Source organism: Pseudoalteromonas sp. BZB3, from assembly GCF_040104455.1.
Lineage (GTDB): Bacteria > Pseudomonadota > Gammaproteobacteria > Enterobacterales > Alteromonadaceae > Pseudoalteromonas.
Genome location: NZ_JBECOS010000017.1, coordinates 1 through 115,343, shown reverse-complemented (window position 1 = coordinate 115,343; position 115,343 = coordinate 1). Strand labels below are relative to the sequence as shown.

Genomic DNA, 115,343 nt, shown 5'->3' with positions numbered 1-115,343 from the left:
TAACTCGATGATTAAAAAAACTTCTGAAGCATTTGCGAGCTTGGATGCATTAAATAAAGACCTTGAAAGAATTGTAGAAAAAAGAACTCAAGAGCTACAAGAATCAATCACTCAACTTAACGAGCAACACGCCCAGCTTGAAAATGAAATAGAAGTCAGGCATGAATCAGAATTAGCATTAGCTAAATCACTCACGGAGCTCAAAAACGCTCAATCTCAACTGATTGAATCAGAGAAAATGGCTGCTTTAGGTGGGCTTGTTGCTGGTGTTGCACATGAGATAAATACGCCAATTGGACTCAGCTTAACAGGTATTTCTCACTTTCAAATAACAGTAAAAGAAGTCGCCAAGTTATTTGATGAAGGTGAACTAGAAGAAGATGACTTCACAAGATTTATTAATGAATCTCAAGAGTTATCCAGTACGATACAAAACAGCTTACAACGTGCGGCTGATTTAATTAGAAGCTTTAAACTTGTTGCAGTTGATCAATCAGCCGAAGAAATCCGACAATTTGACATCATTCAATATTTAAATGAAACCATGGTTAGCCTTAAAAACAAGCTTAAACAAACCAAAGTTGTCTTTGAGGTCAATGCTGAATCAGCACCATTAATCATTAATAATTACCCTGGTTCTTGGGCGCAAATTTTTACAAACTTGATTCAGAATACGCTGATACATGCTTACGCACCTCAGTCAGAAGGAAAAGTAGAATTAAACTTCTATACTAAAGAAGAAAGCTTAATTTTTGAGTTTATTGATGATGGAAAAGGAATGACTCAAGAAACCGTCAATAAAATATTTGAGCCTTTTTACACCACTAATCGTGCCAATGGTGGCTCAGGCCTTGGTATGAATGTGGTCTTCAATATAGTTAGACAAAAAATGCATGGCACTATAAGTGTCAAAAGTGATTTAGATAAAGGTACAAAGTTCATAATAAATGTACCTATTGATATTAAAATAAACTCAGAAGGTGAAGAGAATGGGCTTATTTAAGAAATCTTCTAAGCCGAAAGAGGCGCGCAAAGCACCATGGAAGGTTCTAATCGTTGATGACGAGCCTGATGTTCATGCTGTAACGAAATTAACTTTGAACCGGTTCGAGTTTGACGAAAGAAGCCTTGAATTTATTAGTGCATACAGTGGAGAAGAAGCAAAGAAAATTCTCTCTGTTCAGAACGAAATAGCACTCGTTTTACTAGATGTAGTAATGGAAACGGACGATGCTGGTTTAAAAGTTGCGAAGTTCATCCGAGAAGAGCTAGATAATCATTTTATACGAATTATTTTACGAACGGGCCAACCTGGCCAAGCACCAGAGAGAACGGTGATCACTAATTACGATATAAATGATTATAAAGACAAAACAAGTTTGAGCAGTGATAAACTATTTACCGTTGTATATACTGGTTTGCGTGGTTTTAGAGACATTCAAGATATAGAGCTTGCTCGAAAAAAGCTAGAAAATCACCGAGAAGGTCTAGAGAGAGTTATTGACTCAACAGCGAGTTTATTTCGTATTCGCTCCATTCAAGAGTTTGCTAGTGGCTTATTAGTACAGATAGCAGCACTTCTTCATGCAGATAAATCAACAGCAAAAAATAAAAACAACTTTGCTGTAAGAAGAATCGACGATGAACTTCAATTTCTAGCAGGTACTGGTGCTTATTGTCCGAAAGAGGGCAACCTTGTAGAGCCACCTGAAAATATTCAAGCAATGATTGAGAACGCCTGTAATAGCCGTAAAAGTGTCATTGAGAATGATTGCTTTGTCGGCTATTTTGAGACAATTAATGCAGGAGTAAACCTCATTTACTTAGAGGGAATTAATCAAATAGATGAATTGGATAAGAAGTTGCTTGAACTTTTTTCTAATAATATTTCAGTCGCTTTTGATAATTTAGAGCTTGATAAAGAGATCTTTGAAACTCAATCAGAAATTATAGAAACCTTAGGCGAAGTAGTCGAAAGTCGCTCAAAAGAAGCCGCTAATCATGTTAGGCGTGTAGCGCACTTATCTCGAGCTTTAGCACTTTGGATTGGCTTACCTGAAGAGCAAGCGCAAGAACTATACATGGCCTCCCCAATGCACGATGTTGGCAAAGTTGCTATTCCTGATTCTGTTCTTTTAAAACCAGGTAAGCTCACCGAAGAAGAATTTGAGGTTATGAAAACGCATGTAAATATTGGCCATGAAATTTTTGCTCGCTCGAAACGTCCAACATTAAAAGCAGCAGCTATTGTAGCTGGTCAGCACCACGAAAAGTTTAACGGGCTTGGATATCCGAATGGTTTGAAAGGTGAAGATATTCATATCTATGGCCGTATTGTAGCACTTGTAGATGTATTCGATGCCTTATCACATTCTCGCTGCTATAAAGAAGCTTGGCCATCTCAAGATGTTTTACAGAAACTTGAAGAAGAAAAAGGACAACATTTCGATCCTGACTTAGTCGATGCTTTTGTCAATAATATGGATGAAGTTAGAAAGATTATGGAAGCTTACCCTGATTAAGCATTAAAATTTTAATCACGAAGAAACCGAGCATATCAAAAATGCTCGGTTTCAATTTCTAGGCCACCAACTGCTGGTACAACACTCTTGCTGCAAGTAATAAAAACGCAGTACCTAGTAACTTATCAATCACAGCTTGTTTTTTAGTTAAATCAAACTTCTCTCTTGCTTTGGCACTGGCAACCGATACAAAGAAGTACCACGCAGTATCAATAGCCAATACAGTGCCGCACATTAATATGGCGACAGTGAGCGTCATGGCTTCTGGTTGTATAAATTGTGAAAACAAGGCGATAAAGAAGATAGCAAGCTTAGGGTTTAAGAAAGCAATGGCAAAGCCATCTTGCGCGGCTTGCTTATAACTCGTTGCACTCGATTGAGCAACATCTAGGCCTGAAGACTTACTGGTCAAAATTTTATATCCCATATACGCTAAATACGCAGCGCCTGCGTAAACCAGCGTTTGAAATACGATAGGAAAATGGGTAATTAAACTTGCTAAACCTGCTATAGATAACGCAGCATAGATACCAACGCCAACACCGTGTGCAACACTTGCTGCGATGCCATGCCCTGCACTGTTATATAAAGAATGACGTAATACGACAGCCAGACTCGGACCCGGTGACATAGCGCCTATTGCGCAAATAGTGGCTAAGCTTAGCCAAGTTGTTAATTCCACAACATTATCCTGCATAATCAAAATCGCGGTTAGTCTAACGACCTCACTGTAACTGAGCAAGTTATCTAATTACCCTCAGATAACTCACATCTAAACAAACTCGAGTAAAAATATTAACAGTATGTTTTAAATGCTATTTTTGATTTAGTTAACCTTCTAAAACTACCCCAAGAAAGGAACATAATGATTTACACATCCGTCTGACAAGCTTATTATTGCAAATAATAACAGTTACTATTTGCAATAATATATTCCATGACCTCTATTCTCCTCATTGAAGACGACATTACACTCAGCAATTATTTATCAGACTTACTGAAAAAAGCAGGCTACCTCGTTGAACAATGCTTTGATGGGGAACATGGTTTTAATAAAGCCAAATCGGAGCAACATCACCTCGTATTACTCGATAAAATGCTGCCAAAACTTGATGGAGTCACTCTGCTTAAACAATTAAGACAAGTAAGTCAGATCCCCGTGATCATGGTTTCGGCCAAAGGCGCTGAAGAAGAGCGAATATTGGGATTTACTCATGGGGCTGATGACTATGTCGCCAAACCTTTTAACAGTCAAGAATTACTTCTTCGTATTGAAAGTCTATTACGCCGTGCCAAGCCCGACATAGAAAGTAGCAGCCAAGAACATATGCACTTTGATGGCTTATCTATAAATGTGAACACACAGCAAGTACACCTTAATGATGTACTTTTAGATTTTACCCCCATACAATTTAAATTATTGTGGAACCTGCTTAGTAAGCAAAACGTTATTATCCCAAAAGCGGAGTTGCACGAAGCTGTATTAAATAAAAAACTGGGGGCATACGACCGCAGCATCGACATGCATTTAAGCCGTGTAAGGCGCAAGCTTAATGAAGCCGGTTGGCAAGGGGATCGCTTACAAACAGTCCATGGCAAAGGGTACTGTTTTAAATGAAACGTAAGATTTTCTGGAAGCTGTTTTTTATCCTTGCAACAGGCCTAGTGACATTTTTCTATTTGGTTCACACCATTACCTTAAAAACCGAAGAGAAAATGAGCTTTATAAAAGCTGAGCATAGAGCTGAGTTAAGGGCTTGGGGCGAAAAAGCAGAGTCATATTACGTTCAAAAGGACTTTGTTGGATTACAAAAGTACCTTCAAGACATAGAGCAACAAGAGAACGTGTGGGTGTCTGTGGTCGGTTTTAAAGCTGAGCAATTTGCGGGTAAACCTTACGATAAAGACATCGTTGGTTATTATCATTTTGGGCGCAGCATTGATTGGAAGATCCACCTCTACTTTTCTGATAACCCGATTATGGAGTTGCCTTTTCAAGAGTATGGCGCCAGTTTTCTAATTCGATTACCTGAGCGAATGCGACCGGGCACGCATTGGTTAACAACGAAATTTGCTCTACAGATAGTTATTCCGATGGCGCTACTAATATTACTCACCTTGATTCTATATAGGCACATTATTACGCCATTACACCGCCTCGATAATGCCACCCTCGCATTCAGCAAGGGTGACTTATCAGTTCGAGTCGGCCAACACTTTGCTAAACGTGATGATGAGTTGTCTCACCTTGCCAATACGTTTGATTCAATGGCATCAAGAATTGGAGAGCTTATCGAGAATCAAAGGCAACTCATAGCTGACTTATCTCATGAGTTGCGAACGCCATTAACTCGTTTAGATATTGCCGTTGAGAACTTTGACTCGAGTAATAGCTCACAGCATTTAGAACGTATTTCAAGGGAATCTAAGCAAATTAGAAAACTTGTTGAGAATACCCTCACTTTTGCTTGGCTCAAAAATGAACAGCCCAAAATCAAGCAGGAACAAGTAGAGTTAGTTGATTTACTCGATGTCTTGATTGAAGACGCCAGATTCGAGTTCGCCTGTAAGTTCATAGAGAGTGAACTACCGAATTCTGCAGTGATCTCTGACTCAAGTCATAAAGCACTCTGCCCAGCGATAGAAAACGTACTTCGCAACGCCCTAAAGTACACGCCATGCAAAGAAACCGTTTCGGTTAGACTCACACAACAGCAAGATCATTACCTACTAGAAATCAATGATTCGGGTCCTGGGATCCCTGAGCACTTGCTAGATAAAATCTTCGAACCCTTCTTTAGAGTTGACGACAGCAGAATGGCTGAAAGTGACAGCTTTGGCTTAGGGTTAGCATTGGCTAAACGTCACCTTTTAAGTGTTGGTGCAAATATCTATGCCCTTAATCAAAAAGGCGGCGGCCTCAGCGTTAAAATCACCATTCCAAAGTTGCAAATGTAACAGTTGTAAAAGTACTACCAATCACAATTGCAAATAGGAATAATTCTGATTTAGAAAATATCAGTAATTAGAGATGTCCCATGACTTTTAAAGCGACTCCTGTGTTCAAAACAAAAATACTATCTACCCTTATTGCCGGCTTATTGAGTACTCAAGCCCTTGCAACCGAAAAAGACACTGACAACAAAGACATTGAAAAAATTGTCGTTGTCGGTGCAACAACCAACTCAGAAATTACGCCTGAGCAATTAGATAATTACCAAGCCAATGATTTAGAAGATATCTTTAGAGCGACCCCTTCTATTACGGTTGGCGGTTCACTCGGTATTGTACAAAAGGTATTTGTACGTGGCTTAGAAGACTCGATGATGAACATCACTGTTGATGGCGCGCCACAAACTAGTACGCTTTTCCACCACGTCGGCCGTGTGTCAATTGAGCCAGAATTATTACGTAGTGTTGAAGTACAAGCGGGTGCTGGTGAAGCAACAGCTGGCAGTGGCGCAGTCGGTGGTGCCATTCGTTTTAAAACAAAAACTGCAAACGACTTATTAGATGCGGATGAGCAGTTTGGTGGATTGGCAAAAGCGAGTATTTTCTCTAACGATGGCAACAAGCAAAGTGTTGCATTATATGGTCGTGTTACTGATTCAGTGAACGTGTTAGCGTCTTATGTAAATGTCAGCCGAGACAATATGGAAGATGGCGAAGGTGATTTGATCCCTGGAACAGGCTCAGATCAAACTCTGGGCTTTGTTAAAGTAGATGCCGAAATTAGTGACAGCCAATTTATCACTGTAAGTTACGAAACACGCGAAGAAGAAGGCGAGTTTGGTAAGCAAACAAACTGGGTTCAAACCATTGACGCACCACTATTCAAAACATGGTCAGATCGTGAAACTTTAGTGCTAAACCATGCGCTTTATTTAAACGAATTCGTTAACTTAGAAACCACGCTTTACTCAACTGAGTCTTCTTTAAAGCGCGAGCTTTACACTTGGAATGCAGGTATTAAGACCACAGGTTTCGATATTAGAAATACCAGTGACCTAGGCGATCACGTTCTAACCTATGGTATTGAACAAAAGAATGATGAAGTTAATTCTGAGTCATACGAAGCATTTGGCGGCAAAGCAAACGAAGACGGTACTGTGACTGGTGTGTATGCTCAGGACCATTGGCAAATTACTCCTGACCTATTACTCAGCTTTGGTGTACGTTATGACGCCTATGAGCTAGACCACACAGGTCTTGAAGCAAACTGGGTTAAAGTTGATGGCAAATGGGTTGTTGAGCATGATGCGCAAGGTAACCCTGTCACAAAGAGCAAAGACTTTTCAGTTAAAAAACAAGACGGCTTTAGTAAAAACATCGGATTTAAATACACATTAGCTGAAAACATTACCTTGAGCGCAGGCTATGCAGAAGCCTTGAGAGGCCGCCAAGTTGCTGATGCATTTACCGCAGGTGAAGTAAACGACAATCCTGAACTCGCGCCTGAAGAGGTAGAAAACATTGAGCTTGGCCTTGAATACAACGATGGCACATGGCTATTCGAAGCATCTGTTTACCAGAGTACTATCAATGGTGTGGTATTCGATAAATTCAAAGGTCGTGAAGGCGTTTTTTACGAAAATATCGGCGACTTAGAAAGCAAAGGTGTTGAACTTGTTGCAGGCTACCAAACAAATCAATTTGATGTGTTAATAAGCTTTAACCATAACGATGTTGTACTAAATAATATGCCATTTATTTGGCCTGATAGTTCAGTAGAAGGCGGCAAAAAGCAAGTCATTCGCAATAACGTAGATATTAATGCCTATGAGTATGGTGGACTTGGTAATGCTGTAGGTGACGCACTGAATATCAACTTTAATTATGAAGTAACAGATAGCATCAAAACAGGCTTTAATTTTAAGTATGTTGCGGATTTAAATGATATCGAAGTAATGCACCGCTCTTTAGAATTAGGCTGGGTAGATGAGCTAGGTAGCATCGATAAAGAAGGCTACAACTTAGTTGACGTATACGCACGTTACGAACCAACTGAGCAGTTTCGTTTTGACCTTTCTATTCAAAACTTATTTAACGAAACATACCGAAGCCACGGCAGTGTTGGCGACTTTAGTAAGTTTGGTAAGGGCTATGAAACATTAAAAGGTATGTATGAGCCTGGCCGTGATATACGCTTAAGTGTATCTTATCAGTTTTAAATTTGCTGGAAGAAAATCAAAACTTAAGGCATTTAATGATTTAAACTGTAATCATATAAAAGAGAGTTTAACCCTAGGTTGAACTCTCTTTTTTATACTCGGTTAAAATCAAGTTCTGTGATCTGCTGCAAAACCACCTTGTGATTTACAAAGGGAAATTAGCACATCGCCCTCTTCCCAAGAGCTTAATTGCTTACTCCATAAAATGTTAAATGGATTGCCTGCAACAGGCTTATGGCATGAAATATGGCCGTAATATTCAGGGAAAGAATTAGTGTATGCAGAAGCCGACACAGATATACCCATTGTCATGGCTGCAACAAAGCTCGTTAGTAAAGTTTTCATAATGATTCCTTATAAATTATTTTTATAGAATGTTGTTAGAGATTAAAAATTGTTCCTTTTTTAATCTCTAGCTATAAAACCATACCTACTTTGTTATTGCAAACGCCTAGGTGATCCTAACTTTTCATTAAACTTTTTGACCTCACCTGTTTTCATTAAACAATAAACCGCTGGTAAGACAATCAAAGTAAGCAGCACCGCACTCGACATTCCGCCGACCATAGGTGCTGCAATTCGACTCATCACTTCAGAGCCTGTGCCATCGCCATATAAAATCGGTAACAAGCCTATAATGATGGTTGCCACTGTCATCATCACAGGTCGAACACGTAACCCTGCGCCATGTAAAATGGCTTCTAAATAATCAGATTTACCAATGGCTGTGCCTTTGGCTTTGTGTTCATCTTTTAAATCTAGCAGTGCTTGATTCAAATACACCAACATGATCACACCTATTTCTACAGCAACACCAGCCAGAGCAATAAAACCAACGCCAACAGCAACCGAGAAATTAAAACCTTCGAGATACATAAGCCATAATCCACCGATCATCGCCATCGGCAATGTTGCGATGATCACCACGACTTCGCTCAAACGCCTGAAGTTTAGGTAAAGTAAGATGATAATAATGGCCAGCGTTAATGGCACAACATAGCTCAGCTTCTCTTTGGCACGCTCCATGTACTCATACTGCCCGGCCCAATTAATTGAATAGCCAGCAGGTAACTCAAGCTCTTTGGTAAGTAACGCTTTGGCATTTTCAACATAATTGCCGACATCAATGTCTTCAATATCAATATATGTCCAACCATTTAAACGGGCGTTTTCGCTCTTGATACCCGGCGGACCATTTTCGATATAAACATGCGCGACATCACCCAATGCAATACGCTGGCCTGTCGGCGTCACCATCGGCATTCGCGCTAATTGCTCAGGTGAATTACGGTAGTCTTGCGGATAACGCAAGTTCACCGGATAACGCTCTTGCCCTTCAACGGTTTGGGTTACATTCATTCCCCCAATGGCTGTTGCAACCACTTGCTGTACATCGGCGATATTTAAACCATAACGGGCCGCCTTGATACGATTGATATCAACCTTGATATAACGACCACCAGCAACGCGCTCTGAATATACTGACGCCGTGCCGTCCAGTTTAGGTAAAAGCGTTTCGAGCTGTTGACCAATATCTTGAATAACATCGAGATCTGGCCCTGCCACTTTTATGCCTACAGGTGTTTTAATGCCCGTTGCCAGCATGTCGATACGAGTTTTGATTGGCATAACCCAAGCATTGGTCACACCGGGTAATTTCACCAATGCATCCAGCTCTTTTTTCAAACTCTCAGTGTTCACGCCCTCACGCCACTGTGATTTGGGTTTTAACTGAATAAAGGTTTCGATCATTGTAAGCGGCGCAGGATCGGTGGCGGTTTCAGCACGGCCCACTTTACCAAATACGTTCTCAACCTCAGGAATAGTTCGAATAAGCTTGTCAGTTTGCTGCAACAGCTCTCTGGCTTTACCAATCGAAATGCCCGGATATGTCGTTGGCATATACATTAAATCACCTTCATCTAAAGGCGGAATAAACTCGCTGCCGATCTTATCTAGTGGATAAAAGCCAACTACTGTAACTGCAATCGCCGCTAAGATTGTGGTTTTTGGAAAACGTAAAACGCCTTTCAGAACTGGCATATAGATCGTAATCAGTAATCTATTCAGCGGGTTTTTACACTCAGGTAGTACCTTACCGCGAATAAAGTAGCCCATTAAAACAGGTACTAGGGTGATCGCTAAACCGGCAGACGCTGCCATGGCATAGGTTTTGGTATACGCAAGCGGCGCGAACATGCGCCCTTCTTGTGCTTCAAGAATAAATACTGGTAAGAAGCTCACGGTAATAATCAGCAAGCTAAAAAATAACGCTGGCCCTACTTCACTGGCGGCTTTGCCCACCACTTGCCAACGGTTTTCATCGGTAAGTGGGGTCTTTTCCATGTGTTTATGCATGTTTTCAATCATTACAATGGCACCATCTGTCATCGCACCGATGGCAATCGCAATGCCGCCTAACGACATGATGTTGGCATTAATCCCTTGAAAATACATAACAATAAAGGCAACTAAAATCCCCATAGGTAAGCTTATCACTGCCACAATTGAAGAACGCAAATGGAACAAGAAAGCTGCACAGATCAGGGCTACAACTATCAATTCTTCGGTGAGTTTACCCCAGAGATTATCGACTGCTCTATCGATTAAAGCTGAGCGGTCATACACAGTGACAATTTCAACGCCCTCAGGCAAGCCCGCTTTTAGCGATTCTAATTTAGCTTTCACGCCATCAATGGTTGTTTTGGCGTTTTCGCCAAAGCGCATCACCACAACGCCACCAACCACTTCGCCTTCACCGTTCAGCTCTGCAACACCGCGGCGCATTTGCGGACCCAGATTGACCACGGCCACATCGGCAATGGTAAGCGCCACGCCTTTTTCATTCACACCTAATGGAATTTGCAGAATATCTTGCACACTTTGAATATAGCCCGTCGCGGTAACCATATATTCCGCTTCAGCCATTTCAAGCACCGATGCGCCTGTTTCTTGGTTGCCCCGCTGTAATGCTGTTTGGACGTGATTTAACGGAATACCATAGGCGCGCAGCTTATCTGGGTCGACTTGTACTTGGTACTGCTTCACCATACCGCCAACTGCCGCGACTTCTGAGACACCTGCTACAGATTGCAATTCGTATTTTAAGAACCAATCTTGAATACTGCGCAGTTGGCTAATGTCATGTTTACCTGTTTTATCAACCAATGCGTACAAATACACCCAACCCACGCCAGTGGCATCAGGGCCTAATTGAGGTTTTGCACTACTGGGTAAGCTTGGAGCAACTTGGCTTAAATACTCCAGTACCCTTGAACGTGCCCAGTACAAGTCGGTCTTATCGTCGAAAATAATATAAACGTAAGAGTCGCCAAAGAAGGAGTAACCTCGTACCGTTTGCGCACCTGGCACCGATAACATGGCGGTAGTAAGCGGGAAAGTCACCTGATCTTGTACCACTTGCGGTGATTGACCGGAGTAACTGGTTTTTACAATCACCTGTACATCAGATAAATCGGGAATGGCATCAACAGGGGTGTTCTTTAACGAGAACAACCCTGCACCAACCAAAATTAAACTCATCAGCACTACGAAGAAGCGGTTGCTGATAGACCAGCGAATAATTGCTGCGATCATATTGCCTCCTCGTGATTAGTGGTGTGCGTGTTCGTTCATCGGCATATCACCATCCTGCATAGCCTTTTCATCGGCTATTTTGTTGATGGCGATGACTTTAAAGTCTTGTGCGGTATCAAAAGTAAATTCGATATTATCACCCGCTTTGAACGTTGAAATATCCAGCTCATCGATGACCTCAAAGTCCATCGTTGCAGGCCCTCTGCCCCACTTTTCAATGGCTTCGCGACTGATATTGATAACACGAACGTCAAAATCAATGGCATTGATCACACCATTTACGGTGGCTTGCGTATCTGGCGCTGCGACTTCAACTTTACCCATAATATGAATTGCTGAAACCGGGTAACTGCCGTCATCTTGTTTGGTGATCTCAAAATGTAAACTATGACCTACTTCTAGCGCATCAAAGTCAGCTTGGTTAAGCACATCAAAATCCATCACCATTTGCGGCCATTGCCATGCTTCAACTGGCGCATGATCGATTGTCACACTCTGCTCTGCGTCAGATTTTGCGGTGACCACCCCTTCAGCCCACACAGAAGCTGGCTCTTCAGCAAACTCCATGCGTTTAAAGTCAGATGATTTACTCGATTCAGAGTCAATCAAGAATTGCGCAGATGTAACGACGATATCGCCTTCATTGAGACCTTCTAATACTTCAATTTGATCTTGATAGACTTGGCCAATTTGCACGGCAATAGACTTAAACTGCCCATCACCCAAAGCTAAGACCACGCGGTTTTGTTTGCCCGTTCTTATAACAGACTCGATTGGTGTAAGAATGCTATTTTGTTTTGCTTTACCGCTTATTTTCAACTGCGCATACATGTTTGGCTTGAGCACACCATCTTTGTTTTCAAAACGTAGACGTACACGTAGCGTGCGATTTTTTCCATCAAGGGTTGGATAAATGTAATCAACCTCACCATGCCATGCGCGCGCTGGCTGATAATCTAAGGTCATGTGCACAGGCAAACCAACCGTTACCGACGCTGCATCACGCTCAAAGACTTCGGCTTCAACCCAGACATTGCTCAAATCGCCAATACTCATCATGGTTGTGCCCGGTTGCACGTAATAACCTTCACGAATTTTTAAGTTGGCAACCACACCATTTTGCGGCGCATAAAAGGTGACATTTTGGCTGACTTTTTTATCTCGCTGTAGCTGCTCGATAAAAATATCGTCAATATGAAGCGCTCTCAATCGAGCCTTGGCGGCTTCTATTAACCCAAACTCTTTACCGCGCAAAGCGATTAAAAACTCTTGTTGTGCGTTTACAAGCTCTGGCGAATACAAGGTATAGAGCGCTTGGCCTTTTTTAACTTTTTGCCCAGTTGTTTTAACGAATAGTTGCTCAACCCAACCCGATACCCGCGGGTGAATATGTACGAGGTTGTCTTCATCATACTGAATATAACCCACTGTATTAATTGTTGGCTTAATGTCTCTCAATGTGACTTGCGCAGTTCGAACCCCTAAGTTGTTTATCACCTCAGGAGAGATTTTAATTGCACCCGGCCCGTGTTCATTTTCACTATTAGACTCTTCGTATACCGGAATTAGATCCATGCCCATCGGGGATTTACCAGGTTTGTCGCGACGGTAGTTAGAATCCATCGGCGCAACCCAATACAGCGGCTTTTTTTCATCACTTTGTTCAGCATGCACACTATGTTCTGTATTAGATTTCGAATAAAAGTACATACCGGCGCTGCCAGCTGCAATACCTAAACTGAGCAATACTGCATTGGTAATAAATTTCGACATCAGAATTGCTCCTTATAACTGTTCACTTCTGCGTATACTTCGTAGCTGCCATCTTTTTTTAGCAACAGCACTTTATAGGCTTGAAACCTTTCATCAATTTCCATCCCCGGTGAACCAAGAGGCATAGCTGGCACGCTTAAACCAATCGTGTTTTCTGGGGGTGATTGTAAAAACTGTTTAATGAATTTCGCAGGTACATGACCTTCAAACGCAAACCCATCGGCATGCACCGCGGTATGACACGAGCGGAATCTTGCTTCAATGCCATACAGACTTTTTATTTCGCTCATTTGCGGGTGCGAAAAGTTTTTGCCTTCGACCTTAATATTTTGGGAGGTGAGATGATCTAACCATAAGGTACAACAACCACAAGTAGGGGTTTTAGCGACCAATAGCTCTATGGTTTTGCTTTGTGCAAAACTGTTGTTTGAAAAAATACTTAAAAATAACGTGAGTGAAAAAATTAACTTTGAGAAAACTCGCATCGCCTGCGCTCCTAATCACACTAAAAACAAAACAATAAAATAAGTGATTAATCGGACACACACGCCAAATTTTAGGCGCACTTATCCTAGGTTAGGCAAAAATCGGCGGGCGATATAGATTAGAAATTGTTGTAGCTGGTGGTGTTAATGACGCATTTTGAATTTTTTCAAAACTAGAGAAAAAGCCCAGCGTCTGAACTGACTGTGGGACATAAGTGAAAGCATGACAGGCATTGATTGGACAAACACATTCAACCTCGCAGCAATCCATTGATAAAGATTCGCTTGCTGACGAAGACATTGACGACATTTCGTCTTGTGACATTACGTGATGCATCTTGCTGTCTTTAGTCATCATGGTCATATCGCACTCATGGGCAGCAAAAGCCGTCATTTGGCCAAATGGCGAAAGGACTAAACTTAAAAACAGCATGATTGATGCGATGAATTTAAACATAACAACTCAATAAAATTAACTGACGCTAATGCTAAACAATTTTTGTGAGGATAGCAAAACCTGTAATGATACTTAGATAGCCTAGCAGTAAAGTATTTGCAGGCACAGCATGCATTAACATACTTGGCATTTGCTTATATTGCTTGTATTTCAAAACAAAAAAGCTGTGCCCTTCAAACTGAGCGAAGCGTTCAAAATAGGGTTTAAGCTTTTTGAGATAAGGTTCAAAGAAGGCTTTAATGGCGCTCAAATAGAACATACAGAACGTCGATGCCCCCATGACTTCGAGCATCAGCGTCAGTTCCATCGCTACAAAAATCTCTGGCCCTGCAAACACAACAACAATCAACATAGCTAAGCTGTACCAAGAAAATTGTTTTATTTTTTCAATTAGTTTTTTGTAAGACTTAACGAATAGCTTCATGTCCTTAATTCCTTTTTCATACCTGAGAAATGCTAAATCCTGATACTAGCAAAAAGCCGTGAAATATAAAAATCGATTAATTAACAAACAAATAACAACGGAGTACTTAAGTTATTTCTAAACTTAAATAAAACGCCATAATCCAAAGGTGATGTTATGAGTAAACTAACTTTGGGAATAATTGGTGGGCTCTTAAGCGCAATTATTGGCTTTATTGCATGGCAGCAACTCACCCCGCCAGATCCATTCCTTGCTAGACAGGTGAAATCAATTGCACCTGCAGAAGATAACTATTTAATCGATTTTTACCCCCATATTTCTGAACACCAACGTCCTGAAGAGACTTACCCATTTCCCATTCCACTTGGCGGAGTTGGGCCTACAACCAATTTATATTCAGGGCCAAACCAATACCCCTTCTTTTGTATGTCGGTTGATTCAAAAGTGGGTCAGCCCGAGATCGATAACCAAGAGGGCCTTGGTGTGCCAGTGACAAGTGAAAGCGGTGAACTTTTAGGTTTCAGCAAAGATTGTGGTGTTAAATCGCACTTACAATACTTTGCTATTAATGCAGACAAACAGCCCGAAAAACTCACCATTGAACAGGCCAAAAACTACCAAGGTGCGCTATTTAGAGCGGAGCAAGGCACAATTAATCGTTTTATTTATACCATTGTGATGCCTATCAAGCCTGAAGAAGTGGGAGATAGATTAGCAAAGTCGCAATGGAACAATCGATTGGTGTATCAATTTAATGGCGGTTCGGGCATTGGCTTTAGACAAGGACGACAAAAAACCTATAAAGTCATGCAGCGCCAAGTAGATCAACTACTAGATGGTTATGCCATTATCAGCTCTAGCGGTAATAAAACCAGTTATACCTATAATATGCTGCTAGCCGAAGACACTGCTCGGAGAGTTAAAAAGCAATTCACTAGTTTGTATGGAGAGCCGCTTTATACCGTTGGAGTTGGCGGCTCAGGTGGCGGCCTTGCGCAATATTTAATTGCTCAAAACAGTACGGGGATTCTAGATGGCTTGCTGCCCCTTTATAGTTATCCGGATATGATAAGTCAGACCACTTATGCGCTCGATTGCGACCTGTTAAACAACTATTTTACCTTTAGAGCCGGTAACCGAAAGGCATGGCGAGATTGGGATAGACGCCGCTTAATTGAAGGCATGAATGCCATTAATGACTTTCCGCAGCGGGCCGGGTTTTTGCAACCTCTAAACCAACTTATGGCCGGCTTTGTGCCTAGCTTTCCCGATGGTAACAGCGAATGTATAAACGGCTACTTCGGGCTGTCTGCTTATATTAACAACCCTAAACAGGGCTTTTTAAGGCCTTTATTTGCTGATTCTGTGGTAGAACAAAATAACTGGAGTTATTGGCAAGACATGAAGCATGTGCTTGGCACAGACAAGCAAGGTTTTGGCCGTTCAACTTGGGATAACGTGGGCGTGCAATATGGGTTAAATGCGCTTCTTGAGAATAAGATCAGTATCGAGGAATTTTTTGATATTAACTACAACATTGGGGCTTGGAAGTCACAGCCCACCATGCAAGTAGAGCATATCATTACTCCGCTTGGTCCTCACAAACCGCTTTGGCTCTCCCTTTGGGGCAGTGAAAACATTTATGAAGCAAAGCATGGACCTGCCCAGCGTCATACCGCTAGCCTTGAAGCCATTGAGGCCGCCTATCGTTCAGGCCAAGTGTTTATAGGTAAAGTTGACCTACCAATCATAGATGCCAGACATTACCTTGAAAATGAGTTAGACATGCATCATATGTCAGCCTCTTTTTATAGCCGTTTACGAATAGATAAAGCCAATGGCGATCATAAAAATCACATTATTTGGGTCGCCCATAAAGATCATGACCCAACACAAGCTGCGTTTGCCATGATAGATAAATGGCTTTTAAACCTAAAACAGAACCCTAACCTCAGTGTCATCGAGGCAAAGCCACAAGAGTTAGGCGATACCTGCTTTGAAGCCGACGGCAGTACCTATGCAAAAGGCGAGGATGTGTTTGATGGCAAATGGAATCAAAAGTCAGACGGTGCGTGTCAGTCACGCTTTCCGATGTTCAGTACCAGCCGTATTGAATCAGGTGGTCCTTGGGCGGGCGACATCTTCAAATGCCATTTAATTGATGTCGAAACAGCAATAGAAAAAGGCATGTATGGGACCCACCCTATTACAAATTTAGTTGATCAATTAAAGACTGTTTTCCCCCATGGGGTGTGTAATTATGAGCTTGGTGATATGGGGCGACCGAGTAATATTTAGATCCTGATTTATCCTCTCACATTTGTGCGCGACATAAAGTCGCGCCTACAGGTGTTGATGCTAATGATTGGCTTTAATTCAACTTATACATTTAATGCAGCTAATGTAAGCGCGGGTTTACCCCGCGCTTTCTATGTAAGATAAAGTCAGCGCCTATAAATTTAGATTATGAATAGCTGTTTTAATCGCCTTAAACTCTTGTACAATCAAGCTCTGTTTTATATACAGGAAACTTAAATGAATGCACTTTTCTCTTATGGCACGCTACAGCAGCCTCAAGTTCAACTTGATACATTTGGCCGTTTACTTGAAGGTCAAAAAGATACTCTGATTGGCTACACACTAGGTGAAGTAAAAATCACTGACGAAGCGGTCATTAAAAGCAGCGGTAAAGAATATCATCCAATTCTAATTAGATCAGAGCATAAAGAAGATACTGTTGAAGGCACTGTATTTTTAATCACAAATGCTGAATTACAACAAGCCGATGAATATGAAGTGGATGACTATCAAAGAGTCGAAGCACAATTAAAGTCAGGTAAAACTTGCTGGATCTATGCGGCATCATCTTAATTGAATTCATCTAACTACAGATTCAGATCCTTACTTACACTCTATTACACTTAATTTGTATACATAAATAAGGGCCTGACACTAAAATTGGAATACTCTCGTTGAAGTTTGTGAGAGAGAATCTCTACTCGTTCTTAACTATAAAAGGAAAGATAATGCGCAAATTAGTCTTTTACATTTTGCCATTTGCTTTAACAGCCATCAGTGGCTGCTCTACGGAAACAACTGAGTCTGATAATGTTAAAACCAGAGCAATATGGTCTAATATTTATGTAACATCAGGTGGTGAAGATAGTCGAGTAATCGCAGAACTAAATTTAACCGATGAATTTGGAAATAATATAAGTTTATCAAGTTCAGATAAGTTAGAAGCAAGTGTGGGCAGCGACACTAAAACTCTTGAAAAGCATACTGATGTGTTCGACGTTGACTATCGTGCCATCTTTGACGAACACAGTGAAAACACACAATATGTTGTCAATTTTGTTCGCTCAGAAGATAACGTCACACTCACAAATACACTTACTTTGCCTGCGCCTTTTGAAATACTTGCCCCGCAGAAAAGCCAATCTTTTTCTAATTCTGAACAGTTAGTGATCGAATGGTCTAATCATAGTACCTCAGACAAACTAGACGTGACGCTTAACTCAACTTGCAAGCTCAAAGACGGTGGGTCTCAAGCTAATGCTGAAAAATTTGAGAATGTGACAGACGACGGTAAGTTAACCATTGATCTAGATACTCTCGATATGTTTAAAGATGAAAACTTAAACACACGCCAAAACTGCTCAGTTAATCTTCTTGTTGAACGATTTAGATTAGGCAGAGTTGATAGCAATTATGCCAGTGGTAGTAAAAGCAGAGCGTCACAACAAAGACGTTTGGATGATATAACTATTACACTGCGATAATACAAATACCCTTCAACAAAGCGTTACAAAACCGTTAAATAAATTAACCTTTATTGTATACCTATTATGCAATAACAATTCAAAAAGGGTGCTCTAGAAACTTAAAGAACCCTTAAATCATAAGCTTAGAGTAAATACACTCAAATCGACCAGTTAGTAATATTGCTGTAATAAAACTCTTGGATAATACATACCATCTTATACAGCAACCAATTTAAAGTTATGAACCACTCACCGTTATTGCTCGGATTCACACCCCGTACAATGAACGACCTAGACAATTACAGTGTGCAACATACCTGTCAGTACGACACATTAAAGCTAGATTATGCAAAAGAAGGCATAACCTTTAATTGCGTCTTACCGTACGATGCACAGATTGGTGATGTGATTTCATTATCGGCAACAAAACCTGATGCGAGAGCAGAAAGTTTTAGTGCAGAAACAACTTTAACGAAAGCTGATTTAGAAAATAAGAATGCAATGTTAAAGCTTATAGGTGAAGGTGAAACCGATGATTACCTGATGCAGCTTAACTTGCTTGGTTTGCATGGCTCAATAAAAAACTCCGCTGAGTTTAATGCACATATAAAAAGCCAAGCGATTAAAAACAAAAAAATGAACGCTATTTCCCCTTGGCTCATAAGTGCTAAAAAACAGGGGGCAAAACTGGTGTCAGTGATGCTCTCAGCTTTTTAGATTACTAAGCTGTTTTTCAGCTCCGCTAATTTAGCGGAGCTTTTTTTACCAATAAATAAAACACAAAGGAATAATAAAACCAAAAGCGACTAATATCGCTCTTCTCCCCCAAGGACTATATTTTCCTTTGACCATAAACAATGCGCTTATTGCTAGGAAAATAAGCAAGCCAGCAAATAAATCCGAAAAAACTATCCATGCTTTATGGGTTTCATTTAAATGCAGTCTATTTATAGCTTGAAAAACTGGGCGAGCTTCAATATGTTCAAAAATAAGCTGGTGATTATCAAGGTTCAGCGTGATGTTTCCATCACTTTTCAAAAACACTTTAAACTCAGTCGGTGAGGCCCAATATGTTGCTTTTACCTCTAACCCTTCATCTATATAGTTAAATATTTGCGAAAGTAAAATCTCATCACTCGTTTCATGCCACTTAGTAACGGGGGCTTGAATCAGTTTATGTGTTACTTGGTAGTTTGGATTCCAGTCATCTTTATGATTCACCGCAATACCAGATACAGCAAAAACTAAAACCATACCGATACAAAAATAGCCTACATCTCGATGTAGGCTTCTATTGAAACGATACCAATTAATGTTTCTCAGTTTATTGATCAAGGATCGAAACCCCAGTAGGTACTAATTGATATATAACTAGCGGCTCAGTGACAGAGGCAGGGTCAAACACTTCATTCTTAGCAATGGCTTGCTGAGCTTTAATTTGCTTTGTGCGCTCAAGGTCAAACTCGATTTTATTCAGTTTTCCGGTTGCGATAGCTTGACTGCCTTTTGCACTCATTGGGAAAACCATGTCGCCATCTCTCACCTTTATTCTCAGATTTTCGAAACGTTTATCAGATGCAATCGTCATCCAACAGCCTCGCTTTTTACAAACCCCCACAACAGTGCCTTTTATTGTTACAGGCGAACTGAGGTATTTATCTGGCTGTTGCAAAATAGTCGAAATTTTTGTTACTTGCTTCACATCAACTTCTGTACCAAAGTTTAAATTCTTAGCAAATGCCAAATCTGGAAAGCTTAATAATAATAAAGCCGCAACTAACATAGATTTGTAATACATATTATTCCTTATTAATAATCATAAAAATTGTGGTGAGGGCCTCTAGCAGGCGATGCAGTGATTGAATGTAAGAAAGCTTCAAGGGCTTTCATTTCTTCGTAGTTTAAATTTAAAGGCTTTAAAAGCTTTGATGTCACAGGAGACATTTCATCATTAGGGTCTTTAGTAAATTTAAATCCGCCCGCATTATAGACGTTTAATATCCCTTCCATATTGGCGAAACTCCCATTATGCATCCAAGGTTTGGTATTCATAACACCACGTAAGCTTGGTGTTTTAAATTTACCAACATCATCAGGCTGTTTCGTCACTTTGAATCGCCCTAAATCTTCTAACTCACGTTTGTACCATGTAAGCCCTAGGTTATGAAATTTATTGTCACTAAACAATGGGCCCGAATGACAATTCATGCATCGTGCTTTTGTTCTGAATAAATGCAGACCCCAGAGAGCCTGATCTGATAATTTCTTAGAAAATGCCAACTTGGCTTTTTCATTTTTTTGCTTTGAAGATTGTAAAAAATAGTCAAAGTCACTCGACCTAGACAAGATGGTTCGTTGATAAGTGGCAAGCGCTTTAGCAATGTCTGTTGCTTTTACCCTATCCGCATTGAATACTTTTTTAAATTCTGCTTTGTAAACTTCATTTTGATTAAGGCGTTGTTCCAACTCTTCAATTGAAAAATTCATTTCCACAGGATCTAAAATTGGCATTAAGGCTTGCTCCTCTAACGAAGCTTCTCTGCCGTCCCAAAATAACATTTGCCAAAACGCTGAGTTTTCAATACTTGGCGCGTTTCTTCTGCCTTTTAATCTATCATGACCGAAAGACACAGCGCGACCATCGGCCCAACCTAAATCTCTGTCATGGCAGCTTGCACAAGCAACTTGTCCAGAACGAGACAATTTAGGATCATGAAATAGTCTTTCCCCTAAAAGTACCTTTTCTTTGGAAAAAGGGTTAGCTTGCGGGAAAGTTGGCATTGGTATTAAACCAATCTCAACATGCTCAACTCCCTCATCTAAGGTTGGCTTTGGCCACAAATGCACTGGTTGCGAGTATTGCTCTCTTAAATCGTCGATATTTATATCATTTGCCAATGATAACATTGGCAAAAATATAAGTATCAGAGTGATGACGGTAGAAAAAAGGTGCATATTATTTGTGTTTTAGCTCAAACATTTCTGGATCTGTGGCTGCTAGTTTTTTTGCCGCATTTAACTGAGATGCTTTCACTGTAATACAATGTTTTTTCTCATTTTCGCGAGCAGACACAAACTCAGTGCCTAGTTCATGCTTTTCTAATTGAATTGCATGAACATCGTTTGCAGGTTCGTAGCAAAGTGACGCAACAACGGCGGTGGTCAAAAGTAGTGATGTCATAGTGATATTTCCTATTATTTATATATGTAATTGATATGTCTCTAATATGAGTAATTTAAGCCAAGCCAAAAACGCCGCCCAAGCTCTAAACCCGTCGAAAATGGCGCCACTTGGTAGGTGCGCTTGTTAAGTAAATTTTCACCCTCGAAAGAGAAAGACAAGGTGTGTTTACCAACTAGAGGTACCGAATATTTGATACTGCCACTCAATAACCAGTAAGCAGGTCTTTCTTGAATACTATAAACCGGGTAGCGAGTTTCACTAGGTTGGCAACCATCACATAAAGATGAAGCACTCTTCACTGATTCAGTTGCGCCTGTGTTGTAAAGTGCATCTTGCTTAGAGTGATATCGAATAAATGAAGAAACAGACCAGTTTCCAAAGCGCCCACCCCAACTCAAGTTGGCAATAATAGGGCGATTAAAATCTTCTTTGACTAAATCAAGGTCATGTTTAGTCACCAACGCGTATTGAGTACTCGGCACTGTGGAACTTTTGATACTACTATTTGCAAGAAACACGAGTTCATCAGTGTTGTAGTCAAAGTTTAAAAAGCACTTTGGAAAATCCGGACAAGTGCGCGCTTCACCATCAAAGGTTTTTTCATCCGTGACATTCTTCACGCGTGATACGTTAAATTGCACATGCTGATTATCAAACGATGCCATCCAAGACAGTGAGTAACGATCATATTGACTGTAACCTGAGTTGGCGCCATACAGGATTGATTCTCCCGAATCATTAAACCCTTTTTCTCGATTAATTTGATCTTTATTGCGTCTGTTTATCCATTTCAACTCCACAGTGCCACCGAATAGTTGATGACGATAAACCAGTGTAAATTCGTCACTATATGGGGTTTTCAGATTTTCGTAGACATGCCGATGGCCTCTGTTTTTCAAAGCGCTTTGCCAATTTAACACCCGATTATTAAATGCGGCTCTGTACTCGTTATAAGTGGGTAATTTCGCTTCATTTAATTTGTAATTAAGCCCGTCACTAGAATAATAACGACTCGCGCCAAAGACGAATTGAGCATCATCATTAAAAAAGTTGTAAGAGCCTCTTAGCCTCGGAGAAACATTATGATTTTTAAAAAAGTCATTGAAATCATAACGAAGACCCATAGCAACAACTAAGTCTTGCCATTGTATTTCATGATCGACATAGGCCGAGAACTTGTTCATGTTTGCTTCGGACTCAGCAGCCGGTATGACGGTTCTGCCCTGAAAATACTGGCCAGAAGCAATAATGTTCTCACTGTATAGCAGTAAATCGCTTTCATCTGTGAAATCGAGCGGCCTTCCTAACTCTTGCTCTAGCTGTGAAAGCGGTTTTTTATATTCACTCTCAATACAATCTATGGTGTAGCCTGCGCAGTTAATATTTGCAGCAGAGACGGCATCATTGAAGTTAATAGAGTCTTCTAATCGATTAAACTGTGAATATAAATACTCATATTCAAAACCAAAATTGGTTTGATGAACTAAACCATTTGAGATTATCTCTGAAAACTCAAAGTCATGTTTAAACAGTACTGAGCGTTGATTTTTCTCAATATCACCAAAGCCTCCTTCAAGGAAAGTTTTAGAGTAGTGAGGCTCAGGAAGGGCTTTGCCCGGTTGATTTAACCAAACAAACCAAGCTGGTTGCGCATCTTTTGAGTTCTGACTTTGTTTGTACACAAACAGGTTTTCAAAAGCCCCCCATGATCGTTCTCCCTCCCACTTTAAAGACGCTTTTTGTCCGCCTCCCTCTACGGAATAAGGTGAATTTTTTGCACTATCAGCAAAGTACTCTCCACTGTATGGTCCATGAAAAAGATTGAGGGTAAGCGTGTCATTTGCTGTCACCTCATATTCAAACTTAAGCAGTGCATTATAGTTTTCTTGCTGCTCAATCTTTAGATCACCAACGCGTTCTACACTCTCTTTAGAGCTTAATAGCTGGATCTGGGCAAGAAAGCTTAAGTCACCTGTAATTGGTGATGACACATATGCACTGTAACCACCTTTTTCGAACACAGCATCATTGTCTTTAATTCGACCATCATGTGTGGGTGAATAAAACCGATTGTACTCAACAAAGCTGTCTGCAGTTTTTCTAAAACTAAAACCCGCTTTTAATTCATCAGCAATCTTTTTGGTGTCGGCAATCACAACGCCACCTGAAAACGCGCCATATTTTGCAGGGACATTGCTGTCATACACTTCAATGCTTTCAACCAACTCAAGATTTAAAAAAATTTCCTGACTGTGGCCAACAACGTCATCCAGAAGATTTTTATCTGACGTTACGCTTGAATCATTCAATAAAGAGTTATTTGAAACGCCATCGATTAAATAGGCTGTTTGTGCACCTGAGGCACCAGATATAGATACCTCTGATGGACGGATATTTGAAACCTGATCGGCCGATTGTGCTGATTCGGCATATTGCACTCCCGGAAGTATTGCCAGTACCTCATTCAGATTGCCATTACCGAATCGATAATCTTCAATCATTTTACGATTAAGGTTGTAGCGCCCCTTACTCGAGAAAGAGATGGGGTTAATTTTATCGCCACGTACTTCGATCACCTCAATAAGTGAACCACATTTGTCTGACTTTGATTGTGTGTCGCATTGAACAAATTCAGACTGTTTAATATGCTTTTGTGCTGTTGATGGCTTGCTTTCTTCATTTGAGAAAACAGGAGAAGTTAGCACAAGGCTAACCGCTCCTATATAAAGTGTATGCTTCATGACTACTTTTTAGATGCATCTAGAGGATATGCGTCTTGGTCGTCATTGACACCATCGTTATCACTATCAAGGTCTAACTCTATCCCTGAGTCAGTGATCATTTGCTCGGTTGCAAAAGGTGCAAAGAAGTTCGCTTTGCCATCACCATCTGTATCTACAGTCGCAATATTCGTTGTTACGAATTGGTTTAAAACACTGAGTGCATTGGCAACTTGGTTGATGATTGAATCTATTTCAACCTCACCTAAACCTGATTTATCTTTTAACGCAAGTGCTTGTTCAAATTGACCCAGTTTTATGAGTTGATCTGAAAACACTGTATAAAAAGTCGCTTTTTGCTGTACAGAACCATTGACATCTAATCTGGCTATATTCCACGTAACTAGCTCTGCCCACAGCGCATTGGCTTTGTTTAACTCAGCAGCAAAATTATTATTTTGACCCGCTGATTGCTTAATCGCACTTTGGAGGGCAACAAAGTTTAAATCTCTATAACTAGATTCATCAAAGAACTCATTTGTCGAAATAAATTGATATTCAGCGTCAATATTATTTTCAAGCTGTTTTATAAGGGCAATAGCCTCAGCCAAATATTGATTTGCTTTAATGTGCATACCGCCTCTAGCCAAACTCACAGCAAGTTGCATTGTGTCTTTCGTTTTTTCGCTTAGCTCTTTCTCATCATAGGCTTGAATAGACGCTTTTACCTTTGCGATCACTGACTCTGCTTGGCTTTCTTGTCCAAGCAGTCCATGATGTTTAATTAAATCTAAATGTGCTTGCGCAACGTCTTCGATTAAAACATCTGTGCCCTGAGGAGTAGAGTAATGTGTATTTGCAATGTCACGGCATGTCGCAAGTGCATCAATCGCATAAGTGTTATACTTTTGTTCAGCAGTTAACCTATTAAGCGCCATAAAAGTATTGAGTACAAGGTTACAGCCCGTTGCTCCTGTCACAAATGTTGTTACATCTATATTTTGAGTAATATATTTTTCGTCTTTCAGTACATTTAATGCTTCTATAACAAACTTGCCTGCGGCCTCATATTCACCTTGCTCAATTAAGATTGCTGCGGCGCCTGGATTTGAAGCATTAAAAGCAAGCAAATCAGTAAATAGTGGCCTAAGGTTCTCATCATCACGGGTGTTTAGCACTTTTTGCAATACGTCATCTTTATTTGTTGCATTACGAACACTCGCCATTAAACGTGCTTCTTCAGCATCATCAATCAGCATACTTCTGAAGAAACTGGTTTCGTCATATTTAACAGCTAAGATATCTTCTACGCTAAGTTCTGGATACAACACCACAAAGCGCGTCGCCATATTAACTAAGCCAAACGGGTACTCTGCATGTGTTACGTCAGCATGTTCATCTGCAACGATTGGGTAGTTTTCGTCAATGCCCGCCACGCCATGAAGTGCTAAACCATCAAGTAAAGCCAGTTTCGCGGCTTCTAACTCACCTAGCTTAATATAGTTATCAATTACAAAACCTAAAGCTACTTGACGGACGCTATGATAAAACTTTCCTAGATTACCGTTTCTGTCGTTACGAACTTCCCTTGCTGCAATCAATTTAGAGTAACCGTATAAACGGTCATTCATTTCAACAGCTCTCAACTTGTCGGATTCGATACGGGATGATTGCCAGTATTCAATTTCAGAATCAACTGAATCTCTAAAAGCAAAAACCAGTCGTAATGCTTGTGTTGTCGCATCGCTATCTAAAATCGTTTTAAATAGAATATCGAGAATGTTAAAGCTCTGATTGGCAAGCTCGAATTCACCTGCCTGCCTGTAAGAAATAGCCAGTGCATCAAAAAACATTTGATCGTTTGAGCTGAAATTGGCCAACCCTTTATCTGCGATATGTTTCGTATAAAGGTTATTAGCTCTTAACCTAAATGCATTTGCCTCTGTGTATAGACCTTGATTGTTGTAATGATTTGAGACTGAAAGAAGTGCATAAGCAAGCTGCTCTTCTTTAACGATCGCACTTTCGGTTAAAAACCTTCCTACTTCTTTGGTTAAACCCGCAGCGGCATAGCCTGAAGCTAAATTTGCATTAAGCAAACCTAAATTCACATCGTCTTTAACTTGTGGCAGCATACTCTCTGCACGTTTTAGATGTGAGTGACTACTTGCGTAATAGTAATATGCACGATCAGCATTGTTAGTTAGGCCTGTGGCTATCGCGATTTCTTTGCTAACAGATGCACCATTGCTATCTGTCACTGTTAACTCAAACTTATCTTCAGCAACGGTTAATGACTGCGGCGTATAAGTAATTTCACCCGTTTGGCTATTTATTTCAAGCTCACCATTTTCTGGTGAATGAGTAATAGAATAGGTTAATAAATCTTGTTCAATATCAGTGGCAGACACTAAGCCTTTTTTGACTTCTGCACCACTGATCAAGACTTTATCAACTTCGATGACTGGTGCATCATTTACAGATTCAACGTTTATCTTAAGTACTGTTTTAACCGTTTCAGTTCCATCAGTGACTGCTACTTCAAGGCTATCTTCACCAAAAAAGTTGTCATTCGGTGTGTAGTCTATCTTACCGGTCGAAGGGTCTAATTCAGCAATGCCGTTTGCTGGTGCATTCGCAATAGAATAAGTGAGTGTTTGTGCATCAGCATCTGATGCAGATACGGTTATTGAAGCTGAATTATCTTCTTGCAAAGATAAAGTGAATTCAGCCTGAGAGAATATTGGCGATGTGTTTTTGTCTGCTTCAGTTGAACTTGAGCCACAGGCGCTCAGCATGATTGCGCTAACCGCAACAGAGAGTAGTTTTAGTTTCATTAGATTATCCCATTTAAAATCGAAACGGATCCTAATGATAATTATTATTATTAGCAATAACTAAATTAAATTGTTACATATAATAATTAGGAATAAAAAATCTTCACTATTAAACATTGAAATATAAAGAAAATTCCACTTTCTCTTAACTGAGTAGTAAGATTATTAAAAAGACACAGGTGTTTTTGTAAGAGATGAATGAGTCAAATTAATGAAAAAAAGCCCTAAAATTAGAGCTTTAACACTATTTCATTTATTCAACTAAAATGATTTGAAATTATTCAGGAAACGATAATTTTCCCATGCTTACGCCAAATTCAGACGAATTACCAACTAAACACTCGTTTGCCAACACAGCAAATAAAATCGCTTCTTTTGCATCTGGGTCTAAATCAATTTTATTACTGTTTTCAATTACTACGTCAGTAGAGACTAATTCCTGAATTCTTTGCATCAATATTGGATTATGCACTCCACCACCACTGGCATATACATTTAGTTTTTTACTTTCTGAAAGGTAATTTAGCTGTTCAGCAATCAATAAAGCACTCAACTCACACAAGGTTGCCATAACATCTTCATGTTTCAAGTAAGTGGTATTTGAGCTTTCCTGTGCAGTTTGTAAGAAAGCTAAATTAAATACCTCTGGTCCTGTTGATTTAGGGAGTTCTAACCCAACAAAATCGTTATCTAAAAGCTTAGATAATAAAGCTTGGTTAACGCAGCCTTTCGAAGAAATAGCGCCATCACTATCAAACGCTTGGTCGAAGTGCTTCTGCATATAGGCGTCCATGATGGTGTTACCTGGGCCCAAATCACTACACAGCATGTCGTCGAAGCTACCTGCCTTTGGTAAATAAGTGATATTGGCGATGCCGCCTAGATTCAATAAAATACGGTGTTCAGAATTCGATGAGAAGCAAAAATAATCGCCAAACTGTGCAAGTGGCGCACCTTCACCGCCAGCCGCAATATGCTTTTGTCTGAAGTCGCTCAAAGTGACTATGCCCGTCTCGACAGCAAGGTGATCACCATCACCGATTTGTAAGGTGGCATTACCAAAATCTTCATAATCATGCTGATGCTGAGGGCAGTGATAGATTGTTTGACCATGACTGGCTATGGCATCTATATCTTTGGGATTAACTTGCCACGCTTTTAAAGCTTGGTTGACCAGTTGACCGTGATAGTTCCCTATCCAAGGGTTTAGAAGTGTGAGGTATTCTAGCGATACTTGTGGGTTGGCAAATACAGTTCTAATTTTACTTTTAACTTCATCAGGGTAATCTACTGTGGTGAAGTGTTTTAATGTCACTTCGGTACTCGTGCCACAACCACTTATTTCACATAAAGCTATATCTAGCCCATCAAGTGAAGTACCACTCATTAAACCAATAATGTGGCGTTTTGGTTTTTGTGAAACGTGGTACAGCTGTTCAATGTTTTTGCGCACTCTTAAGCCCCAAACCCTAATTGTTTTACTTTACCCAACACCGCTTGATAGCGAATGTCTGTGCAACAGCCAAACCCAGCGCGTTGTCTAAATTTCGACGATGTCGATAAAGGTGAAGTCATGCCTGTTAAGAAACGCGTGAGTATTGCTAAACTTGGCGCAACACCTATTTGCATTAAATGTTGCCTCAATGCATTTAAGTCATTTCTTAAAGCTTCATCTGATGGGAACTCAGTTGATTTAGACTGCTCAAGCTTAGCAACTTGGCCTCGACACGCTGAGCAGTGACCGCATTGCTCTGGCGCATTCGGGTCATCAAAATATCTTGCTAAGTTGTAACTCAGGCACGTATTTAATTCAAAGAAACGAAGCATAGCACCTATACGCTTAACCTCTGCTTGCTCTTTTTCTAAAAAGTAATCGGCAAGCTCTTTCGCTAAATCTGGCTGAGCTAACTTACTTTCATCAACTTGATACACTTGCATCATTCGCTTTGATTCAAGCTCAATAAGCCCTTGTTCATGTAAATAATCTAAGGCGGCAACAATACGATTTCTATCTTGCCCTTGTTGCACTAAGGCTTGAATATCAACAGTACCCCACACTTTTTTAAATTGTGTATTGGCAAATATTTGCTGGATAAATTGCTGACGATTTGGATCAAACAGGCTTAAAATTTTGTGCTCCGTGTGCAACCATTTAAATCTAAAGTCGGCATAAAACGCGTATTTAGCTTCTATCACACCTTTTAATTCGAGTTGTACTAGCAGGGTTTTGAGCGCAAGGAGCCTTATATTACTGACCTTAGACGCACTTAGCTCCTGCATTTCCCACAAACCATGCTGTTGCTGAGATTGAATTTCTTCTATCAGTGCTTGAATACTCGTTTGTTCAGGCGTATCGGCATATACAAAGTTCTCAAGCGTAGCAACACCATCTAAACTAGCTAGCGTGATACATTCAGAAAACTGTCCATCACGGCCTGCTCGCCCTATCTCTTGGCTATAATTTTCTATCGATTTTGGCAAGTCATAGTGCACCACAAAACGGATATCTGATTTATCTATACCCATACCAAACGCAATGGTTGCTACAATCACTTGTTTTTGGTTATCCATGAAGTCATTTTGAATATTTTGACGAAGACCATCGTCTAAACCTGCATGATATGCAGCAGCATTAATGCCTGCAGCTTGTAATTGCTTTGCGACTTGCTCGGCTTGTTGTTGAAGCGTTACATAGACAATCCCAGCCCCAGTTTGCTGTTTTAAATAGCCTATAAGTGCTGGGATTTTTTCTTCTTCGGGATAGGCATATACGCTTAGATCTAGGTTAGCGCGATAAAAACCAGTTTGAACAATATGCTCAGGTTTTATATCAAAGCGACTTGCCATATCGAGCTTTACTTTTTTGGTGGCTGTCGCAGTTAATAACAACACCAGTGGAATGCTTAATTCGTTACGATAATCAGGTAACTTAAGATAGTCGGGCCTAAAGTTATGACCCCATTCAGAGATACAGTGCGCTTCATCGACTACCAGCATAGAAATTGGTACTTGCTTAATGAACTCTCTAAAGCGCTCGTTTTTAAAGCGCTCAACCGAAATCATCAATACCTTGGTGCTGCCATTTCTGACATTTTGCATCACCGATTGACTTTCTTCGCGGCTTAACGTGGAATCTAAACTGGCTGCATTAATGCCTTTGTTTTTTAAGAACTCTAATTGATCTTTCATTAACGCCAGTAAAGGCGAAATCACTAAAGTTAAATTAGGGAGTTGTAAGGCTGTCAACTGATAACATAGAGACTTACCTGAACCCGTTGGAAAAATAGCAAGACTAGAATGGCCATTTACTAGCTGAGTGATTGTTTGCTCTTGGCCTGGCCTAAATTCTGAAAAGCCAAAATATTGCGCTAAAGTTTGATGAAGCACCGACTCGGTCATGATGCGAAATCCCATGTTAACAACTGCTTAGCTAAGATAGCATAATATCAACCCCAAATAATACCAACGAGCTTATCATCAGGGTTGATATACCAACTGTTTAACGTGGTGTTTAGCGTTTAAAACGCACGACTAATTCAACCATATCTTTAGAAACTTGGGTGAGTGTTTGGCTTGCCTGCTCAACACTTGAAGCGCTGTTTAAACTGTCACCCGCTAGTGAAGCAATATTAACGACTTGCTGATTAATATCGTCTGAAACATTTGCTTGCTCTTCGATAGCTGCTGCAATTTGCAATGACATATCATTAATTTTGTCAATCGATCCATTAATTTTAACCAACATATCGCTGCTTTGTAACAAATGAGTCATGCCCTGCTGAGACTCTTGCTCACCTTGTTCAGCCACTATAACCGCATGCTCTGTACTTTGAGATAATTCATTGATAATGCCTTGGATTTCTTGTGTAGATTGTTGTGTTCTCTTAGCAAGACTGCGAACTTCATCAGCAACGACAGCAAAGCCTCGCCCTTGCTCACCTGCACGAGCAGCCTCAATCGCAGCATTTAAAGCTAACAAGTTTGTTTGCTCCGCGATTTGTTCAATAAACTGAGCCGCATCTGCGATACGTGAAGTTTGCTTAGATACCCCTTCTACAGATTGCTTAATGTTTAACACGGTATTCGTTAACGACTCTATTGCACGCTTGGTTTGATCGCTGTATTCAGCACTTTGTGTTGCAAGATCGTGCGATTGGCCGGCTTGTTCAGCCGTTGCTTGAACATGGCCCGACACGTCGTTAATGGTCATACTCATTTCATTCATAGCTGTTGCGACTTGCTCTGTCTGTAATTGTTGCTGTTCTAACTGCGTATTGGCATTTTGCGCCATAGCTAAAGAGGAGCTAGCTCCTTTAGACACATGCTTTGCCGCATCAGCGATACGGGTAACAACGGTGTCTAAGTGCGCTCGCTCACTGAGAATTCGTACATGTAAGTCAGCAATGTCACTTGGGTAAGTTGAATAAACAGACTTAGCAATGTCATCACAAAAGCTACTCGAAAGCTCATTGCTTAATGCTTTAAAGTAGTAGTTCTTTTGTTTGCTTTTTAGGACGATGGTTAAAATAGTGGTAAGAATAGAAGAAGCAAAAGCCGCGACTTGATAACCTGAAATAAATGCAGCCACACATAAAGCCAAAATAACAGCGAGTGCTGCGTAATAAGTATCGACTCGGAAGTTAAACCCGGTTTTATTCTGTTTTGCTTGAGCGTAAATAAGTTCAGCACGCTTAATTGCTGATTCATTCGGTACACTTCTGACCGACTCGTACCCGACTACTTTGCCATGCTCTGTGACAGGGGTAACGTAGGCATCAACCCAGTAGAAATCACCATTCTTACAACGGTTTTTAACCAACCCCATCCACGGCTTACCTTGTTTAAGTTCTGCCCACATGGTTTTGAATGCCACTTCAGGCATATCAGGGTGACGAACAATATTGTGGGGTTGACCAATCAACTCTTCTCTACTGAAACCGCTGATAGCAATAAATTCTTCATTACACTCGGTAATATTGCCTTGTAAGTCTGTCACAGAGATTAATTTCACATCAGAAGAAAAGGTTTTGCGATTTGCAGTAATTGGCTGGTTGTTTCTCATTATGCCCCTCTAATGTAAAACAGCAGAATTTAGATTGAACTCGGGGCACGAAATCTACTAATAAATTATTTATTACGCAAACAATATTTAATAATTAGCGTAAAAATCAATACTAAATAACTATAAAAATTACACGCTTTGCGCTGATTCAATAATGATCCTATTTTTGGTGTCGAACGTATTGAAAATCTTGTAAAATCTTCCACTCTCAACACCGTCTCACTTTTTTAAAGAATGGTAATTTATAAAGGAGCATTTTGTGTCTCGTTTTTCAGCGATCACTGACAACCCGCATGAGGGTCGTTTTAATAAAAAGACTGGTATTTTGGTAACCAACTTAGGGAGCCCTGATGCACCAACGCCTAAAGCCTTACGTGTTTATTTGGCCGAATTCTTATCTGATCCAAGAATTGTCGAGATACCGCGCCTAATATGGTTAATGATCCTTCATGGGATTATTTTACGAATTCGCCCAAAGAAATCAGCCAAAGCTTATGAAAGTATTTGGACTGAAAACGGTTCGCCGCTTATTCATATTTCTCAGCAACAAGCAGACAAAATTGCCGAGAAGTTAAAAGCCAATAATCATAACGTAGAAGTCGAGCTTGCGATGCGTTATGGCAACCCTTCAATTGAAGCAGGTTTGGAAAAACTAAGAGATAAAGGTATCACTCGCATTGTCGTGTTTCCTTTATACCCTCAGTACTCAAGCCCGACGACTGGCTCAACATTTGATGCGATTGCACGTGTATTAAAAAAATGGCGCTGGGTTCCTGAGTTCCATTTTATCAATGGCTATCACACAAACCCACTATACATAGAGTCTCTTGCTAATAGTATTCAAGAAGACTTAGATAAACATGGTACGCCACAAAAAATTGTTTTCTCTTACCATGGTATGCCAAAGCAATTTTTAGATCACGGTGACCCGTATCACTGCCTATGTCATCAAACCACGCGTTTAGTAGTAGAAAAACTAGGTTTAGATAAAGAGCTAGTTATGACGACTTTCCAAAGTCGTTTCGGTAAAGCTGAATGGTTAAAGCCATACACTGATGCAACCCTCGAGTCTTTTCCTAAAGATGGCATCAAAGATATCGCCATTATCAGTCCTGCTTTCAGCGCTGACTGCTTAGAAACACTAGAAGAATTAGAGGAAGAAAATCGCGAGATTTTCGAAGAAGCGGGTGGTGAAAAGTATCGCTATATTGCTGCATTAAATGACAGAGATGATCATATTGACGCATTATATGATGTGTTAAAGCCAAACTTATAAACACGTAATAAACAGGCACTCACTCTAGTGAGTGCCTAACTTTGACTACAATTTGTGAAGCATATCTAAGCAAACTGAAATCGGTTTTGCTGGACTGTAAAAGAATCCTTGCACATTATGACAACCAAATTGCTTCAGCATGTTTACTTGCGCCTCTTGTTCAACCCCTTCTGCAATTAACTGTGTGCCAATATCATCGCCTAGTTCAACAAGGTACTTCACCATAGCTTGCTTTTTTTTGTCGTTGATAAGCGTATCAATAAAAGATCTATCAATTTTAACGAAATCAACCTGACTCTTTAATAGATGGCTTAACGAAGAATAACCAGTACAGAAATCATCTAGCGCAATTTGCACGCCTCTCTTTTGAAGATCACCCAGTACTTGCCATGTATATTGATTGGCAGCAACAGATTCAGTCACCTCAATCGTTAATGCATTATAAGGCAAGTTGTTTTCTTCAATCGCGTTGATAATCTGTTTATATTGATCGTTACTTGCTTTGAATTCATTAACAGAGCGGTTAATAGAAATTGATATGTGTGTGTGACCTTGACTGTGAATTTTAGCCAAGTCTTTACAGCTCTTTTCTAGTACAAACTGACCGATTTGATGAATAAGACCAAACTCTTCGGCAATTGGAATAAACTGCCCGGGTGAGATAGCACCAAGCTCACTATCAGACCAACGCACAAGTGCTTCGAACTTACAAATTTCCCCTGTCGTTGAGTCAATTATAGGCTGGTAGTGCACTGAAAGTAGTTGGTATTTTATGGCCTCTTTGAGTTTGTCTCTGAGGTGTATTTTCTGTAAATAAGCATTTTGAATCGCTTCATTGTACAGTGCGATTTGACCTGGTGACGTTTTCTTTGCTGAGCCCAAAGCATGCGTTGCATGACTGATTAAAGTTGATGCAGTCAAAGGTTGATTTGATGTTAATTCTGCTACACCAATACAAGCTGTGATCTCTACCGACAATTCATTAAAGACATATGGAAGAGATATTTTAGACTGAATTTTTTCAGCCACAAGCATCGCATTATCTATGCCGCTGTTTTGGAGTAAAATAGCGAATTCATCACCGCCATAACGACAAACTATATCCTGCCGGCGTACGCCATTCTTTATTCGCTTAGCCACTGATAATAAAACATTATCACCAATCTCTGAGCCATAAACGTCATTGACCTCTTTAAACCGATCTAAGCCAATAAATAAAACTACAGACTCTTTTTTCTTCGCGCGGTTTTCCGAAATAACTTGCTCTAAGTTCTCTAAAAATGAGCGACGATTGGTAAGGCCTGTGAGCGGCTCATGATTTGCGTAAAACGTTAATTGGGCTTCATTACGCTTCCATTCAGTGATGTCTCTGAATATCGCGACATAATTGGTAGGTTGATTTAACTCATCTTTAACGACACTTAAAGTCAATTCTTCTGGAAAAATTTGACCATTTTTACGTCGATTATAAATTTCACCTTTCCATGTACCCGAAGTGTCTAGCGCATGCCACATATTTTTGTAAAACTGTTCGCTTTGCTGACCTGATGAAAGGACCCCAGGGTCTTGGCCCATTAGTTCAAAGCCTTTATAACCTGTCAAATCTTCAAATGCTTTGTTGACCATGATTATTTTGTTTTCATGATCTGTGATCATAATAGCATCTGTGGCGTGTTCGAATACCACATTGGTTAATTCTAGTTGCTTTGTTAGTGCATTAATTTGAGATATGTCTTGCACTGTAGCAGTAAAAACACGTTCAGATATTGGGCCGTTTTGATTTTCGATATGCCCAATAATGCGCATCAGACCTTTGCGTTTAGACAGTAGCTTATGTCGTACTGTGGTATCAATTTGCTCAATGTCCCCACGCTTTAAAAGCGAGAGCAAGTCTTCTAGTCGCTCTTTATCTCTTGGCTCTAAACACTCTAAAAAACAATCTAGGCTTAATTCTATATCATAATGCTTGCCAATAAGATGGCGCATTTCTTTACTAAACCAGTGCTTATCTTGTTCTAAATGCCAATTCCAAGAGCTTAATTTTGCAATGCGCTCACCTTTTGCAAGCTGCTTTAAAATCAAATCTTGAGATGCCATTTCTAAGTTATGGTTTAATTCTGCACCAACGATGTAACTTAACTCTTTTAAAAACGATTGCTGACTGTCGGTTAATAGCCTTTCATCTTCGTACATACAAACCATTATACCAATAGGTGTATGATCTAATGCACGTAAGGTGACACCTGCATAACTATTGATGTTTAACATTCTTAATAATTCATCATCAACATAAGTCTCTTGCAGACAATGATTAAGCATACAGACCCCTTCACTATCTTGCGCATCATTGCAAGGCGTACCAGCAAGGTCATAAGTAATATTTGGTTGTAAAACGCCGTCCTTAGCATAACAAACTGTTTGTACTTGAGTTCTTCCATTAACAAATTGGCCGATTAGGCAATGAACAGGAGTAAGCTCTTCAAACATCATCTGAATGGCTTGTTCATACCTAGCTTGGCTATTCTCAAGACTGTAAAAATGGCTAAAAGAAAGTGTCATGTGATCCACTAATTAAACGACGTATATACAAAATGCACGAATCGTAATCATAATGGAAGGTTTGTGAAGTGTTTTGTAGTGAGATCAAAAAAATGCAGATAAATTGCTGCAACAATAAATTATTGCAGCAATTTTAAACGGTGCGGTTATTGAATTACAGGCTGAACGTCCAGACCATAACCTCCAATAACTGCTAAAACTAATACAAGTGAAGCTGCTGCCATAAGTTTAAGCATAAGTGGCAAACAGAATCTAAACCAGTGTGTGTATGGTACACCCGCCATACCTAGAATACCCATTAGTACGGCATTTGTTGGGATGATCATATTTGAGAAGCCATCACCAAACTGATACGCAAGTACGGCAACCTGACGTGGTACGCCCACTAAATCGCCTAGAGGTGCCATCAATGGCATAGTCACATAAGCTTGCCCTGAACCTGATGGTATAAAGGTATTTAATAAAGTTTGGATGATTAACATACCCACCGCTGACACTTCAGCGCCTACGTAAGAAAGTGGTAGAGACATTGCGTGAACTAATGTATGTAAGATCTGACCATCTTCCAATACTAATGCGATACCACGAGCTACACCGATTAAGATTGCTGTCGTAACTAAGTCTGACACACCTTCGATAAAACGATTTGCAGTTTCGTCTGCAGATAACTTACCTAGTACTGCAACTACAGCTCCCCAAGCGATAAAAACACCACCTAATTGTGTTAAGTACCAACCCTTTGTTGAAATACCCCAGATTGCAATCACGAGCGTGATGATGAAGCTACCTAAGATCATCTGGTGGCGTTTATTTAACTGCGGGTAAGATGGTTTTTCTTGACCTTCTAAAGGACAAGGCACACCTATCATCATTGATTTGCTTGGATCTTCGTACACTTTTTTAGAGTAGCTCCAAACATGGTGGAAACCGATGAAAACAAATGGAATGAAAATAACAAAACGTAGCCACACACCTGAATATTGAGGCAATTCAGCAATTTGTTGAGCAATTAATACCGTGAATGGGTTAAATGCTGATACACCGTAACCGATACCATAACCCGCTACAATCATACCTACAGCTGTCATTGCATCAAGACGCATTGCCTTACAAAGGCCTACTAGGATTAATACAAAAGGAATGTATTCACCCGCTGTACCGATTGCACTAGACGCAAGCGCAAAACAAAATACAACCATGAAGATAAGACGTTGTGGTTTAGTGCCATGTTTTTCTAGAAGACGACCAATTAGTGCATCAACAGTACCTGTTGCACGCGCGATTGCGAGTACACCACCCACTATTAGTACAAAGAAAATGACATCTTGCGCAGCAGCAAAAGCACGAGGAATAGAAGTTAGTAGATCCCAAGGGGTAAGATAAGTTTTGTCTGCAACCTGCGCATAAGTGCCAGCAACAACCATTTGACGACCTGACTCAGTCGTACTTGTTTCAAAAAAGCCCTGTGGCACAACCCAGGTTGCAAATAAAGCTACAACCATCATGCCCAATAACAAAATCAAGGTATGGGGTACTTTTAAATTACCCATTTACACGCTCCTATTCTTATAAATCTGAGACTCTCGAGTAGTCTGGAGCGCGCATAATACCTAAATCAGCGCCATTATTCACCTTCAAGATGTCAACAAATGAAAACAAGCATTGAAGGCGTCTAGTTTGAGTAAGCTTGCTCTGCTGTGTGCGTACGATTCCTTCCTGCTTCTTTGTCACTGTAAAGCGCTCTATCAGCTTGCTTTAACACAGTATCTATATCTTCGCTCAAGTTAGGCCAATTAGATATGCCTATCGAGGTCGTAACGTTACCGACTTGCTGAAACTTAAAGTCTGCAATGCTAAGCCTAAGCCTTTCAGCGATTTTATATGCGACATCTAGCTCTACATTTGGCAAGAAGATCAAAAATTCTTCTCCGCCTGAACGACAGACTAGGTCTTGCTCTCGGGCACAATTTTGCATAAGTGCTGCAAACTCTTTAATGACAATGTCGCCAATATCGTGTCCATAGGTATCATTTACTCGCTTAAAATGGTCTATATCTAGTGCCAGCACAGAGAAAGCTTGTTCGTTTGCTACGAAGTACGATATCGCATTTTCCATACCTCGTCGGTTTAGCAATTGAGTTAATTGGTCTTTTTGTCTGTCTTGATCAAGTCTTTGAATTGTTTTTTCAATGCGTTTATGGCTTGATAAAAATGCTTGTTTTAAATAATCAGCTTCAAAATACCAAGTATTAATTTTGTTGGCGTCAAACTTACTATTGAGACCTTCTTCTTTTAATGCCTGGGCTAAGCTTGCTAATGGTTGAGCTATCTTAGTACCAAACAAAAGAATAATAAGTAAAGTCAGAACAATAAGGGGTAATGTGCTCAACAGAACATCAACGATAGTATTAAAAACTTTATCAAGCGTTGCTGACTTATGACTTTGTGACACAACCCCCCAATTTGGTAACTTAGCTGGAGCGAATCCCGCCAGCATTTTCTGATTGTGTGAGTTAGCTGCAATCATACTACCTGATATACCAGCCAAAACCGCATCAACAATCTGGTTATCTATTACCTTCTCTCCTATTCTTGTTAAATCTTTATGGAAGATAATGTGGCCATTTTGGTCGACAACGTATGTGTAAGAATCATCATTATGGTGGTGTTTATCGAGTATTTGATTGAGAATATTTTTTTCTTGAAGATAAATCGCACCACCTACAAAACCGACAAATCTTTTTTGGTTGTCAAACACAGGTGAAGTAATACTCACGATTAAATTGCCGACCGGAGACAAGAAAGGTTCTGATATATAAGTTTGTTGTCTAGTTAATGGTTCTAGTGCTTTCTCGCCTTCAATATAAGTATTGACTAAGTTCAGAGATGAGGGAGAAACGGCACGCACTTTGCCATTCTTATCAACAAAGATGGTTGCATTAAAACTGTCGGTTTGTTTTAACAAACGCGCTAGCTCAACTTGTAAAACAGTGGAGTCATCATGGTTATTTTTTAAAGACTCGGAGGTATATTCGAGCTGAGATAACACTGACCCCAAAAAAAGATCTGTTACATTCGCTATTTTGCTCGCATAGACTCTATTTGCATCTAGGGTATCATTGACTATCAAGTCTTTTTGAACTTTATAAACCGCAAAAAGCGCATTTCCAAGTGTTAGAAGCACACCGAAAAAAGCCAATATCAAAACTAAGCGTTTTAAATCAAGTCGCCTGAAGGCAACGAAAACATTAACCAAATGAACCTCTAATGGTTAAAAATATAAATACAAACTCAACATTACAAAGTTACGCTTAGAAAAAATGAATCATTAATCTAAATCAACTTTATGTTTTAAATTTTATATACCAATAATAACAATAAAAAACATCAAGAACCTCAAAAAATTGATTCAGATAACATTTTATTTACCAAAAATAAGTTAGTCGTTTTTTTTATCTGACATCGGTATAATTTCAATATATTAATTTGTGCTGATTTTTTATGGTTCGCAGTAAACTCAAAGCCCTTACTACTCATCTTACTGTTGCTTGTGTATTGCTCGCCACTTTATGGCTACTTGTAAGTGACAAGCATGTTTTGATTATAGGTAATTCTCTAATCCTAGTCTATGTCGTTTCCTCTCTTGGTTTTTGTATAGTGCCCGAAAAAGATAAAAATAGAAAAAAGAAACACTAGCACCTAGACACAAATCATGGATGCTAAAAACCTCATCATTGTACTTCTATATATATATTTGAGCTATAAGCGTAACAAGCGACTATACTCCTAAAAAAGATATGTTCAGGATATGTTTTGAAGAAAATTAAACTTTTTGTATCAGCTACTATCACTTTTTTGCTTGGTTTTGTAAGTGGTGTTTACACGTTACCTATTTTAACGGCCCCACCTTCACCCAGCATGCTCGAATTTGCTACCGCAACATTAAATACAAAATACCAGGCAAGTATCCCGGATTCTTTAAGCGGCTCTGACTTTCTTCACTTTGGAGAAGGGACTTTTTCTCTTTCCGACAAAAGTATTGTCTTTCAAGGCAGATTAGCTCCCGGTCCTGATTATCAGATCTATCTATCACCTAGTTTTGTAGAAGATGAAGCTCAATTTCTTCAAAATAAACAAAAAATGGCCAGAGTAGGAGAAGTAAAGTCATTTAATGGCTTTATATCTGAGGTACCGCAACATATAAAAATTAACGACTATTCAAATATTGTAATTTGGTGTGAAGCATTCCAAGAATTTATAACTTCTGCAAATTACAAATGATGTCAATGGCCTGTTTCGCCTTTCAAAGTGGTTTTGATTTGGCAGTCAAATATTTCTTTGCTTACAAACAATAATGATTGATCTAGTTGTTTTTAAAACTGGTATCATATTGAATTAGTCACATAATTTAATTTTGGGATCTTCATGCACTCTTTCTCAAATCATGTACAGCTTGGCTATTATGGTGTTTTACCATTCTTAGCATGCATTTTTGGCAGCCTAATACTTGGAAGTAACGAAATGCTTATCCAAGCATTTACATTTTATAGCCTTGGTATTTCAGCCTTCTGCGCTGGTGTAATGTGGCGTCCTGGTGAGCAAAGCATAACTCATGCAGTGATGGCAGTTGTACTCATTATCCCCTTCTCTTTACTCGCTTTTGCAAATACCACAATTATTTTGGCATATTTGGCAATTTGTTACCCACTAGTCTTACTGTTCGAGCGAGGTATGCCCGCATGGCAGTCCTACCACAAGGATTATCACAAAATGCGTTTTATACTGACTTCAGTTTTGTTCGTTAGTCATTTGTTCATGATTGCACAACAAATTGAACTTTCTAGCAACATATAAGCCTTAAATCTGCTATATGTAGTATTTGGATCAAACTAGATGTAGCAGATGAAGATTAAATATTTTTATGCATTTATAATAGTTATCACCATTTGCTTGGCCTTTTTACTTTTAAAAAAGCCTGGTATTGATATAGATGCATTCGAAGAATTGTTTTGGTTTTCGTGCACCGGTTTATTAATCGGTTATGGCGCGCAATATGTTAGTAACCGCCTACTAGTTGTCGCTTGGGGAATGTACTGTGTTGGATTATTCCTAGATGTACTAGATGACATTCTGAGTAAGGATACGCTTCCCCTACTTGTCGCTGATACCTCACTAAAAAAAATTGGTTTGATTTTAACCTGTGTAGTCCTTTACAACGTTATTCATCATGAAAGAAAAATCATCGATAAGCTAAATAATGAGATCGCACGGCGAAAAAAACTTGAAGAGAAATTAAGCTTTGAAGCTAATCATGATGACCTAACCCAACTTGGTAATAGAAAGTCTTGCTTTGAAAACTTTGCTACATTAAGTAGCAAGTACCCTTATTTACTCTATTTTGATCTTGATAACTTTAAGTCTGCTAATGATACATATGGTCATCAGACTGGTGATACAATACTAATTCTCATTTCAAACACTTTGAAATCCGAATTTGGCAATGATAACTGCTTTAGGCTTGGAGGAGATGAATTTGTTGCTTTTAGCAAAACCTCTCCTGAAAGCATTGAAATGTTGAGGGAAAAATTAATAGAGCATATTTTTGAGTTCGGTGTTGGAGTCAGCATCGGCATTGCCCAAGTAACTTCTAAAGAATCTCCAGATGAGATTATGCACCGCGCCGACTCAGCTATGTATTCTGATAAATCACACAAAATAATTCGTCAAAGACCAAGAACTTAGTGCGCTTATTTCTGGCACTTTTTTGATCATGCTGATAGTCTAATACTAATTTCTATTTGTGAGGGAATCGCTGTGTTCGGTAACTTATTTAATAATCAACAGCAAGAACAAGAACTTCAGGCATTACGTCAAAAAGTACAGCTTTTACAGCAAGACAACGAAAAGCTTCAATCTGAGAATGATAACCTCAACGAATTACTAGTCGAAACCCAGGCTCAACTCAATGAGAACACCGATAACCAACTCCTTCAATGTGCTATTAATGGTTTATCTCAAGTTCGAGATATCAGAGAAACTGTAAACCAGAGTTTTACTTCAATAGAACAAGAAAGCCAATCTATTAATAACATCAATTCAATTTTCGAAACTTCAGAAAAATCTTTGACTAATATTTTATCAGGCATGGATGGGCTGACCGAGAATATGGCGACCATGACAACCAATATTTCTGGTTTGTCGCAAATGGCCGATAACATCAATACGTTCGTTACCACTATCTCTAAGATTTCTGATCAAACTAACTTACTGGCACTAAATGCTGCAATTGAAGCTGCACGCGCAGGTGAGGCTGGTCGTGGCTTTAGCGTCGTAGCTGATGAAGTTCGTGCGCTTGCGAACAATACCAATGAGTCAGCAAACGAAGTTTCAGACCTTGTTAAACAAATCATGGATACAACGCAACAAACGGTAAACGCAGTTAATGTGATCCAAAGTTCAAACCACGATTTATCCGAAAGTATCGCGCAGCTAAACAATGATTACTCAAGTATAGTGGGTAGTTGTGGTTCGATGAAAAACACCATCATGGATGCAACCACACAGACGTTTGTGCAAACTGTAAAGCTAGACCATGTTGTGTGGAAGTCTGATGTATACAACCATCTTATTGGGCTAAATTCACAGCCCATTTCAGCATTTGCTGATAATGCAAGTTGTCGTTTAGTAACGTGGATGAATTCTGAGGGTCATAAAAAGTTTAGTGATTTGAGTGCATTTAAACGCCTTGATGCCCCTCACAAGCAGGTTCATACCACTGGCGTTGAAGCAATGAACTTATTTGCTCAAGGAAACAAGCAGGGTTGTATTCAAAAATTAAATCAGATGGAACAAGCATCTGCTGAAGTTATGTCTTTACTAGATGAATTAGCTAGACAAGCTTAATAACTTCTCCTGAACCTCTAGAAGAAGATGACGAGCCTCGTATCTTGAGGCTATAAAATATATAATCACGCCATTATTATTTGTACATTATAGTTATGAAACTAAATAAACAGTGGCGTATTTTGACCGTCGGTGATGGCGACCTCAGTTTTTCCCACGCACTCTCTTTACAATTTCCTCGCTCACAGCTTATTGCCAGCGTATATGATTCAGAAACTGTATTGCTTAATAAATACAAAGATAATGCGCTCAATGCTTTAAAACAAAAACAAGTAGAAGTATTAACAGAATTTGATGTTACTGAACCAAGCTCATGGCAAAGGGTTGCTAGTCAAAGCATCGATGTGGTGATATTTCAATTTCCATTGATACCGGCATTTTCTAATTTTGATGATTTTAAACAGCAGAGTCTGTCGGTAAATACCTTAAACAGACGTTTATTAAGGTTATACATACACTTCGCTCACAAGTACGTACTTGACCCTGCAGGTCCCATGTTGTGCATTATCACGTCAAAAGATGTGAAGCCTTATTGTGAGTGGGATTTAGAGTCCTCACTGACGAAGGGCTTGGATATTAACTATCTTGGTCAAAGTATATTTAATATCAATGACTTTCCAGGTTATAAAATCAGAAATGTAGATAGAGATAAGCATGTAAAAGACACCAGTGGGATCAGTTATGTGTGGTCGGCAAAAACAACATCCGATGAATTACCTCACCTGACTCAACCGCATTATCTTTTAGATAATCATTGTAGCTCCTGTCGCGCAGGCCCTTTCCTTACAGACAAAGATAAGCTCGCGCATACAAATTCTAAAAAGCATAAGAATATGAAAAAGCACCATGACGATTGGATGGAATATTTAAAAAGCGAGACTTTTTAATAAATGTGATTATTTATCTATCTTAAGAAAACAGTATGTTAGAAAAGTAGATGCTCACCGCAAAAGCTATGAATAATGTATACAAGCCTATTGAGCAAAGTGAATTTCACGATTAGACTACGCCTCTGATTTAATATGAGAGTAAACATAACCAATGGCAAATAGAGATTTGCTTTTCGCGGTGGCTTGCTTACTGTGTGCAATGATCACCATTCAATCCGGTGCATCTATTGCCAAACAACTCTTCCCCTATGTTGGGCCAGAGGGCACGACGGCTTATAGACTTGGGTTCTCAGCCCTTATTTTATGTCTTATTTTTAGGCCATGGCGACACGTACCAAAAAAATGGGGACCAATTGTTGTCTATGGCCTTTGTTTAGGCGGCATGAATATCACTTTTTATTACGCCATTGAACGAATACCGCTTGGTATAGGTGTTGCCCTTGAATTTACCGGCCCTCTTGCGGTTGCTTTGTTCTCATCGAAAAGAAAACGTGACTATTTATGGGTTATCTTTGCAATCGCTGGCATTGTATTACTACTCCCTGATATGAGCACCCAAGCAGGGCTCGACCCAATTGGCGTCATACTTGCGCTAGTCGCAGGTGGATTTTGGGCGGGTTATATTTTATTTGGTAAAAAAACCGGTAATCAAGGCTCAGGTGGCGCAACCGTTGCAATTGGAATGGCAGTTTCAGCACTCGTATTAGTGCCATATGGCGCAGCCTCACAAGGTGTTGCATTATTGAATTGGGAGCTTATCCCGCTTGGTATTATGATAGGCATTTTATCAAGCGCGCTGCCTTATAGTTTAGAAATGGTTGCGCTTAGAAATATGCCTGCACAGGGATTCAGTATCATGATGAGTTTAGAGCCCGCTGTTGCCGCTGTAGCCGGACTTATTATCTTAGGAGAGCTTTTAACTGTATGGCAATGGTTCGCAATTTTTATGATTATTATTGCCTCTGTGGGCAGTTCATTGGGTAATACAGAGAAGCACTAAATTTAAGATTTGTAGAGCAACTAAAATTTTGACGGTCGAATTATAAATTAAATAAAGCCGAGGTCGTCCTCGGCTTTATTATGTTTAATGCTTAGTACTGTTGGAAGTCTGCATTATTTAAAAGATAGTCTTCTGGCTTTGGCATCACCCACTTTTCTAGCCACTGCTCTTGTTCCCATAACACATGTAAAATAGCTTCTATTGATTGATACTCATGTGATTCATTCGGAAGTAATACTAAGCGAGCTTCTTTATCTAAGCTCAATAAGGTTTGATATAACAGCTCAGCTTGTAGTTTTGTCGCCATATCATCATCTTTACCATGGATAATCAAAACCGGTACATTGATTTTATCTACAGAGTTAAAAGCAGATACACCACTAAACAAAGACGACTTTTGCCAATAAGCCTCATCACTGTCTAAATACCCTTTACTCGCCATAGTCACATTATATTGACCACTTCTTAAAATGCCTGATGAAAAGTAATCCGTGTTTGCCAATGCAAGTGAAGCAAGCGTTGCACCCGCTCCATGACCAGCGATTGATATTTTGCCAAGTTCAGCCACCCCTTTTGCAATTAGCGCATCTGTTGCCGCTTTAAAGCTAGACTTTAGATCTGCCATAAACGCTGCGCTTGAAGCTACATTTTTTAAACTTGGCATGCTTGGGTTTTCTAGAATTGCGATACCTTTTGCAACATATGCCACCATATCTTTGTGGTTGCTCGTTACAAACTCACCTTTTTTATTGTAGATATCATCACCTAACCAAAATAAGACGGGTAAGCTACCTTGAGTTGCATCATAGTTGTTTGGTAAATATAAGTTTGCTGTTAACGTTTGACCATCGGCGCGACGATATTGCAATTGCTCTTTTTTCACACCAATAAAACCTTCTATTGGATGCGTGTTTCTCGTTAGTTGCTCCAAAGTATTGAAGGTCAAGTCACTAATAAAAAAGTTAGTAGGCTGCAACTGAGTCTCTTTACTAAATAAATAACGCATGCCTTCATCATCAAGCAGTGCAATTAAAGACTCTGAGAATTCAGGCTGAGATTGCCATACAGTTGATTTACTGTTTGTTTTTGCATCAAAGCGTTCGAGTAATTGAATGACAGAGTCACCTTGAATTTGTTGGCTATGCACAAACAAATATCGACCTCCAACGACTTTGAGTGCTTCTGTCCCTAAGTCATTCCTTTGTTTAATAAATTTATGCCAAGTTTGAGACGAGTTTGTTGCAGTGAATGTTTTAAATTCAACACGACGTTGGTCTGCATTTCTCGGAGTAATGATACTTTGTCGACGCTTTTTATCGTCTAACGACTGTTCAGTAAGCAATGCCAAACTGTCGTTAAACCAATCTATCTTATCTAGCTTCCAATCTAATGTTGCGAACGCTTGAGGCGCTTTACGAAACGGTGCACTGACAGTAAATAAGTTATCTGAACCATCAGGTTTAGCTTCGGCCCATAAAACCGTTGCGCCTTTATCTAAACGCCACTGGAACTTATGTTTTTGTACAACGGGTGAGTCTAAAGTTTCAACGAGTGGGTTTATTGCCAATTCATATAAAGCATGACCTGTCATGCCCCAGACTTGCCAAACGTTAGCAAAGTTTTCAAGCGGGCTATCTGATGTAATAGGATCATCAATCATATTGACGATTAAATTGGTTGAATCAGGAGACACATTAAAATGATTAAAAAAGGTCGCTTGACCAATCGGCTTTGCAAGTCCACTTAAGCTGATTTTAATCAGTTGACCTTGTGCAAAGAATTTGAACTGATCGGCAACTGGATCGGGTTTACTCTCTTCAGAAGTCAGCTGAGCATTTTCATCAGGCTGGTTTGTGACTTCGTTTGACTCTGGTTGCGCCGTCACTTGTAATGCATCACTACTAGTTAGCTCGCTTTGAGTCGGTTCAGCAACTTCCTCTACAGGATGAAAGTACTCAGTGATAACTAAGCCTTCTTGATTTGGGATGATAATGCGTTGTTCTTTTATTGGCTCTACGGGCTCTTCTAATAAGGGTTTACCATGATTCACAGCAATATTAACCACAAACCCCGTGCTATCCGGTAACCATTGGTAAGGAGACGTTGTTAAGAAACCATTCAAGGTAGATTGAGTGACTTGTTCTAATCGCCTGGTCTTAACGTCATAAACCCATAGTGTTGCAGAATTGACCCGCTCTAAAACAAGACTTAAATAACGACTATTCGCAGACCACTGCACGTCCCTAATCTCACCTTCAGGTAAGTTATTGATGTTAAGCACAGAACCAGAAATAACATGACGTATTTCAATATCAGCATAACGCTTAAGTGATACATGCGAGTAATTGTATGGGTTAAAGTTAATACCAAATAGAGACAGTTGCGGTTGTACTTGTTTAGATGAACCAATCGCATGCTGTGACAACTCAACTAACCAGTCGTTGTCTGGGCTCATTAAAATATCTGGTGTAGATTGCACTTCGACTAAGCGCGCAAACTCTTCCGTTGGTGTCTTGAATCCGAACGAGTTGGTATTCGCAATGGCTTCAGATGATATTAACAATGTAACGAAAAAAGCGCCAAATACAGACGATATTGTGCGATTCATACTGTTCCCCTAATCAATTAGTAGCGAAATAATATACTTAAATCATTAGAAATGCAGCTATTTACGTAACTTCGACAAACTCACGACTTATGGAAGATTTCAGAAAATTTTAAATATCTAAGTCAGTAGAGTAGTTCTTTTAAATACTGTACAACATCGAGTTTTTGAGTAAATTCAGGTAGACTTCGCGCCTCTAAAATCAACATCTATGAGAGTACAATGAGCAAACGTGTTTTAGTAATTGGTTATGTGTGGCCTGAACCGAATTCTTCCGCGGCAGGCACACATATGATGTCTTTACTGAAGACGTTTAGAAATCAAAACTGGCAAGTTGAGTTTGCTACGCCCTCACAACCAACAGAGCACATGATTGATCTAAATAATTTTGGGATCAGCAGTAAAGAAATAGCTTTAAATTGTTCGAGTTTTGATGAATACATCACACACTATAATCCCGATATTGTGATGTTTGATCGCTTTATGATGGAGGAGCAATTTGGTTGGCGAGTCGATAAGTTTGCCCCTAATGCTGTTAAAATCTTAGATACTGAAGATTTACAATGCCTCAGACAAGCAAGACATACTGCCCACAAAGGCAAACGTGACTTTACCTTAGCCGATTTGCAAAGTGATATTGCCAAACGTGAGATTGCCGCTATTTTGCGTTGTGATGTGAGTTTAATTATCTCGAGTTATGAAATGTCATTGCTCGAATCTCATTTCAAAATTGATTTGAACCTATGCCACCACCTACCGTTTATGGTTAATCTTGATAATTTGCCAAAGTCTTTACCTGAATTTGAGCAAAGAGCCCACTTTATGACCATAGGTAACTTTAGACACGCACCTAATTGGGATGCGGTTTTGTACTTACAAGAAATTTGGCCTCTAATTAAGAAACAACTACCTGAAGCTGAGCTACATATTTACGGCTCGTACCCGCCTCCGAAAGCCACAGCCTTGCATAACCCAAAAACGGGCTTCCTGATTAAAGGCTGGGCGGAAGATGCAAATAAGGTCATGCAAAATGCCAGAGTGTGTTTAGCGCCATTGAGGTTTGGTGCAGGCATTAAAGGCAAGCTATTAGAAGCGATGATAAACCAAACACCGAGTGTGACCACAGACATCGGGGCTGAAGGCATGACTGAAGACCATGCATGGCCTGGTTTTATTGCTAATAGTGCCCAGGCGTTTGCTGATGCAGCAGTAAAGCTTTATCAAGATAAAAAGCTGTATGAGAAGAGTAAAAATGCTTCTGAAGAGCTATTAAAGTCTTTTTATAATCAGCAGCTGTTAGAAGCGTCATTAGTTAAACGTATTGTCGATATTGCTGATAATTTAGAGGCGCACAGAATGCAAAATTTCATTGGGCAAATGTTAAAACATCACACCATGAAAAGTACACAGTATATGGCACAGTGGATTGAGGCAAAAAACAAAAAATAATTCACAATAAATTGCTAGACATACATTCAAAAGTGATTAGAATTCGCTCCGTTTCTAACAAAGCATACCAGTTAGGTTAACTTCGGCTATAGTTAACCTAATATTTACTTTTACCACCCTCATTTGGTTTAAAAACTTGAACACAGCTAGTTTTACGCAAAAAAGAAAGTTTATCGTTAAGCTTGGCAAAATGCTGCACAAATATGGTACGCCAGCCTATCGACTTGAAGCGCACTTAATGGAAGTCGCAACACACTTAAACTTGAAGTCGTCTTTTGTTATGTCACCAACTTCAGTGACCTTTGTTATATGGACGGACGGCCATGAAGAAGAGTATACGCATGTTGCGCGTGTCGAACCTGGTGATCATGATTTAGGTTCACTCGCAGATACCGATGATGTAGTAACTCGTATGTTGGCTGGCGAATTAACTATAGAAGAAGCCGATGCGAACCTTGAAACCATAGATACTAGCAAGAACCCGTTTAATAATTGGTTTACTGGTTTTGCTTTTATGGTCTCTGGTGCCGCTTTTGCAATGCTAATGGGCACCAGCTGGAACGATGTCTTATGGTCAGGTTTGATTTCACTTGTCGTGTTTCTGTTTGTACTCTGGTCAGCCCGCTCTAAGCGCGTGACCCATATGTTGGAGCCGTTGGTGGCCATTGCAGCTGCAATAGCAGCATGTGCAGTAAGTAGCTATATTGACCCGGGGGTCAACATACGACTCGTGGTGTTATCATCGATCATTGTATTTATTCCAGGCCTCGCTTTAGCACTAGGCTTTGCTGAGTTATCAGCAAGACATTTGGTTTCGGGCACAGCGCGTGTTATGGATGCTGTCATGCTGCTGTTTAAACTTTATTTTGGCGCATTTCTTGGAATTAGTATTGGTTTTGCATTATTCGGGCAAACTGACTTTATTCAACCAGAAGCGCTGCCTAAATGGACCGCATGGTTAGCTATATTACTCTTATGTAGTAGCTTAATTATCATCTTTAGAACCAAGCTAAAACATGCAAGTTGGTCGATTGCTTCAGGTTTTATCGCTTATGCGGCAAGTATCAGTGCTGCGGTTTACTTTGACTTCAGCATAGGCGCATTCGTTGGTGCATTTGCAGTAGGCGTTTTTAGTAATTTGTTTAACCGTGTAGTGAATGCTCCAGCCTCAATAGTGGCAATGCAAGGGCTTATTGTTCTTGTGCCAGGGTCAAAGACATACATTGGTTTGAACTCATTAATTGAAGGACAAAGTTTCGTGAATGCAGACCAAATTGGTCAACAAACGTTTTTGATCTTCATGTCACTGGTCGCGGGATTAATTTTCGCAAACGTGGCGCTACCACCCAAGAAAAGTCTCTAGTCTATTAATCAAGGGCTGATTCTTCAGCCCTTATCTTTCAAATATTACAAAGCACCGTTTTAAGGCCATTCTTTGAACTCTGCAGCCCGAACCATAGCAAATTCTCTTTTGAACTGAACTAATTGTTTTCAAAATTTTATAGCATACCTCTTTATTAAGAGAACTATTTTGAAGTTAGAAAAATTGCTCAATAATACCGCCACGCTTCCTGCAATCGCAGACATACCGATTTTAGATAGGCAGGGCGAAACCCTTAAAATATAGTTATTCTCGGCAACTGCTCCAGCATTGCTCTATCTTCTGCACCCATGCAGTCGTAAATAAAAGCTATCTAACGAAGCTAGCGTCAGTTTTAACCCTCAAAATAATTGAAGTATTATTGATGATTGATATTAGATCTGCTTTTTGATTAAACGATTTATTTAAGGCGCATATCTCATTATGCTTCTGCATGATACGTTTTCATTCCAATCACAGCGGCGTTAAAGTCTAAAGAACACACTTATCAGCATTCAATGATGCAATTGCCATCAGCCAATACAGGCTTCAGTTTTCTGTCCCTATTTTTCATTCGGTTTAGTGAGTTGTTTTAAAACTAAAGAGATTCACATTTCGAGAAGTGAGGCTCTCAAGTGAAATATCATTGTAGGAAAATGAAATCCTACAGAAGAGTTAAAAAAACATTAATTTTTATTTGTGAATTTTTGCTTTTTTATATTTTAAAATATATAAATAAATTTAACTTATATGAAAAAATAAACTTAATTATCAATATAATAAATTAAAAAGTTTACAAATCACAATTAATCATTTCATTTCAAGATTTCCTATTAAACAAGTATTAACTTATTAAACATTGCAGGCCACTCGCAATTGTTAATTAAATGCTTTCAAGGGGAATCAAAGCATGAATACAAATAATAAAAAGCCGCTTGCTGTTTTAATCAGCAGCATTCTTATGGCATCAACAGCAAGTTTTAGCTCTTCGACTTTAGCACAAGGTGCACAAACAGATGAAGTTGAAGTGATCCAAGTCAGAGGGATCCGCGGCAGTGTTGTTAAATCGATCAACGCTAAGCGCTACGCGAACTCTATAGTCGATGCGGTTTCTTCTGAAGATATTGGTAAATTTCCAGATCAAAACGTAGCGGAATCATTACAGCGTATCACAGGTGTCTCAATGAGTCGTAACTTTGGTGAAGGTGAGCGTATTAGTATCCGTGGTACATCTGAAAACCAAAACCGTACCTTATTAAACGGCCAAGCCGTTGGTTCTGCTGACTGGTGGGTAGACTCATCAGCAAGCCGTGGCTTTAACTACACAATGCTCCCTTCTGAAATTGTATCAGGTTTAGAAGTGTATAAATCACCAGAAGCAGATATTGATGAGGGCTCAATCGGTGGTACGGTGATTGTTAAAACCCGCAAGCCTCTAGACTTAGATGCAAATAAAATTGCTGGTTCAGTCATTATGCAACACAGTGAAGTATCTGGTGAAACAGATCCGCAATTAGCTGGTTTATATAGCTGGAAAAATGATGAAGAATCAATTGGTGCCTTAGTCTCTGTATTTAGACAAGAGCGAAACCTGCGCCGCGATGGCATTGAAGCTTGGAGCTGGACGCATCGTGATGAGACGCTTGAGGATGGTACTGTTGTAGAAAACGTTTATACGCCAGGTGGCGGTGGTTCTGCCATGTTTACTCAAGGTCGTGTAAGAACTGGCTTTAATTTTACGCTTCAATATCGCCCTTCGGATAACATGGACGTTACTTTTAACGCATTAAATTCGACATTAGAAGCAAATAACGCAAACCAAAACTTCCTGTGGTTACCAGGTTACGGTGGTTCAAAATATCAGTCGTTAGATATTGTTGACCACGCCAAAGTAGGTAAGTTTGCACAAGCCGGTACATTAGGTTTGTCTCCGAATGGCAATAATATCTTAGACGAAACCAAAATTCGCAACTCTAAACTCAAAACAAATTCATATGATCTTAAGCTAGTTCATGATGGCGAAATCTGGAAATCAAGTTACCACATTGGCGTAACTGAAGGCTCTGGTGGTACTCAAACAGACCGAAGTGTTGGCTGGGAAGGTAATGCAGTTCATAGTTACAATGCGCAAAACGTCGAAAGCATTGAAACTAGCTATACAAAAGATCCTGCTGACGGAAAACACTGGAATTTAGGGTTTTTGCGTTATGACTCAAATGATGCTTTAGATAAAGAGTATTATGGTCAAACCGACTTTGAACGTGCCATCGATGTTGCTGTGTTCAGTAAGATCAAAATGGGGGTCAAATATCGCGACCACAAACGTGAAAACGTTCGCCTTCGCTCACAAACGCGTACTGATTTAAACTGGAACCTAGCTGATTATTCTTTTGCTGCACCGAGTGATTTCTTATCAGGTATCGGCACATCTGGCACCTTAAAAGATTATGCCATGACTGACTTAGCTAAAACCAGAGCAGCGGGTGATGCATTATCTTGGCAATACGATTACCTTTATGACAGCAACTTCGCAATCACTGAAAAGATCTTAGCCAGTTACGTCAAAGCCGATATAGATGCTGACGGAATGCGTGGTAACTTGGGCGTTCGTCTTGTTGAAACTAAACAAACAACAGGTGCTTATGTAGGCCCAGCTGATGCAAAGGTTTGGCAAGAAGAAGATAAGAGCTATTTTGATATTCTTCCAAGTATTAACCTTGCTGTAGATATTGAAGAAGACATGATCTTACGCTTCAGCGCTGCACGTGTTATGACTCGCCCTGATTATGCAGCAATGACAAATGCAACCACGTACAACACAGAAACACGTGTAGGTACGGGTGGTAACTCAAATATAGACCCTTATCGCGCAACACAGTTTGACGTAGGTTATGAGTGGTACTTCTCTGACGCTGGTATTTTCTCTTCGGCCCTTTTCTATAAAGATTTACAATCAACACTTGGCGAAAATACCCAAACAGAAACATTTGATAACGTTGAAATCGAGATCAGCCGTCCTATTAATGGCCCAGCAGGTACTCTGAAAGGTATCGAGTTAGGCTATCAAACTGAGTTGGCTGAAGGTTTTGGTATTGCTGCAAACTATACGTTTGTAGATGGTGAGTCAAAAGATCTTGAAGGTAATGACATTCTTATCCCAGGCATTTCAGAACATACTTTCAACTTCAGCACTTACTACGAAAATGAGACTTACAGCGGTCGAATTTCATATAACTATCGTACGGGTTATGACACTGGCCGAGCATGGCCAGGTTATCAAGATGCATATGGTCAAATTGATGCCTCATTTAATTACAACATCAATGAGAATATTACCGCTGTTTTCGAAGTGATAAATTTAACAGATGAGCACACTTTCAGTTACCAAGAAGAAGGTGTGAAGCAAGCGCTAACAGGTGTTTACAAAGACGGTAGACGCTTTATGGCTGGTTTGCGTTTTAGTTTTTAAGTCATTTCAGCTAACACAGGTATGACTTAAAAGTTTGGGCAAGCTCGCTTGCCCAAACAAGGTGCTAAGCCCGGAGCACACCCTAAAGCTGGTGTACGAAAGTACATCGGCTTTATTTTTTAAGTGTTCATTAATATTGGTAAGAATTTATGAAAATACAACAAAAACCCGCACCATATAGATCCCATAAACTATACAAGACTAGTGATTTCATGTCATAGTTGAGTCTTTGCTTTTATTCAGATTCATCTCAACTTCGTTAAGATAGGTATTCATCTCGTATTTATGGACTTTATGCGTTTAACAGGACCATTACTGCTATTACTTATCTGTTTTTCAAAGCAAAGTTTTGCCGATTTATTCAGCGCGACGCAACACTATCAACAAAAAAATTACTCCCTTGCTCATTCAGAGTTCCTTGAGCTCAGTCAATTTGGCAATACTGATGCCATGTACAACTTGGCAGTTATGTCATTGCATGGGCAGGGCACGACTAAGAGTTTACCTAAAGCTTATGCATGGTTTTTACTTGCCAGTGACTTTGGTTTAATGGATGCAAAACAAACAGCTGAATTAGTAAAACAGCAATACCCTGATAAGCAGGTGCTAAAAGACATGTATTTAGCACTCAAATTGCAATATGGCTTTAATGTTATTTCTGAAAAGTTTTATCCAAATTCATTCAATAAGAGTAAGTTAGTCTTAAACAAAGTGAGAGACCATAAACCCAATTATCCCGAGCAAGCAATTAAACAAGGTGTAGAAGGTTGGGTATGGGTAGAATTTGATATCGACGAGAGTGGCGCAGTCACTGACATAAGTTTAATTGCCGCACATCCAAAACATATCTTTTCGACCGAATTAATTAATGCAGTAAGCCTTTGGCGCTATGACACTGACATACCAATCAAAAGTCGTTCGCTTACATATCACTTCACAACGTTTAAAGGCAAACAATATAAAACGGCATTTCAGAATCAAAAAAAACAATATAAACAATCAATTAGTGAGCACATAGACGCTGCAGAAAAAGGTAACAGCGAAGTACAATTTTATATCTCTCAATGGTTACAGTCGAGTGAATACAATGCCAGCCAACTTTTGAAATATCACTGGCAAGATGAACAAGCTGCACAAAGCTTATTATTTGCTTCGGCAAAAAATAGTTTCCCGTTGGCACAGTACAAGCTTGCAACTAGCTTGCTAAATAATAATATCCAAGACTCAGACAGAAAAGTGGCCATAAACTGGTTACGAGTTGCGGCTCAAAAAAATAGTTTACCTGCACTTTATCGATTAGGAACATTGTTTGCCGATCATAACAGCCCAGAATACAGCCCAAACCGCGCATTAAATTATTTCAAACAAGCAGCTGAACAAGGTCACTTTAGAGCAATAAAAGAAATGTGTTTATTACTTAAAACCATGCCAAATCAGCAAGAAGCCCTAAAACAATGTTTAGAAGCAGGGTTAGACATAGATAACGAACACCCCACGCTTTTACTGTTAAGAGCACAAACCCTGTCGAATAAAACCTTGTCTATGAAATACGCCAAACAGGCACTCAATGCAGCTAAAGATAGAAACTGGTCGACCAAAGCAATCTCAGCATTTATTCAACGCCTTTAACACTTTTATGAAGCACAATATCCATTTCAATATCATCAATACGATTGAATAAAATTTGTTGCCCATCTTGACTGGTTGTTAAAGCTAACGGCGTATTGATATCGTAAAGGTAAGTTCCAAGTTTTTTCAGTAAGTTAACCTCTCCGGTTTTATTCACATACTCATAGAGAGACAACTTATGTCCCGATCTAATAACAAAATACGCACCATATTCGTGAAGTACCGGCAGATATAAAGCAAACGAAGCCGTCAACTGAGGCTCATCAAAATACGCAGTAAGTCTAGGGAGAAGGTACGACTTCAAATCTTCAGAAAATTGCGTAAATGTAATATTCCGCTCTCTTAATGGCGGCCACTTCTGAGGTGTTCTTAGTAACTTATTGCCAGAATCAAGTAAATCGTATTGCCAGTTTAATGGTTGGCCATTTTCATCAGAGCTCGTGAAGAATAATGAGTGACTATCTTTAGCCCAATAAACATTCCTTAGCGCAGTAAACTCTGTTGCGATTTTCACCGCAGATTTGGCAAATAAATTTATTATTAACAGTTTGTTGGACTCAGTCATCAATGCTAAATACTGGTTGTCGGGTGAGAATAGCAATGAGCTCGCTAATTCATTGTTTTCGAGCGTATAAGCAAGCTCAGCATTCGCTCTCAGCTTATTTCTTACCCACACCTCAGAGTTAAGGTTTTGTTGAGCTTGTATAGACACAAATGCATAATAGTTGCCATCAAGAGATACACTCGGGCTTATATCAAGCCGAGTAGCTGAACTAATTGGTATCAAGTGTTTATTACTATTTAAGTTATCTAATCTATATACACTGACTTGTGCATAGCCTTCAGAATGCGCGAGTGAGTAACTTTCTTTGCTTAATGCTAAATCACCAACCAGACTAGCGTTTGCCGTTATCGGCAATGCAGTATTCATAGCCGTATTTTGGATTAATAACCTATCTTGAACAGTGATGAATTGATCTGGCTGATACCATAACGCGAGTGACGCATTGGAGCCACTAAATACACTATTTTTAGTTTTTGGGTTTTCTAATGTCTGGGTGACTAAATTATATCCGTCCCGTTTTTTTGATTTTAATAATAGCTTCGTTGATCCTGGGAGTACGTCAATAATCTCGCCACTCACATCTGGATATTGATGAACATCAACTATGTTCAATTGTTGATCAAGCTCATATGATTCAACGATGAGATTATTTATCTTTTGAGTGCTGAAAGCGATGTGATTGTTACTCAGCCAATATAACTTTCTTGGACCATAGCCAAGCTCACAATCAAAGAGTTTTTTCTCTCTTTCTAAGCGCCACATTTCTATGGTTTGATCCACAGCTATAGCGAGAACTTCACACTTAAATGGATCAAAACGATAGTAAGCAAGCCACTTTCCATCTGGCGACCAAACCGGTGCTTCTTCACTATAACTACTGCTTTTTAAACTATGAACGATTTTACTCTGGCTGTCGTAAACGGCCAAATCAAATTGTGACTGGTTTTCACCTAAATGACTGAATGCCAAATAGCGTCCATCAGGAGAGTAACGTAAGTACACTTCGAGGCCTGGAGCAGATGTTAATCTAGACTCATATTTAAATGGACTTTTTGGCACAATTGGCCGACTAAAATAACTGATAATCACAGAAATCAAAACACCCAAGAGGCAACCAAATAACAACCAGTTAACGGGCCTATTCATTCGTGGCGCAATAAGTTTTTCTTTAATGCTGGGTGGTTCAGAGATTGACGCGACAAGCTGATACCCTTCTCGCGGAATAGTTTTTATAAATTTAGCTGCCGCTTTGTTGTCTTTTAGTGTTTTTCTAAGTTGCGCGATTAACTGTGAAACAGAGTTATCACTGACTAAAGTATTCGGCCATAACTTTTCAATGATAGTATCACGACTTACACAGTGACCTTGATGTTGAATCAATAGCAACAACAAAGCTAACTGCTTAGCCTCAATTGCTTGCCATTGTCCTGAAATTTTTATTTTCAGTGCAGCAGGTTCAACTAAGACATCATTCACTAAAATCCGTGACGACTGCAAAATTTCAAAATACCTTATTCTGTGGTCTTACCGTAAAGTAATGGTTAAATTCGTTATAAAAGCGTATATTGTTTCTCATAATACACACTCAGTATTGAACCCCATACAACTATTTTTGAGTTTGGTTTTTCTTGAGGTTTGCATAAATGACAAATAAAAATACAAAATCTCTCATTATCTTAAGTTTATTTTGCACTCAAGTTGCCGCTAATTCCTCTGAAAAAGACAATGAAAATCTCTTAGAAACCATTCAAATTAGAGGCCTTCATGACAGCGTTGTCAAATCTTTAAGTTATAAACGTTTAAATGATCAAATAAGCGACACCATCAGCGCCCAAGAAATAGGCAAGTTTCCTGATAAGAATGTGGCTGAAGCGCTTCAAAGAATCACCGGGATTTCACTATCTCGTGTTCAAGGAGAAGGAGAACGGATCGGGGTTCGTGGTACTACGCCTGAGCAAAATAGAACCTTTTTAAATGGCCAATATTTAGCTTCGGCAGATTGGTGGATTTCTTCTCAACCAAACCGCGGGTTCAACTTTACTTTGCTACCTGCAGACATCGTTTCTTCATTAGAAGTTTATAAAACGCCTCAGGCAAACCAAGATGAAGGCTCTTTAGGCGGCAGTATCAATATTAAGACGCTCGACCCTCTCTATACAGATAACGATCTAGCTCTGATTAGTACTCAGCTACAGTACAATGACTTATCAAATGAATTTGACCCACAAATAAGTACTGTTTTTAACTGGAAAAACAACAATCAAGATTTAGCACTTCTATTTACAGCGAGCCGTTTAAAACGTTCATTAAGGCGCGATGGGCTCGAATCCTGGGGCTGGCATGAAAGAAGTTTCAATAAAGTGGGGGAAGATCAATATACAAGCAGTATCGATGAGCAGGCCGACTTAAAGAATATTTGGACGCCTGGCGGTGGTGGTTCAGCAGTATTTCAACAACAGCGTATCCTAACCACGCTAACTTCAGGTGTTTCATATATTCTGAACCCACATTGGCAATTTAAAAGCCATCTTCTTTATTCACAGTTAGAAGCCGACAACTCAAACCAAAATTTTTTATGGCAACCTGCTATTGTTTTGAACAACAGCGGGACACTTACAAACCCAAAATTCATTGACAATACACTAGTATATGGCGAGTACGGTAAGCTAAACGATGCGGAGTTTAACACCAGCATGGAGGCCATTTGGCGAAAATCGCAAATTGATACCAGCAGTATTCAACTTGAATTAAGCCAATCAATCCCTAGATGGCAAAATCAGTTTCGATTTGGTTTCACCCGAGGTGGCGGTGGTACCAGTGAGGATTTTACGTCACAGTTTTCTGCAAACACTGACTACTCGGTCAGTACCGAACAACACAAAAATATTATTGCGAATTATGCTGTGTCTCCTTTAGATGCCGCCCAATGGCGTTTAACTGAGGCAAGAAAAGATGCACAGGATGCAACAGACTCTTTAATTTATCTTCAAGCTGACTTTAATTATGAGCTGATGCATAAAGCCCTGTCTGATCTGCAATTTGGCATTAAACTTAAACAGCATAACCGTGAATTTTCAAGATTACGATCGCTTGATGGTGGTCTCAATGGCTTATCCGGTGCAATTAATACCAATTTATCAGAGCATCCTGATGCATTTGTTGATAACTACCTATCGCAAATTGGCAATCATGAAACCCTGAAACTTTACAGCTTTGTTAATATTTCAAGTCTCAGTCAAGTATTTTCAACCTTCCCTTTTAAACAAGAAGTAGAAACAGCAAGTCGTTTTGACATTGAGGAACAATCGCTAGCCGGTTACCTTAAACTCCTTCTTGAAGGTGATAGTTATCGCGCAAATATAGGCGTAAGAATCGTTAATACTTGGCAAGATGCATCAGCCTTTAAACAGACCGACTCGCAAAACAGTAACGGCTTTCAATGGTTAACTGACGAAAAGAGTTATACCGATATTTTACCAAGCGCAAACGTAAAGTTTGACTTAGATGACGACTTAATTGCGCGTTTCTCTGTTGCGCGTGTGATGTCTCGTGCTCAGTTTCATCATTTGATGCCTTCAACCAACTATAATGTGACTCAAGCACAAGGCCAAGGGGGAAATCCAAACTTAGACCCATACCGTGCAACTCAATTTGATGCTGGTTTAGAGTGGTATTTTGAAGAAAGCGCACTGGCTTCTTTAGCCATCTTCAATAAAGATGTTGAATCATTTATCGAATTTAAAAGGCAACAAGAAACGCATGAAGGCATTATCATGTCAATCGACAGGCCCATTAATGGTAATGGTGGTAGTGTTAGAGGACTAGAACTAAGCTATCAACAACACCTGTTTAATGGCTTTGGCATAATAGCTAACTACACGTTCGTTGATGGAAGTCGAACTCAGCATTTAACAGAGACCTCGGGACTTATTCCCGGTACATCAAAGCACAGTTTTAATGTCACTTCTTATTATGAAAACCATTGGTTAAGTATTCGTTTTGCTTACAATTACCGTACTAAATTTGCCACAGGCCTGGGTGAAGTCACCATGGATGATTATGGCCAGTTAGATGGTAATGTAACTGTTTCAATCAATGACAAAACAGATATCGTGTTCGAATTCATTAACTTAAATAATGAAATTTCGTATACCTATGAAAGAAATCAATTCGCACCTACTGGGATTTATGCAAATGGCAGACGTTTTTATTTTGGTGCTCGTTATCAGTTTTAATTTAACGTTTTTTATTCCCGCTTAATCGCAAACACTGGAAATCAGTATTTGTGACTATAAAATAGCGAACAAAACTGAACAACAAGGTCATATAATGAAGTTAATAAAATCAACAATTGCACTTGCAGTGGGTTTAGTTACCTCGTCTGCATTTGCAAATGACACAATAACAATCGAAGACATTCCAAAAATTCAATCAGTTGGCCAAACAGCAGTAGATCCTGAAGGCGAACTTATTGCTTTTACACGCTCAGTGCCAAGAGAACTTTATATTGATGCTAATGGCACAAACTACTCAGAGCTTTATGTTGTTGATGACAAAGGCGTTGAGCGCCCTTTCATCACAGGTAAAGTGAGTGTTCGCAGCATTCAGTGGTCTGCTGATGGTGACTTCATCTACTTCCTAACCAAAAAGAAAACTGACAAATTCACGTCTTTATACCGCATCGCTGCTAACGGCGGTGAGTCACAAAAAGTATTATCATTAAACGGTACTTCAATCTCTAGCTACAAGCTAAACCCAAATGGCAAACAAGTTGCCATCTTAGCGATGCCTGCTAAAGATAAGACTGAAAAAGAACTTAAAAAGCTTGGCTTTATGGCCGAAGTTTATGAGTTAGGTTCAAAAAACAAACAATTACATCTTGTTGATTTAGTGCAATCCGAAAAAGCGCTTAAACCTGCTGCGGTAGAAATTGAAGGCTATGTAAGCGACATCAACTTCTCTGATGAAGGTGACAAGTTACTTGTTAAAACTCAGCCTACAGCGCTGATTGACGACAAATACATGAAGTCACAGTGGCACGTGATGGACGTAGCTTCACAGAAAATTATCACATCTTTCAAAACAGAAGGTAAGCTAGGTGCTGCTGAATTCTCATACGAAGGTGATTATGTTGCCATTCTTGGCGCAGAAGATAAGCACGACCCTGCGACTGGTCGTCTTTATCTAGGTAATGCAAAGACAGGCGAAATTGAAGAGTGGATCCCGAACTTTATGGGCCACATTGGTGATTTCGAGTGGGCTAACCGCCGTAACACATTAAACTTTGTTGCAAACGTGGGCGCTGAAAGCTTTGTTGGCCAGATCAAAGTTGGCTCTAACAAGTATAAGAAGATCGTTAAAGAAGGCAAACTGATTGCCTCTAACCTATCGGTATCTGATTCAGACAAGACCATCGTTCTTCGTGGTAACACTGACAAGCACCCGAACGAAGTTTTCATGCTTCGCGGTAAAAAGACAAAACGCCTGTCAGATTCAAATGATTGGTTAAATGATAAACGCTTTGCTAAACAAGAAAATATTTCATTCAAAGCGCGTGATGGTGTAGAGATAGGCGGCGTATTAATTTACCCACTTGATTACCAAGAAGGTAAGCGCTACCCACTGATTATGGCAGTTCACGGTGGTCCTGAAAGCCATGACAAAGACGGCTGGTTAACAAGCTACTCAGACCCAGGTCAAATGGGTGCTGCACGCGGCTATGCTGTTTTCTACCCGAACTACCGTGGTTCAACAGGTAAAGGTGTTGATTACTCTAAGCTTGGTCAAGGTGACTATGCAGGTAAAGAGTTTGACGACCTAGTTGATATGAAAAACCATTTAGTTGAAATGGGCTTAGTTGATAGCAAACGTGTTGGTATTACTGGTGGTTCATACGGTGGTTATGCATCAGCTTGGGGTGCAACGAAACTGACTGAACACTTCGCGGCAAGTGTTATGTTTGTAGGTGTAACAAACCAACTATCTAAGTTTGGCACAACTGACATTTCTAATGAAATGTACCTTGTACATGCCCGCTCATACCCTTGGGAAAAGTGGCAATGGTACCTAGAGCGCAGCCCAATTTACTGGGCAGGTCAGTCTGAAACACCATTACTAATCATGCACGGTAAAGACGATCCACGAGTTCACCCAGCTCAGTCAATGGAGCTATACCGTTACATGAAAGTACAAGGTAAAGATGTTCGCCTAGTGTATTATCCTGGTGAAGGTCATGGTAACCGTAAAGTTGCAGCTCAATATGACTACAGCATTCGTTTGATGCGTTGGATGGACAACTACCTTATTGAAGGTAAGAAAACCATGCCGACTTATGAAATCGACCATGCTGCAAATTTAAAAGCAGCAAAAGAAGCTAAAAAGTAATTTAGCATTCTAGGTTAAACCAAAAGCCACCTATTTTAGGTGGCTTTTTTGTATGAGTCTCACTCGATTCGTTTTATTAAAGATGAAAAATTTACATAAACCAACACTTTAGTAATAAAAGTTTCATACGTATACTTTATGCTCATTTTTTAACTAGTGACATGGAGTCGAATCAATGAAAATTTCTCGTCTAGTCTTACCAATTGTAACTGCGGCTGTTTTAGCAGGTTGTTCAGCAACAGGTCCACATCTTAAAAGCTCTGTATCTGAAGGTGTAGCGGGCATTGAAGCGCGTTTACCTTATGCGAACTACTCAAATTACTTTGGTTATGTAGACTCATCAGTTCAGCCTGAAGGTAAATATAAGGGCAAAGATACATATTACCTTTACGCTTGGGTTCCTGCTGCAGTAGATGAAATAGGTGTATCGATGATCTCACCAGCAGTTTCAACACCTGAAGCGGCTGACTTTAAACATGCTAACTTCACACCTGGCATGCAAAAAGATGCTGAAAGATTCTTTGATACTTATATTGTCTTTGATCGTTTAAATATCATCGACAATACAAAAATCAAAAATGGTGGCAAGGTGCTACAAAACTTAGGGCGTAATGACGATACATCAGAGTTACCTGCAAACCCAAGTGGTGCAAACTACAACTCTCTTCTACGTAAAACAACGTCAATGAATAACCCTAGTGAAGCACTTGTTCGCGGTGTTTACCGAATTTCATTTACGTCTTTCCGTTCAAACGTTGAAGGCTCATTCGAAGCAACTATAGGTACTAATGTGCCTGGCGTTAAAATCGCTGCATCCCTTGAAGAGTTACATGAATTGGTTAATGGTAATAAGCTTTAATCGGACTTCTTATTAATGACAAAAGGCCCGAACCGGGCCTTTTTAATTTGAGGCATTATATCTATTAAGCTTTTTTAACGAACTTAGCCGTTACCATCATTTCGCCAACACCATCAACTTTACAGTCAAGCTCATGGTCTTTTTTATCTAATACGCGACGAATTAGAGCTTTAGTGCCTATTTTAATTACTTGTGAACTGCCTTTGATTTTAAGATCCTTTGCAACAGTCACTTTATCACCGTCAGCAAGCACTGTACCGTTTGCATCTTTCACTTCAAATGCATCTTCATCTACTTCATTTGGGTTCCATTCGTGGGCGCACTCAGGACACACAAGGTTTGTTTGATCTTCGTATACGTATTCAGAATTACATTTAGGACAAGGAGGTAATGACATATTTCACAACTTCTAAAATTACAATGCGGCTATTCTAATGGCTAATGTACAAGCATGCGAGGGGATTTTGAAAAAACCTGATCGAACATCAGCTTTTTACGATGATTAATTCAGGTTAAATACGCGTTTTTGCAGTGAGTGCTGTTGCTGTTGTGGTAGTAGTTACCCAGATTGGTCATGAAATAAAGCGAGCTGAACTTTAAGGCTTTAACAGACCGCTAAAAAGGAGGTAAAAACGGTCCTGTGCAAGTTAAAGACTGACAGTAAAGTTCGCTCATATAAAAAATTTAGGGCAAGTTATGAATAAAAACAATGCCCTAAGCATTGTACTTTTGTCTATAAAAACAACAAAAGTACATTCGATTATGCATCTGGTGCGCTATTGTCCATCTGCAATTGTATGTAATTTGGCAGACCCATTAGTTTGATTAGGTTTAGGTGTTGTTCAAGCCAATAAATATGATCCATTTCTGTGTCATCTAGAAGCTTCTCTAAAATTTCACGGGTCACATAGTCTTGTGCTTTTTCACACTCACCTATGATGTTTTTTAAACTCGCAGCGACTGTCATCTCAGCCGCCAAGTCGTTTTCAAGCATTTGCTGAACGTTATCGCCCACATTAATTGGCTGACGAGAGGCTGTATCTGGTTTACCCTCTAAAAACAGAATACGCTCAATAATCGCTTTTGCATGATCTAACTCTTCGTCATATTCATGCGCCAATTTGTGTCCTAACTTGCCCAATCCCCAGTCTTCATACATTTTAGAATGTGCGAGATACTGATCCATTGAGGTTAATTCCAGCGTTAACTGCTGATTTAGTAGGTCGATAATTTTTGGGTTACCTTGCATGATTTACTCCTCAACCTGCGACTGCAGATAATTTTGAATACCCGTGTGTTGAATTAAGAACTGCTGTGCTTCAATCCAATCGACATACTCTTCTTCGTATTCAAGGATCTCTTCTAAAAGTTCGCGAGAAATGTAATCTTGCTCTTTCTCACACAATTCGATTGCCGCTTTTAAGGCTGGGATTTGCTCTAACTCGAATGCCATGTCGCACGCGAGCATTTCTTCGGCATGCTCACCGATACGCAATTTTTCGAGGTGCTGTAAGTTTGGTAAGCCTTCTAAAAACAAAATACGTTCGATAAGATCGTCCGCTTGTTTCATGTCTTTTATAGATTTTTTATAGGCTTTTTCGTTTAGCTCTTCTAGCCCCCAGTTTTTGAACATACGGGCGTGAAGGAAGTATTGATTTATCGACGTCAGTTCTAATGTCAAAATCGCATTTAATTGCGCAATGACTAATTTGTTACCCTGCATAGGGCCCCCTAATAAAAGTTACGAGACGCCCTATAACACTAGACTAAAATTTAGTCACCGCAAGACCGTTTAAAGATAAGCAAAGATTTAATATATCCTTTTAAAATAAACAACTTATAACATTATTGAGAGTGATTTAGATTAGCAAAAACACTCTTAACACCATACTTTTTTACCACTCTTATTTAGTAAATTAAAAATATGGCAATTATTACAGCAAGCTATTGATTTATATATTTAAATTGACTTTTTAACTGAAATACCTAAGCGTTTAGCCAAACGTACTAGGTTTGCTCTATCAAGCTTTAATGTTCTGGCCGCTGCAGCCCAGTTTAGATCATGCTCTAATAAAGTCTGCTCTATTAAATTTTTTTGAAATTGTTCCGTAGCTGACTTTAATGAGTCAAATTGGTTAAAATCTGAATTATTTTGAGCGAGACCCGCAGTGTGTACTTGTTCAAAACCAGACTGAGCAACCTTGTCATGAGTTTGATTATCTGTAAACAATTCACAATCCCCCTCATCTACACTAATAATACTATTTGGCCATTGCTTTTGCTTTGCTTTTAAAGCTGCACGGCTTATCACATGCTCAAGCTCTCGAATATTGCCCGGCCAAGTATAAGATTGCAGTAATTGATACAAACTCGGCGACAACTTTAATTGCGCAATGCCAAGTTGTTTACTGACTTTTTCAGCAAAGAAGCCTGTTAGTAATGGAATATCATCAAGTCGCTCGTTTAAAGAAGGCACTTTAATCGGAAATACACTGAGTCGATGATATAGATCGGCACGAAAACGCCCTGCCTCAACCTCCTCTAATAGGTTTCGGTTGGTCGCTGCGATAACTCGCACATCTACAGATTGGGTTTTATCTGCACCAACAGGTTGAATTTCGCCGCTTTGTAATACTCTAAGTAATTTACTTTGGGTGTTTAACGGCAACTCACCGATTTCATCTAAAAAAATAGTGCCGCCATCAGCAAGCAGAAACTTACCATCACGATGTGAGTTTGCCCCCGTAAAAGCACCTTTTCGATAACCAAATAACTCACTTTCGGCTAGTGTTTCAGGTAATGAAGCGCAATTTACTTGAACGAACACTTTGCTCGCACGAAGAGATTGATTATGCAGAGAGTGAGCAACGAGCTCTTTACCTGTGCCTGTTTCACCCGTGATTAGCGTCGTAAAGTCAGAACCTGCTACAAGTTGAATGTCTCTTTGTAATTGCTTCATGGCCAGACTTTGCCCGACCATTTCGTATTGGCCTTTACTCAGTTCGGTGATTAAGTGACTGCCCTGCTGCGCCTTAGTGAGCAGGTCTTGAGTCAGAAGTATGGCACTAACATGTCGGGTCAAAGCCTCATTGACCATTTGCAGAAAGGAAGACGCATAGTCTTCAAAAGTGCCCGCATTTAAACTGTCTACCGTGATCACTCCAAGCAATTGCTCTTGATGCTTAATCGGAAACCCCATACATGCGTGTACGGGAATATCACCTTCTTGTGCAATCAGCAACCCATCATAAGGGTCAGGGAGTTCACTATTGGCATTGAATCTAACAGCCTTATCTGACTGACTAATTGCCTGTAAACGCGGATGCTTGTCTATCACAAAATGTCTACCCAACACATCTGGCATCAATCCTGATATGGCAACAGGTACCAATTTACTGTTTTGATAAAGTAGTAAGGCGATGGCATCACTAATAAAACACTCTTTAACAGCCTGAATAACGGCTTCAAAACAATGCTCTACGTCAAATTGCGCAGAGTTAGGTAATGCCCGAGCTAACGCTCTATTAAGCATAAGCAGTGAAGATAACGAACGTTGCTCCATGTATTTTTGACTCTTTAATTATCAAAAGACACGCAAAGTTTAAGTCAAAATGACTTTCTCATTCAAATTATTATTTATTAAACTTTACTAATAATATGATTTTAATAAGAATAATATTTGGCACAGTAAATGCCATTACTCTCACAAGCCCTAAAAAGATAATTTAAATGCTGTGGAGTAGTGATGAGACCTATCAATCTAACTGAGCCGGTGCCTAGTGAGTTTAAACTTTTCAAACCACATCAATGGCCATTATTCATGCTTGGCTTTCGGCCATTCTTTTTATTAGCTGGGCTTTGGTCAGTGCTCGCTATTTTGCTATGGCAATTTATTTTAAATGGCACACTCTCTTGGCAAGCACAAATTCCTGCGACACTTTGGCACGCACACGAAATGATCTTTGGCTTTGCCTCTGCTGTGGCTATTGGCTTTTTACTGACCGCAGCACAAACTTGGACTGGTGTGCCTGGACTTTCTGGTAAAGGCTTAATTACCCTCAGCGCGATTTGGGTTTCTTGCCGAGCTATTTTCTTTTTTTATGCAGACAACCAATTACTTTTGCTACTTGGGCAAATATTTTTCTGGCTCTTTGCCATTGCTTATTTGAGTCATATGCTGGTGTCATCGGCTTCAAAACAAAATTACATCATGATTGTTGTGCTGGCCTTACTCACTCTCTTTAATAGCGCATTCTTAATGAGTACTTGGTTAGGTGAATATTCTTTCGCTCGTTTATTCACACAATTGGCCGTACTTGGCTTTATGTTATTAATTGGCATTATTGGTGGACGTGTCATTCCATTTTTTACAGCCCGTGGTTTAAACCGAGATGAACAAGTAAAAACACCTAAGCTTGATAAATTGTTGCTGTTATTTAGCCTATTGGCGATGACTGGGTTTGCTAGCATCAAACTCTTTTCTCTAGATATCAATGTTGGTTTGGTTTTACTTCCTGCTGCCACTTTACATTTAACTCGCACCATTTTGTGGTTTGATAAAGGAGTATTCAAAGTACCGCTGCTTTGGTCACTGCATTTAGGCTACTTTTTAAGTGCAGTTGGCATTTTATTTCTCGCGTTTAGCTACCTGACAGGCCAAATTAATCCGGCCGATGCACTGCATTTAATTACCATTGGTGGCATTGGATTAATGATCTTGGCAATGATGGCAAGAGTCTCACTTGGTCATACTGGTAGAACATTAAAACCGGCAAACATGGTAGCTTGGGCATTCGCTTTCATAGCTTTAAGCGCACTAGTTCGATCATTCATGCCAATTGTTTATTCTCCTCATCTGGCGTGGAATATCAGCGCTTATTTGTGGGTTGTCGGCTTTGCCATCTTCTTGTGGTTTTATACACCCATTTTAATGAAGAAAAGGGTTGATGGGCGTAGAGGTTAAAAAGCCGAGTTGGAGTTAACAATAACGACTCACTCTCTTAAATCAACACGGTAGCGCCGACTTTATGTCGGGTTAATAGAGTTGGCCAGTTGCCGTTAACAATAACGGCTTACTCTCTGAAATCAGCACTGTAGCACCGACTTTATGTCGAGTTAATAGAGTTAGCCAGTTGGCGTTAACAATAACGACTCACTCTCTAAAATCAACACGGTAGCACCGACTTTATGACGGGTTAATAGAACTGGCCAGTTGGCGTTAACAATAACGACTCACTCTCTTAAATCAACTCGGTAGCACCGACTTTATGTCGGGTTAATAGAGTTGGCGAGTTGGCGTTGACAATAATGACACTCTCTAAAATCAACACGGTAGCACCGACTTTATGTCGGGTTAGTAAAGTTGGCCAGTTGGCGTTATCAATAACGACTCACTCTCTGAAATCAGCACGATAGCACCGACTTTATGTCGGGTTAGTAAAGTTGGCCAGTTGGCGTTATCAATAACGACTCACTCTCTGAAATCAGCACGGTAGCACCGACTTTATGTCGGGTTTATCACATTGGCGAAAAGCTCTAAAACAATAGCGCTACTGTCTTGTGTCTTTTGGAGAATCCATCACAACATGGGTGGTGATGGTTCTCACTTGAGAAATTGATCCCAGCACATCAGCGTGAAGTGCTTTAAATGTATGTAAATCTTTAGTTTCTATTCGCAAAAGATATTCATATGGGCCTGTCACATTGTGGCATTCTTTTATTTCATCAACATCCTGAAGAGCTTGCTCAAACGCGAGTTGAGAAGGTGTTGAGTGCTCAGTCAACCCAACAGCCACATAAGCGATAAAACCAATGCCCATTTTTTCGGGATCAACGACTGCCTTGTAGCCTTTAATCAGGCCTAACTTTTCCAATTCTTGCACTCTTCTTAAGCAAGCTGAAGGTGACAAGCCAATTTGCTCAGCAAGCTCTGTGTTGGCTATTCGTCCATCCCTTTCTAGAATGCACAATATTTGTTTGTTATACCCATCAATTTTCGTCATTAATTGCAAAATCCAAGTTTATAAAAGTGAAATTCGCGTGATAATTGAGCATTAAACACGTTAAACTTGTTTTATCACAATTAAAGGAATAATCCTATGACACAAGAAATCATTCTCGCGTTTGCGGCGTTCGCGTTTGTTTCATCTATCACACCTGGACCAAACAATTTAATGCTAATGAGTTCTGGCGCAAACTTTGGTTTTAAAATGACTGTGCCACACCTAATTGGTGTCGTGGTTGGCTTTGCTATTATGATTGAGTTAGTTGGGTTAGGCGTAATGCAACTATTCAATGCTTTTCCAGTGACTTACGACATTTTAAAAGTCGTTTCTATTGTCTATTTGCTTTACCTTGCCTACAAAATTGCAACCGCAACCCCAAGTGAAAGCAAAGATATTACAGAAAAAGGCAAGCCTTTTTCATTTATGCAAGCCGCACTCTTTCAGTGGGTCAACCCTAAAGCATGGACTATGGCACTCACTGCGGTGAGCGTTTATACACCAGAACAAAACTTACTCACAGTCACTATAATCTCTGTTATTTTCGCAGTCGTCGGCTTCCCTTGTGTAATGAGTTGGATTGTTTTAGGACAAAAAATGCAGGCAATATTGAAACAGCCGAGTCATATGCAAAAATTTAACTGGGCCATGGCGGGGTTATTAATCATCTCTATTGTTCCAGCACTTTAAAAACGGCTATAAACTTTTCATCAGCAAAATATCAGTTTTTTATCAATAGAAAATCAATTAATTAGCTATATTTACTTTCATCATGGTGGCAACTATTCAAGGAGTCACCATGAAAATAAGTAAACATTTCACGTTATTCATACTTTTACTCGCCTGTCTATTAAACTCGCTCGCACACGCACAAGAACAACAAAGCAAGGGTGTTCAAACAATAAAGCATCAGTTTCAATCTAAGGCTTCCAAACAGACGATTTCATTCGATGTCATATTGCCTTGGGGATATAACAAAAATCAAAAATACCCTGTACTTTATACCACATCAGGAGGCAGTCGAATTGATATGCTTACCTATCAAACCGATTGGCTAAGTCATGTTGAAGTGGGCCCAATGCCTGCCATGATCATCGTGCAAGTACCCCAACTTGATGTTGAGTCAACACTACATCCTAAATTTGTATCGGCTTCCGGCGTTGCCAGCCCATTGACTTTAAATGTGCTTAAAAATGAACTCATCCCATTTATCGATAAAACCTACTTAACTTACGACTACAAGGTACTAGAAGGCTATTCGAGTAATGGTAATTTTGTGCTGTATGCGTTTGAACAATCGCCAACTTTATTTAATGGTTTTATTGCCAGCTCTCCTGCTCTAGAGCTAGACAAGTCAGGACTTGTAGAACGGCTTTCAAAGCTAAAGTATTCAGATCAATATCAAGATAGGTTTTTTTATCTTTCTCTTGGCTCCTTCGTTAATAACGCACCACTGTTTGAAAACATCAAAGCCAATTTTAGTCAGCAAGCGTTTCAGGCTCGATTTACAAATTACAGCCAATACAATTTCTTATCGGTTGCAAGCCTGAGTATTACCGATGCTATGGAAAACCTATTTGCAGATAAAACCCCAGAAATATCGCAATTTGCAAATGCAGGGCGACAAAGTGTCATTGCTTACTTTAAAAAGCTCTCTGAAAAATACCAGCAAACGCTTAGTCCAAACCCAAGCTTAATCGATTTAAGTTTTCACTATGTAGAACACAAACAAGGTGAAAAAGCCGTTTCAACGATGCAATATTTAGTAAATTCGCACCCAGAAAACACCTTCTACTTAAGCAGGCTAGCAAAGGTTTATGAACAATTGGGAGAAACTGAAAAGAGCCGCCTCACATTACAACAAGGCATTAAGCTTGCGACTAAGCTCAACAATCAAGATGCCCTCACCTATTTCAAAGGTGAATTGAGCAAACTTTAGACTCAGTTTGTTTAGGCAAATTAAGCAGCTTAGTTTTATTCAATTGAGCTGCTACGCTCTGCACGTTAAACTCAGCAAAAAAGGAACAAACTTATGACATTAAACGACTTCTTAGCTCAGCTTAACGCCCAACCAGAAACCATTACTTTTGAACTGTGTCAGCAAATAATTGCTGATAATTACACTTACACTGCGACAGCTTTTAACAATAATGGCTTGCAAAGCAGTGCTGAGCAAAACCAAGGCTCTTGTAAAATCTTAGCTTTTGCACATCTCAACAACTTAAGCAAAGAACAGACACTACATTGCTTTGGTGATTATTATCGTACCGACGTTGTTCAACATCCTGAAAATGACGATCACGGTAATATCCGTACCCTTTTGAAAGCTGAATCGAGTGTCGCAGCAGTTACTTTCGACGGTACGCCGCTTCAGTAAGCTTTTCGTCATTCAGATAGTGGTTTAAGATAAAAAAGCTATAAACCACTATTTGAAATTATGTCTATCGAACAAATTTGGGCTGAATACAAAAACAGCCTGCACGCTTTTTTACTTTCGAAAGTGTCTAACCCAGCTGACGCCGAAGAATTATTACAAGACATCTTGTTAAAAACACATTTGCAGATCCACCAGCTAAAAGATCAAGCCAGTATCAAGCCTTGGCTTTTCCAAATTGCCAATCACGCCATTATTGATTTTTATCGCAAACACAATAACTACCAGCATACCGAGTTGATCGAGGTAATTGAAAAACAAGATGCAAACATCCGTGCTGATTTAATTAGATGCATCGAACCATTTCTGCAGGCCATGCCTGAAGATGAAGCTGACTTAATAAGAAAGATTGACTTAGAAGGCTGCTCTCAAAAACAACAAGCTGAACAGCTTGGAGTAAGTTACTCCACCTTTAAGTCTAGAATGCAAAAGAGTCGAACTGACTTAAAAGTGCTTTTCGATCGCTGCTGTGATTTTGAGTTAGATAAACAAGGCAATCTAATTGACTATCATAGAAAACCACAACAAACCGAAAAAAGAATTAAATAAAAACTTCAAAATAGTTTCGTCTTTTTGAACCGCGCTTCGTCTTAATAAGTGAATACAAAACACCACTATTGGAGATGAAATGCATTTATTAAGTAACCAAGCTTTTGACGTAACCCCTAAGCAATTCTCAATCAGCAATCATAAACCGCGTGTATTGGTGCTTTACGGCTCACTTAGAGCCCAATCAATGAGTCGTTATGCTGCAGAAGAAGCGGCAAGAATACTTGAGCATTTAGGCGCTGAAGTTAAGTTGTTCAACCCAAAAGGGCTGCCTCTTTTTGATAACGGCGTATCTGTCGAAGACGAAAAAGTCCAAAAACTACGTGCTCTAGTAAAATGGTCAGAAGCACAAGTTTGGTCTTCTCCCGAAATTCACGGCAACATGTCGGCTGTGCTTAAAAACCAAATTGATTGGATCCCACTTTCAGAAGGTGCAGTAAGACCGACACAAGGTAAGTACTGGCTGTCATGCAAGTATCAGGCGGCTCACAAAGCTTTAATGCGGTAAATAATATGCGGGTACTCGGGCGTTGGATGCGTATGTTAACCATACCGAATCAGTCTTCAGTGGCTAAAGCGTGGCAAGAATTTAACGAAGACGGTACGATGAAAGAGTCCCCCTACCACGCTCGTATTGTCGATGTGATGGAAGAGCTAATGAAATTTACATTGCTGACTCGCGATAACCTAGATTGGTTGGTTGACCGATACAGTGAGCGTAAAGAGAGCATTAATACTGCCATTAAAGAACAAGTGAATCAGGCTGATGTACTTGAAGTAAAGCCCAAGTGTAAAACAAAGAAACAAGCTGCTGAAAAAAGCACTGCCAAAGTAGCTTGCTGTTGATTAACTTTAAAGCGTGCTATTTAGACCTTACAAAACTTTATCCTAGCCAAGTTTCAAAAAGAAGATTAAAGCTCAAGGGCTAAGTCGATGAAAGACAATTTTCCTCTTAAATTGTCTTTCTATTTCTTCTATTTTATTTGGCTTTACAGAACCTTTTTCCATAAACAGTACTTTAATAAATTGCTATTTAAGCAATATAACCCTACTCATAAAATCATAACCCGATGAAATAAATACTAATAAAAATAATCAGCAAGACGTCAGACTGATTTCATAGCCCTTTCATGTTTTTTGTTTTTATAAAGTGGAATATCAATTCGTCAACATGAAAATCATCGACTCACGTTGGGTCTAGTTACAGGAAGAAACACCATGTTAAAGAAATTGTTCGTTTTAACTTTATCTATATTGCCCCTTGCTCAGCTAAATGCTGAGCAGACAGAGTTCGCCACATTTAAAGGCGCATATATGGGCCAGCAAACGCCGGGGTTAACTGCTGAACCCTTTGCACCGGGTATTATTTCAACACAGGGTTGGGAACTTGAAGGTGTGTTCGCACCCGGTATGAAAGAGTTTTATTACACCATTGACCTTGCGCAAGGCAACAAAGACAAAAAGTTCAGCCCGACGGTGATTGGCTACAAGCTAGAGGATAGTAAATGGCGTAAATTTACCCAGTTTCCACGCAGTGGCGAGATTGTATTCTCTGAAGATGGTAACACCATGTATATGGCTGAAAAGTACAGAGAGCGCACAACTGAAGGCTGGTCTGAACTAAAAAGCTTAGGGCCATTAATCGACAAAAAAGAATATGGCATCATGCGTCTATCAGTATCAAACCAAGGCTCGTACGTATTCGATGACTATAAAAGCAATGATCTTATCCGTATTTCTAAATTAGTTAACGGCCAACGCCAAGCACCTGAAGTCATGGGAAAACAAATAAACACAGGAAAATGGACTGCTCATCCTCTTATCGCACCAGATGAAAGCTATATTATTTGGGATAGCGAAAGAGAAGGCGGCTTTGGCAAGTCAGACCTTTATATCAGTTTCAAGCAAGACAATGGCGATTGGGGCAAGGCCATTAACATGGGCCCAGAAGTAAACTCAGCAGAAAGTGATTTTTACGCCAGCGTTACACCCGATGGGAAATATATTCTATTTAACCGAACTATCGACAGAGAAAAAAGAGACATAGACATCTATTGGTCAAGCGCAGAAATTATTGAACGATTGAGGGAAAAGCACAGCAATAATGACGTGACTTTAACTGAATAAAAGCATGTGCAAAATTCAGTCATATCAGCAGCCAGACCAGACAAAGTCAACATCACATACCATTTAAATTGACAGGTCATTCCGAAGCAAATCAACACATAATAAAGCCAACGCTTTAGGTTGGCTTATATCACAAAGTGTAGCTTACTCTTGGCAAATTTATTCATATGTAAATGCAAGGTATGAACTTTTTCCTTTATTCTGAATATTACTCGGCAGAAGTCAACTCGCGTACTTTACATAGCTGCCTAATGAGTAATTACATTAATTTTCATTTGCTTATTTAATTTTTCAGGATCATAAAAAAGTATAACACCACAGGAAGAAAAACAATGAGCGATAAGTAAAGAACAGAAAAACCTCTTTTAAAATCATATATATATCTATTTATGTTTACAACCAGAGAAAAATATAGGAACCATGAAAGAAGATATGAAAAAGCTTCAAAATCAACAACAAAGAAATAAAACAAAAATGTAAATGGAATCCATATAATTATACGTAAAATTTTTAAAATCATATAAAATTATGTTATTGATGAATAATTAGTTCGATAGTTACTTGCTTGATAATAATTGTAAATTAAAAATTTGCTCCCCACTTCTCAGCCCGAATCCATTTGAAAAAAGTTATGTTTGAAACTTCATTACTCGAAAGTATACTTCCCCAAAATTATTTTAGCCATTATTGAGATAAGCAATTAATTCAACCGATTATTTTTTCAGACCATAAATTTAGTATTAATAATTTTAAGAGCCAAGTTAATCAATATTAGGTGTTATTTTATTAATAAATGATTCATATATTGATTATTTAAAATTCTTCTAATTTTATCAACTTGAGTACCAAAGACTTTGGCTTCAACAAACTACTCTCATCAAGTATGTATCTGACTTATTATGCGATCACTTTTTATCATCTTAGATTATCTAGTAAGTATACAAAACGAAAGCACCCGTTTGGGTAAAGATTGTCACTTTATATCCTAAGGGTCACTCTTAATTTACAACCTTAGATATCAAATCCGGTCAAAACCTATTAACTTAGGCAAGAGCATAAACTCCAAAGTAAGTGAAACCGTCCCCACGGTTAGCCCTGATGGTAAATTTCTGTTTTTTAGCAGATTTGATGAAAAAGAAGGCTTCTCTAATATTTATTGGGTAAGTACTGAGGTTATTGAAAAACTAAGGCCTAAGATCTAGCTGTTTATTTACAAATAACTTTCAGTTCAATTGACCTGACTTCCCATTAAGTTAGGTCAACTTATATCTATGTACTCTTTAAAAGTGCCAAGAGCCGCTTCATTTTTTCATTTGAATCAAACTTCTTACAATATAAGTAATAATCTACACTCGGTAAAGATTGCTCAATAAAAGCAAAATCCACATCATCCTTAAAACGCTTCACGATGCTAAATGGTACAATCGCAAACCCTAGATTATTTGCTACCAAAGACATAGTCACAGCCTTTGATTTTACTTGCTGTATACTGCAAGGCTTAGATTTTACTTTCTCAAATTCACTGGCAATTTTATCGAATAACTCGGGTTGGATCTTACGTGGATAACTTATATAAGGCTTATCATTAAATTCTGATAAGCACACTGTCTGTTTAGCTAGATCCACATTCCAGCTCTTTGGGTATACAGCCACGTAGTCTTCTTGCTTTAATTTATAAACTTGATGTCTAGGTAAATCATGTTCATGAAGCCTGACGACTGCAGCATCTAATAAATCTTTATCACAAGCTGTAAGCAATTCTTTCGTATTGCCTTCTTGTAGATTAATTACAATATCTGAGTTTTCTTTGTGAAGGCACGCCATTCTCTCACTTAAAAAAGCATCGAATGCAAGTGGTATTGCACCCAATGCAAGAGGCCTATTTTCAATATTTTTAAGCGTTTCAGCGATGGCTTGATGACTTTCTAATAGTCCTTTAGCAATTGCAACTATCTTCTTGCCTTCCATAGTCAAGTTCACAGACCGTGTTGAACGCTCAAAAATTTGAAGCCCTAGGCGAGATTCAATATTTTTTACTTGCTGGCTCAAGGGCGGTTGCGCCATATTTAAACGCTCTGCAGCCTTACTAAAACTAAGCTCTTCAGCGACCACCACTATGTAGCGACATTTTTTGATATCCAACCAATCTATATTCATTTCATATAAATAACGCTAATTTTTATATTTGTTTTGTATCAATTATCAAGGTATTAATAAAGAAATTCTTAAGCCGTATAAAAGGGATCTTTATGAAACTACTCTTAAAAACAATCTGTCTAACGCTATTGTTGAGCGTTTCGCTATCTGCAAAAGCGGATTTACAGCAACATCAAATATATTCACCAGCCATTGCAGACAACTTTATTGGCACCAATGCAACTCGTACCATTAGCATCTATTTACCAAAAAATTACGAAAAAAGTAATAAAGCATACCCAGTTTTATATTTCTTAGGTGCTTATAATTGGGGTGCTAACTTTGCATATTCCTTCGAGAAAATATTTGCTGATTATGAGCAAACCAAAGAGCCTCTCAAATTTATAGTCGTTATGATTGATGGTGACACGCCGCTTAGAGGTAGCTTTTACGTCAACTCCAAAGCACATGGCCGATTTTCAGACTTTGTTACTAAAGAGGCTGTGCAATGGGTAAACACCAATTACCGAACTAAAACAGATAGTAAACACACAGCAGTAGCTGGCTTTTCTATGGGTGGCACAGGTGCACTAAGATTTGCCGCAGACAACCCGGCTCAATTTGGTCATGTTTATGCTTTAAGTCCAGGTTTAATTGACGAAAATGGCCTAAACACTTCATATTTAGGCAATGCCAAAGCAATTGCACATTATAATCGCTTTCGCAGTGCACTTGCTAAAACAACTTCACCAAGAGCCTTAATGAAAGAAGAGTTTAAAAGTTTTCAGGGCATGGCACTTTGGCAAAATGGCGAAGATAACAGCAATGCTGCATTTGTAATGGCATATGGTGGTGCATTTGCGGGTCACAATGGAGAACCATTCGGTGCACACTTTAGCCAAGTTAAATCACAAACACATAAATGGCGCTTTGGTTTTGGGGAGTTAATCAACCAATATAGTGATAGTAAGGTGTTATCAAAATTACACTCGGTCAGAGTTGAAGTAGGCAAACACGATGAATATAAATGGATTGCAGATGGTAGCCTAAAGTTAAAAACGTTAAGCGAAGCACAAAAAACCAAAGTAAATGTAATCGTGTTTGATGGCGATCACAGTAGCAAAGTCAGAGAGCGAATAGCACAAAGCATGTTACCGCATTTTCAATCGTTATTTTAAATACTCTTTTTAATACTGTGGCGTTAGTGATGCCACAGTATTTTTAGCTTACCTTTAGAACGCTTATCTCTTTGGCTTCACCACCTACCTCGACTTTGCTTACTTGGCCTTTTTCTAAATTTACACTCGCACTCAACCTAGACGCACAACCCATAGCCCGGCCTTGTTCAAAAACAAAATCAAATGTCTCTGCGCCTGCAAAAACATGCTTAACAAGATAACAAGCCAAAGCGCCACTTGAACTGCCTGTCGCTGATTCTTCTGGAATACCAAAAAGCGGGGCGAAATTTCTGCAACTGGCAGTGAACTCACTGTCAGAATCATTTAGCTCAAAAGCATGCATGCCAATTAAATCGTACTTTTCACAAAACTCGCTAAGCTTCTCGTTATCTACTTCTAATTTGTCTAAACAACCCAAAGGCACTGGCACAATCACATCATGTAAGCCTGTGGAAATGACTTCGATGGGTAACTGAGTTGAAGATAATATGTCAAGCGGTAGGCCAATTAATTCAGCGATATCTTCGTACTCGAAGGTTTGCAGATAAGTCGGGCAAGCTTGCTCCATCACTACACGGCCATTTTCTTCAACATTAACTGATAAAATACCGGCTTTCGTGCGTTGTTTATACTTGCCTGCAGAAATTAGATTCTTGCTAAATAAAGTTGAAAAAGTAGCAAGCGTCGCATGCCCACAAAAGTTAACTTCATCTGTGACGGTAAAGAACGACACTTCAAAGTCAACCTCTTCATCTTTTGACACAAATGCTGTTTCTGAGTAACCGACCGCTTGTGCAATTTTGAGTTTCTCATCATAGGACAAGTTGTCAGCATTTAATACTACCCCCGCAGGGTTTCCACCCTTACCATCCATTGTGAACGAATTAACTAAAATGGCGTTTGTACTATACAAATCAACACCTTTGAATCATTGACTAATAGGTATGAAGTTAACCTTCAAAGTAAAGAAGCGCAATTAAAACGGTTACTTATTAATTTCAGAGCAGCTAAAGCTTAAACCTCTCAACAGACTCAGCCAGCCTGTGTGCAAATTCACTCAACGATTCACTGCCTTTAGCCATTTGCTTCATCGAGCCAGCATTGTCGCTTGCAGTATCTTTAGCCTCAAGCATGACATGGCCAATACGCTGACAATCGCCCTCTTGTTGCTCTGCAGAGTGTGTCACTTGCTCACTTAAATGGGTCACTTCATTTAGCGCATCTTCAATTTGTTGCATAACCGCAACCAATGCTTGGCTTTGTTCAACACAAACAGATGCATCTGTTTGCCCTACATGAATCGCATCCGCAGCTTGTTTAGTATCTTGCTGTAAGGCCGAAATCATCTTATTGATTTCTTCTGTTGAGTCTTGAGTGCGAGATGCCAGTGTTCTTACTTCATCGGCAACAACCGCAAAACCTCGACCTTGTTCACCCGCTCTTGCCGCTTCAATAGCTGCATTCAGGGCAAGCAGGTTAGTTTGTTCAGCAATCGACACGATGGTGTCTAAAATCGACCCTATATTGTTACTGTGCGAGGTTAATCGGGTCATCATTTCCACCGCCTCTGCCATCTTTTCATCCAGTGATTCGATGTGAGACTGATTATCAACTACCAAGGTTGAGGCCTCTGCTTTGCGTTCATTGGCTTGAAGTAAGCTCTCTAAACTTTGCTGTGCATTTTGAGACACATTTGATGCTGAACTAGATACATTTTGTGCCAAGCTTGCTGCGTCATCCATTCTGATCATTTGTGATGCCGCATTATCTGCTACTAACCGACTTTCAGACAGTGACTTCTCAGACACACTATCAAGCTCATGCACTTTCTTGTTTATGTCATTAAGCAGCTCTCGAAGGCTATCTTTTACCTTATTAATATTATCAATCAAAGTACCAAATTCGTCGTCATTACGCTTTTGCATATCGCGAGAGAAATCTCCCTCGGCCAAAAAATTCAGCATTTTATTTACCGCTTTTAATGGTGAAAGCATGGCCTTACTGGTCGAATATGCGATAAATGCAGCTAGGCCCACAAAAATGATGACTAAGATAATCGCACTGGTTTGTGCTTGAGCAATCAATTCTTGCGTTAGTTTTTGTGATGATTCAAACGATATTTTGGTCTTATCTTGTATAGCATTTAATGCGTTAATGGCATTGACAGAGTTCTGTTCGGTTTGACGGTAAGCTGATGTCGCATCAACTTGAGACTGACGCTGTTTATTCAGCTGAGCGTATAAACTACCAGGTGATCGAAGTAGACTCTCTAGCTCACGTTGTGCACTTTCAAAGTTGCTAAATACTTCCTCAGCATTAATACCTTGAGCTTGACGTTTTAGAAAAGCAAAATTGTCACTAATATTATCTAAAATAAAAGACATATCCTCTTTGTGAGCACTGATATTAGTTAGGCTTAATGTCGGGATCTGTCTTGCGTTACTTTCTAACGTAAACAGCATATCGTCAATGCGAACACCAGTCCCCATCATTTCTTCCAACTGACGACCATTAGCACCTTCGATCAGTTCTATATCAAGCATTGCTACACTTGCTTGCTCTTTGCTATCAAGAAGTTTTACTAGCAGTGAAGAGATGTCCTTCTGAGCAAGGAGTGATGTGGTTTTAAGTGCAAGCATTCTTTCGCCTGCTTGCTCCATAGCTTGTATGGTTTGTTCGACTTTTGATACTGAACCATTTAAAGCCCTGTCGTACGACAGCTTATTCTTTAGTTGGGTTATCAAGGTTTGCTGTTTTGAAGCTGCTTGGTCAAAACTTTGTTTTGCTTGAGTAACCTCATCAGAAGACTCTAAATTGTACGCTTGAGCAATAAGTTTACTTAACCTCAATTGCTGAAGTTGAAGTTCATCAACAGCCCTTTGCCCAGGCAGTGTTATGTCTGTTACTTTCCTATTTGCATCACTGATCTGTGATAGCGCCATATATCCCAATGAGCACGCCAGTAGAAGCAAAATCCCGATTGCGCCAAAGCCTGCTGTTATTTTTTGTTTTATTGATAAATTGCTAAGCATAAAAATGGTTCCCACGGTTGAGGACCGACCACTATGGTATAAAACAAAGTAAATTCCAAGCTTTTACTCTAAAACAATTGATGTTTATTTAATAAATTTAGGCAATTAACATTAAAAGTTGCAAATTTATAATGTCGATTTTTAAAAATTTAAATGATCAAAATCAAATGTTAAAAATTCGTAGTACATTCAAGCGGCAATGTTTGCTATAGTCAAACAGAGATAGTTTGAACTTGGCCTGGGAGTTTTGTATGTCCAATGAGCCTGAAAATGATTTTTTATTTCAAAACGAGCCCGTTTTTTCAACACCCCCGTCCCCCCACTTTCAACTTGATACCTGGCCTGTATTAATTGTAGATGACGACGACGAAATCCATAAGCTATCTAAACTGGTATTAAACACCTACCAATACCAAGGCAAAAACCTTACGCTTTATCATGCTTATAACTCTGAGCAAGCACTTAAGTTAATTCAATCCATAGATAATTTGTCGCTCATTTTATTAGACGTCGTTATGGAAACTGATGATTCTGGCTTGAAAATAGCAGGTCATGTGCGCGAAGTATTTAATAACACTTTAGTTAGAATAATCCTAAGAACTGGTCAGCCAGGTGAAATGCCAGAACATGAAGTAATGTTGAACTATGACATCAACGATTACAAATCTAAGACTGAACTCACTAAGCAGCGACTTTTTACTTCTATTACGGCTTCACTTAGAACTTATGAACATCTCATTCAATTGGATGAAATGACAAAAGAGTTATCAGCATTCAATGAAAACCTCGAAGCCAAAGTGATTGAGCGCACAAAGCAACTAGAGCAAGCAAACACAGATTTAAGAAATACTCTGGGTGAGTTAGAAGAAACGAAACAGCAGTTAATCCATTCAGAAAAGCTAGCGTCAATTGGTCAACTTGCTGCAGGTGTGGCACATGAAATTAACACCCCCCTTGGTTATGTCTCCAGCAATATGGAATCTTTGGCTGAATATTTAGATGATATTAAACTGGCATGGGGCGATATTGAAGAAAATAACTCAGAACTAGCAAAGCAATTATCGGCCAAGCATGATCTTGAGTTTATTTTTGATGACACTCACTCTATATTAGAAAGCGTTGAAAGTGGTTTAAAGCGGATCCGGGTGATATCTAAAGACCTAGGCCATTTCTCTCAAATGGAAAAAATGCCAATTGCCAATGTCGATATCAATAAAGACGTCATTCAACTCGCTATTAATATGGTTGCCTCCGAGCTTAATCCCAATATTGACATTGATATCAACTTGGCAGAACTTCCCCTCATTAACTGCCTACCAATCGAATTGAGCCAAGTGCTCGTCAATTTACTGATGAATGCCAATGATGCAATCTCTGATAACGGTAAAATAGACATACAAAGCCGTTTACATAATCAGTGTATTCATATCACTATTGCAGATAACGGCTGCGGTATGGAGCAATCTACGGTTAATAAACTCTTTGACCCTTTCTTTACAACAAAAGAGGTTGGAGAAGGCACAGGCTTAGGGTTATCTGTATCACATAAAATTATTGAAAGTCATCAAGGTTCGATTACTGTTGAGAGCAAGCCAGGAAAAGGTAGCCGCTTTAATATAGCTATCCCAGTTCTAAATTAGCAGATCAAATACTGAGATAGCTTAATATTGCAACAGCTAAAAAGAGCCACCATGAGAAGTGTTTACCTTTCGTAAAATAAGCCGACAAAGCAGCACTCAGTAAAAAAACTAAACTCACAACATAAAGAATATTTTCACTGCTACCTTCACTATGCATGAATAAAAGCGAAGCAAAGCCAAACCAGGCAATTGAAGTGATATGCCAAGCAAACCTCATAGTTCCTTTAGTAAAAGCATCACTACCGTAAATTTTTGGCAAATTATCACGACGAAATAGCCTGATAAGTATAAACTTCTCACCCAGTACCGAATGCAGAACCCCCAAAATAATAAGAATACTTGCAGCAATCAATAACATAATCCGTCCTATAGCTTTTTACTTATGCGTACTTTTACTTATGAGCGCTTTTATTTATAACCACTCTGTTTCAGTGCCACCTTCTCAATACCGTGCTCGGGTGTAAACTGCTTAAAAATTCTAAAACCATGTTTCTCGTAAAGCTTAATTGCTGGTTGGTTAACCACAGCCGTTTCGACGATAGCATATTCAAACGCTTTAGTGTGAAGAACAAACTCAATTAAAAGACTCGCTATCCCTTGTTTAAAAAACAATGGAGATACCGTTAAGCTCTCTATTTCTAGTGCTGTTTCTAAAATGTCCTGGACTGAAAACTCATTCAACGATATTTCAATCACACCAGCGAGCTCACCTGCAACAATAACCCCATAAAATTCATTATTTGATTGCTGTATCTGTTCAACTGTGCGTGATAAAGGCGGAAAGTTCTGAACACCAATAAGATCAGCTTCGATTTTGTAAGAGCTTTGAAAAACCTGATAGATTTGCTCGCAAACCTCTGGCGCTGTATTATTTAATTGTTGGATCATCATTTTTTATTGTTATGGATATAGAAAAGTACCGAGAATAACTCACTCAACAACCAGAAGATTGTCTTTACTCAGCATTTTATGCGCAATGAAATTATAAAGCACCAACCAAACAAACACACTCGTTAAGACCGCGTAGCCTCTAAAGGCAGGTAAAAGCCAAATCATCATCACCACGACCAGTAAATATGTAATTAATACTGACGAAAGCAGCTTCAAAGATTTAAGCTTGAGCCTCACACTACAATGATTGCACTTAAAGTAGAACGGAAAGAAAGCGAGCGACATCGCAAAAGGCTCGATTTTCTCGTGGCACTTTGGGCAAATCGCATCAGACATCTTGGCTCCTCTAAACTTCGTACAGCTCTAAAGGTAAACCATCTGGATCTTGGAAAAAAGTAAAGCGCTTTCCAGTGTATTCGTCCACACGAATAGCCTCGACATCAACCCCATGGTTTTCTAATGCCATGACTTCAGTGTCGATACATTCAACGCAAAAAGCCAAGTGCCTTAACCCTAGGGCTTCGGGGCGGCTCACTCTTTTAGGCGCATTGACAAAAGAAAATAATTCAACTTGGCCGCCATCAGGCAAAGCCAAATCTAGCTTGTTAGAATCTCGCTCTGCTCGGTAATTTTCTGCAACGACCTGTAAACCTAAAACTTGTGTGTAAAAAGCTTTAGACCTTTCATAATCAGAACAAATAATTGCCACATGATGAATACCTTTTAAATTCAACCTCTTCTCCTAACAGAATAGAATATTATCAAAGCTTACTCATCTATAAACGTCCAAGTATCTGCACCGTCAAAACGCCTTATTCTAATATCTTGCGCAGCTGCGGGGTCTACCATACGAAAATTCACAGCGGTTTTCTCTCTACCGGCTTTTTCAGTCAAGGTGTAATGGGTGGTGCACCCACATTTTCCACAGCGATGAAAGTGTATGTATTCATCACTATGACTGTAAATTTCTATACCACCTTGGTGAATATTGAGTGAAACTTCTTTCGGAGGGTAGTTTCCCCAAAGGGCTGCTAAACGATGGCAAATAGAGCAATTACAACTGGTAAGTGACTCAGGTTTCGGCATAGTTAATTGAATATTCCCGCAATGACAACTTGCATTTAGCATTTTATTTTCCTTTATTTTTTATTAAGTTGTAATAAGTCCCACTTATTGCCGTAAAGGTCTTGAAATACCGCTACTGTGCCATATTCCTCTTCTCGTGGTTCTTCATGAAACACCACGCCTTTACTTCTCATAAACTCATAATCGCGCCAAAAATCATTAGTATGGAGAAATAAGAACACCCGACCGCCCGTTTGATTTCCGACTGCATTTTTCTGCTCTTCAGCACTTGCCTGCGCAAGCAATAAATTCGTGCCATTCGAGTTTGGCGGCGACACTTGAACCCAGCGTTTTCCGCCTCCCAAGTTTGTGTCTTCAACTAAGGTAAATCTAAGCTTATTTGTATAAAACTCAATGGCATCATCGTAGTTTTCAACCACTAAGGCAATGCTGCCTATACTTTGTTCAATTTTTTCTGACATCTGCGACCCATCTATTTTTAACTTACTTGAATTCAATCATGACCAATTCGTTATTGGTTTTCACAAAGTTATCGCCCAGCATCTTTAATGATTGTTTTGAGAAATCACTCATAAACAAATTGTTTTCATCAAAACCACCAATAATTTCAGCTTGCTCTAATGATGGGTTATAAAGCCAAACATTTTCCTGTTTATCTTGCAAATAAACCTCATTGCCTTTCATGTAATAGCGGCCCTGAAGTGTTAATGCTGGGAGTGCTGTAGTTTCGGACACTTGACCGCCAATAACTTTTTTAAGTTGGCTGCTGTCATTTAATATCAAGGTGTTGTCGTCTAACACCTGTGCCCAATGAAAAGGCCCTTCAAACAGAGTACTAAGGCTATTCGTCTTTAAATCTATCGCAATTAATGAAGTATTTAGCTCTATTTCAGATTGTACGTATAATGTTTTTGATGTTGCTTGCAGCAATTGCTTTACTGGTACATTCAACTCGAGCTTTATTGGTTTAGGGTTTTCATGAGCAAGACTTAGAAGCCAAACATGATTTTCAATGAGATAAGCCACTCGACTTTTATCTAACCAAATATGATCTGTAACAGCCGCTGCTTGAGTCAATTGTAAAAGTTGCTCACCTTGTTGCAGCCAGATCTGAGTTGACCCACTTCGACTGCTGAGCACACTGATAGCATTTGAATCGGGTCGAAATTTACCCTGCATATCAGTAAATTTCGACGGCGCAATATCAACTACGTTATTTAGCTGCGTTACTGAACTTAACCGAACCTGATGGTTGTCTCGACCGAGTAAAGCAAACAACTGCTTGTCATTAAACATTAACTCAGACACTTGCATGCTACTGGCTAGGTTAGTGTTGCTGATGACTTTTCCCTGAGGACTATATTCTACAAGTGATTTATCTAGAGCTACCCATAGGTTGCCATTGTCTGAAAATGTCATAACCAAGTTGCTCGAACTTAACGCTTGGTTGAAACTTTTAGGCAAGCTAATGGCTTCAAGCTTATTTTCTTTTAAGTCAAACACCTGTAATTGATTATTGAAATTAATAGCAAGTCGAGTTTTATCAGGCGATATGAAAGCATTATCAATCTGACCTGCAAGCAAACTAGTTTGCTGCTGTGTTTGAATATTCAAAGAAATAAGCTCTGACTGCCATTGTTTGTCGGTTTTAATAAACAAAAGCGTTTCATCATTTTTGAAAAGCGGTGTGTGATTGAAGTCATTTTGGCAAGGCAATACACGAGTAAGCGCTTTTGTCTTGATATCTAAACCCACCAACTCGGCGCATTTAACGCCATTTTGCTCAATGGTTTGGCCAAAACGCAGTTGCTGTTTATCTTCAGCTAAAACCATTCGACCATAAAGATGCGCTTTATTTAAGAGCACTTCTCTAAGGTTGTTTTGTGTATTGTGAAGCACTAACTGGTTGCCAGCTTGTTTATCGATAAAGATAAATTCAGTTTTAGACAGCGGAATTACTTGAGCTAATTGCTCAGTTTGTGTATCTAAACTGATTAAATTTGCCTGCGCAGCTCCTGCTTTTGTCGTCGGTTTATAAAACAAATGAATAAAAGTAAATATGACTATAATTAATGAAACAATGCCTAATAAAGCAATTGGTTGATTCAAGAAACGCAGGTTTATTTGATGGGCGGTTGTGATGTTTTGCTTTTCAAGCGCCTCAACGTCAAGCTTTTCATTCTCACGATCTTTAACTTCAAGACCTTCACTAATCAAAACCAAGCTATAACCGCGTTTAGGATGCGTTTTAATAATAGCCTGCTGTTTGGCTGTATCGCCAAGAGATTTTCTAAGTTGTGCGATAACACGCTGTAACGCATTAGGCGCAACAATGACACCTTGCCAAACTTGTTGCTGCAATTGCTCATAACTGACAAGCTCACCTTGGGCATCAAATAGCACTTTAAGCACCGCCACCAGCCTAGGTTCGAGTTGCGTTACAGTGCCTTGTTTGCGTAGTTCGCCCGATTGCCAGTTTATGGTGAAACCATGAAAATGTGCCTGGTGCATACTTAGTGAGCTCGCAAGTTCTGTAAGATATTGCACTGACTCGAATTTGCGTCATCGCAGCCTTCCAGCAAGCCTGTTAAGGTTTGCTCTAGTGCTTCAAGTTCAATTTTGGCTTTTTTCACTCGCTCTAATTGCGCTGCGATTAAGTCATCAACATGATTATTATGCCCTTCGCAGGCATTGCCATGATCGCACCCAAGCACTTTTTTTATCTCTTCAAGAGGAATTTGTAAATCTCTACAACGGCGAATAAACGATAAACGCTCAACATCTTCTTGCTGATAAACGCGATACCCATTGGCGGCACGTGCGGGCTCAGGTAATAATCCAATCTCTTCATAATAGCGAATGGTTTTACTGGTCACCTGAGTTAATTTTGAAAGTTCGGCAATTTTCATGTTGACCTTCCTGTTACTGGAAGCTTTATAGTGGCTTTACACTAACGCACTTTTTATTCGTGTTAAATAGCAAAATTCATTTAAATTATTGGTTTATAGATTAGTCATGTTGAAATCGCGTATCGCATACATTTTTGTATTGGTCTTACTGCACAGTTTATTAAACTGTGACCGCGCGCCTTTTCATGCCGATAATAGTCATGATGACCCTGTCCATGTGCATGAGTTAGTGAAATCACCTCATTTCGATCAAGCCGATGACGGCTCTCTGGTTTTCCACGCTGATATTCATAACCACCACACTTGCCACAGCGGCAATAGCGTTAAAGTGCAAAGTGTGCTGGCTTACAGTGAACAAATAAGCACTTACAACTCTGCGTATCAAAGCAAGAGTTACCCGCCTTTAGTACCGCCTCCGAGTTTACTCAATCACGCCTTGCGCACACATATATAAATTTTTGAACTGATGACTCATAGCTTCTAGCTTCTAGCTATGATCCAGTGTGCGCTCGACTGTTAATTTTCATCCAGAATTTTAATAAATTGAGTAATGAACATGAAAAAGTTCTCATTTTTGATCATGGGTTTGGCTGTTTGTATGCCCCAACCTGTGTGGGCCGTGCAAACACCGCTCAGCCTAAAAACTGTGCTACAACGCACACAAGCAAACCACCCTAGTTTGCAACTTTACAAAGAAAAAGCAGCAGTTATCGAAGCGAATCGCTTACAAGCGGGTTTATCGCCTAACCCAGAATTAAGCTTCTCGCTCGAAAATGTACTCGGCAGTAACGAAGCGCAAGGTGTCAGTGGTATAGAAGGCACTTTGCTTATTAGCCAACTGTTTGAACGCGGTGATAAAAAGCTGCGTCGTATTGCAGAGCAAGATAGCAAACTGGCGCAATTTCAGATTGAATATCAACTCACGCAACTCGATGTATTTGCTGATGCCACCGCGCAATATTATCGAGTGATGCGCTTACAAAGCTTACTCGCATTAAGCCAAACACAGCAAAGCACGGTATCTGATGCGCTTAATACCATTAAACAACGCGCAGCAGCAGGTGCGGTATCGAATGCCGATGTAGCTCGGATGCAGTTTGAATACGGGACATTACAGCTTGAACAACAACAACTTGAAAGTGAATTTACAACAGCAAAACTGCGCCTAGCCCAGTATTGGTTAGGTGAAACTGACTTTAATACTGTCCAAAAACTACTACCAACACGCAGAAGTGCTAACGGCAATGTGAAAACAGAACTGAGCCTGCCAAATTTAGCTGACTTACATAACTCCATTGATATGGCACCTGAAATTCAACTTATTTCACAACAAGTGCTAGCCGAACAAGCAACTATGCAATTGGCTTCAGCTAATTCGATAGCAGATCTCACCCTTGGTACAGGAGTCAGATTTGATAATGCCAGTAATAGTGCTTCACTGCTGTTTGAAGCAGCAATGCCTCTGCAACTCAGAAACTCGCAACAAGGCAATATTAAAGCGGCACGTGCGCAAATCGACTTTTTAAGTGAGCAGCAGCAATTAATTCGTCAATCTCTTAAACAACAGATCAGCCAAACCTACACCCAAGCCCAAAACCGACAGCGTAGACTCTTGCAGTTGCAAAGCAAATTGCTTCCTTTGGCAAAAACTTTAATCTCGCAAAGTTTAGACAGCTATCGTCTTGGGCAGATCTCAGTGCTGCAACTGTTAGATGCGCAAAAAGAGCGTTTCAATACCGAGCAAGCGATCATAGACACGCAAATCGCACTACTTAATTCACACCTTTTATTACAACGCTTGATAGGCAACACCTCGCTATCAGCTCTAAATAACGCTCATTCACAGTCACCTCTCTCTAAAGAAACTGCAACTTCTTCGCCATGGAGCAACACATTATGAAATCATTAAAACTATCGACTATCGCGTTAATATTCGCTTTCTCAACGCTCGGGATGACTCATAGCCCTATGATTTTTGCTGGCGAAGGGCATGATCACGATGAAAAGCCGACTTCGGCTCAGAAACAACATGATGAAGAAGAAAACGTCGTGGTACTCACCGAGCAAGCCATTCTAGCCAATGGCATAAAAACCGAACGTGCGAGCAGTGGCACAATAAGCCAACACGACACCTTGTTTGGCGTGGTCGCGCCGACCATAGACAACACTTTCACCATCATGGCGCCTTATCAAGGCATTGTTGAAAAAGTATTTGTAGAAATTGGTGATCGAGTGACAAAAAACCAGCCGTTACTCAAAGTACAAAATCGCCAAACTTTACAAAGCTACATCATTAAGAGCCCTGCCGATGGTGAAGTCACTGAGCGTTTAATTGCGCAGGGGCAACTGGCGTTAGATCAAACCTTACTGACCATCATTAACCTTGAGCAAGTGTGGGTTGAGCTGTCAGCATTCCCTGAAAATATCGAAAAGCTTAAAATTGGCCAAAGCGCTGATATTTACGATTTACACCAACACTTAAACACCTCGGGCAAGGTCTCGTATATCGCCCCTATGATGACAGGCGGACATATCGCTCGGGCAAGAGTGGTAATAAATAACCGTGACGGACACTGGCGACCGGGCATGCATGTGAAAGCCGATGTAAAAACGGCAGAGCTTACAAGCCAATTAAGAGTGAAACAAACCGCCATTCAAAGCTTAGAAGACGAAAACGTGGTGTTTGTTAAAACTGCAAACCGCTTTGAGGCGCGTCATGTAACACTTGGTGAAGCCAACCGCGACTGGGTGTCGGTCATTGAAGGCTTAAATGCAGGCGAAGAGTATGTCACTGAAAACAGTTACATCTTGAAAGCCGATATTCTAAAAAACGGCGCAAGCCACGCGCATTAAGGAGCAGATATGATTGATTTTATAGTATCTTTTGCCGTAAAGCGTCGCTGGCTAGTCATGGCTGCCACTTTGCTGGTTGCCGCATTTGGTGTGTATAACATGACACGCTTATCGATAGATGCGGTGCCCGATATCACCAACGTACAGGTGCAGATCAATACCAAAGCCACCGGTTTCACCCCGTTAGAAACCGAGCAGCGGATCACCTATTTAATAGAAAACGCCATGGCAGGATTACCAAACCTCGAAACAACACGCTCGCTGTCGCGTTATGGTTTATCTCAAGTCACCGTTATTTTTGACGAAGGCACCGATATTTACTGGGCTAGACAGCAAATTGGCGAGCGCCTGCAAAGTGTTCGCAGCGAATTACCCAAAAACATAGAACCAAGTATGGGCCCTATTGCCAGTGGCTTAGGTGAAATATTTACCTATATTGTCAGAGCACAAGACAGTGCCAAAAAGTCCGATGGCTCAGCTTACAGCGCAGAAGAACTACGCACTTTGCAAGACTGGGTTATAAAACCACAACTCATGAAAGTTAAGGGTATTACAGAGATAAACAGCATTGGCGGGTTTGAAAAGCAATATCAAGTCGCCCCAGAGCCGAGCAAACTACTGGCGTATAAACTGACTATTGCCGATGTAGTTAATGCGCTTGAGCAAAATAATGCCAATCGCGGCGCAGGTTATATTGAGCGCAATGGCATGCAGTATTTGGTTCGCTCTCCTGGGCAATTGAAAACCCTGACGGACATTGAACAACTTGTAGTCGCAAGACGTGACGATGCACCTGTTCGTATTAAAGACATAGGCAAAGTCTCGTACGGAAAAGAGCTGCGAACCGGCGCTGCCAGTTATGGCGGTGAAGAAGCAGTACTTGGCACAGCCATGATGTTGATGGACGAAAACAGTCGTGTGGTTGCCAAAGCAGTTGCCGATAAACTACAAGTAATTCAACCCAGTTTGCCTAAAGGCGTCATCGTCGAAGCCGTTTATGACCGCACAACATTAGTTGATAAAACCATTGCCACCATAAAGAAAAATCTATTTGAAGGCGCGGTGTTAGTCATCGTTATTTTGTTTTTATTACTTGGTAACATCACAGGTGCACTCATCACCGCATTGGTTATTCCACTGAGTATGTTGTTTGCCATGACGGGCATGGTAAGTAATCGTGTTTCAGGTAACTTAATGAGCTTAGGCGCCATAGATTTTGGTTTAATAGTCGACGGCGCGGTCATAGTCGTTGAAAATGCTCTACGCCGTTTAGGGTTAGCACAACATCATCACGGCCGCTTACTGACTCTTCAAGAGCGTTTAGACGTTGTATATCACAGTACTAAAGAGGTCTTTAATCCCGCCGCATTTGGCATGCTGATCATCATGTTGGTGTATTTACCCTTATTTGCTCTAGAAGGCGTCGAGGGCAAAATGTTCCAGCCAATGGCGTTTACTGTAATCGCTGCGTTAATTGGCGCGCTGATCTTTTCTATTACCTTTGTGCCTGCGGCCATTGCCATTTTCGTTAAAGGTAAAATTGAAGAAAAAGAAAACCGAGTTATGCGCTCAGCAAAAGCCATTTACCAGCCGTTACTCGCGTTCTCTTTAAAACACTCTGTTGCGCTAGTCGCCGTGGCATTTACTTTTGTGGGTGTTGTCGCTTGGCAAGCACAAAAACTTGGGGCTGAATTTTTACCTAAGCTCGACGAAGGCGATATTGCTATGCATGCGCTTCGGATCACAGGCACTGGGTTAGAGCAATCGGTTGAGATGCAATTAACGCTTGAAAGCACCATTAAAACCCTGCCTGAAGTGGCGCATGTGTTCTCAAAGATTGGCACACCGGATGTCGCCACCGATCCTATGCCGCCGAATGTGGCTGACACCTTTATGATCTTAAAGCCAAAATCTGAATGGCCGAATCCTGATGAAAGTAAAGCCGATGTACTTGCTCGACTCAGAGCTAAAGTCGCAGACATGCCGGGTAATAACTACGAGTTTACTCAGCCTATTGAAATGCGTTTTAACGAATTAATCGCCGGTGTACGCGCCGATGTGGCACTGCGGATTTATGGCGATGACTTAAGTGTACTTAAACAATATGGTGAAAAGGCCATGGCACTATTGAAAAACGTCAAAGGTGCCACCGATGTACGCTTAGAGCAAATGGCTGGTTTACCGACTTTATCGGTTGAACCACAGCGTGATCATTTGGCGTTACTCGGCTTAACGGTCAGTGATATTCAAGACACGCTTGCCGCTGCGGTCGGCGGTGTTGAAACAGGCCTAATTTATGAAGGTGACAGACGCTTTAAACTCTTAGTCAGGCTTGATATACAATGGTCACATGATTTAAAGGCCTTAAAATCACTGCCTGTGGCTTTGCCTGCAAGTCAAAACCCAGATCTGGCGTTTGTGCCCTTGGGGGAAGTGGCCAATATCGAGTTAACCACAGGGCCAAATCAAATTAACCGTGAAAGCGGCAAACGCAATGTGATTGTCACCGCCAACGTTGATGAGCGAGATTTAGCCAGCTTTATCAGTGAAACAAAAACGCTTATGAATGGCGAACTAAACCTGCCAGCAGGTTATTGGCTCGATTACGGGGGGACTTTTGAGCAACTCGAATCAGCCAGTCAGCGACTCAGCATTGTAGTACCTGTGACTTTATTATTGATTTTAGGGCTGCTTTATAGCGCGTTTAATTCAATCAGAGATGCATTGGTGATTTTCAGTGGCGTACCACTGGCGCTAACAGGTGGAGTATTAGCTTTATTGCTCAAAGACATGCCATTCTCAATTTCTGCCGCAGTGGGCTTTATCGCCCTCTCAGGCGTCGCAGTACTTAACGGCGTAGTCATGCTGTCATTTATCAAGCAGCTCAGGGCGCAAGGCTTAAACTTATACCAAGCCATCGAGCAAGGGGCCTTACAAAGGCTGCGCCCAGTCATGATGACCGCCCTAGTCGCCAGTCTCGGCTTTTTACCAATGGCGCTGAATGTCGGCACAGGAGCTGAAGTACAAAGGCCGCTGGCAACAGTCGTAGTCGGCGGCATAATTACCTCAACACTGCTGACCTTGGTCTTATTGCCTGCTCTATATAGTTTGATTTATAAAAAACATCGTTAACACGTTTTTGATGACATTAAAGCAGCCTGTATTGAACAAGCTGCTTTTTTTATTTGAAGTGAAAAGCATAGATATAAGGCTCGCGCGTTGTAAAATCTGCACCTACACAATAAAACCGTGCAGATCTGTAGGCTTGGGTTTACTCCACGCCATATAGCAATAAGCGCGATGTAAAATCGGTGCCTACAGGCTACAACTGTGAAAATCTGAAGGCTTGGGTTCACCACACGCCGAAACAAAATATATCTGGCTGATTTTTAATGTCGCTTTAGATAAAATAGAGAACTTAACAAATGTTCAATTCCACACAAAACGCGTACTAAAATAAGGCAAAAGCTCATTTCTCACAGAATTCACTTTAACTCAACGCTATTAATCACCTACTCAATTGGCGCGTTTGCTTGCTTTTTATTACACGCTTTCTTTGCGTTCCCTGTGGTTTTAGCTGCAAGCATCCCTGCATTTGTCGCAAGCTTTATTCCAAGCAATGAAAAACTCGCACACCACCCCCATGCAACCTTGTATGCTGGCTGCTTTACCGGTATGTGCTCTATCGAATTAATAGAAAGCTTGTGGGCGTTATCGCTTATTTGCTTAATTGGTACCTTGCTCTATGTATCAAGTATTCGCCTATTCAGTGGTTTTGGCGGACGACTTGGCGGAATTGCGTTTACCTCGGTCGCTATTTTTGTGCTTACTCGACAGGTATTGATGTGATGCTAAATTCAATTACGATTGATTTGTTATTTACCTCTTTATTAGGCGCCATTTCAACCTACCTGTTAGCAAAACGAAACCGCTTTGATGCCATACGCGTGTCGAGCTGCTTATCTATTTTAGCCTATGGTATTTTCTACTTGGTTGGTTTGAATACTGAACTTTATAGTTTGGTATTTTTTGGCAGTACTTTTGTGGGCATGAGTGCCCCTATTCGGTTTGGTCTTGAAAGCATCTGTTTATCTGCTGTTTTATTTACTGTTTTTTTTGAGTATCTCATCCCTCACTTAACAGGATTTGGTGGCGCGCTCGGGATCAGCGCATTCTTGTCAGTATGTATTTCCCACGTCGCTTTTCTACTGTTCGCAAAGATAAAAAGATTTGCCCACTAACCTTCTACATGAATCAAAAAATACAAATATGAACCATAAGGTTACAACCATAACCTGCAAGAACCACTAACCAAAAACCTAATTATATTTTGCATTTAGAACCAATTTACTTTCATATCTAATCATTTATTAAGAATATAAACTAAACCTACATGCACAAGAAAATCACACAAAAAAACATAAAATACAATTTAAAACAAAACCTTAAAGTCATAACCTAACAATTTTATAACTCTTAATCCCCTCCTGTATTAAAAGATCAAAAACAACCTTTACAATTCGAACTCTAATTATTAGACTAATAATCGAATGACAAAACAAAGAGGAAATCATGAATACTTCTAAAAGCCTTACGGAGCTTGTCTGTTTCTATGCGATTCTTTCTGTTGGTTATGTTTTCGCTATCTGCTCTGAAATCGTAAACTAGAAACCCTAAGTGGTCTCACTCGAACCGCTAATTATAGTATGGCCAGTTCGCTGGCCTCCAAATCCCCCCCCCTCATTTGTGATCTCTCTTCTATCTTAATTCTTACATATTCCCTTTTTAGTTGTTATAGTCAAAGCCTTTAAATTATCTAGGTTCATCTCATTGCAAGCTGCGTTTACCCATTTAGAACAGACACTTAAAAAATACGCGCCATTATCAGATCAAGCTTTAAACCGCTATTTTAGTGCTTGCCACTTTATACATGTCGCTAAAGGCACAACCTTGTATGCTATTGGTGAAATACCAAGTAGTTTTGCCTTTATTCATAAAGGGCTGATGCGTGCTTATTTGATCGATGAAGAAGGTAATGAGTTTAATAAAAACTTCTTTGCTGAGGGACGTTTTCCTGGCTCAATGAGCGCCTTGCTTAATAATCAAACCAGCTTTTTAGGTATAGAAGCACTCGAAGACTGTGACATCATAACCATAGATTTTAAACAGTTTCGCCGTGAGTTGTTTGCTGATCATGAACTTATGGCATTTCATATTAACTATTTAGAGCAACATTGGCTGTTAGAAAAAGAGCCAAAAGAAATAGGATACTTACAACACGAAGCAAAACAGCGATATATGATGTTTTTAGACAAATACGAAGCTATTTTGTCTAGACTCCCTCAGTATCATATTGCCAGTTATCTAGGGATCACGCCTACCCAACTCAGTCGCATTAGAAAAGATCTAAATAACCAGAGCTGTAGTTAAGAGATTTACTAACCTACTGATATTTAAATCATAAGTGCTTTTAAGTCTGCAACCGAAGACTTTTAGCGATAGCCAGGCGAACTTACGCGTCAATAGCTAGCCTATTGCAAGTGAATTCAACACAGTTAACGTTGAAAGTAGCCGCTGGAGATAGATTTATTATTCAGAGCTCAGGTTAAATATTTAATTGCTTTTATCAACATATGTAAAGGCGTTCAAAGTTCAGCTTTCATAAACTAACCACATCAACCACATGCAGGAATGAAAGCTATGAACTATTTAGATGCACTAAACTGGCGCTACGCTGTAAAAGAATTTTCAAACCAGACTTTATCGCAAACACAAATTGATGGCTTAGCTGAGAGCGTCAGACTCAGTGCCAGCGCTTATGGCATGCAACCTTACAAACTTTTAATTGTTGAAAGTGCTGCACTTAAAAATGCATGCTTACCATTTAGTTACGGACAAAACAAAGTAGCCGAGTGCTCACATTTATTGGTATTGGCAAATTATACCGAGATCACTGCTGATACTATCACCAGTTATATTAGTGAACTTGCAGTATCTCAAGGCAAAGAAGCTGAAACCTTATCTGCATATAAAGACATCATCTCACAAGACATTTTGAGTAGAGCATCAACAGAACAAAGTGTTTGGGCAGAACAACAATGCTACATCGCACTGGGCAAACTCCTCAGTTATGCAGCAATGAATCAAATTGATGCAGGTCCTATGACAGGGTTTGATACTCAAGGTATCAACCAAGTGCTTGGGCTCGATAAACAAGGGCTCAATGCCGCTATTCTTTGCCCTGTCGGTATTCGCAGTAAAAATGATACCACTGCAACTCGACCTAAATTTCGAAAAGCAACCGAGCAGTTGGTGGTAACATTATGAATTCGCTCGGTATGCTGGCAATTATTGCTGGCGGCTGTATTGCTATCCAGGCAGCCATGAATGCAAGGCTCGGGGTACACTTAAACAGTGCGCTCCTAGCCACAGGTTTTGCGTTTTTAGCCAGCTTTGCGCTTATCACCAGCTTTATTGTGCTCAGCCAGTTTAAGACGCTGCAAATCACTTTTAGTAACATACAGCTTACAAGTGTGCCTTGGTATTTGTGGTTTTCTTGCACTTTAAGTGTGGTCGGCGTCGGTGCTATGTATTGGCTCATTCCAAAAATGGGCGCTGGAATGATGATGAGTTATGCCCTCACTGGCCAGCTTGTTATTGCCATGCTGATAAGCCATTTTGGACTATTTGAAAGCCCACAAAAGCTCATAACCAGTAGCAAACTATTAGGCAGCGCACTGCTCATCGTCGGTATTATTTTAATTAACAGGGACTAAGATCATGACTTCAGAACTCGCAAAAAACTTACAGAATTTAGACGCCTTTTGGTCTGCAATATCACACAGCCCGGAGCTAAAAAGTGAACAAAAGAAGGAGCAAAAAAGCGAACAACAACTAAAAATACATACCAATTGGCCAAATAAAGCTTGGCAGGCTGACTTTGGCTTAGATTACTCAGAAAAAGTGCACCCATTACCCGTAGGAAAATCTAGAGTGACGATTTTAAAGCCAACAGAGCATAGATCAGAGCAAGTAAAAATGTCACTGCAAGCCATGGTTTTGCCTTTAGAAAAGGCGCAATTTAATGGGTCAAGCCAAGTTGAAGTGTTAACTCAGCCAGATGACTTACCATCTTGGGCGCAAGCTTGTTCAAACGCATTTGGTTATATCATCGTGCCAGAAGCTCTGTTACCTCTTCTCAAAAACCCAAATGCGACTTTGTTTTCCTATAAAGTTGACGGAGCCATAGCTGGCACAGCCATCGCGTTTCAAAGCAATGACGTGATGGGCGTGCATCAAGTAGGTGTCGATCCTAATTTTAGAGGCCAAGGCATAGCAAAAACACTTATGCATCACTTGGTTGATTTTGCTAAGCGCCAAGATACTCGCTTAATGACACTACAAGCTTCAAAAGCAGGTTTACCACTTTACCAACAAATGGGTTTCAGCTTGCTCGCTGAGGTTTATCACCTAGAGCCCAGCCAAGAAATCTAGATCACATTCAAATTCTTATTGCCGGTTTGGCTCGTGGGCTTCGTAATGGGGTAAATCTTGATTTAGGCTATCCCAACACGCTTTTGAACTAACGAAGTTATGAGAGATTGGGCGCTCTGTGATGTCAGAATCAAGAATACCAAGACGTAAGCGGATGCGAGATTTATCGGCATCATTTGAGCTATAAACTGGCGAACCACAAGTTTTACAAAAGTGACGTTTACGACCGGTTTTCATCTCAAAAAAATTTAAATTATCAGCGCCTTTGACTATTTTGAATTCGTCGCTGTTCACAAAACCATTGGTTGCAAACGCAGTACCGCTCGATTTACGACATAAAGAACAATGACAGTGAATAATAGAACTAATTTGACCAACTTCGACGTTGATAGCACCACACAGGCAACTTCCTTGATACATTATTTTTACTCATTACTATTTATTAGCGACTAGTGTAATAAGCTTATACACATAAATGAAGGATCTCTTTATATATTTTATGAGCATACTCTAATGCTACTTTGCCATCATCTAACGCCTTAATTGAATTAAGGTGTGCTCTTGCCCATTCAGCCAATGGCATGATGTGTTTTACTTCTTGGATCACAGTCTTCTTTGTCACTCCCTTAATGTGATACACCATTTCGCTACATAGATCAGAAAGTTGAATAATTCTAACTAAATGCATTTCTTCTTCATTCAACTCATGATGTGCTGATAACTCATAGTGATGATGATGCGCTACTATATTCGATATACATTTGGGTATCTTCCAATGTCTGCAGATCTGCTCTGATAACACTGCATGGGGTTCATCAAATAATTGCTTTTCTGATTCAACAAACTGAGCGGGCGTTGACCACACATAGTCATCAATATGATTAAACTTGTTTTGACTTTCTTGGAAGCGAAGAAATAATCCAAGGTCATGCAATAAACCTGCTAAATATGCTTGCTCGGGTTTCACATGACACTCCTTCAAATGACTTGCGATAAGTCGAGCCAAGCATGCAACCTCAAGAGAGTGCTGCCATAACCGTTTTTCAGCATCAGTTACAGGCACAAAGACTAGAGTGACAGCGATGGAAGCCAATAAATTATGGATTTGATCTATACCCACTCTAATAACTGCATCATGGATACTGATAATTGGACTACGAATGCCAAACGGTACAGTGTTGCTTAATTTTATGATACGAATAGCAAATGTTGGGTCAGACTCAGCAAGCTTGATGACTTTATTAAAATAGTCCGGATCATCGACAGACAAAGATAGAAGTTGACTGATCACACTCGGCAACATAGGAATGTTGTCTATTTGTTTTGCTAGCGCATTCGTCATATAGCATCCTCAAAACAAAGCCCATACTAAAAGTATAGGCTTTGATTCAAAAAACTAACAAAATGCTTTAGTGTGAATTTACATTATCCACGTGTATTTCTGTAACTGCTTCTTTTCGGTCTGTTCGTACTATCATTGCTGCCATTTCTCGAACGGCCACCGCTGCTTGGGCGATTACTATTATTTGAGCGATTCGAGTTATTTGCCTTCCCTTGTTCACTGCGTTGCCCTTGACCACTCGGCTTGTTATTACCATTTTGTGGTTTGCGATTTCCCGAGTTAGGCTTATTTCTGCGCGGCTTATTAGCGTTCGATTTGTCGCCTTCTCCGCTATTACCTTGTGACCTAGGCTTTGATTTAGGCTTAGCTGCGTTGCTTGAATTTGATTTAGCTTTACTCTGCTGATTACCCGTTGACGCTTGTTCACCACCCACTTGCTTAGGTTTTTTCGGTTTCTTAGGCTTTTTCTTTTTCAGTGGACGTGTGTCTAGCTTAGATTCTGGCACTGGGTTTTGCGGCTCAAACCCCGGCTCAATTTTACGTGGAATAAGCTCTTGAATGAGTCGTTCAATCCCAAATAAATCATCGGCATCTTCATGTGTTACAAACGATACAGCCTCGCCAGTTGCGCCTGCACGACCAGTACGGCCAATTCGATGCACATAATCTTCATATACGTTTGGTAAGTCGAAGTTCACTACATTAGGTAGCTCTTGAATATCTAAACCGCGTGCAACAATGTCAGTTGCCACCAGCACACGCACTTCGCCATCTTTAAAACCCGCGAGAGCTTTCATCCGAGCATTTTGGCTTTTATTACCATGAATAGCTGCAGCCGCAATTTTTGCTTTTTCTAAATCGCGAACCAAGCGGTTTGCACCGTGTTTAGTACGAGTAAAGACAAGAACTTGTTGCCAATTATGAGTTTTCACTAAATGCTTTAGTAACCCAGTACGTTTGCTTCTATCAACTTCATAAACGCTTTGCTCAATGCTTTTCACTGTGCTGTTCGCTGGCGCCACTGAAATCTCAACCGGATCGTTGATAAGGCCTTTCGCCAGTTCGCGAATTTCATCAGAGAAAGTCGCAGAGAACATTAAGTTTTGACGATTTTTAGGAAGCAGTTTAATCACACGTTTAATGTCGTGAATAAAGCCCATATCTAACATGCGATCGGCTTCGTCTAATACAAATAGCTCTAATCTTTCGAATTTAATGGCATTTTGCTGGAATAAATCCAGTAATCGGCCTGGCGTTGCGACCAAGATATCTGCACCACGACGCAACTTCATCATTTGCGGGTTAATTTTCACCCCGCCATACACAACCTGTGTAGACAAATTTAAATGCTGAGAGTAAGTTTCAACGTTCTGCCAAACCTGATCAGCAAGCTCGCGTGTCGGTGTTAATACCAACGCACGTACTTGATTCGCTCTGGCTTTATCCCCTTTACTCAGAAGTTCAAGCATAGGCAGTGTAAAGCCCGCCGTTTTACCTGTGCCCGTTTGTGCGGCAGCCATCACATCTCTGCCCTCTAAAACGGCAGGAATAGCTTGTGCTTGAATGGGAGTTGGTTGGGTATAACCTTTGTCGGTTAAAGCTTGAAGAATATTTTGGGATAAAGCGAGATCAGAAAATTGCATATATTTACTCAAATTTGTAAGGCGATGCAGGGTACAGGATCGCGGCTAATTTAGCAAAAAGAGAATGTAGATTATTCAAGCAGTATAGACTCTGAGCACCTGAAATAGACTTTCAAGTGCTCATTATTTCTTAAAACCAATGGCGCGTTTTATTTGCAAACCACACAAGACTGAGCATCACAGGGACTTCGACCAATACGCCAACCACAGTTGCAAGCGCAGCGCCCGAATGCAGGCCGAACATTGAAATCGCCACAGCGACTGCCAGTTCGAAAAAGTTAGAGGTGCTGATCATACATGCGGGGGCGGCAATGTTATGAGGTAACTTTAGCTTTTTAGCAAGCCAATACGCCAATGCAAAAATACCATAAGTTTGAATAAGTAGCGGAATAGCAATTAAGCCGATGACTTGCGGCTGTTCAATAATCGTTTGTGCTTGAAAGCCAAATAGCAATACCACTGTGCCTAACAAACCAATAACAGAAAAAGGCTTAATACCAGTCAGAAATCGATTTAACTGCCCATCACCCTGCTGTTTCAGTAAAAAGCGCCTAAACGCAAAACCTGCAGCCAATGGGATCAAAACATACAAAACGACTGAGATAATCAATGTTTCCCAAGGGACTGTAATGTCACTCACCCCAAGCAAAAGCGCGGTGATCGGCGCAAACGCAAATGCCATGATGATGTCGTTCACTGACACCTGCACAAGGGTATAGTTTGCATCCCCTTTGGTTAGTTGACTCCATACAAATACCATCGCCGTACAGGGCGCAACACCCAGTAAAATCATACCTGCGATATATTCGTTCGCACTTTGCGGGTCAACTATTGACGCGAAAGAGACTTTAAAAAACAACCAGCCTAACAAAGCCATTGAGAAGGGTTTGACCAACCAATTGAGTACCAAGGTAAGGATGATCCCTTTTGGCTTTTTACCGACATCTTTAATGGCTGCAAAGTCAACTTGCACCATCATAGGAAAAATCATCACCCAAATGAGCAAAGCAACGACTAAATTGACATGAAAGAACTCTAAACCTGCGACGACTGCAAAGGCGTCAGGCATAAAGTTACCTGCAATCACGCCAACTAGGATACTTAGCCCAACCCAAACCGATAAATATCGCTCAAATAGCCCCATACTTTACTCACTTTTAACAGGATCATTCTTGTGTCAAACAGTGTCACACAAGAACATATGAATTTTCATATATTCTAAGCGAATCAAAAATAAATAGATATATGGAATTTCATATATCTAAGCTTCTAACTTCCAAAGCTAGTAGTCCGCGCGGATGTAATGATTTTGAACTAAGCAATCCAAATATCGTGTGGCTTTCACATGTTTAAACTTGAGTGGTGCTTTGAGTTCTCCAAAAAGTGGAATACCACCTCCGAGTAAAACAGGAATAGTCGTTATGATTAACTCATCAATTAAATCTTGCTGCAGAAACCCTTGAATGGTTTTACCGCCATCAATATACAGGTTTTTAAACCCTTGCTGATTCAAGCTACCGACGACATCTTTTAATTCGCCTTGAACTAGAAACACCTTGTCTTTCAAGTTTTCAGGTACTTGCTGTAGCGTATTACTCAATACAAATACAGGCTTTGAATATGGCCAATCACAGTCAAAACTTAACACCACTTCCAATGTATTACGGCCCATCACTAACGCGTCTATGTTCTGCATAAATTCAGCAAAACCACAGTCATCGCCAGTTGGATTTGGCACTTGATGTAACCAATCTACTTGGTTGTTTTTATCTGCAATAAAGCCATCGAGACTGGTTGCTATATAGACCGTGTTTGTCATTACACACCTCTTTTAACTTGTATAAAACTTAAAATCTGATTAAAATTCTACACCGTAGAATTAATTTTATAATTAGAGAAATTTTGATGAGTGTCAAGCAAACAAAAAGAGGCCGCCCAGCACAAAAGCAGTTAAGCCAAGACATCATCATCGACCAAGCAAAGCAACTCATGCTTGAAAAAGGCAAGCCACCAAGCATACGGGGGTTGGCAGCCGCATTAAATGTCGATGCCATGGCCATTTACCATTACTTTAAAAACAAAGATGCATTGCTCGAAGCTGTGACTGTGTCATTAATCTGTGATATTCATGACCCGCAATCACTGCATTGGCAACAAGAGATTTACGAGTTAAGTAAAAGCTATTTAGCGATACTTGATAAATATCGCGGGCTATTACAAACCTTACTCAGCAGTAAAATGATTGGCCCAGCCGAGGTCTTCGCAGCACGTTTCGAGCGTATAACTGAGTCACTAAATTTAAATACAGACACACAACAAACCGTGCTGCATTTGCTCGTTGATTATTTACATGGTTTTGCCCTTGCTATGGAGTGTAACCCCAACCGAGATGAACTAAACCTTGAGATGATAGAACAACCTGTTACTTTTATTTGTAAAACAATGATTTTAGAATAAACACCGCTATTAGGGAGAGACTTTGATGAACGCTGACATTTCAAAAATTCTAGTTGTTTGCATGGGTAACATCTGCCGCTCACCAACGGGTGAAGCTGTGCTGAAACACAAAGCTAAAGAACTAGGGTTAAATTTAACCATAGACTCTGCTGGCACCATCGGTTATCACAGTGGCGAGAAACCCGATAACCGTTCAATGAAAGCGGGTGAAAAAAGAGGTTATAGCTTTAAGGGCCAATATTCTCGCAAGGTTAAGCTAAGTGATTTTACAGAGTTCGACTTGATCTTAGCGGCTGACAAGCAAAACTTAGCAGACCTTCAAGCTAGTTGTCCGAATGAACATCAGCACAAGCTTAAGCTATTTTTAAGTTTCGCTGATAGCCAATATGATGAAGTGCCAGATCCTTATTATGGTGCTGGCGATGGCTTTGAACTAGTGTTAGATTTGATTGAAGATGCTTCAGATAAACTATTAGCAACGATTAAAGACACACAAAAATAGCGTTAAAACTTAAGCCAACGCAATAAAATCAAATTTCATGCTCGTCTAAGATATATTTCTGTGGTACAACGCAACCAAACTGTTTTTAGATGAGCAAATTTGTGACCAATAATACTGAACTCTTTGCCAACATTGCCCAAGACTTGCAATTTACAGGCTACAGCATTCAAACGCTAGACCAAGAATTACCTGCGCTTCAGGCGCTAAAATCTCGTCTTGCTGAGTTTGATTTCGACACGTTTGATGAAGCAGGTATCGGTCGCAAAGATGATCATCAAAAGAATGAAACCATTCGCAGTGACAAAATTCATTGGTTAGATAATAGCAACGCACTTGAAGGTTGCTTTCTAGACTATATGGATGAGTTAAAAGCTTACATGAATAAGCGTTTATTCATGGGACTATTTAGCTACGAATGTCATTTTGCGCACTACCAGCCAGGTGCTTTTTACAAAAAGCACCTTGATGCATTCAAGGGCCAAACCAACCGTTTACTCTCTACTGTGTTGTATTTAAACCCAGATTGGCAAGCCGAAAATGGCGGAGAGTTAGTCATTTATGACGGTGAAGATCACGACAAAGAACTTACCCGTGTTTCGCCAAGTTTTGGCACGCTTGTGACGTTTCTAAGTGACGAGTTTCCTCACGAAGTCCTGCCAGCCAAGGCTGAAAGATTTTCGATTGCAGGTTGGTTTAGGGTGAATAACAGTGTAAATGGTCAAATTGACCCGCCTCGTTAAATATTAACCTTTTTTGTAAGAGTGCCTTATTCGCTAATGCGCTCTTACAAGGATTTCAATAACACCACTAAAGGGTTTTATTTGTAAAAAGCTGCCACGATAACTCCTAGTTAATCAATTCAACATTACCTCACCCCACCTGGATTAGGTAACGTTTACTTTAAAATCAGAGATTAAAGCGCCTTGTATTTAACCACTCCCCCCTCTTCTTTTAACTTTAGAAAAGCAACCAGTTTAGATTTAAAGACAAACCAACATAAAGTCGAGACCGCAATGACAGTCAGAATAAATTGAAAAGTGACATGAACCTGCTCTGTTGAATTCGTTAAGTAAACTGAGGGTAAAACAAACAAAAAGTTGACTAATAAGAGATTTAAAAACTGAAAGTCTTTTTGCCATAAAAACGGCCAAATCATACCAATTAAAGCACCAAGCGTTAAAGCCAATACCGAGCTATTAAAAACCATTATTAGTCCCAATAGCGCTAGCGAACTTCCAGCCACAATCCATCCAGCCTTTTCTATAAAGGCTTTATTGAAATTTGCTAAATGTGCTTCTTGCATTTTCATCCTTGAGTTAACCTCTCTTTGTGTGCACAAAAGTAAGTGCAAATAATATTTTAAAAGTGACTTTTATACTTAAATGCTGCCCAGTTCTTCAGCTTTTATGTGTGCATGAGTCACAGCACAACCACCATGCTTTTTAATATATTCTACTACTAAATTAAAACCTACCCAATAACCTGCTCGATTAGGAAATTTCGATTGGTCTTTCCCTCCAAAATAAATCGTATAATCAAATTGAGTATCTGATAAATGCGGCAGCATTTGTTGATATAAATCTCGCCAAGCGTACTGTTTTATATCATTAAAAAACGTCAACGAAGCCTGATTACTGAGCTCACTTTCAAAATGACAAGCCAGCCCTTCTGTTACTAGGTGTTGAAGCAAAGTGTCATCTTTGCCGGTCACTGACGACCTTATGACGTGATGTAATTCATGCGCCATCACCAAAGTTAATTCATTGTTGATAATATCAACTAAATCTTCGCGCTCTGTATCTAATAGAATATCAACTACGTATGGCGTGCTGACACACCCAAGAATACCGCTGTTAGTTTTGTAACTTTGACTACAAGGACTGATAACAATATCTATGTCGGGTAGTGCTATGTAGCTTGAGATCTCGACCAATGAGCTCTGTGCTTTAGACTCTAATAATTTGAAAATATGATCAAACTTTCCAGAAGCATTTAAAATCGTAATATTTGTTGGCATCGGATTATTATTATTTTAAGAGGGTTAACCTTAATCACTGTTTATTAAAAATGTTCTTTATTTAATAAACTAAACAGGTGTTCTGAGTTTTTATAGCAAAAGAACTGAAAATACTCATTGCTGGTAAATTCAACGACGACAATACTAAACCCTAAAAAAGTTTTGTACTTTACTTTTCTCACTTTATTTAAGTCTCTCGAAAATTCATACCCTGTTATCTGATTTAATATAATTAGCCTAGAATCGACAACTTTAACGATTTGAGCTTGTTTTTCCTTGAAAAACGCTTCACTTGATAAGCCCTTATGCGCCCAATAAATTACTGAAGGTATGAGAGTAGTTAAAAGTAATATGCTATGTGTTCCAATTAAGAATTCCACAATCAGTGCCCAAATGACCAATATACCTAAACAAAGACTAATTTTGGCATCAATCACTTGGTATTTTACTCTGTCGAATTCAAACACCATTACGCGTACCTATAAAGATGAGAGCTGCCCTCGTTAAAGATAAACATATTCATGCCACTCTTTGTGAAGAAAGTCACAACGAGTATCTTGTAGCGCTGCATCTATCGAAATGGGTTGTGGACTGTTAGTTATGGCTTCTAAGTAAGATTGTCTATCACTTATGGCTGATAAGATTTCAGACTCTCCAGATAACGCATTACCGTGTGACAATAATAAAGTACATGAAGCATAACATTTAAGAAGCTCTAAAGAATCAAAATGCTTCTTAGCATTATCAACATGCACAGAAGGCAAAAGTGGTGCTCCTTCATTTGAAGTCATTAAATCATCGGCTACATGCACAAACTGATTATTGATAACGGTAAACATGCCACAAATAACGTGGCCTTGAACCAATTTGAATGTCAAATTAAACGACCCAAAAGTTAATTGAGAGCGCTCAGTTAAAGTATTCATTCCATCAAAGAAATGATGTTTTTCTATCGGTGTATATTTATTAAGTGACGCTTTATAGAGCCCATTACCATACATAGCCGGTGAATTAAGTGCAGGTAAACCTGAAATATGATCAGGGTGGAAATGCGAAAAAACGACTTTCGTGATTTCAATGCCTTCTTTACTTAGATCCTCGCGAACCAGTTTTGCATGTTGCTCAAATGCTGTATCGATTAACAGCGCTTCTTGACCATTTATCAAAGCATAAATGTTAAATCCAAAGTGTTGGTTTTCAAAAGGAGGAAATTGAAATTGGTATAAACCTTCAGTTATTTTTATTTTCTTCATTCGTTATTTCTACATTCATTGTTAATACTTTGCGCCCCGTTTAATTTCCTTACTCCAAAAAAGACACCACCAAAAGAAATAACAAAGACAACCAATACAAAAACCAATGTGCTGGTATTCGATATATCTATACTCGGGCTCCCTACAACAGCAAGAGTATTAATTAATAACAAAACAATACTCGACTGAAAAAAACCTTTGTAACCAATAAATCCAGCAAACAACAAAAATATAAATGAAACACTGATTGCTGGCGTGAAAGGCGCTGCTGCTAACAACATGCATATAAAAGAAAGGACAATAGAAAGCCCAATAACTACTCTAAACATAATGCCTCCTTGGCACATGCGCCTTTATTCCAATCTGCTTAACTAAGTTGTCTATTTTGAGGCAAAAAAACCTTGCTATTATCAGGTTTAAATCCCTGAAATGATTAGGTGCTATTACTAATTAATATCACACAGGCGCTAGAAGAATAAATTAAATTAATCTGCTCTTTTACACAAGCTTACTGTTAACCTCTTTTGACTTAAGCTTGTATTTGCGACGTATCTCATCCACTAATCGATGACGAGAGCTTTTTAATCTCTCATGCGGTGCAAACAAGGCACTGACTGAATCTAAAAGATTAACTGCACTTTCCAAACGCTTTCTTTGTTTCTCATCTAAGGTAGGCGCTTCAATGATTTCATTAATAATCAGTATAGCGAGCTCTTTTGCGGCGATATCTTCTGGCAAACCAGACTTAGTACACAGACCATAGATTCCATTTAGAAAATGAGACCATTCTTCTTCAATATGTAAATCCATACCTTCATTCACTTTATGATCTGCAGATGCGTACCCCTTACCTTTTAAGCTATTTATGGCGGCTTTGTAACGTTCAACAAAATTTAAGTAAACGGCTTCATTGCTTTCTAAACTTTTAACGGTCGCTAACCAAGAGATATAGCCCTTACCATAGTACTCAAGCTCTTGATTTTCGCTGTGTAAGCCAAAAAACGAGTTACTTGCCAAATTTAATTCTAGTTTATATGACGCTTTGGGCACCAAGTCCTCGTGTTGAAATTGTTTCAGCTCTTGTTCTGTAATTTTTGAACACTCGAGTAGTTCACTTTTAGTTATAAAATGCTCATTTAAGTATTTGATTAATTCCATCGTTTTATAATTCTATTTTAAAATTTTAGCTCTCATGGCGTACTGTTCGAGCTAAATTATGATTGCTAATTAGTTTTGGGGCCACTGATTAAACGCATTAAAATGTTGTTCATAAATGCTGAGTCCTATTTTTGAACTTAACGCTTAATATATGTGATGTAGATAGCACCACCAACCCCAAAAATAAATGAGCCGATGATAACAAATGAAGAGTAATAACTAGGTAATACAGTATAGGCACTTGGTAGAAGTTCAAGGGCAATGTAACCCAGAACTAGTGATAAAAAAAAACCTAAGAATAGGAATTTCAGATGCCTGCATAACGAAATCAATTTCAACTCCTTTAGAAAACAAGACGACTTCTTACTATATACCCATGCTAAAAAATTGAGCGACAAAAAATCAGCTTTTCTTCGCTATTATTTGATTAACTTATGATGAGTGTTTACTTAATGAACCCTGTAGAAATTCTTTTTAAAGTATGAATAGACTTATCTTTATCATTTTTATAATAAATAAGCGTATTATCATCGACCGATAATATAGTGACACAGTCTAATTCATCCTTATTTGTAATTCCGAACGAATCGAATTTAAATACGATACAGCTCTGATCACCCACCATTTTCCAAACCCCATCAGCAAACCAATAGCTTCGTATATCATCATCAAGGTAGCCAAAAGCATGAAATCTTCCCTCTGGGAGATAGGTCATGTAAGACAATATCTTTCCGTCATCTGTATATGATTCGGCCCAAACACCTTGCATTAACTTCTCAAAATTCTGCTTTGATTCAATTTGTTTTGATGCGAATGTGGGGCCACATAGAAAAATAATAAATAGTAAAGTGGATCTTATCATCTTATTTGCTCATCATGCTGCTATCTAAAGACAACAGACTAAGGTTAAATTATGATAATGGCGGACTAGCAAAGTGCAGCAATTACAAAGAAACACAATGATGTTCCCGAAAGCAAGCCTGCTATGCCACAATTATCCTCTCCATAAAAACTGCTTTTTCACCATAAGTCGAAGATATCTTTGCCCCTAGTCTTACTTTAAAACCCAGCGAAGACCAAAAGCTATCTGCACCTTGAATTGCCACTAGGGTTATATTTTTAACTCCCTTAGAGTGGGCAACTTTAATTAGCTTCGCTAACATTGCTCGGCCAATTCCTTGTCCTTTTAAATGAGGGCTAACAGCCATATCATGAAGGTATAGAGACTCACTATTTTCATTAGCTAATAACGGTACAAATAACTTTGGAGGCTCAGACTCACTCCACGGATGCGCCAGCAAATAACCTAAAGTCTCACCCTGCTCTGAAACACAGACAAAGCAAGTTTCTGGTGAAGCACTTTGTTTAGACTTAAGAACATCTAACGTTTCTAAATCGACCTCATGATAGGCTTTAGCTTGAATTGCCAAGATATCATTCCAATGAGAATCTTCGATAAGTCTAATATCCATACGCTCTGTTTCGGCATATCAGCGAGATTAACCTGAGCAAATTATCAGGCTAAAGTCAGCGCTTAATTTTTTGCTTGTGCTATCAATTGCGATAACTGTATTTTTGTTAACGAACCACTTTTTCTTGTGACTTCCTCGCCGTTTTGGAAAACAATTACTGTGGGTAACCCCCTAACGGCAAATTGCTTACTTAATGTTGAGTTTAATGAAACATCAACTTTACCCACAGTGATACTGTCGGCGTTCTCTTTCGCAAAATCATTGATTGTGTTGTTCATTAACAAACATGGGCCACACCAATGAGCCCAAAAATCCAACAAGACAATTTCATTCGAATCTAAGGTTTTCCTTAACTCATCTTCACTAGACAAATTCAAAGGCCCATTAAGACTTTGAGCTTTCTTATTCACCTTTTTGGACATTGATGATAATGGCCACTTGGCTATAGCAAGTAAATTCGTCACCATCAGAGCTAAAAAAAGAAATATCCAACCTAAAATTTTTACAGGTAAGAAATATATTGGTGCATTTTCTATAAACGATTCGATATTATTTAGCTTGCCTGTAATGTGGTTTCCAATACTCAATGTTTTCTCCTTTTATGGCTGACCGCTTATGTTAACTCTTTATTCGCTCGCTGCGGCTATCTTCGCGTTCGTCTTCAACGCAGTCGTTTTACCTAGTTTAAAACCCCTAGCAAAGAATAAACAGACTACAGAAGAGAAGAGTACAGCATATGCGATGAGTTTTAAGTCAGATAGGCTTTTGTTTTTCATATATTTCCCTTATGCGTACATTTGAAATGGATAGAACCATTAAACTAATACCGTATTCACAGAGTTAACTTAACCAAACAGATTTAAATTCATCTGTTTAGTGTTATATGTTCAGTTCTGAGCAGTGCTCTTTAGATACATAAATGCGACTGAACGTCTTATCTGGTTCATCCTGATATTTAATGTGCATACTTATGTGATAGCCCTCTTCAAATTGAGCATCATAATTTGAGCTTTGGCAGATATAGTCTAATGCCACCTCATCATAGTGAGATTTAAACTGATCAATATTTGTTTCATTTGAAGTAATACCCGAAACTGTTAACGCTAACGTGAAACTTTTATCTGTCACACTAACTCTGTCTAAGGCGAGTTGCTCATCTTTAAAAGGCGTGATTTTCTTAATTTCACTTGCTACTGTTTTAGCATAACTAACTTTTGAATAACCATAATAACCCGCTGCAGCAACTCCAAGAATTACCACTAATGCGATTTTTTTGCTTTGTGAAACTGTTTTAGACATATAACCAAATTTCCCTATGTGTATTAAACCTTTGTAACTTAATAAAGGTCGCTTTCTAAGTTTTAGCGCGGTACAAACAGGTCCAACTGCGCAAAATTAATGCTTTCATCTTCTTTTAGATAAGACGATTGCACCACGTATTGACGATACTGTATTACGAATTCTGCTGCTTGGGCAAGAGTTTCTGGATAAGGAACGCTTTCGTAGCTATTTTTTGTTGTTCGAATTTTTTGAAATACAAATCCATGTTCAATTAAAAATTTAATCTTTTTCCACTGTGCTAAATCAGATTTTTTTGGGGGTTTAAAATGGCGACCTAAGTTAACCGCAACTCCCTTACAAATAGGGCTCTCAATGGTCTTAGGATAATCATATGGTGCAACATTAAATTGGCGCATTTTAGAAGTTCGACACTCACAACATGCAAATGACATTGAATATCTAGGGCCCTAATACTTTACTTGAGGTTTAAGAAAACCCCTAAGTTCAGCTTTTCTTCTAAACTCCATTCTCGACTGTTTATTCATCATTATTTTCGACTTACGACTCTTCCCCTAAATAGTCAAAAATACAAAGTTCACTAAAAAATTAAAACTTGTTGGAGCTCCTTTTTAATAGAACGCTTTAAGCACTGCAGATTTTACTGAGTGATTTTGAATTCGTAGCCGAATCAAAACAACACAGTAAAATTTGCCCAATGACTCAATTCGCCCATACTGTTACACAACAGAATTATCGTAACACACTAACTCTACAACATTTTGCTCAGGGTCTTTGACATAAATCGACCTCCACTGACACCAAGTATGTTCAGCGGTGATAACCTCACACCCAGCATTTTCTAAGCGTGTTTTTTCAGCTAAATAATCTTCTGATGAGATTTCCAATGCAAAATGATGCAGGCTAGAACATGCTGATTCAACTGTTGCGATGTTGTCATTCACAAATGCTCTGGGTAACTCTTCAGCAAATAAACCGATTACCTGTGTATGACCACCATGCCCATCTGCAATTTTAAAAAATGCCACCTTGGGAAACTCTTTGATCAGTTCAAGACCAATAATGTTAGAGTAGAATTCTTTCATTTTATCCAGATCTCGAACTCTTAATACCGTTTCACCTAACCCTTTAATTGCTGGATTCATTACTTTCTCCTTAAAACTATCGCCCCGTGCAGAAGCTGTTACATTAAATTAGGCGCAGGTCTTGAACCGTGCAAAGCTTGCACAAAGCAAGACCTGACCCCTTTGATAATCAGTTGATGGCACTTATTAAAATTTGTCTATCCTAACTGTCTCCAAGTGTGTTTTATTACCCATTACATAATGATATTCATAGAGCGGAAAACCATTAACTTCGTAAATATTTAAATCTACTATTTTCTTTCCAAACCTTTGATAGCTAATAAACCAAATACCATCTCGAAATTCTGTATAAACATGCTGAACTCTTCCAAAAGATGTTTTGAACGAGCAGGCTCCAAGAACAAACTTACACTTTTCCAGTCCAGTTCTAATTTTGTATATATATTTCCCGTCTTTTTCAATCTGTATGTAGTTAAACCCTTTTTCCCAATAGTATTTCTCTTTCAAAACTCTACCGTCTGAATAAACATAATCAAAAAAGTATTTATTTTGCTCAATCTTAGTTAACTTATACTTCGCAGCTCTTGAAGTATCAGCACCTTTTTTATGCATCGCAAATTCATAACCGATGTTCTCATTCAATGGTTCAAAGTCATCCAATAATTCTGGAGTTAGTATTTTGTCTTTATTATGATTTATGACCTCTTTGGCTAGGCCTGTAACCTCAACTTTTGGGATGGTTTTTGATATGATTTTATATTTGTCACATTCATTTAGTTGTCTAGAATTAGAAATCATAATTTGAATGATTTCCTTGGTTACTTCGCTAGTTTTAGAAGGGTCGTTAGCCATTGACTTGATTTTATGGGGTGAGATTTTATTCATCACCTCAGAAAAGCAACTACAGTATTTTATGTTGTTTGGATTTCGAGATTTGCAACTTAATTCTGTTGCATACTTGTAAGACCCATCGACAAAATGAGACTTATTTGATTCTATCGAACTACATGATGCTAAAAACGCTAGCATTGATACAATAATGGTATATTGAAGTTTGTTTCTCATAGCCTCTCGAATTTTTCCTTGTTCTTGAATATAATTTTAACGTCGCGCTAACCGGGAAATTAGGATCTCAGCGACAATAAAATAGTGGGCTCAGGTCTTGAACCGTGCAAAGCTTGCACAAAGCAAGACCTGACACTTTGATACCTTTTTAAATGACTATCCAAGATAATTGTATGTGATTGTTTAATACAAGTTCATACATATCCTAAAGCGCATTGCTTAGCCGTCTTAAAAGCTTTTGTTTAAAAAATAGACGCTGTGAGAATTGCTAATTTTGAATAAAGCCTATTAACTGCCTTTCTCTTCAAACGTTTTTCTTTTAGACCTTTTAAAACAAATGCCTAAATAAATGCAAGAAATACCAGTAATTAAGTAAAATAAGGTTTTCGTTTGCAGGTGACTGTTTGAGTAATCTTGAACTAAAGAATATATAGCTAAAAGAAGACTTACGATCCCAACACCAAACGCAAATCCAATTCCGAATGCTTTTGATACTTCACTGAAACTTTTTTTATCCATTTTAAAATTAAACTCCATATTCTTATCAGGCATAAATAACTACTAAAATAGTTATCAACAATTTACTGGATACGAACAAAATCAACTAGGCTTTGTTCGTACTTTTACTTTAACGACTATTGCGTTTTTTTTATTATTAAATTTTACGAGCTGGGCAATTTTTAAGATATTCAATTTCAGTTGGGTTTCTACTTGTCGTAAAGTCCAAACGAACAGAAGTTAAGACAGGAATACTATCCTTATTTTTTTCAGTCGCTTTCCACTTCCATTTAGTTAATGCTGCCGCGGCATTCTTATCAAAAACGCCTTTAGGGAATGAAGAGCGTACTTTATAACCCTTAGCCTTTCCGTTTTGATCAATGCCAACAATCAAGTCAACACAACCAGATATATTTTTCTTGGCTGCTGAGACCGGATATCTTGGTTCAACTCTTTTAACGACAGTCCAATACTCTTCAACAAGTTTGACCTGTTTTTTCGCAGACAAATCTAGGTAATTCGATTGAACTTGTTCAGTTTCCGGTGTTGATGAACACGCTGCCAAAGCAAATGTTAGAGGAATTATTAAGTAAGACTTATGCACTGCTCTCTCCTTGGTTTTATTATTCTATTTTAAGGGCTATCAGCACTAACTCAAAATAAGCGATAAAAATCTACTGAATTTAACATATCAAAAAGGTTGTTAATTTTATAATTTACCCCGCAAGTTTCAGGGGAAAATATTTATTTAACCATTCTTAATAAGAAAAATAAGAAACCGATAACCGCTAATACAAAAACTAAAACAATTATTGTTAAAGTCTTAGATTTTCGCATTGAGCTCAACAACGCCAATTCAGTGTGAGGGGTAAACAAATCAACAATACCATTAGATTTATGATTCTTAGGATGTCCATTTTTCATATAAACATTAATCTCCGACTCGACTTATCGTTTAGCTAATACTTGCCATCTGTTGTTTAGCCACAGGTAATATAAATCCATTTACCTTATTTAGGTCGTTTTAAAATAGCAATTGCTGCAGTATTTTTGTCTAAACTACCCATATTGAACTCTAGTTCAACAAGCTCCCAGCCATTATTGCCCAAACTATTTAAATCATCTTGTAAGGCTTGTGCGTCAATTTTTGACTAAAATAAACCTTGGTACCTGAAATGAACTGTTTTATATTCCCCCTTCATTAATTAAACTCCATTTTATAGATTTTTTATTGCGCTATTTTAAAATTATTCTAGAGCTACGGACTTCTTTTTCGGAGACTTTAGGTTGCATAGAAGGATTTAATGGGTACTCAAAACCATCAAAATTTAAAACGACTTGACCAACGCCGCCAGTAGTCACCACTAAATTGCTCCACCCTTTATTTTTAATCGGCGAGACTAATACCGGCTTTTTAGTGATCATAACTTTAGATTGAAATTTAAAGCCTTCTTTAGTACCAACAAAAACAAATGATGTGCAACCACCTGAGCCACACCAGTTTCTGTCGTTAAGGTAAACATAAACATCTTTTATACCGTCATTGTTTAAATCAACAAAAGCAAACTCATAATTAACTTCATCCATATTAAAGTGTGAATTCAATGCTTTTTTTAATTCAATCTCACTTTCTGCATAAGTCACGGTAGTAAATAATAATGTCAATATAGTTATAATTTTTCTCATAGCATTCCTTTATGCCCAACTGATAAAAAAAAGAGGCTAAAATTAGCGGCGAAAGAGCATTGGCCTGCTGTTTTGCGTCCATTGTTTAATTAATTTGTTAGGTAACACTTGCCTCTGCAGTTACCAAACTACAGATTTTGTGGAGACGACGAAAATACTCTAAAGACTCAGCATCTAAGTATTTTAAGATAGACTCTAAGTTACCTTTCGAAGCTTCCAACAACTGATAATGTGTAATAGTTAGCTGACCATTACCACTTTTTACATAGGAATCAATGCACCCTGCAACTTTAGCGTCTAAAGTGGTAACGCAAACCCCATTAATCTCTTTACCACCAAGCACTTTAGGAAAGGCCATTTTAGAGTGTTCGTACCAAAGCTCGTTGAGCACTATATCTCCCATGTTACCTAACGAATGAGATGGACTCCCCCTTTCTAGGCACTTGTGCCATGTTTAAGGTGCGACACTCAAATAAGAGGAATCCATCATGAATAACATTAAAACACTTGGTATCGATTTAGCAAAAAATACATTCTCTCTTGTGGGAATGAATGCTCATGGAAAGGTTGTTCTCAGAAAAACATTGTCTC

At 39.4% G+C, this 115,343-nt stretch carries 104 protein-coding genes and 2 pseudogenes (1 of these 106 running past the window's edge); 46 read left to right on the top strand and 60 right to left on the bottom strand.

The window, feature by feature from the left end:
- Both ABMY35_RS18925 and ABMY35_RS18920 read left to right on the top strand, forming a co-directional pair.
- Positions 1 to 1,003, top strand: partial view of a HAMP domain-containing sensor histidine kinase gene (locus tag ABMY35_RS18925; protein WP_349287635.1) — the 3' portion only. Its footprint begins 587 nt before the window's first position; the window shows 1,003 of its 1,590 coding nt (coding positions 588-1,590); its start codon lies off the left edge, out of view; it ends in the stop codon at positions 1,001 to 1,003.
- Positions 990 to 2,522 carry a DUF3369 domain-containing protein gene (locus ABMY35_RS18920; protein ID WP_349287634.1) on the top strand — a complete coding sequence of 511 codons (1,533 nt, stop codon included), beginning with the start codon at positions 990 to 992 and terminating at the stop codon, positions 2,520 to 2,522. Before ABMY35_RS18925 ends, ABMY35_RS18920 begins: the two co-directional genes overlap by 14 nt.
- A 58-nt stretch (positions 2,523 to 2,580) precedes the next feature.
- On the opposite strand, the gene ABMY35_RS18915 is transcribed toward ABMY35_RS18920, so the two are convergent.
- Positions 2,581 to 3,204, bottom strand: coding sequence for a LysE family translocator (locus ABMY35_RS18915; protein ID WP_349287633.1), 624 nt, complete (start codon positions 3,202 to 3,204; stop codon positions 2,581 to 2,583).
- Positions 3,205 to 3,459: 255 nt separating this feature from the next.
- Here ABMY35_RS18915 and ABMY35_RS18910 point away from each other — a divergent pair, with 255 nt between their 5' ends.
- The 3 genes from ABMY35_RS18910 to ABMY35_RS18900 all read left to right on the top strand — a co-directional run bounded on the left by ABMY35_RS18910 (position 3,460) and on the right by ABMY35_RS18900 (position 7,693).
- Positions 3,460 to 4,140, top strand: a complete 681-nt coding sequence (locus ABMY35_RS18910; protein WP_349287632.1) for a response regulator transcription factor — start codon at positions 3,460 to 3,462, stop codon at positions 4,138 to 4,140.
- Positions 4,137 to 5,480 carry a histidine kinase sensor domain-containing protein gene (locus ABMY35_RS18905; RefSeq protein WP_349287631.1) on the top strand — a complete coding sequence of 448 codons (1,344 nt, stop codon included), beginning with the start codon at positions 4,137 to 4,139 and terminating at the stop codon, positions 5,478 to 5,480. Before ABMY35_RS18910 ends, ABMY35_RS18905 begins: the two co-directional genes overlap by 4 nt.
- An 80-nt stretch (positions 5,481 to 5,560) precedes the next feature.
- The gene (locus ABMY35_RS18900) at positions 5,561 to 7,693 is read left to right on the top strand and encodes a TonB-dependent receptor (RefSeq protein WP_349287630.1); all 2,133 of its coding nucleotides are present in this window, start codon (positions 5,561 to 5,563) and stop codon (positions 7,691 to 7,693) included.
- A 108-nt stretch (positions 7,694 to 7,801) separates the two neighbouring features.
- On the opposite strand, the gene ABMY35_RS18895 is transcribed toward ABMY35_RS18900, so the two are convergent.
- From ABMY35_RS18895 to ABMY35_RS18870, 6 genes are all read right to left on the bottom strand, one after another.
- Complete coding sequence (locus tag ABMY35_RS18895) at positions 7,802 to 8,038, bottom strand: hypothetical protein (protein ID WP_349287629.1); 237 nt, start codon at positions 8,036 to 8,038, stop codon at positions 7,802 to 7,804.
- Positions 8,039 to 8,131: 93 nt separating this feature from the next.
- Complete coding sequence (locus tag ABMY35_RS18890; RefSeq protein WP_349287628.1) at positions 8,132 to 11,290, bottom strand: CusA/CzcA family heavy metal efflux RND transporter; 3,159 nt, start codon at positions 11,288 to 11,290, stop codon at positions 8,132 to 8,134.
- 15 nt (positions 11,291 to 11,305) lie between these two features.
- Complete coding sequence (locus ABMY35_RS18885) at positions 11,306 to 13,063, bottom strand: efflux RND transporter periplasmic adaptor subunit (protein ID WP_349287627.1); 1,758 nt, start codon at positions 13,061 to 13,063, stop codon at positions 11,306 to 11,308.
- Positions 13,063 to 13,548 (bottom strand): DUF411 domain-containing protein, encoded by a 486-nt coding sequence (locus ABMY35_RS18880; protein ID WP_349287626.1) that lies wholly within the window; start codon positions 13,546 to 13,548, stop codon positions 13,063 to 13,065. Before ABMY35_RS18880 ends, ABMY35_RS18885 begins: the two co-directional genes overlap by 1 nt.
- 91 nt (positions 13,549 to 13,639) lie before the next feature.
- The gene (locus tag ABMY35_RS18875) at positions 13,640 to 14,005 is read right to left on the bottom strand and encodes a hypothetical protein (protein ID WP_349287625.1); all 366 of its coding nucleotides are present in this window, start codon (positions 14,003 to 14,005) and stop codon (positions 13,640 to 13,642) included.
- Between the two features lie 31 nt (positions 14,006 to 14,036).
- Complete coding sequence (locus ABMY35_RS18870; RefSeq protein WP_349287624.1) at positions 14,037 to 14,429, bottom strand: hypothetical protein; 393 nt, start codon at positions 14,427 to 14,429, stop codon at positions 14,037 to 14,039.
- 156 nt (positions 14,430 to 14,585) lie between these two features.
- Here ABMY35_RS18870 and ABMY35_RS18865 point away from each other — a divergent pair, with 156 nt between their 5' ends.
- The 4 genes from ABMY35_RS18865 to ABMY35_RS18850 all read left to right on the top strand — a co-directional run bounded on the left by ABMY35_RS18865 (position 14,586) and on the right by ABMY35_RS18850 (position 18,910).
- Entirely contained in the window at positions 14,586 to 16,727 is a 2,142-nt protein-coding gene (locus ABMY35_RS18865) for a DUF6351 family protein (RefSeq protein WP_349287623.1), read from the top strand.
- A 237-nt stretch (positions 16,728 to 16,964) separates the two neighbouring features.
- Positions 16,965 to 17,300: a gamma-glutamylcyclotransferase family protein gene (locus ABMY35_RS18860; protein WP_349287622.1), complete on the top strand. Its 336-nt coding sequence runs from the start codon at positions 16,965 to 16,967 to the stop codon at positions 17,298 to 17,300.
- A 155-nt stretch (positions 17,301 to 17,455) separates the two neighbouring features.
- Complete coding sequence (locus ABMY35_RS18855) at positions 17,456 to 18,211, top strand: hypothetical protein (RefSeq protein WP_349287621.1); 756 nt, start codon at positions 17,456 to 17,458, stop codon at positions 18,209 to 18,211.
- A gap of 222 nt (positions 18,212 to 18,433) precedes the next feature.
- Entirely contained in the window at positions 18,434 to 18,910 is a 477-nt protein-coding gene (locus ABMY35_RS18850) for a hypothetical protein (protein WP_349287620.1), read from the top strand.
- A 45-nt stretch (positions 18,911 to 18,955) separates the two neighbouring features.
- Here the strand turns inward: ABMY35_RS18850 and ABMY35_RS18845 are convergent, their stop codons facing one another.
- From ABMY35_RS18845 to ABMY35_RS18805, 9 genes are all read right to left on the bottom strand, one after another.
- Positions 18,956 to 19,528, bottom strand: a complete 573-nt coding sequence (locus tag ABMY35_RS18845) for a PepSY-associated TM helix domain-containing protein (protein WP_349287619.1) — start codon at positions 19,526 to 19,528, stop codon at positions 18,956 to 18,958.
- Complete coding sequence (locus ABMY35_RS18840; RefSeq protein ID WP_349287618.1) at positions 19,518 to 19,991, bottom strand: DUF4920 domain-containing protein; 474 nt, start codon at positions 19,989 to 19,991, stop codon at positions 19,518 to 19,520. Before ABMY35_RS18840 ends, ABMY35_RS18845 begins: the two co-directional genes overlap by 11 nt.
- 11 nt (positions 19,992 to 20,002) lie before the next feature.
- The gene (locus ABMY35_RS18835; RefSeq protein ID WP_349287617.1) at positions 20,003 to 21,091 is read right to left on the bottom strand and encodes a cytochrome c peroxidase; all 1,089 of its coding nucleotides are present in this window, start codon (positions 21,089 to 21,091) and stop codon (positions 20,003 to 20,005) included.
- Between the two features lie 58 nt (positions 21,092 to 21,149).
- Positions 21,150 to 21,374, bottom strand: a complete 225-nt coding sequence (locus ABMY35_RS18830; protein WP_349287616.1) for a hypothetical protein — start codon at positions 21,372 to 21,374, stop codon at positions 21,150 to 21,152.
- A gap of 41 nt (positions 21,375 to 21,415) precedes the next feature.
- Positions 21,416 to 24,118 carry a TonB-dependent receptor gene (locus ABMY35_RS18825; protein ID WP_349287615.1) on the bottom strand — a complete coding sequence of 901 codons (2,703 nt, stop codon included), beginning with the start codon at positions 24,116 to 24,118 and terminating at the stop codon, positions 21,416 to 21,418.
- Between the two features lie 2 nt (positions 24,119 to 24,120).
- The gene (locus ABMY35_RS18820; RefSeq protein WP_349287614.1) at positions 24,121 to 26,934 is read right to left on the bottom strand and encodes a cadherin-like domain-containing protein; all 2,814 of its coding nucleotides are present in this window, start codon (positions 26,932 to 26,934) and stop codon (positions 24,121 to 24,123) included.
- Between the two features lie 277 nt (positions 26,935 to 27,211).
- Positions 27,212 to 28,387: an anhydro-N-acetylmuramic acid kinase gene (locus ABMY35_RS18815; protein WP_349287613.1), complete on the bottom strand. Its 1,176-nt coding sequence runs from the start codon at positions 28,385 to 28,387 to the stop codon at positions 27,212 to 27,214.
- Between the two features lie 2 nt (positions 28,388 to 28,389).
- Positions 28,390 to 30,333 (bottom strand): ATP-dependent DNA helicase RecQ, encoded by a 1,944-nt coding sequence (locus tag ABMY35_RS18810; protein ID WP_349287663.1) that lies wholly within the window; start codon positions 30,331 to 30,333, stop codon positions 28,390 to 28,392.
- 112 nt (positions 30,334 to 30,445) lie between these two features.
- Positions 30,446 to 31,996, bottom strand: coding sequence for a PAS domain-containing methyl-accepting chemotaxis protein (locus tag ABMY35_RS18805; RefSeq protein ID WP_349287612.1), 1,551 nt, complete (start codon positions 31,994 to 31,996; stop codon positions 30,446 to 30,448).
- 259 nt (positions 31,997 to 32,255) lie between these two features.
- Between ABMY35_RS18805 and hemH the strand changes: the two genes are divergently transcribed.
- Complete coding sequence (gene hemH / locus ABMY35_RS18800; protein WP_349287611.1) at positions 32,256 to 33,272, top strand: ferrochelatase; 1,017 nt, start codon at positions 32,256 to 32,258, stop codon at positions 33,270 to 33,272.
- Between the two features lie 45 nt (positions 33,273 to 33,317).
- Here the strand turns inward: hemH and ABMY35_RS18795 are convergent, their stop codons facing one another.
- The 3 genes from ABMY35_RS18795 to ABMY35_RS18785 form a co-directional block, all read right to left on the bottom strand.
- On the bottom strand, positions 33,318 to 35,831 hold the full coding sequence (locus tag ABMY35_RS18795) for an EAL domain-containing protein (protein WP_349287610.1): 2,514 nt from the start codon (positions 35,829 to 35,831) through the stop codon (positions 33,318 to 33,320).
- A gap of 146 nt (positions 35,832 to 35,977) precedes the next feature.
- Positions 35,978 to 37,381 (bottom strand): TIGR00366 family protein, encoded by a 1,404-nt coding sequence (locus ABMY35_RS18790; protein ID WP_349287609.1) that lies wholly within the window; start codon positions 37,379 to 37,381, stop codon positions 35,978 to 35,980.
- Positions 37,382 to 37,503: 122 nt separating this feature from the next.
- Positions 37,504 to 39,087, bottom strand: a complete 1,584-nt coding sequence (locus ABMY35_RS18785; protein WP_349287608.1) for a sensor domain-containing diguanylate cyclase — start codon at positions 39,085 to 39,087, stop codon at positions 37,504 to 37,506.
- 557 nt (positions 39,088 to 39,644) lie between these two features.
- On the opposite strand from ABMY35_RS18785, the gene ABMY35_RS18780 reads away from it, so the two are divergent.
- The 6 genes from ABMY35_RS18780 to ABMY35_RS18755 all read left to right on the top strand — a co-directional run bounded on the left by ABMY35_RS18780 (position 39,645) and on the right by ABMY35_RS18755 (position 44,624).
- On the top strand, positions 39,645 to 40,112 hold the full coding sequence (locus ABMY35_RS18780) for a DM13 domain-containing protein (RefSeq protein WP_349287607.1): 468 nt from the start codon (positions 39,645 to 39,647) through the stop codon (positions 40,110 to 40,112).
- Positions 40,113 to 40,256: 144 nt separating this feature from the next.
- The gene (locus tag ABMY35_RS18775; protein WP_349287606.1) at positions 40,257 to 40,685 is read left to right on the top strand and encodes a DUF3429 family protein; all 429 of its coding nucleotides are present in this window, start codon (positions 40,257 to 40,259) and stop codon (positions 40,683 to 40,685) included.
- Between the two features lie 48 nt (positions 40,686 to 40,733).
- A complete protein-coding gene (locus tag ABMY35_RS18770; RefSeq protein WP_349287605.1) occupies positions 40,734 to 41,573 on the top strand; it encodes a GGDEF domain-containing protein in 840 nt (279 codons plus the stop codon).
- A gap of 72 nt (positions 41,574 to 41,645) precedes the next feature.
- Positions 41,646 to 42,734 (top strand): methyl-accepting chemotaxis protein, encoded by a 1,089-nt coding sequence (locus ABMY35_RS18765; protein WP_349287604.1) that lies wholly within the window; start codon positions 41,646 to 41,648, stop codon positions 42,732 to 42,734.
- Positions 42,735 to 42,829: 95 nt separating this feature from the next.
- A complete protein-coding gene (locus ABMY35_RS18760) occupies positions 42,830 to 43,621 on the top strand; it encodes a class I SAM-dependent methyltransferase (protein ID WP_349287603.1) in 792 nt (263 codons plus the stop codon).
- 154 nt (positions 43,622 to 43,775) lie between these two features.
- A complete protein-coding gene (locus ABMY35_RS18755) occupies positions 43,776 to 44,624 on the top strand; it encodes a DMT family transporter (RefSeq protein ID WP_349287602.1) in 849 nt (282 codons plus the stop codon).
- A gap of 91 nt (positions 44,625 to 44,715) precedes the next feature.
- Here ABMY35_RS18755 and ABMY35_RS18750 read toward each other — a convergent pair whose 3' ends face one another.
- A complete protein-coding gene (locus tag ABMY35_RS18750; protein ID WP_349287601.1) occupies positions 44,716 to 47,232 on the bottom strand; it encodes a prolyl oligopeptidase family serine peptidase in 2,517 nt (838 codons plus the stop codon).
- A gap of 219 nt (positions 47,233 to 47,451) precedes the next feature.
- On the opposite strand from ABMY35_RS18750, the gene ABMY35_RS18745 reads away from it, so the two are divergent.
- The 4 genes from ABMY35_RS18745 to ABMY35_RS18730 all read left to right on the top strand — a co-directional run bounded on the left by ABMY35_RS18745 (position 47,452) and on the right by ABMY35_RS18730 (position 55,136).
- The gene (locus tag ABMY35_RS18745) at positions 47,452 to 48,678 is read left to right on the top strand and encodes a glycosyltransferase family 4 protein (protein WP_349287600.1); all 1,227 of its coding nucleotides are present in this window, start codon (positions 47,452 to 47,454) and stop codon (positions 48,676 to 48,678) included.
- Positions 48,679 to 48,814: 136 nt separating this feature from the next.
- Positions 48,815 to 50,041, top strand: a complete 1,227-nt coding sequence (locus tag ABMY35_RS18740; protein WP_349287599.1) for a threonine/serine exporter family protein — start codon at positions 48,815 to 48,817, stop codon at positions 50,039 to 50,041.
- Between the two features lie 907 nt (positions 50,042 to 50,948).
- Complete coding sequence (locus tag ABMY35_RS18735) at positions 50,949 to 53,507, top strand: TonB-dependent receptor (RefSeq protein WP_349287598.1); 2,559 nt, start codon at positions 50,949 to 50,951, stop codon at positions 53,505 to 53,507.
- 294 nt (positions 53,508 to 53,801) lie between these two features.
- Positions 53,802 to 55,136, top strand: a complete 1,335-nt coding sequence (locus tag ABMY35_RS18730; protein ID WP_349287597.1) for a TonB family protein — start codon at positions 53,802 to 53,804, stop codon at positions 55,134 to 55,136.
- On the opposite strand, the gene ABMY35_RS18725 is transcribed toward ABMY35_RS18730, so the two are convergent.
- Positions 55,120 to 57,177, bottom strand: a complete 2,058-nt coding sequence (locus ABMY35_RS18725; protein WP_349287596.1) for a winged helix-turn-helix domain-containing protein — start codon at positions 57,175 to 57,177, stop codon at positions 55,120 to 55,122. The two genes, ABMY35_RS18730 and ABMY35_RS18725, sit on opposite strands and share 17 nt — an antisense overlap.
- Positions 57,178 to 57,344: 167 nt before the next feature.
- On the opposite strand from ABMY35_RS18725, the gene ABMY35_RS18720 reads away from it, so the two are divergent.
- The 3 genes from ABMY35_RS18720 (at position 57,345) to ABMY35_RS18710 (ending at position 62,944) form a co-directional block, all read left to right on the top strand.
- Positions 57,345 to 59,936 carry a TonB-dependent receptor gene (locus ABMY35_RS18720; protein ID WP_349287595.1) on the top strand — a complete coding sequence of 864 codons (2,592 nt, stop codon included), beginning with the start codon at positions 57,345 to 57,347 and terminating at the stop codon, positions 59,934 to 59,936.
- 94 nt (positions 59,937 to 60,030) lie between these two features.
- Entirely contained in the window at positions 60,031 to 62,085 is a 2,055-nt protein-coding gene (locus ABMY35_RS18715) for a S9 family peptidase (protein WP_349287594.1), read from the top strand.
- A 175-nt stretch (positions 62,086 to 62,260) separates the two neighbouring features.
- Positions 62,261 to 62,944 carry a LipL32 family surface lipoprotein gene (locus ABMY35_RS18710; RefSeq protein WP_349287593.1) on the top strand — a complete coding sequence of 228 codons (684 nt, stop codon included), beginning with the start codon at positions 62,261 to 62,263 and terminating at the stop codon, positions 62,942 to 62,944.
- Between the two features lie 64 nt (positions 62,945 to 63,008).
- Here the strand turns inward: ABMY35_RS18710 and ABMY35_RS18705 are convergent, their stop codons facing one another.
- The 4 genes from ABMY35_RS18705 to norR form a co-directional block, all read right to left on the bottom strand.
- Positions 63,009 to 63,341 carry a zinc ribbon domain-containing protein YjdM gene (locus ABMY35_RS18705; RefSeq protein WP_130255368.1) on the bottom strand — a complete coding sequence of 111 codons (333 nt, stop codon included), beginning with the start codon at positions 63,339 to 63,341 and terminating at the stop codon, positions 63,009 to 63,011.
- A gap of 363 nt (positions 63,342 to 63,704) precedes the next feature.
- Positions 63,705 to 64,193 (bottom strand): bacterioferritin, encoded by a 489-nt coding sequence (bfr, locus tag ABMY35_RS18700; RefSeq protein ID WP_130255369.1) that lies wholly within the window; start codon positions 64,191 to 64,193, stop codon positions 63,705 to 63,707.
- 3 nt (positions 64,194 to 64,196) lie between these two features.
- Entirely contained in the window at positions 64,197 to 64,667 is a 471-nt protein-coding gene (gene bfr / locus ABMY35_RS18695) for a bacterioferritin (protein ID WP_349287592.1), read from the bottom strand.
- Between the two features lie 237 nt (positions 64,668 to 64,904).
- On the bottom strand, positions 64,905 to 66,506 hold the full coding sequence (gene norR, locus ABMY35_RS18690; RefSeq protein ID WP_349287591.1) for a nitric oxide reductase transcriptional regulator NorR: 1,602 nt from the start codon (positions 66,504 to 66,506) through the stop codon (positions 64,905 to 64,907).
- A 183-nt stretch (positions 66,507 to 66,689) separates the two neighbouring features.
- On the opposite strand from norR, the gene ABMY35_RS18685 reads away from it, so the two are divergent.
- On the top strand, positions 66,690 to 67,907 hold the full coding sequence (locus tag ABMY35_RS18685) for an NnrS family protein (RefSeq protein ID WP_349287590.1): 1,218 nt from the start codon (positions 66,690 to 66,692) through the stop codon (positions 67,905 to 67,907).
- A gap of 586 nt (positions 67,908 to 68,493) precedes the next feature.
- On the opposite strand, the gene ABMY35_RS18680 is transcribed toward ABMY35_RS18685, so the two are convergent.
- The gene (locus tag ABMY35_RS18680) at positions 68,494 to 68,946 is read right to left on the bottom strand and encodes an Lrp/AsnC family transcriptional regulator (RefSeq protein ID WP_349287589.1); all 453 of its coding nucleotides are present in this window, start codon (positions 68,944 to 68,946) and stop codon (positions 68,494 to 68,496) included.
- 96 nt (positions 68,947 to 69,042) lie between these two features.
- Here ABMY35_RS18680 and ABMY35_RS18675 point away from each other — a divergent pair, with 96 nt between their 5' ends.
- The 6 genes and pseudogenes from ABMY35_RS18675 (at position 69,043) to ABMY35_RS18650 (ending at position 74,056) form a co-directional block, all read left to right on the top strand.
- Positions 69,043 to 69,636, top strand: a complete 594-nt coding sequence (locus ABMY35_RS18675; protein WP_349287588.1) for a LysE family translocator — start codon at positions 69,043 to 69,045, stop codon at positions 69,634 to 69,636.
- A 109-nt stretch (positions 69,637 to 69,745) separates the two neighbouring features.
- Positions 69,746 to 70,885 carry an alpha/beta hydrolase-fold protein gene (locus tag ABMY35_RS18670; protein ID WP_349287587.1) on the top strand — a complete coding sequence of 380 codons (1,140 nt, stop codon included), beginning with the start codon at positions 69,746 to 69,748 and terminating at the stop codon, positions 70,883 to 70,885.
- Between the two features lie 93 nt (positions 70,886 to 70,978).
- On the top strand, positions 70,979 to 71,323 hold the full coding sequence (locus ABMY35_RS18665; protein WP_349287586.1) for a HopJ type III effector protein: 345 nt from the start codon (positions 70,979 to 70,981) through the stop codon (positions 71,321 to 71,323).
- Positions 71,324 to 71,383: 60 nt separating this feature from the next.
- A complete protein-coding gene (gene sigZ / locus ABMY35_RS18660; RefSeq protein ID WP_349287585.1) occupies positions 71,384 to 71,929 on the top strand; it encodes an RNA polymerase sigma factor SigZ in 546 nt (181 codons plus the stop codon).
- Between the two features lie 79 nt (positions 71,930 to 72,008).
- Positions 72,009 to 72,775, top strand: a pseudogene (gene arsH, locus ABMY35_RS18655) (arsenical resistance protein ArsH).
- A gap of 372 nt (positions 72,776 to 73,147) precedes the next feature.
- Entirely contained in the window at positions 73,148 to 74,056 is a 909-nt protein-coding gene (locus tag ABMY35_RS18650) for a hypothetical protein (protein ID WP_349287584.1), read from the top strand.
- 1,269 nt (positions 74,057 to 75,325) lie between these two features.
- Here ABMY35_RS18650 and ABMY35_RS18645 read toward each other — a convergent pair.
- A complete protein-coding gene (locus ABMY35_RS18645) occupies positions 75,326 to 76,198 on the bottom strand; it encodes a LysR family transcriptional regulator (protein ID WP_349287583.1) in 873 nt (290 codons plus the stop codon).
- Positions 76,199 to 76,305: 107 nt separating this feature from the next.
- On the opposite strand from ABMY35_RS18645, the gene ABMY35_RS18640 reads away from it, so the two are divergent.
- Positions 76,306 to 77,370 (top strand): alpha/beta hydrolase-fold protein, encoded by a 1,065-nt coding sequence (locus ABMY35_RS18640; protein WP_349287582.1) that lies wholly within the window; start codon positions 76,306 to 76,308, stop codon positions 77,368 to 77,370.
- 43 nt (positions 77,371 to 77,413) lie between these two features.
- Here ABMY35_RS18640 and ABMY35_RS18635 read toward each other — a convergent pair whose 3' ends face one another.
- Together ABMY35_RS18635 and ABMY35_RS18630 are read right to left on the bottom strand one after the other, a co-directional pair.
- The gene (locus tag ABMY35_RS18635; RefSeq protein WP_349287581.1) at positions 77,414 to 78,283 is read right to left on the bottom strand and encodes a PhzF family phenazine biosynthesis protein; all 870 of its coding nucleotides are present in this window, start codon (positions 78,281 to 78,283) and stop codon (positions 77,414 to 77,416) included.
- 94 nt (positions 78,284 to 78,377) lie between these two features.
- Positions 78,378 to 80,402: a methyl-accepting chemotaxis protein gene (locus tag ABMY35_RS18630; protein WP_349287580.1), complete on the bottom strand. Its 2,025-nt coding sequence runs from the start codon at positions 80,400 to 80,402 to the stop codon at positions 78,378 to 78,380.
- Positions 80,403 to 80,653: 251 nt separating this feature from the next.
- Between ABMY35_RS18630 and ABMY35_RS18625 the strand changes: the two genes are divergently transcribed.
- A complete protein-coding gene (locus ABMY35_RS18625) occupies positions 80,654 to 82,042 on the top strand; it encodes an ATP-binding protein (protein ID WP_349287579.1) in 1,389 nt (462 codons plus the stop codon).
- A 4-nt stretch (positions 82,043 to 82,046) separates the two neighbouring features.
- Here the strand turns inward: ABMY35_RS18625 and ABMY35_RS18620 are convergent, their stop codons facing one another.
- Genes ABMY35_RS18620 through ABMY35_RS18585 form a run of 8 tightly spaced genes read right to left on the bottom strand, consistent with a single transcriptional unit; the run spans position 82,047 to position 86,928 of the window.
- Positions 82,047 to 82,400: a hypothetical protein gene (locus ABMY35_RS18620; RefSeq protein WP_349287578.1), complete on the bottom strand. Its 354-nt coding sequence runs from the start codon at positions 82,398 to 82,400 to the stop codon at positions 82,047 to 82,049.
- A gap of 50 nt (positions 82,401 to 82,450) precedes the next feature.
- On the bottom strand, positions 82,451 to 82,933 hold the full coding sequence (locus ABMY35_RS18615) for a GNAT family N-acetyltransferase (RefSeq protein ID WP_349287577.1): 483 nt from the start codon (positions 82,931 to 82,933) through the stop codon (positions 82,451 to 82,453).
- Between the two features lie 39 nt (positions 82,934 to 82,972).
- Entirely contained in the window at positions 82,973 to 83,269 is a 297-nt protein-coding gene (locus ABMY35_RS18610; protein ID WP_349287576.1) for a hypothetical protein, read from the bottom strand.
- A gap of 10 nt (positions 83,270 to 83,279) precedes the next feature.
- Positions 83,280 to 83,666 carry a VOC family protein gene (locus tag ABMY35_RS18605; protein WP_349287575.1) on the bottom strand — a complete coding sequence of 129 codons (387 nt, stop codon included), beginning with the start codon at positions 83,664 to 83,666 and terminating at the stop codon, positions 83,280 to 83,282.
- Positions 83,667 to 83,701: 35 nt separating this feature from the next.
- Entirely contained in the window at positions 83,702 to 84,061 is a 360-nt protein-coding gene (locus ABMY35_RS18600; RefSeq protein ID WP_349287574.1) for an aldehyde-activating protein, read from the bottom strand.
- Positions 84,062 to 84,072: 11 nt separating this feature from the next.
- The gene (locus ABMY35_RS18595; protein ID WP_349287573.1) at positions 84,073 to 84,480 is read right to left on the bottom strand and encodes a VOC family protein; all 408 of its coding nucleotides are present in this window, start codon (positions 84,478 to 84,480) and stop codon (positions 84,073 to 84,075) included.
- Between the two features lie 22 nt (positions 84,481 to 84,502).
- Positions 84,503 to 86,530: a winged helix-turn-helix domain-containing protein gene (locus ABMY35_RS18590; RefSeq protein ID WP_349287572.1), complete on the bottom strand. Its 2,028-nt coding sequence runs from the start codon at positions 86,528 to 86,530 to the stop codon at positions 84,503 to 84,505.
- A 2-nt stretch (positions 86,531 to 86,532) separates the two neighbouring features.
- Positions 86,533 to 86,928, bottom strand: coding sequence for a MerR family transcriptional regulator (locus ABMY35_RS18585; RefSeq protein WP_349287571.1), 396 nt, complete (start codon positions 86,926 to 86,928; stop codon positions 86,533 to 86,535).
- Positions 86,929 to 87,034: 106 nt separating this feature from the next.
- Here ABMY35_RS18585 and ABMY35_RS18580 point away from each other — a divergent pair, with 106 nt between their 5' ends.
- From ABMY35_RS18580 to ABMY35_RS18535, 10 genes are all read left to right on the top strand, one after another.
- The gene (locus tag ABMY35_RS18580; protein ID WP_349287570.1) at positions 87,035 to 87,382 is read left to right on the top strand and encodes a hypothetical protein; all 348 of its coding nucleotides are present in this window, start codon (positions 87,035 to 87,037) and stop codon (positions 87,380 to 87,382) included.
- A gap of 102 nt (positions 87,383 to 87,484) precedes the next feature.
- Positions 87,485 to 88,828, top strand: coding sequence for a TolC family protein (locus ABMY35_RS18575; RefSeq protein WP_349287569.1), 1,344 nt, complete (start codon positions 87,485 to 87,487; stop codon positions 88,826 to 88,828).
- The gene (locus tag ABMY35_RS18570) at positions 88,825 to 89,781 is read left to right on the top strand and encodes an efflux RND transporter periplasmic adaptor subunit (protein WP_349287568.1); all 957 of its coding nucleotides are present in this window, start codon (positions 88,825 to 88,827) and stop codon (positions 89,779 to 89,781) included. Before ABMY35_RS18575 ends, ABMY35_RS18570 begins: the two co-directional genes overlap by 4 nt.
- 9 nt (positions 89,782 to 89,790) lie before the next feature.
- Positions 89,791 to 92,913: a CusA/CzcA family heavy metal efflux RND transporter gene (locus ABMY35_RS18565; protein WP_349287567.1), complete on the top strand. Its 3,123-nt coding sequence runs from the start codon at positions 89,791 to 89,793 to the stop codon at positions 92,911 to 92,913.
- 435 nt (positions 92,914 to 93,348) lie between these two features.
- Positions 93,349 to 93,630 carry a hypothetical protein gene (locus ABMY35_RS18560; protein ID WP_349287566.1) on the top strand — a complete coding sequence of 94 codons (282 nt, stop codon included), beginning with the start codon at positions 93,349 to 93,351 and terminating at the stop codon, positions 93,628 to 93,630.
- Positions 93,630 to 94,022, top strand: a complete 393-nt coding sequence (locus ABMY35_RS18555; RefSeq protein WP_349287565.1) for a hypothetical protein — start codon at positions 93,630 to 93,632, stop codon at positions 94,020 to 94,022. Before ABMY35_RS18560 ends, ABMY35_RS18555 begins: the two co-directional genes overlap by 1 nt.
- A gap of 589 nt (positions 94,023 to 94,611) precedes the next feature.
- Complete coding sequence (locus ABMY35_RS18550; RefSeq protein ID WP_349287564.1) at positions 94,612 to 95,211, top strand: Crp/Fnr family transcriptional regulator; 600 nt, start codon at positions 94,612 to 94,614, stop codon at positions 95,209 to 95,211.
- Between the two features lie 270 nt (positions 95,212 to 95,481).
- On the top strand, positions 95,482 to 96,108 hold the full coding sequence (locus ABMY35_RS18545) for a nitroreductase family protein (RefSeq protein WP_349287563.1): 627 nt from the start codon (positions 95,482 to 95,484) through the stop codon (positions 96,106 to 96,108).
- Entirely contained in the window at positions 96,105 to 96,557 is a 453-nt protein-coding gene (locus ABMY35_RS18540) for a DMT family transporter (protein ID WP_349287562.1), read from the top strand. The genes ABMY35_RS18545 and ABMY35_RS18540 overlap by 4 nt, the downstream gene beginning before the upstream one ends.
- Before the next feature lie 4 nt (positions 96,558 to 96,561).
- Positions 96,562 to 97,275 (top strand): GNAT family N-acetyltransferase, encoded by a 714-nt coding sequence (locus tag ABMY35_RS18535; RefSeq protein ID WP_349287561.1) that lies wholly within the window; start codon positions 96,562 to 96,564, stop codon positions 97,273 to 97,275.
- A 15-nt stretch (positions 97,276 to 97,290) separates the two neighbouring features.
- Here ABMY35_RS18535 and ABMY35_RS18530 read toward each other — a convergent pair whose 3' ends face one another.
- The 5 genes from ABMY35_RS18530 to ABMY35_RS18510 form a co-directional block, all read right to left on the bottom strand.
- Complete coding sequence (locus ABMY35_RS18530) at positions 97,291 to 97,695, bottom strand: GFA family protein (protein WP_349287560.1); 405 nt, start codon at positions 97,693 to 97,695, stop codon at positions 97,291 to 97,293.
- Between the two features lie 43 nt (positions 97,696 to 97,738).
- Positions 97,739 to 98,617 carry an HDOD domain-containing protein gene (locus ABMY35_RS18525; RefSeq protein WP_349287559.1) on the bottom strand — a complete coding sequence of 293 codons (879 nt, stop codon included), beginning with the start codon at positions 98,615 to 98,617 and terminating at the stop codon, positions 97,739 to 97,741.
- 83 nt (positions 98,618 to 98,700) lie between these two features.
- Complete coding sequence (locus ABMY35_RS18520) at positions 98,701 to 100,260, bottom strand: DEAD/DEAH box helicase (RefSeq protein WP_349287558.1); 1,560 nt, start codon at positions 100,258 to 100,260, stop codon at positions 98,701 to 98,703.
- Between the two features lie 130 nt (positions 100,261 to 100,390).
- Complete coding sequence (gene arsB, locus ABMY35_RS18515; RefSeq protein ID WP_349287557.1) at positions 100,391 to 101,404, bottom strand: ACR3 family arsenite efflux transporter; 1,014 nt, start codon at positions 101,402 to 101,404, stop codon at positions 100,391 to 100,393.
- A gap of 138 nt (positions 101,405 to 101,542) precedes the next feature.
- Positions 101,543 to 102,079 (bottom strand): dihydrofolate reductase family protein, encoded by a 537-nt coding sequence (locus ABMY35_RS18510; RefSeq protein ID WP_349287556.1) that lies wholly within the window; start codon positions 102,077 to 102,079, stop codon positions 101,543 to 101,545.
- 86 nt (positions 102,080 to 102,165) lie between these two features.
- On the opposite strand from ABMY35_RS18510, the gene ABMY35_RS18505 reads away from it, so the two are divergent.
- The 3 genes from ABMY35_RS18505 (at position 102,166) to ABMY35_RS18495 (ending at position 103,959) form a co-directional block, all read left to right on the top strand.
- Entirely contained in the window at positions 102,166 to 102,717 is a 552-nt protein-coding gene (locus ABMY35_RS18505; RefSeq protein ID WP_349287555.1) for a helix-turn-helix domain-containing protein, read from the top strand.
- A gap of 37 nt (positions 102,718 to 102,754) precedes the next feature.
- On the top strand, positions 102,755 to 103,219 hold the full coding sequence (locus tag ABMY35_RS18500; RefSeq protein ID WP_349287662.1) for a low molecular weight protein-tyrosine-phosphatase: 465 nt from the start codon (positions 102,755 to 102,757) through the stop codon (positions 103,217 to 103,219).
- Between the two features lie 143 nt (positions 103,220 to 103,362).
- Positions 103,363 to 103,959 carry a 2OG-Fe(II) oxygenase gene (locus tag ABMY35_RS18495; RefSeq protein WP_349287661.1) on the top strand — a complete coding sequence of 199 codons (597 nt, stop codon included), beginning with the start codon at positions 103,363 to 103,365 and terminating at the stop codon, positions 103,957 to 103,959.
- Positions 103,960 to 104,132: 173 nt separating this feature from the next.
- Here the strand turns inward: ABMY35_RS18495 and ABMY35_RS18490 are convergent, their stop codons facing one another.
- From ABMY35_RS18490 to ABMY35_RS18405, 18 genes are all read right to left on the bottom strand, one after another.
- Positions 104,133 to 104,522: a hypothetical protein gene (locus ABMY35_RS18490; RefSeq protein ID WP_349287554.1), complete on the bottom strand. Its 390-nt coding sequence runs from the start codon at positions 104,520 to 104,522 to the stop codon at positions 104,133 to 104,135.
- Between the two features lie 75 nt (positions 104,523 to 104,597).
- Positions 104,598 to 105,236, bottom strand: a complete 639-nt coding sequence (locus ABMY35_RS18485; protein ID WP_349287553.1) for a DUF2268 domain-containing putative Zn-dependent protease — start codon at positions 105,234 to 105,236, stop codon at positions 104,598 to 104,600.
- A gap of 44 nt (positions 105,237 to 105,280) precedes the next feature.
- Entirely contained in the window at positions 105,281 to 105,706 is a 426-nt protein-coding gene (locus ABMY35_RS18480) for a hypothetical protein (RefSeq protein WP_349287552.1), read from the bottom strand.
- A gap of 33 nt (positions 105,707 to 105,739) precedes the next feature.
- Positions 105,740 to 106,489, bottom strand: a complete 750-nt coding sequence (locus tag ABMY35_RS18475) for an MBL fold metallo-hydrolase (RefSeq protein WP_349287551.1) — start codon at positions 106,487 to 106,489, stop codon at positions 105,740 to 105,742.
- On the bottom strand, positions 106,486 to 106,818 hold the full coding sequence (locus tag ABMY35_RS18470; protein WP_349287550.1) for a DUF6419 family natural product biosynthesis protein: 333 nt from the start codon (positions 106,816 to 106,818) through the stop codon (positions 106,486 to 106,488). Before ABMY35_RS18470 ends, ABMY35_RS18475 begins: the two co-directional genes overlap by 4 nt.
- Before the next feature lie 169 nt (positions 106,819 to 106,987).
- Positions 106,988 to 107,647 (bottom strand): DUF6058 family natural product biosynthesis protein, encoded by a 660-nt coding sequence (locus ABMY35_RS18465; RefSeq protein ID WP_349287549.1) that lies wholly within the window; start codon positions 107,645 to 107,647, stop codon positions 106,988 to 106,990.
- 445 nt (positions 107,648 to 108,092) lie between these two features.
- Positions 108,093 to 108,416, bottom strand: coding sequence for a hypothetical protein (locus ABMY35_RS18460; RefSeq protein WP_349287548.1), 324 nt, complete (start codon positions 108,414 to 108,416; stop codon positions 108,093 to 108,095).
- A 214-nt stretch (positions 108,417 to 108,630) separates the two neighbouring features.
- Positions 108,631 to 109,119 carry a GNAT family N-acetyltransferase gene (locus tag ABMY35_RS18455; protein WP_349287547.1) on the bottom strand — a complete coding sequence of 163 codons (489 nt, stop codon included), beginning with the start codon at positions 109,117 to 109,119 and terminating at the stop codon, positions 108,631 to 108,633.
- Positions 109,120 to 109,181: 62 nt separating this feature from the next.
- Positions 109,182 to 109,706 (bottom strand): thioredoxin domain-containing protein, encoded by a 525-nt coding sequence (locus tag ABMY35_RS18450; protein ID WP_349287546.1) that lies wholly within the window; start codon positions 109,704 to 109,706, stop codon positions 109,182 to 109,184.
- A gap of 39 nt (positions 109,707 to 109,745) precedes the next feature.
- The gene (locus ABMY35_RS18445; protein ID WP_349287545.1) at positions 109,746 to 109,895 is read right to left on the bottom strand and encodes a hypothetical protein; all 150 of its coding nucleotides are present in this window, start codon (positions 109,893 to 109,895) and stop codon (positions 109,746 to 109,748) included.
- Between the two features lie 103 nt (positions 109,896 to 109,998).
- Complete coding sequence (locus tag ABMY35_RS18440; RefSeq protein WP_349287544.1) at positions 109,999 to 110,418, bottom strand: hypothetical protein; 420 nt, start codon at positions 110,416 to 110,418, stop codon at positions 109,999 to 110,001.
- A gap of 62 nt (positions 110,419 to 110,480) precedes the next feature.
- Complete coding sequence (locus tag ABMY35_RS18435; RefSeq protein ID WP_349287543.1) at positions 110,481 to 110,816, bottom strand: hypothetical protein; 336 nt, start codon at positions 110,814 to 110,816, stop codon at positions 110,481 to 110,483.
- A gap of 321 nt (positions 110,817 to 111,137) precedes the next feature.
- The gene (locus ABMY35_RS18430; protein WP_349287542.1) at positions 111,138 to 111,563 is read right to left on the bottom strand and encodes a VOC family protein; all 426 of its coding nucleotides are present in this window, start codon (positions 111,561 to 111,563) and stop codon (positions 111,138 to 111,140) included.
- 126 nt (positions 111,564 to 111,689) lie between these two features.
- Positions 111,690 to 112,388 carry a hypothetical protein gene (locus ABMY35_RS18425; protein ID WP_349287541.1) on the bottom strand — a complete coding sequence of 233 codons (699 nt, stop codon included), beginning with the start codon at positions 112,386 to 112,388 and terminating at the stop codon, positions 111,690 to 111,692.
- Positions 112,389 to 112,856: 468 nt separating this feature from the next.
- Positions 112,857 to 113,120 carry a hypothetical protein gene (locus ABMY35_RS18420; protein ID WP_349287540.1) on the bottom strand — a complete coding sequence of 88 codons (264 nt, stop codon included), beginning with the start codon at positions 113,118 to 113,120 and terminating at the stop codon, positions 112,857 to 112,859.
- A 103-nt stretch (positions 113,121 to 113,223) separates the two neighbouring features.
- Positions 113,224 to 113,670, bottom strand: a complete 447-nt coding sequence (locus tag ABMY35_RS18415) for an energy transducer TonB (protein WP_349287539.1) — start codon at positions 113,668 to 113,670, stop codon at positions 113,224 to 113,226.
- Between the two features lie 632 nt (positions 113,671 to 114,302).
- A complete protein-coding gene (locus ABMY35_RS18410; protein ID WP_349287538.1) occupies positions 114,303 to 114,752 on the bottom strand; it encodes a hypothetical protein in 450 nt (149 codons plus the stop codon).
- A 97-nt stretch (positions 114,753 to 114,849) separates the two neighbouring features.
- Positions 114,850 to 115,143 (bottom strand): hypothetical protein, encoded by a 294-nt coding sequence (locus ABMY35_RS18405; protein ID WP_349287537.1) that lies wholly within the window; start codon positions 115,141 to 115,143, stop codon positions 114,850 to 114,852.
- A gap of 97 nt (positions 115,144 to 115,240) precedes the next feature.
- Between ABMY35_RS18405 and ABMY35_RS18400 the strand changes: the two are divergent.
- Positions 115,241 to 115,343, top strand: a pseudogene (locus ABMY35_RS18400) (IS110 family transposase); the annotation flags it as partial.

Coding starts and splice junctions, on each gene's coding strand:
- ABMY35_RS18795 (WP_349287610.1), bottom strand. CDS start 35,831: ATGACACTTTCTTTTAGCCATTTTTACAGTCTTGAGAATAGCCAAGCT.
- ABMY35_RS18910 (WP_349287632.1), top strand. CDS start 3,460: ATGACCTCTATTCTCCTCATTGAAGACGACATTACACTCAGCAATTAT.
- ABMY35_RS18570 (WP_349287568.1), top strand. CDS start 88,825: ATGAAATCATTAAAACTATCGACTATCGCGTTAATATTCGCTTTCTCA.
- bfr (WP_130255369.1), bottom strand. CDS start 64,193: ATGCAAGGTAACCCAAAAATTATCGACCTACTAAATCAGCAGTTAACG.
- ABMY35_RS18865 (WP_349287623.1), top strand. CDS start 14,586: ATGAGTAAACTAACTTTGGGAATAATTGGTGGGCTCTTAAGCGCAATT.
- ABMY35_RS18905 (WP_349287631.1), top strand. CDS start 4,137: ATGAAACGTAAGATTTTCTGGAAGCTGTTTTTTATCCTTGCAACAGGC.
- ABMY35_RS18470 (WP_349287550.1), bottom strand. CDS start 106,818: ATGTTTAGAGTAGTTATTGGGCTTTCTATTGTCCTTTCTTTTATATGC.
- ABMY35_RS18455 (WP_349287547.1), bottom strand. CDS start 109,119: ATGGATATTAGACTTATCGAAGATTCTCATTGGAATGATATCTTGGCA.
- ABMY35_RS18715 (WP_349287594.1), top strand. CDS start 60,031: ATGAAGTTAATAAAATCAACAATTGCACTTGCAGTGGGTTTAGTTACC.
- norR (WP_349287591.1), bottom strand. CDS start 66,506: ATGGAGCAACGTTCGTTATCTTCACTGCTTATGCTTAATAGAGCGTTA.
- bfr (WP_349287592.1), bottom strand. CDS start 64,667: ATGCAGGGTAACAAATTAGTCATTGCGCAATTAAATGCGATTTTGACA.
- ABMY35_RS18460 (WP_349287548.1), bottom strand. CDS start 108,416: ATGCAAGGTGTTTGGGCCGAATCATATACAGATGACGGAAAGATATTG.
- ABMY35_RS18670 (WP_349287587.1), top strand. CDS start 69,746: ATGAAAATAAGTAAACATTTCACGTTATTCATACTTTTACTCGCCTGT.
- ABMY35_RS18440 (WP_349287544.1), bottom strand. CDS start 110,418: ATGTCTAAAACAGTTTCACAAAGCAAAAAAATCGCATTAGTGGTAATT.
- ABMY35_RS18745 (WP_349287600.1), top strand. CDS start 47,452: ATGAGCAAACGTGTTTTAGTAATTGGTTATGTGTGGCCTGAACCGAAT.
- ABMY35_RS18505 (WP_349287555.1), top strand. CDS start 102,166: ATGAGTGTCAAGCAAACAAAAAGAGGCCGCCCAGCACAAAAGCAGTTA.
- sigZ (WP_349287585.1), top strand. CDS start 71,384: ATGTCTATCGAACAAATTTGGGCTGAATACAAAAACAGCCTGCACGCT.
- ABMY35_RS18680 (WP_349287589.1), bottom strand. CDS start 68,946: ATGACGAAAATTGATGGGTATAACAAACAAATATTGTGCATTCTAGAA.
- ABMY35_RS18435 (WP_349287543.1), bottom strand. CDS start 110,816: ATGCGCCAATTTAATGTTGCACCATATGATTATCCTAAGACCATTGAG.
- ABMY35_RS18600 (WP_349287574.1), bottom strand. CDS start 84,061: ATGCTAAATGCAAGTTGTCATTGCGGGAATATTCAATTAACTATGCCG.
- ABMY35_RS18900 (WP_349287630.1), top strand. CDS start 5,561: ATGACTTTTAAAGCGACTCCTGTGTTCAAAACAAAAATACTATCTACC.
- ABMY35_RS18480 (WP_349287552.1), bottom strand. CDS start 105,706: ATGGTGTTTGAATTCGACAGAGTAAAATACCAAGTGATTGATGCCAAA.
- ABMY35_RS18870 (WP_349287624.1), bottom strand. CDS start 14,429: ATGAAGCTATTCGTTAAGTCTTACAAAAAACTAATTGAAAAAATAAAA.
- ABMY35_RS18590 (WP_349287572.1), bottom strand. CDS start 86,530: ATGCACCAGGCACATTTTCATGGTTTCACCATAAACTGGCAATCGGGC.
- ABMY35_RS18790 (WP_349287609.1), bottom strand. CDS start 37,381: ATGGGTAATTTAAAAGTACCCCATACCTTGATTTTGTTATTGGGCATG.
- ABMY35_RS18640 (WP_349287582.1), top strand. CDS start 76,306: ATGAAACTACTCTTAAAAACAATCTGTCTAACGCTATTGTTGAGCGTT.
- ABMY35_RS18620 (WP_349287578.1), bottom strand. CDS start 82,400: ATGTTATTGATTGCTGCAAGTATTCTTATTATTTTGGGGGTTCTGCAT.
- ABMY35_RS18585 (WP_349287571.1), bottom strand. CDS start 86,928: ATGAAAATTGCCGAACTTTCAAAATTAACTCAGGTGACCAGTAAAACC.
- ABMY35_RS18720 (WP_349287595.1), top strand. CDS start 57,345: ATGACAAATAAAAATACAAAATCTCTCATTATCTTAAGTTTATTTTGC.
- ABMY35_RS18475 (WP_349287551.1), bottom strand. CDS start 106,489: ATGAAGAAAATAAAAATAACTGAAGGTTTATACCAATTTCAATTTCCT.
- ABMY35_RS18520 (WP_349287558.1), bottom strand. CDS start 100,260: ATGCAATTTTCTGATCTCGCTTTATCCCAAAATATTCTTCAAGCTTTA.
- ABMY35_RS18675 (WP_349287588.1), top strand. CDS start 69,043: ATGACACAAGAAATCATTCTCGCGTTTGCGGCGTTCGCGTTTGTTTCA.
- ABMY35_RS18465 (WP_349287549.1), bottom strand. CDS start 107,647: ATGGAATTAATCAAATACTTAAATGAGCATTTTATAACTAAAAGTGAA.
- ABMY35_RS18880 (WP_349287626.1), bottom strand. CDS start 13,548: ATGCGAGTTTTCTCAAAGTTAATTTTTTCACTCACGTTATTTTTAAGT.
- ABMY35_RS18490 (WP_349287554.1), bottom strand. CDS start 104,522: ATGCAAGAAGCACATTTAGCAAATTTCAATAAAGCCTTTATAGAAAAG.
- ABMY35_RS18580 (WP_349287570.1), top strand. CDS start 87,035: ATGTTGAAATCGCGTATCGCATACATTTTTGTATTGGTCTTACTGCAC.
- ABMY35_RS18840 (WP_349287618.1), bottom strand. CDS start 19,991: ATGTATTACAAATCTATGTTAGTTGCGGCTTTATTATTATTAAGCTTT.
- ABMY35_RS18530 (WP_349287560.1), bottom strand. CDS start 97,695: ATGTATCAAGGAAGTTGCCTGTGTGGTGCTATCAACGTCGAAGTTGGT.
- ABMY35_RS18810 (WP_349287663.1), bottom strand. CDS start 30,333: ATGACCGAGTCGGTGCTTCATCAAACTTTAGCGCAATATTTTGGCTTT.
- ABMY35_RS18750 (WP_349287601.1), bottom strand. CDS start 47,232: ATGAATCGCACAATATCGTCTGTATTTGGCGCTTTTTTCGTTACATTG.
- ABMY35_RS18710 (WP_349287593.1), top strand. CDS start 62,261: ATGAAAATTTCTCGTCTAGTCTTACCAATTGTAACTGCGGCTGTTTTA.
- ABMY35_RS18920 (WP_349287634.1), top strand. CDS start 990: ATGGGCTTATTTAAGAAATCTTCTAAGCCGAAAGAGGCGCGCAAAGCA.
- ABMY35_RS18705 (WP_130255368.1), bottom strand. CDS start 63,341: ATGTCATTACCTCCTTGTCCTAAATGTAATTCTGAATACGTATACGAA.
- ABMY35_RS18610 (WP_349287576.1), bottom strand. CDS start 83,269: ATGTCTGATGCGATTTGCCCAAAGTGCCACGAGAAAATCGAGCCTTTT.
- ABMY35_RS18445 (WP_349287545.1), bottom strand. CDS start 109,895: ATGAAAAACAAAAGCCTATCTGACTTAAAACTCATCGCATATGCTGTA.
- ABMY35_RS18420 (WP_349287540.1), bottom strand. CDS start 113,120: ATGCCTGATAAGAATATGGAGTTTAATTTTAAAATGGATAAAAAAAGT.
- ABMY35_RS18665 (WP_349287586.1), top strand. CDS start 70,979: ATGACATTAAACGACTTCTTAGCTCAGCTTAACGCCCAACCAGAAACC.
- ABMY35_RS18555 (WP_349287565.1), top strand. CDS start 93,630: ATGCTAAATTCAATTACGATTGATTTGTTATTTACCTCTTTATTAGGC.
- ABMY35_RS18535 (WP_349287561.1), top strand. CDS start 96,562: ATGACTTCAGAACTCGCAAAAAACTTACAGAATTTAGACGCCTTTTGG.
- ABMY35_RS18860 (WP_349287622.1), top strand. CDS start 16,965: ATGAATGCACTTTTCTCTTATGGCACGCTACAGCAGCCTCAAGTTCAA.
- ABMY35_RS18685 (WP_349287590.1), top strand. CDS start 66,690: ATGAGACCTATCAATCTAACTGAGCCGGTGCCTAGTGAGTTTAAACTT.
- ABMY35_RS18735 (WP_349287598.1), top strand. CDS start 50,949: ATGAATACAAATAATAAAAAGCCGCTTGCTGTTTTAATCAGCAGCATT.
- ABMY35_RS18630 (WP_349287580.1), bottom strand. CDS start 80,402: ATGCTTAGCAATTTATCAATAAAACAAAAAATAACAGCAGGCTTTGGC.
- ABMY35_RS18525 (WP_349287559.1), bottom strand. CDS start 98,617: ATGACGAATGCGCTAGCAAAACAAATAGACAACATTCCTATGTTGCCG.
- ABMY35_RS18855 (WP_349287621.1), top strand. CDS start 17,456: ATGCGCAAATTAGTCTTTTACATTTTGCCATTTGCTTTAACAGCCATC.
- ABMY35_RS18885 (WP_349287627.1), bottom strand. CDS start 13,063: ATGTCGAAATTTATTACCAATGCAGTATTGCTCAGTTTAGGTATTGCA.
- ABMY35_RS18575 (WP_349287569.1), top strand. CDS start 87,485: ATGAAAAAGTTCTCATTTTTGATCATGGGTTTGGCTGTTTGTATGCCC.
- ABMY35_RS18595 (WP_349287573.1), bottom strand. CDS start 84,480: ATGTCAGAAAAAATTGAACAAAGTATAGGCAGCATTGCCTTAGTGGTT.
- ABMY35_RS18540 (WP_349287562.1), top strand. CDS start 96,105: ATGAATTCGCTCGGTATGCTGGCAATTATTGCTGGCGGCTGTATTGCT.
- ABMY35_RS18510 (WP_349287556.1), bottom strand. CDS start 102,079: ATGACAAACACGGTCTATATAGCAACCAGTCTCGATGGCTTTATTGCA.
- ABMY35_RS18625 (WP_349287579.1), top strand. CDS start 80,654: ATGTCCAATGAGCCTGAAAATGATTTTTTATTTCAAAACGAGCCCGTT.
- ABMY35_RS18770 (WP_349287605.1), top strand. CDS start 40,734: ATGAAGATTAAATATTTTTATGCATTTATAATAGTTATCACCATTTGC.
- ABMY35_RS18805 (WP_349287612.1), bottom strand. CDS start 31,996: ATGAGAAACAACCAGCCAATTACTGCAAATCGCAAAACCTTTTCTTCT.
- ABMY35_RS18650 (WP_349287584.1), top strand. CDS start 73,148: ATGTTAAAGAAATTGTTCGTTTTAACTTTATCTATATTGCCCCTTGCT.
- ABMY35_RS18410 (WP_349287538.1), bottom strand. CDS start 114,752: ATGAGAAAAATTATAACTATATTGACATTATTATTTACTACCGTGACT.
- ABMY35_RS18895 (WP_349287629.1), bottom strand. CDS start 8,038: ATGAAAACTTTACTAACGAGCTTTGTTGCAGCCATGACAATGGGTATA.
- ABMY35_RS18545 (WP_349287563.1), top strand. CDS start 95,482: ATGAACTATTTAGATGCACTAAACTGGCGCTACGCTGTAAAAGAATTT.
- ABMY35_RS18565 (WP_349287567.1), top strand. CDS start 89,791: ATGATTGATTTTATAGTATCTTTTGCCGTAAAGCGTCGCTGGCTAGTC.
- ABMY35_RS18830 (WP_349287616.1), bottom strand. CDS start 21,374: ATGACATCACTACTTTTGACCACCGCCGTTGTTGCGTCACTTTGCTAC.
- ABMY35_RS18755 (WP_349287602.1), top strand. CDS start 43,776: ATGGCAAATAGAGATTTGCTTTTCGCGGTGGCTTGCTTACTGTGTGCA.
- ABMY35_RS18760 (WP_349287603.1), top strand. CDS start 42,830: ATGAAACTAAATAAACAGTGGCGTATTTTGACCGTCGGTGATGGCGAC.
- arsB (WP_349287557.1), bottom strand. CDS start 101,404: ATGGGGCTATTTGAGCGATATTTATCGGTTTGGGTTGGGCTAAGTATC.
- ABMY35_RS18850 (WP_349287620.1), top strand. CDS start 18,434: ATGAACCACTCACCGTTATTGCTCGGATTCACACCCCGTACAATGAAC.
- ABMY35_RS18425 (WP_349287541.1), bottom strand. CDS start 112,388: ATGAATAAAATCTCACCCCATAAAATCAAGTCAATGGCTAACGACCCT.
- ABMY35_RS18820 (WP_349287614.1), bottom strand. CDS start 26,934: ATGAAACTAAAACTACTCTCTGTTGCGGTTAGCGCAATCATGCTGAGC.
- ABMY35_RS18730 (WP_349287597.1), top strand. CDS start 53,802: ATGCGTTTAACAGGACCATTACTGCTATTACTTATCTGTTTTTCAAAG.
- ABMY35_RS18430 (WP_349287542.1), bottom strand. CDS start 111,563: ATGAATCCAGCAATTAAAGGGTTAGGTGAAACGGTATTAAGAGTTCGA.
- ABMY35_RS18890 (WP_349287628.1), bottom strand. CDS start 11,290: ATGATCGCAGCAATTATTCGCTGGTCTATCAGCAACCGCTTCTTCGTA.
- ABMY35_RS18485 (WP_349287553.1), bottom strand. CDS start 105,236: ATGCCAACAAATATTACGATTTTAAATGCTTCTGGAAAGTTTGATCAT.
- ABMY35_RS18875 (WP_349287625.1), bottom strand. CDS start 14,005: ATGTTTAAATTCATCGCATCAATCATGCTGTTTTTAAGTTTAGTCCTT.
- ABMY35_RS18825 (WP_349287615.1), bottom strand. CDS start 24,118: ATGAAGCATACACTTTATATAGGAGCGGTTAGCCTTGTGCTAACTTCT.
- ABMY35_RS18775 (WP_349287606.1), top strand. CDS start 40,257: ATGCACTCTTTCTCAAATCATGTACAGCTTGGCTATTATGGTGTTTTA.
- ABMY35_RS18615 (WP_349287577.1), bottom strand. CDS start 82,933: ATGATGATCCAACAATTAAATAATACAGCGCCAGAGGTTTGCGAGCAA.